The following is a 113,664-nucleotide window of genomic DNA, read 5'->3' on the forward strand; positions in this document are numbered from 1 at the left end:
AACCATCCCTGCCCCACCCGCGCAGTCCCAGAGTCGCGAACTCACGGGACGCACTCAAGAAGGTAGGGCCGCATGACGGGCGAACGCGACGGGTGGTTCGTCACCGTCGACGGGCCCAGCGGCGTCGGCAAGTCCACCACCGTCCAGGCCCTTCACGACTGTCTTGCCGCCGAGGGCCGGCCCGCCCGGCGCACCGGCGAGCCGACCACCAGCGCTCTCGGACAGTTCACCCGCAGCCACGCCGACGAGATCCACAGCATCGCCCTGGCCTGTCTGGTGGCCGCGAACCGCTACGAGCACGTCGAGACAGTGATACAGCCCGCGCTACAGGCGGGGGAGCTGATCGTCAGCGACCGCTACCTGGCGTCCACGCTCGTCCTCCAGCGGCTCGACGGCGTCCCGAACGACTTCCTCCTCGCCGTCAACTCCCGGGTCCCCCTGCCGGACATGGCAGTGATCCTCACCGCCGACCCAGAGCTGATCGCCGAGCGCATCGCCCAGCGCGGCATTACCCACCGCTTCCACCTCGACCCCACCGCTCCCGCGCGCGAAGCCGAGCTCTACGCCGAAGCAGCCGCCTACCTGATGAGCAGAGGGGTTCAGGTGCTCCCTCTCGACACCAGCCACGTCACTCCATCGGACGTTGCACGCCGAATCGCCGACGCCATCCTGGCTCTGCCGATAGCGTCGATCGCCTCAACCACCCGTCCAACCCCCCAGGGAACATGAACGGACAACCGGCCCAGCCCGTCATCGACACTCACGTCATCCTCCGCGATGGCGCCAAGATCCTCTTCTCGCAGCGCGGCGGCCCCTACGGCCGCGGCCGATGGCACATGCCGTCCGGCAAGCTCGACCAGGGCGAACCCCTGACCGATGGCGCCGCCCGCGAGCTGTACGAGGAGACTGGCGTCATCGTGAACCCGGCTCACCTGCGCCTGGTCCATACCGTCCACCATCGGCAGGACGCTCAGACGGAGCGCATCGGCTTCTTCTTCGAGGCCACCGAATGGGAGGGGCAGCCCGTCAACAAGGAACCGGAGAAGTGCCTCGCGCTCGAATGGTTCACCGTCCACGACCTGCCCGACGACATCATCGAGTACCCCGAGGCGGGCCTACGCGGCTACCTCGACGGCCGGAGCCCCCTCGCAGAGCACGGCTGGCAGTAGACCAACCGCCCTGGAGACCCCTACTCACCCGGTGGGGGTTTCAGAGGAGTTCGGGCTCACGGTCGCCCAGGGCAGCCAGCGGGTCTGGCACCGCGCCCCTCACGGCCCCTCGTGGGCTCTGCCGCTCGGCTGATCACTCACTCCCCGTGACGAGCGTGCCGCCGCCCTCGTCGACGACCGCCAGGCCCTCGACATCGCCGACTGGACCACGCGATCCGCTGAGCGTTTCTCAACTGCCGCCCAGTACAGGGGAGTTCCGGGCGGCCGTTCCTCAGTCGTGGTTGGCGTTCCAGGCGTCCGCGATGGTCCAGGCGGCCAGGATCAGGGCCAGGGTCGCGCGGACGCCGCCCACTTTCGCGCGGGGGTTGAAGAGGGGGTACCCCACGACCAACATCGTGATCACGATCAGCCAGGGGGCCACCTCGCCCCTGCCGAGCTGACCGAACCGGCCGATTGTGCAGAAGGTGATGAAGAGGGCTGCGGCCGGGTTCAACCACCGTCTCAGTCTGCGCGGTTGATCCTGGCTGTACTTCGCCGGTCTCATGATCTGGATCAGGGCGGTGAGGGCAACGCTGAGGAGGGTGACGGCAGCGGCCCAGGGGATCAGGCTCTGCACCCTTGAGAGGAGCGTGGCGAAGACGAGGGCGCTGGTGCAGGCCAGCAGAATGACCGGGATGTCCCGGCCGGGTTTCTCCGGGGGGATCTCGGGGGCCGGCGGGGAGATGCGGGGGAGTGGGCGGTCCAGGTCTACGCGCTCCCAGCGGAGTCGGTCACGCAGCACGCGGACAAACGCCGGCTGGTAGGTCGCAGCCGAGAACAGATAGGTGACTTCGGCGGGGTTCGAGAAACGCGCCACGGCGTTTGCCGCAGCAGCCCCCCACAGATGTCGGGGGAGGGCCGCTGATTGTTCCGCGAAAAGCAGTGCATTCGAAGCCCTGGGGGAGGCGTGGGCCTCTTCCAGTATGCGCAGTAGGCCCGCGAAGGTCGGGGCGACGGGGCGGCCGTCTCTTTCCCGTGCACGGTATGCGTTGTACGCGTCGATCGCTGTGCGGAGTTTCACCGGATGCGCTTCTGCCTGCCATTTCTCGGCGACGCCTGCCCATTCCGTCCAGGGGACGGGGGTGACCGTTCCGGCCGGGGGCGGTGTGAAACGGTCGTGGTATTCCTTCGGGTTTTTTCGCTGCCTGTGCAGGATCAGGGCCGATACCAGGGCGAGGATCGCTCCGCCGTACAGGACCGGGCGGACCGCCTCCTCGCCGATGAAGGCCCAGAACGGCCAGGTGAAGAACGTGAATCCGCTGACGGCGAGCATCACCTCGACCGCTCTGGAACCCCTGCGGTACTGCGGGTGCGCGGTGGGTGGCAGGGCTGCCTGCCGGACCTGTGCGTACGCCTCCGACTCCGTCACCGCCAGCTCTTTCACTGCGGGTGTTCCGGTGACGGAAAGCCTCACCCCGGCCGAGGTCAGCGCCGTCAGTCGCTTTTCCAAGGGCGGGTGGGAATCCCGGCGGGGGCTTCGGCCCGGTGGCACGGATTGCGGGAGGCGGCCAGGAGTGTTCAAGAGGGCGCCGAATGCCTCGTACGGGTCGTCGGGGGATTGGCCGTACGCGTGCAGCGGGTCCAGGATTCCGGTGCGGTACGCGTTCCAGGAAGCGGCTGTCGCGTGCGAGGCGAGAAGGGCCCGCGCCATCACGTCATGGCCGACGACCTCGGCGGCTGCGCGGTCCGCCTCGTATTCCTGGTGCCGTCGGATCGCCAGCGTGACCAGGTCGTAGAAGGAGCGGTAGAACGAGAAGACGCGGCGCTGGACCGAAGCCAGGGAACGGATCGACGTGTCTACGGCAGAAACGTCGCTCACCGGCAGGACCGTGTGGTCGAGTTCCGCCAGCAGTTCGCCCAGATGCGCCGAACCCCGGTAGATCGTATTGCTGAACGGGGCGTGGCGGCGCGCGTAATGGCCCAGTTCGTGGCAGAGCACCGCCCGTAATTGATCGGTCGGCAGTCCCACGAGCAGGGGGACCCCGATGCACATGTGGCGAATTCGCCTCGGGCGCCGGAAAAGCCGCCGGACCTCGTGCACGGACGCGTTGGCGTGGGGCGTGAGCCAGAGGTGGGTCGGCGGCGACGTTCCCATCGAGCGGGCCACCTCCGTCACCAGTTCCCTCAACTGCCGTGCGTCGGAGGGAGACACGCGTTCCGCCGACTCCGGCAGACCGCCCGTACGGCGGACTCCGCGCACCGCACGGACGTCCGCCGCGAGGAGCGGGAGGACCACAACTCCCAGGAAGATGAAGGCGGGTGGCGCCCAGAAGAACGCCACGACCGTGATGCCGCCGACGAAGAACAGCCAGTAGCCGATCACCGCGGACAGCAGCAGCGAGCCCGCCACCAGCAGCCCGATGACCAGGAGCACGAGAGCCTCGCGCAGCAGATGTCTCACCGGGCGTCCTCGTCCGAACCGCAGGCGGCCGTCAGCCAGTTCTCCGCCTGCCGCAGGAGACTGTTCAACGGGTCACGGGACGGTGCCGTGCCCCCCCGCCGCAGATCGCTGGACAAGGGCATCAACGCATCGCCACCACCCGGGAGTTCGCCCACCGGCAGCCCCAACTCCCGTCCCAGTCGCCCACGTGCCTTGCGCAGGCTCCCCGCGACGCTGCTGCGTTTGATGTCCAGCAGCTCGGCGATCTCCTGCTGCGGCATCCCCTGGAGGCAGTGCAGCACCAGGACTTGGCGCTGCCGGTCCGGCAACCCCCCGAGCGCGTCCAGCACTTGGCGGGCCTCGGAGGTCTCCTCCACGCTCGCCGTCGGCGGCGGTTGGATCTCCAGCGCGTGCTGGCGGAACCACGTCCGGCGGGCCCGGTTGAGGCGCTGGGTCATGACCTTGTACGCCCACGCCTCGGGCGCCTCGTAGCGCGACACCCGGTCCCAGTAGCGGAACAGCTCGGCGTACGCCTCCTGCACCGCGTCCTCCGCCTCCTCGCGGTGGCGCCACAGCAGCAGCGCCCGCGCCCGCATCCGTGGGTACGTCCGCTGGAAGAACACGTCGAAGTCCTCGTGCGCCCCGGAGATCCCGCTGCCCCCCTCGACGGTGTGCGTCACCGTTCGTCCTCCCACACGTCCTCGCGCGCGGCCCGGTACCGGTATTCGACGACGGTGCCCGCGCGGTGGAAGCGAAATGTGCGCGCCACCATACGACGGCGGGTACGGCGGCCGGACCCCGATCGCGCAATCCGCACGATCGCCTCCCAACTCGCCCCCACAGCCGCGATCACGGCCGGGTCGAGCACCCAGTGCTCCACGCTGCTCACCTCTCCCGGTGGTCGTTCTGACACCGGGTAACAGCACGCGGCGGCCGACATGTTTACCGAGGGGCGCGAGCGAGTTGTGTGGGCTCGTTCACACAGGTCTCTATAAGGCGTGCAGTTCAGCGGGCCGGGGGCGCTGAATTACCTGTGAAAGAGCTGGGAATTTGCACTTTCTGCCACTTCTCGGAACCGCTAAACCCCTGGTGGTGTCTGTAGTATCGCCGCGCCGCAATGCAGAGCAAAGGCATTGAAAATACCGTCTGGCATTCCCTGCGGGGAAACCGACAGAAAACCAGGAGAAACCTGTGAACATGCGTGTAGCCGCCGTTTCCGCCCTGTCCGCCGCCCTCGTCGTCACCGGCGCCACCGCCGCGAGCGCCGCCCCGGCGCCCGTGCCCGCGCCCAAGCCGGTCATCACGATCAAGGCGAGCAAGACCGGCATCAAGCTCGGCGACGTCGTCACCTTCACCGGCCGGACCGCCGGTCTCAAGGAGGGCTCCAAGGTCACCCTCCAGGTCAAGGCCGGCGACAAGTGGCTGACCCTGCCGCAGAGCGCGCCCGTCGTGAAGAGCGCCTACAAGATCGCCGACAAGTTCACGAAGAAGGGCGCCCAGGTCCTGCGGGCCAAGGACGGCAACACCGTCTCCGCCGAGGTCCTGATCCGCGTCGCCTGACCGCTCCCCGAACATGCTTGTCCCACCCCGTCCGATCCGGGGTGGGACAAGCACCCCCCATTGTCCGCCGGACCGTGATCTCCTGCCCGCATGATCGCCTCCGTCACCCAACTCCACCGCTACCCGGTCAAGTCGATGCTCGGCGAACGCCTCCCGGCCACCACCCTGACCGACCACGGCCTCACCGCGGACCGCCGCCTCGCCCTCCTCGACCGGCAGACCGGCAAGATCGCGAGCGCCAAGTCCCCCCGCCTCTGGCGACAGTTGCTGCGCTGTACGGCGGTGTCGGCCGCAACCGGCGTCCGTATCACCACCCCGGACGGCCGCCGCTGGTCCGCCGACGACCCCGGCGTGCACGACGGACTCTCCGCCCACCTCGGCCGCGAGGTCACCCTCATCGACGTACCCCCGTCGGCCGCGAGCCTCGACAGGGACCGTCCGGAAGAGGTACTGGAGCAGGGCGTCACCGCTCAAGTCGCCCACGACCTCGTGCAGTTCGGGTCGGCGTCCCCGCCGGGCACGTTCTTCGACTTCGCCCCCCTCCACCTGGTCACCACGTCCACCCTGCGCACGCTGGCGGCCCTGAATCCACGCGGCACAGCGGAGCCGGAGCGGTACCGGGCCAACCTCGTGATCGGCACCGAGGGTGAGGGGTTCCCCGAACACGCCTGGGTGGGAAGGGAGTTGGCCATCGGCGACGCAGTGCTCCGGATCATCGCGTCGACGCCGCGCTGTGCCGTACCGACCCTGGAACACGGCCAAGTCCCGCGCGACCCCGAGGCGTTGCGCGTACCGGCCCGGCACAACCGGATCCCGGCGCTACCGGGCCGCCCGCCCGAACCCTGCGTGGGCGTCTACGCGACGGTCGTACGGGGTGGTCCGGTGCGCGAAGGGGACGCCGTACGCGGCTGAGGCACCGGCCGAAAAAATCTTCGGGAAGCCGTACAACCCTTTCCCCCCTAGGGCAGTCGTACTGTGCGTCGGAACCTTGGAGGGGGATCTGGGGGGATCACGAGGGTTCCGGCACGGAGGGGGAAACGCCGAGGGGCCCGGTCGACGGACGGGGCCCCTCGAAGCATTTCCGGCAACGCTCCCGAAAAAGGCGGGCGGACCTAGAAGAACACCCCGCACCGCAGCAGCACGTTCGCGTACGGCCGGGCCTCCCCGGTCCGCACCACCAGCCGTGCCCCGGCCGACAGTTCCTTCAGCTTCTCGTGCGACACGTACGACAGGTCCGCGAACGACCCCGTCAACAGCCCGTCCGCGGCGGGGTTCGCCTCCCGGACCTCCTCCGCCGCGAGCGCCCCCTCGACCACCAACTCGTCGAGCAGCCCGGCGAGTACGTCCTCGAACGACGGCACGCCCGCCCGGAACGCGAGGTCGACCACCCGGGGCCCGTCCGGAATCGGCATCCCCGCGTCGCACACGAGCACCCCGTCCCCGTGCCCCAACTCGGCGATGGCCCCGGCGAGATGCCGATTCAGAATCCCACCCTTCTTCACAGGGACTCACCTCGCGAACCAGCGCCGGGGATGTCGTCCGACCCCCTGCCGGGGGTCCGGGGGTCGTCCCCCGGGCTAGCACAGCACAGGGCCTCGACCTCCTCGGCGGTGGGGAACGACTCCTGCGCACCTCGCCGCGTGACAGCGACCGCGCCCACGCGGGCGGCATAGGCAGCGGCCTCCGCCAGAGAGGACCCGGCGCCCAACTTCCATGCCAGCGCGGCCGTGAACGAGTCCCCGGCCCCGGTCGTGTCGACGGCGTCGACCTTCACCGACGCGACCCGCACGACTTCCTCGGACGACGAAGAGGCCACCAACGCCCCCTCCGAACCCAGCGTCACCACCACCGACTTGGGCCCGCTCGCGAGCAACTCCCGCGCCCACTCGGCGGGATCGTCACGGAGCGCAGCACCGCCCAGGATCACCCGAGCCTCGTGCTCGTTCACGATCAGCGGATCGCACGCGGCCAACACCTCGGCGGGCAGCGCCTGCGGGGGAGAGGGGTTCAACACGAACCGTGTCCCGGACGGCAGTTGCCGCACGACCTCCACGACCGACTCCAAGGGGATCTCCAACTGCGCCGACACCACCCGCGAGGCGTGGAACAGCGCCCCGGCGGCCCGGATGTCGCCCGGCGTGAGCCGGCCATTGGCGCCGGGCGACACCACGATGCTGTTGTCCCCCGACGGGTCGACGGTGATCAGCGCGACGCCGGTCGGCGCCCCGCCCACCAGCACGCCCACCGTGTCGACGCCGGCGCCCTGCTGAGACTCCAGCAGCAGCCGCCCGTTCGCGTCGTCCCCGACCCGCGCGAGCAGCGCCGTACGCGCCCCGAGCCGCGCGGCGGCGACCGCCTGGTTGGCGCCCTTTCCGCCGGGATGGACGGCGAGGTCGGACCCGAGCACCGTCTCCCCGGCGCCGGGCCTGCGCTCGACACCGATCACGAGGTCGGCGTTGGCCGACCCGACGACCAGCAGGTCGTACTCGTACATGAATTGACTCCCAGTCATCCCTGTGAACGGCGGTGGGGGTGGCGGGAGTTCACATGTCTCCCGCCACCCGCCCATCGGCTGTCTCAGCCGCTGAACCCGGCCACGTTCTCCTTCGTGACCACCTTCACCGGCACCTTGATGGTCTCCTCGACCTTCTCGCCCTTGATCGCCTTGAGCGCGTTGTCCACGGCGATCTTCCCGAGCTGCGACGGCTGCTGGGCGATCGACGCGTACAGCGTCCCCTGCTCAACCGCCTTGAGCCCGTCGGGAGTTCCGTCGAAGCCGACGACCTGGACGGACTTGCCGGCCTTGGACCCGAGCGCCTTGGCCGCGCCGAGCGCCATCTCGTCGTTGGCGGCGATGACACCCTGCACGTCCGGGTGCGCCTGGAGCAGGTTCGACATCACGTCGAGCCCCTTGGTCCGGTCGAAGTCGGCCGGCTGCTGCGCGACGACCTGGATCCCCGGGTACGCCTTGAGCCCCTTGGCGAAGCCCTCGGCCCGCTCGCGCGCGGCGGACGTACCCGCCTGCCCCTGAAGGATGACGATCTTCCCGCTGCCGCCGAGCTTCTCGGCGAGCGTCTTGGCCGCCTGCTCGCCGCCGGCGACGTTGTCGGAGGCGACCAGCGCGTCCACCTGGGCCTTGTTGACCCCGCGGTCGACGGCGATGACCGGGATCTTCGCCTTGTCCGCGGCCTTCACGGAGTTGCCCGCCGCGTCCGAGTCCACCGGGTTGACGATGATCGCGCCGAGGTTCGAACTGGTGAAGTTCTGGAGCTGGTTGGCCTGCTGCGAGGCGTCGTTCTGCGCGTCGGTGACGGTCAGATCGACGCCCAGCTTCTTCGCCTCGGCCTGCGCACCGGACCGGATCTGCACGAAGAACGGGTTGTTGAGGGTGGAGAGCGAGAGACCGATCTTCTGATTGTCGGACCCGGAAGACCCGTTGTGCAGGAAGGAGGTAGCCCCCACGACCGCCACGGTGACGACCGCCGCGACCCCGTACGTCGCGACCTGCTTCCCCTTGCCCCCACCGGGCGCCCCGATCGCCGTCGGCGCCGCCCCGGCCTTGCGCCGCACCGTGTCGAGCAGCACCGCCAGCGCGATGACGACACCGATGACGACCTGCTGCCAGAACGCCGAGACGTTCAGCAGGTTGAGCCCGTTGCGCAGCACCGCGAGGATCAGCGCACCGATCAGCGTCCCGGACGCCTTACCCGTACCCCCTGCGAGGGAGGCGCCCCCGATGACGACGGCGGCGATGGCGTCCAGCTCGTACCCGCTGGCGGCCTGCGGCTGCGCGGAGGAGAGCCGGGAGGCCAGGACGACACCGGCGATGGCGGCGAAGACACCGGACAGCGCGTAGATCGCGAGCTTCTGCCGGTTCACCCGAAGACCCGACAGGCGTGCCGCTTCCTCGTTACCACCGATGGCGTACATCGAACGGCCGATGTACGTACGGCCCAGGACGAACGCGGCGATGAGACCCATGGCCACCATCACGAGCACCGGCACCGGCAGCCACCCGCCGAGCGTGTCGCCCAGGTGGGAGACCGAGTCCGGGAACGCGATCGGCGACCCGTCCGAGATGACCAGCGCGAGCCCGCGCGCCACCGACAGCATCGCGAGCGTCGCGATGAACGGCGGCAGCTTGCCGTACGAGATCAGGAAGCCGTTGATCAGACCCGCGGCTATACCGGTCGCGAGCGCCAGCAGCACCGCGAGGAACACCGGCACCCCGTGCGAGGTGGCGGTCCACGCGAGCACGGTCGCCGACAGCGCGGCCACCGAACCCACCGACAGGTCGATGCCCGCCGAGACGATCACGAAGGTGACACCGAAGGCGAGGATGGCGGTCACGGCCGCCTGGACGCCGACGTTGAGCAGGTTGTCGGTGGTCAGGAAGTCGCCCGACAGCGCCGACATGGCGATGACGAGGACGATCAGCGCGGTCAGCGCGCCGTTGTCGAGCAGCAGACGGCGCACCGCCGCGGCGCCACCGGCGCCCGTACCGCCCTTGAGCGTTTCAGCGGCCACGGGGGGCCTCCAGTTCGGTAGTGGGGTTGCTCACGGCCAGCGACATGACCGCGTCCTGCGTGGCCTCGTCGGCGGACAGCTCGCCCGCGATCCGGCCCTGAGCCATCACCAGCACCCGGTCGCTCATACCGAGCACCTCGGGCAGATCGCTGGAGATCATCAGTACGGCCGCCCCGGCGGCCGTGAGTTCGTTGATCAGCTGGTAGATCTCGACCTTGGCGCCGACGTCGATGCCGCGCGTGGGCTCGTCGAGGATCAGCACCTTCGTGTCGGCCAGGAGCCACTTGCCGATGACGACCTTCTGCTGGTTGCCGCCGGACAGCGTGCGCACCTGCTGGCCGAGCCCGGCCATCCGCACCCCGAGCTGCTGCGCGATCCGCGCGGCGTCGTCGTGCTGGCTCTTGAGGTCGACGATGCCACCTTTGGTGGCAGACCTGAGAGTGACCAGTCCGAGGTTCTCCTCGACCGACTGGTCGAGCACGAGCCCCTGGCCCTTGCGGTCCTCAGGTACTAGACCGATACCGGCCGCCATCGCGGCGACGACGTCGTGCTTGCGCAGGGAGTCCCCGGAAACCCGGACCGTACCGTGGTCGTACGGGTCGGCCCCGAACACAGCCCGTACTACTTCAGTACGACCCGCGCCCACGAGACCCGCGATCCCGACGACCTCACCGGCCCGCACCTCGAAACTGACGTCGTGGAAGACGCCGTCCCGGGTCAGCCCTTCCACGGACAGCAGCGGCGCCTCGGAGACGTCGCCCCGCTCGCGCGGGTACTGCTGCTCGATGGACCGGCCCACCATCAGCCGGACGAGTTCCTCCTCCGGCGTGGAGGCGGGCACCTGGCCGACCGACTTGCCGTCCCGGATGACCGTGACCCGGTCCCCGAGGGCGGCGATCTCCTCCAGGTGGTGCGTGATGAAGACGATCCCGACGCCGTCCTCGCGCAGCTTCCGCACGATGACGAACAGCTTCTCGACCTCCTCGGAGGTCAGCACGGCCGTCGGCTCGTCCATGATCAGCACACGCGCGTTCAGGCTCAGCGCCTTCGCGATCTCGACCATCTGGAGCCGGGCGATGCCCAGTTCACGCACCCGCGCGCGGGGCGAGACACTGACACCGACGCGCTCCAGCAGAACGGCAGCGTCCGCCTCCATCTGCTTGCGGTCGATCATCCCGTACTTGCGCGGCTGGCGGCCCAGGAAGATGTTCTCGGCGACCGTCAGGTCGGGGACGAGGTTGAACTCCTGGTAGATCGTGGCGATCCCGAGCCGTTCGGAGTCCTGCGCACCATGGATGCGCACCTCCTCGCCACCGGCCAGGATCCGGCCCTCGTCGGGGGTGTACGCGCCGGAGAGCATCTTGATGAGCGTGCTCTTTCCCGCGCCGTTCTCACCGAGCAGCACATGGACCTCGCCCCGCCTCAGGTCGAAGTCGACGCGGTCCAGCGCGACCACCCCGGGGAAGGTCTTCCGTATGCCCTCGATGCGCAGCAACTCGTCCGCGTTGCTCACGACTGGCTCCTGTTCGTTACGGGGTTCTCGCCGCACGAGCGGCGAACGACGAGACGGGCGGGGAGCGTCACGGAGTGCGGCGCCCGCCCCTCGATGCGGTCCACGAGAGCGCGGACGGCGGCCCGCCCCAGCTCGTCCGTGGGCTGCGAGATCGCGGTGATCGGCGGGTCCGTGTGCACGAACCAGCGGATGTCGTCGAACGCGGCGAGCGCGATGTCGTCCGGCACCCGCAGTCCGCGCGCGCGTACGGCGTCCAGGGCGCCCAGCGCCATCAGGTTGTCCGCCGCGAACACGACCTGCGGAGGCTCGGCGAGATCGAGGAACCCCTCGGTCACCCGGCGTCCGCTCTCGGCCTGGAAGTCGCCCTGGCCTATGTACTGGTCCGGCAGCTCAAGACCGCACTCCTCCAGCGCCTCCCGGAACGCCTCGACGCGCTCCTGCCCGGTCGTGGTCGCCGCCGGCCCGGCGATGATCGCGAGCCGGCGGTGCCCCAGCCCGTGCAGATGCGCGACGAGATCCCGTACGGCGGCCCGCCCGTCCGACCGCACCACGGGCACGTCCACGCCGGGAATCCACCGGTCCACGAACACCATCGGCGTCCCACCCCGAGCGGCGTCCAGCATCAGCGGCGACCCACCGTCGGTCGGCGACACCAGCAGCCCGTCGATACGGCGGTCCAGCAGCGTCCGTACGTGGTGGTCCTGCAACTCCGGCCGCTCGTCGGCGTTCCCGATGATCACGCTGTACCCGAGCGCCCGCGCCTCTTCCTCCACCGACCTCGCCAGCTCGGTGAAGTACGGATTCAGCACGTCGCTGATCACGAGCCCCAGAGTGCGGGTCTCATCGGTACGCAGCGACCGTGCGACGGCGTTGGGCCGGTACCCCAGCGCCGCCACGGCCGCCTCCACCCGCGTCCGCGCGTCCGCACTCACCGAGGGGTGCCGATTCAGGACACGCGACACGGTCGCCACGGACACGCCCGCCTCGGCGGCAACATCCTTGATGCTCGCCATGACCGCCCCACCTCCTCGTGGAATCGATTACATCGACGTGTTAACACGATTGGAATCGATTACATGCCCCGAAGGCAAGTCTTGAGCCACTGGCCGAAACCCGATCGTGATGAACCCCCGCTCAAACGAGCGCAAGCTCGTACCGCACCTGCCCCTCACTCGACCGAGTCAGCACGAACCCGTTCCCCTCCAACACACGGCGTGACCGCACATTCCCGACGGCGGCCCCGGCGAAGAGCCCCCGAAGCCCATACGTGCCCCGGGCAACCCGACAGACTTCCCCGACTCCCCAGGAAGCCACCCCGCGCCCACCCCACCGCTCCCCGACCCGATACCCCAACTCGGCAACCCCGTCCTCGACATCCACCAGATTGATCCGCCCCACCACCTCACCCGCCCCACTCACGACAACGTGAAAGTGACACACCCCGCCCTCCTGCTCGGCAATCAGCCCCACCAGCCGCTCATCGAACTCCCGGAAGTAGTCATCACCCCGGTCGGGAATGGTCCGAGCGAAGTAGTCCCGGTTCTCCAGCTCAAAGGCGAGAAGCGCAGCAGCATGCCCGACCCGAAGCCGCTCCAGACGAAACATGCCCGGAGCCTAGAAGAGCCGGCGAGGAACAGCACCCGGATAACGCAGGCCCACTCCCGTTCCCTCAGGGGCGCGGGGCTGTATCGATATGCGGCTACCGCCGCGCGGGCCGCGACAAGCCACAACCGACCCGCACCCGCCCCACAACATCACCCCCCACCTCCATAGGCGAAGGGTCCTCCCGCCACCAGGCGAAAGGACCCCGAACCTACAACTCACGCCGAAGGCGTCAGCGCTCCTCGACGGGAACGAAGTCCCGCTCCACAACACCCGTGTAGATCTGCCGCGGACGCCCGATACGCGACCCCGGCTCCTTGATCATCTCGTGCCACTGAGCGATCCACCCCGGCAACCGCCCCAGCGCGAACAGCACCGTGAACATCTCCGTCGGGAAGCCCATGGCCCGGTAGATCAGCCCGGTGTAGAAGTCGACGTTGGGGTACAGGCTCCGCGACACGAAGTAGTCGTCGGAGAGCGCGTGCTCCTCCAGCTTGAGCGCGATGTCGAGCAGCTCGTCGGACTTGCCCAGCGCGGACAGCACATCGTGCGCCGCAGCCTTGATGATCTTCGCGCGGGGGTCGAAGTTCTTGTAGACCCGGTGCCCGAAGCCCATCAGCCGGACGCCGTCCTCCTTGTTCTTCACCTTGCGGATGAAGGAGTCGACGTCACCACCGCTCGCCTGGATGCCTTCGAGCATCTCCAGGACGGACTGGTTGGCGCCACCGTGCAGCGGCCCCCACAGCGCGTTGATGCCCGCGGAGATGGACGCGAACATGTTCGCCTGCGACGACCCGACAAGACGAACCGTGGAGGTCGAACAGTTCTGCTCGTGGTCGGCGTGCAGAATCAGCAGCTTGTCGAGCGCCGCGACGACGACCGGGTCGAGGTCGTAGTCCTGCGCCGGCACGGAGAACGTCATCCGCAGGAAGTTCTCGACGTACCCGAGGTCGTTGCGCGGGTAGACGAAGGGATGCCCGACGGACTTCTTGTACGCGTACGCCGCGATCGTCGGAAGCTTCGCGAGCAACCGGATCGTCGAGAGGTTGCGCTGCTTCTCGTCGAACGGATTGTGGCTGTCCTGGTAGAACGTCGACAGCGCGGACACGACCGACGACAGCATCGCCATCGGGTGCGCGTCGCGCGGGAACCCCTTGTAGAAGTTCTTGACGTCCTCGTGCAGCAGCGTGTGCTGAGTGATGTCGCTCTTGAACACGGCGAGCTCGTCGACGGTCGGCAGCTCACCGTTGATCAGCAGGTAGGCCACCTCCAGGAACGTGGAGCGCTCGGCCAGCTGCTCGATCGGGTAACCCCGATAGCGCAGAATGCCCGCCTCGCCGTCGAGGTAGGTGACCGCGGATTTGTACGCGGCGGTGTTGCCGTAGCCGCTGTCGAGTGTCACGAGACCGGTCTGGGCGCGGAGCTTCCCGATGTCGAAGCCCTTGTCACCGACGGTGCTGTCGATCACCGGGTAGGTGTACTCGCCGTCGCCGTACCGCAGTACTACAGAGTTGTCGCTCACGTCTTCCCTCACCGACGTTGTGCCTCATCTTCGAGGTTGCCCTGACTGTCTCTACCATCCCCCATTTGGCGCAGGAGAGTGCACTCGGGGTCGGCCATCGGGCGTGTCGGCGGCACTCAGTGCCGCCAACTTGTTCATCCTGCCGCCTTTATTCCGGTTCCGGAAGTGCTCTGTGACCTTCGTGACTCATTTGATCGATCATTTTTTCCCACGACTTCACAGGGTAGGCGTGCGAGGGGTCATGCCCTCCGGTGCGCCCGCTCACCCGTTCGCCAGTCTGAAGTCCAGCGCCGTGCACCGCCTCCCGGCGGAGACCGTCCGGACGGCCTGCCCGATCGCCTTGCGCGACCCCACGAGCACGACCAGCCGCTTCGCCCGCGTGACGGCCGTATACAGCAGGTTCCGCTGGAGCATCATCCATGCCCCCGTCGTGACGGGAATCACAACCGCGGGATACTCGCTGCCCTGCGACCGGTGGATGGTGACGGCGTACGCGTGCGCCAGTTCGTCCAGCTCGTCGAAGTCGTACGGCACCTCCTCGTCCTCGTCCGTCAGCACCGTGAGGCTCTGTTCCACCGGGTCGAGTGAGGTGATGACACCGACCGTCCCGTTGAAGACCCCGTTCGCCCCCTTGTCGTAGTTGTTGCGCACCTGCGTGACCTTGTCCCCGACCCGGAACACCCGCCCACCGACACGCCGTTCGGGTACGTCGGGCCGGCCGGGCGTGATCACCTGCTGGAGCAGCCCGTTGAGGTTCCCGGCCCCCGCGGGCCCCCGGTGCATGGGCGCCAGGACCTGTACGTCGCGCCGCGGATCGAGCCCGAACTTGGCCGGTATCCGCCGCGCGGCCACGTCCACCGCGAGCTTCCCCGCCTCCTCGGTGTCGTCCTCCACGAACAGGAAGAAGTCCTTCATCCCGTCGGTCACCGGATGCTCCCCGGCGTTGATGCGGTGCGCGTTGGTCACCACCCCCGACTGCTGGGCCTGCCGGAACACGCGCGTGAGGCGCACCGCCGGCACCGGCCCGCCCTCGGCGAGCAGATCCCGCAGCACCTCGCCCGCGCCCACGCTGGGCAACTGGTCGACGTCCCCCACGAACAGCAGGTGCGCGCCCGGGGGCACCGCCTTCACCAGCTTGTTCGCGAGCAGCAGGTCCAGCATCGACGCCTCGTCGACGACGACCAGGTCCGCGTCCAGCGGACGGTCCCGGTCGTACGCCGCGTCCCCGCCCGGCTTCAGTTCGAGCAGCCGGTGGACGGTGGACGCCTCCGCGCCGGTCAGCTCCGCGAGCCGCTTCGCCGCGCGCCCGGTCGGCGCGGCCAGCAGTACCTTCGCCTTCTTCGCGCGCGCCAGCTCCACGATCGACCGCACGGTGAACGACTTCCCGCACCCCGGCCCGCCCGTCAGCACCGCGACCTTCTCGCTCAGCGCGAGCCGGACGGCCGCCTCCTGCTCGGGCGCCAGCTCCGCGCCCGTACGCCGCTTCAGCCACTCCAGCGCCTTGTCCCAGACGACGTCCCGGAAGCCCGGCATCCGGTCCTCGTCGGTGCGCAGCAGCCGCAGCACCTGCCCGGCGAGGGACAGTTCGGCGCGGTGGAACGGCACCAGGTAGACGGCCGTCACCGGCTCCCCGTCCGGACCGGGGACCTTCTCGCGGACGACGCCCGGGTCCTCGCCGTCCTCGGGGGGTGCCGCCAGTTCCGCCAGGCACTCGATGACGAGCCCGGTGTCGACCTGGAGGAGCTTCACCGCGTCCGCGATGAGGCGCTCCTCGGGGAGGTAGCAGTTGCCCTGGTCGGCGGATTGCGACAGGGCGTACTGGAGGCCCGCCTTCACGCGCTCGGGGCTGTCGTGCGGGATGCCGACGGACTGGGCGATCTTGTCGGCGGTGAGGAAACCGATGCCCCAGACGTCGGCGGCGAGGCGGTAGGGCTGGTTCTTGACGACGGAGATCGAGGCGTCGCCGTACTTCTTGTAGATGCGCACCGCGATGGACGTCGACACCTCGACGGTCTGGAGGAAGAGCATGACCTCCTTGATCGCCTTCTGCTCCTCCCAGGCGTCGGCGATCTTCTTCGTCCGCTTCGGGCCGAGGCCCGGCACCTCGATCAGGCGCTTCGGCTCCTCCTCGATGATCCTGAGGGTGTCGACGCCGAAGTGCTGGGTGATGCGGTCGGCGAAGACCGGGCCGATGCCCTTGACCAGGCCGGAGCCCAGATAGCGCCGGATGCCCTGGACGGTCGCGGGCAGGACGGTCGTGTAGTTCTCGACGGTGAACTGCTTGCCGTACTGCGGGTGGGAGCCCCAGCGGCCCTCCATCCGCAGCGACTCCCCGACCTGCGCGCCGAGGAGCGCGCCGACGACCGTGAGAAGATCACCGGCGCCTCTGCCGGTGTCCACGCGCGCGATCGTGTAGCCGTTCTCCTCGTTCGCGTACGTGATGCGCTCCAGCACGCCTTCGAGGGTCGTCACCTGCCGCTGACCCGAAGAGTTCCCCACCTGACCGGACATGATCCGAAGGTACCGCCCGGGTCTGACAACGGGGTGTGAACGAGTGGTTCCGGGCCGTCCGGAAAAGCGACCGATCAGTATCGGAACGAGGCTCACTTTTCACCATCAATTCACAACCGGGATCGAAGCTTTACACTTCAAGTAACCTGACGGACTATTTCCTCGATCATTCGCGTGAGATGATCGAACATCTCATCGCGAGGACGCGAAAGAATGCCGCGCCGCCCCCGCGATATCCGGTTCCTGGAGACCCCCCACCGTTCCACGCCCGGAGCTGCCGTCATGCCGTCGCACCCGATCAGAGCCCTTCTTCTCGGCTCGTGCGCTGCCGCCTCGCTGTTACTCCTCGCGGTCGCGCTGGTGATTCCGGCGGGTCACCCCAGCGTGCCCCGCCCCTATTCCCCACCGAATGCGAGCCCGCTCGGACTTCCCCCCGGACACCGCCTGCCGCCCCCGGATTCCCGCCCCTATCCGAGCCCGGGACCCGGCTGACCACCCCTCAATTCCCGCCCGGCGCATTCCCGAAGAAAGAATTGCGAACTCCCGCCATGCCGCCCACCCCCCTCCCGCTGCCGGCCCGGGGCCCCCTCCCGCCCGAGGTGCGCGCCCCCGAGCCGCCCCCGCACACGGACCCCTGGAACAGCCGCCCCCGCCTCACCCGATGGCACCGCGCCGCCCGCGCGGCCCGCTTCCCCCTCGCCGTGTACGGGGTCTCCCTCGTCCTGCACCTCGTCCTGCTCGCCCTCCTGAACCCGCCCGGCGACCAGAGCGTGCACGACCGGCTGATCGCCTGGGACGGGCAGTGGTTCCTGGACATAGCGCGCAACGGCTACCCCCACGACTTCGCGATCACGCAGAACGGCCTCCAGGGCGGCACCCTGGCCTTCTTCCCGGCGTACCCGCTCCTCGTCCGTACGGTCCACACGCTGACGTTCCTGGACTACGACACGGCCGGCCTGGTCGCCGCGCACCTCGCGCTCATAGCCGCGCTGATATGCCTGCACCGCCTCCTCCTGGACCTCTACGACCGCCGTACGGCCCACATCGCGACCTTCCTCGTCGCCTGCGCCCAGCCCATGGCGCTCGTCTTCCTGATGTCCTACAGCGAGTCCCTGTTCCTCGCGTTCGCGGCGGCGGCCCTCCTGGCGATCCACCGCAAGGCATGGCTGACGGCCGGCGCCCTGATCCTCCTCGCCGGTCTCACCCGCCCCGTCGCGGTGGCCCTCATGGCCGCCCTGGGCGTCGCCGTGGTCCTCCACTTCCGCCGCGAGGGCCGTATCACCTGGCGCCCCCTCACGGCCCTCCTGCTCTCCTACTGCGGCGTCCCCGCGTACGTCCTGTGGGTCGCCCTGCGCACCGGCGAGGCGGACGCCTGGTTCGAGATCCAGGAAGCGGGCTGGGGCACCCGCTGGGACAACGGCAGCGCCTTCTTCGGCTTTCTGGGCGACACCTTCACGAAATCGGACGGCTGGGTCCCGGTCAGCACGGCCCTCCTGCTCCTGGCCCTGATCGCGGCCACCGCAGCGGCCTGGCGCGACCGCGTCTGGCCCCCACTCGCGGTCTACGGCACGGTCGTCCTCGTGATCACCCTCGGCCAGAGCAACTTCTACCACTCGAAGCTGCGCCTCCTGATCCCGGCGCTGATCTTCGTCATCCCGGTGTCCCGAGCCCTCGCGCGCGTACGCACCAGCACGGCGATCACCGCACTGGCCGCGGCGGCCCTCTTCGGCTCCTGGTACGGCGCGTACATGCTGACGGTGTGGCACTTCGCGATCTAGGCCCGCGTCGGCGAAAACGCCCCCGGACAGCAGAAGGCGCCCTGGCGCCGGTCCCCCCACGGGCCGACGTCCAGGGCGCCTTCCCATGTCCCGGTGCGGATTCCCCCCACGGGATCCGGCCGGGCGTTTCGGAGGACAGCGCCTGAATCGCTGTGCTGTGTACTGCATATGCGGTTGTGCGTGAGCGGAACGAGCAAAAGTCGCCGCACCGTCAGGGTCTGCGATCTGCCGGGACGCGCACGCTGGGAGGGCCGCTCAAAGCTTCCCGTTGTACGTGTCCCGGCAACGCATCTCCGGGGAGGTCCCCCAAGACATCCCCAGATGCCAGTCGGCGCCCCCCAAGACGCTTCCTGACACCGTCAACTTAGACCTTCGAACCCCTTCGATGGTTACGTTCACATCACTGTGATCTGTGTCTCTCGCGCATGTCCCGTTTGGTGTGCGAGTGACCGGATACGGCGACCGGGGCTCTCGCGTGGTGAAGATGCGCGAGCCTTGTGAAGAGCTTATGTGAGGCGCTGCCCGGACTCCAGGGGGATTGTCATATCCGGTTGTATCAAATTGAACAACTTCACTGTAACCTCTGGTAACTCCCTCCGGTCTTCAGCGGAACGTACGCAGCCGGAGGCTGTTCGTGACGACGAACACCGAGGAGAAGGCCATCGCGGCCCCGGCGATCATCGGATTGAGCAGCCCGGCCGCGGCGAGCGGCAGCGCGGCGACGTTGTAGCCGAACGCCCACACGAGGTTGCCCTTGATGATCGAGAGGGTCCTGCGGGAGAGCCGGATCGCGTCGGCGGCGACGCGCAGGTCCCCGCGCACGAGCGTCAGGTCACCGGCTTCGATGGCCGCGTCGGTCCCGGTCCCCATCGCGAGCCCGAGGTCGGCCTGCGCGAGCGCGGCGGCGTCGTTGACCCCGTCCCCGACCATCGCGACGACCCGCCCCTGCCCCTGGAGCCGCTGGACGGCGGCCACCTTGTCCTCGGGCAGCACCTCGGAGACCACCTCGTCGATCCCGACCTGCGCGGCGACGGAGGCGGCGACGACCCGGTTGTCCCCGGTGAGCAGTACCGGCGTGAGCCCGAGCCCGCGCAGCGCGCGCACGGCGTCCGCGCTGGTCTCCTTCACGGCGTCCGCGACGGAGAGTACGCCCCGGGCCCGCCCGCCCCACCCGACGACGACGGCGGTACGGCCCGCGCGCTCGGCCTCGTCCCGGACCCGGGCCAGCTCCTCGGGCACCTCCTCGAAGAGTCGCCCGGCGACCACCTCCAGGCCGTCCACACGGCCCCGTACGCCCCTCCCGGGCACGTTCTCGAACCCGGACACCTCGGGCAGCTCCCCGACCCGCTCAGCGGCCCCTGAGGCGATGGCCCGGGCGACGGGGTGCTCGGAGGCGTGCTCCAGGGCCCCCGCGAGCCGCAGCACCTGCTCCTCGTCGGTCCCCTCGCCGGCGTACACGTCCTGGAGCGTCATCCGGCCCGTCGTCACGGTCCCGGTCTTGTCCAGGACGACCGTGTCCACGCGCCGGGTCGACTCCAGCACCTCGGGCCCCTTGATGAGGATCCCGAGCTGGGCGCCCCGACCGGTGCCCACGAGCAGCGCGGTCGGCGTCGCGAGCCCCAGCGCGCACGGGCAGGCGATGATCAGGACGGCGACGGCGGCGGTGAACGCGGCCACCGTGTCACCGGTCGCCCCCAGCCACCCCCCGAAGGTCGCGGCGGCGATCAGCAGCACGGCCGGCACGAACACGCCGGAGATCCGGTCGGCCAGCCGCTGCACCTGCGCCTTCCCGCTCTGCGCGTCCTCCACGAGCCGCGCCATCCGCGCGAGCTGCGTGTCCGCGCCCACGCGCGTGGCCTCGACGACGAGCCGCCCCCCGGCGTTGACGGTCGCCCCGGTGACACCATCCCCGGGCCCGATGTCCACCGGCACGGACTCCCCGGTCAGCATCGACGCGTCCACGGCGGACGCCCCCTCGACGACCACCCCGTCGGTCGCGACCTTCTCCCCGGGCCGTACGACGAACCGGTCACCGGTTTTCAGGTCGCCGATCGGGACGCGTATCTCGCGCCCGTCGCGCAGGACGGCCACGTCCTTGGCGCCCAGTTCCATCAGCGCCCGCAGCGCGGCCCCGGAGCGCCTCTTCGCGCGCGCCTCCAGATACCGCCCGAGCAGCAGGAACGCGGTGACCCCGGCGGCCACCTCCAGGTACAGCGCGGACGACGCGCCCGCGCGCGAGACGGTCAGGTCGAAGCCGTGCCGCATCCCGGGCATCCCGGCGTCCCCGAAGAACAGCGCCCACAGGGACCAGCCGAACGCGGCGGCCGTACCGACCGACACCAGCGTGTCCATCGTCGAGGCGCCGTGCCGCAGGTTCGTCCAGGCGGCCTTGTGGAAGGGCCAGCCGCCCCAGACGACGACCGGCGCGGCGAGCGTGAGGGACAGCCACTGCCAGTTGTCGAACTGGAGCGACGGGATCATCGACAGGAGGATGACGGGCAGCGCGAGGGCGACGGACACCAGGAGGCGGTGGCGCAGGGCGCCGAGTTCCGGATCGTCGCCCTCAGGGGCGTCGGTGTCCGGAACGGGCTCCACGCGCGCGGGTTCCTCGGCGGTGTACCCGGTCTTGACGACGGTCTCGATCAGATCGGTCACCGCTACCCCCAGGGGGTAGGTGACCTTCGCTTTCTCGGTCGCGTAGTTGACGGTCGCCGCGACGCCGTCCATCCGGTTGAGCTTCTTCTCGATCCGGGCGGCGCAGGACGCGCAGGTCATGCCGCCGATGATCAGTTCGACCTCGGCCGTCTCCGGGGCCGCCGGTGCGTGCGTGCTGGACATCTCCGTGCTCCAGGAAGCGCGACGGGCCGTACCTGACCAGGTCGGTCCTACGGCCCGTCGGAGGGATGGGGGAGTGGCTCTCGGGCGGGTCTCAGACCCGGCCGACCAGCTCGAAGCCGGCCTCGTCGACGGCCGCGCGGACGGCCTCCTCGTCCAGCGCGGCGGCCGAGACGACCGTGACCTCGCCGGTGGAGGCGACGGCCTTCACCGAGCTGACGCCGTCGAGCTGGGAGATCTCACCGGAGACGGAGCCCTCGCAGTGGCCGCAGCTCATGCCGCTGACCTGGTAGACGGCGGTGACGGTGTCGGTAGGGGCGGTCATGTCGTTACTCCTCGGGAAGGCGTGGGGGAGCGGGGCCGGTTGGGGCCCACGGTGCTCCTTCTCCTCCGACTGTATACCCCTAGGGGGTATTTCTCCAAGAGGGGTCCCGGCGGGCCAGCGACCGTGCCCACGACAGCCCGAACAGCGCGACACAGGCCATCCCGCCGACCGAGAACAGCGTGAACAGGTGCGCCTGCTGCCGGGTCGCGTCCGCCAGGTACCCCACCTCGAACAGCTCACGCTCCAGGTTCACGCTCGTCAGCCGCGTGACCAGCCACACCGCGATCCCGTGCGTCGAGTCCCACACCGCGTGCAACAGCGACACGCCGAGGAACGCGCCCACCACCGGGCCGGCGATCCGGAAGCGCCCGTTCGGCATCCGGTACGACAGCAGCACGCCCCCGGCGATCGCCGTCCACAGCCCGTGCCCGAACGGCGCCAGCAGCCCTCTGAGGACCTCCGTCTCGACCAGCGCCCTCAGATCCACCCCCTGGGTCGACACGGCCGCGTTGAAGGCGTACCCGGCGCTCTCCAGGGCCGCGAACCCGAACCCGACGGTCGCCCCCAGCACCAGCCCCGCCCGCATCCCCCGCAGCCGCACCTGCCGCCGCAGCACCAGCATCAGCGCCCCGAGCTTCACACCCTCCTCGATCAGGCCCACGCCGACGAACATCCAGGCGGACGGATGCAGCAGGTACGTCTCCATCAGCGACGCCCCCAGCACCCCGAGCGTCCCCCCGGTCAGGAAGCACCCCAGCAGCACGCTCACCCCCAGATCCCGCCCGTGCCGCTCGTACGCCCACAGCACGAACGTCACCGGCACCAGGAAGCTCCCCAGCAGGATCAGCGTCGGCAGCAGCGTCGTGTTTCCCGTCGCGTACGTCGTGAGCGCCGTCAGCACCCACAGCGTCAGCCCACCCGCGAGCGCGTGCTTCCACAGCCCCTCGCGGATGCGCGGATACGTGGGCGGCGGCTGCTGCGGACCAGGAATACGCGCGCGGGGCGTACCGGGCGGCGGGGAGTGCGTCACAGAGGCCCCTCAGGAGGCGGGGAGGGTGGCTTTCGTCGCACTTTAGGGTGATGCGCTGGGCACCGCAGTCCGGGTGGGGCGCACGGGCTACCCACACGCGAGCGGGGAGGGACGGGAAGCACAGGGCACGCCCGATCGGGCCGCCGGGCCACCCCGAGCGGGCGCGAGGACCGGGCCGGCCGGCTCATCGCCGTGGGCGGCCGCCCCGCACGCAGTCGCGCAGGCGTGGCGGCGTCGCTCATCGGCCGGACGGGCTGCCCCGCACGCGGGCACGCAACCCGCGTCCGGGTCCCCGGGTCCGACGCCGGCGCGGGCCGGCCGAGCCACCCCGCGCCGGGGCCAGGCCCCCGCTCCCGCGATCCGCGCGACCGAGCCCGTCCCGCTCCTCCCGCGCGCGTGCCCGCAGACGGTCATGGTCGACGAGCTGGACGGCAAGGGTTTGCTCCTCCCGCGCGTGCCCGCAGACGCCCGCGTCCCCGCCGCCCACCTCGTTCGTCCCGCGCGCGTGCCCGCAGCCCCCGTACATCACCGACGGCACCCCCCGGCCCACCCGCGCGCATCCCGCCCTACCCCCTCACCCCCGCTTCCTGCATGATCGTCGGACCGGAAGGGAGCGCGACATGCGGGCAGTGGTCTTCGAGCGGTACGGCGAGCGGGCCGAGGTGCGGGAGGTGCCCGACCCGCGCGCGCGGGAGCACGGCGTCGTCGTCCGGGTGGAGGCCACCGGCCTGTGCCGTAGCGACTGGCACGGGTGGATGGGCCACGACCCGGACATAGCCCTCCCGCACGTGCCCGGGCACGAACTCGCCGGTGTCGTCGAGGAGACGGGCCCGTACGTCACCCGCTGGCGCGCGGGGGACCGCGTCACCGTCCCCTTCGTGTGCGGCTGCGGAAGCTGCCCCGCCTGCCAGGCCGGCGACCACCAGGTGTGCGAGCGCCAGACGCAGCCCGGCTTCACGCACTGGGGCTCCTTCGCGCAGTACGTCGCCCTGGACCACGCCGACGTCAACCTCGTCGCCGTCCCGGAGGACCTCTCGTACGCCACGGCGGCCTCCCTGGGCTGCCGGTTCGCGACGGCGTTCCGCGCGGTCGTGCAGCAGGGCCGCGTCGCGGCGGGGGAGTGGGTCGCCGTACACGGGTGCGGGGGCGTCGGCCTGTCGGCGGTGATGATCGCGGCGGCCTCGGGCGCGCGCGTGGTGGCCGTCGACGTCAGCCCGCGCGCGCTGGACCTCGCGAGGGCCTTCGGCGCGACGGAGTGCGTGGACGCGAGCACGCTCGACGACACGGCGGCGTACGTCCGTGACCTGACCGGCGGCGGCGCCCACCTCTCCCTGGACGCCCTCGGCTCCCCGGCGACCTGCGCGGCCTCGGTCAACTCCCTGCGCCGCAAGGGGCGTCACCTCCAGGTCGGCCTCCTCCCGTCCGACACCGGCACCACCCCCGTCCCGATGGCCCGCGTGATCGCCCTGGAACTGCGCCTGATCGGCAGCCACGGCATGGCCGCGCACACCTACCCGGAGATGCTGGAGGCGGTCCGTACGGGCCTGCTGCGCCCCGACAGGCTCGTCACCTCGACGATCGCCCTGGACGCCGTCCCCGGGGCCCTGGAGGCCATGGGAACGGCGCCTGGCGCGGGAGTGACGGTCATCGAACCGTGGACGTGACCCCGGGACCTCACTCGTCCCGGCGCGTCTGGCTCCGGGGTCTCGACGCGGCCCACGTCCGGACCGTGTCGGCGTACCAGAACGGCTTGCCTCCCTCGACGTGGTCCGGGGGCGGCAGGAGCCCGTGCTTGCGGTAGGAGCGGACGGTGTCCGGCTGGACGCGGATGTGGGCGGCGATGTCCTTGTAGGACCAGAGCTGACGGTCTGTCATGAGCTGCTGAACGACGCCGGGTGACCAGGGGGAAGCGCCGGTTGATCACGTGTGACCGGAAACCCGCGTACACGGGACATATGTGACATGGGTGAGGTGTTTGTGACACAGCTGACGAAAAATGTCCGAAACGCGCTCCCTGGGGGCGCGCGTTTCGGACACGGCAGACAGGCGACCCGCTACGCCCCGCAGGACCGCAGGAACGCCCGCGTCCGCTGGGCGATCGGCAGCGGCTTGTCCGGCGCGCACGGGTACATGTCCTGCTCGACGATCGCGAACAGGTCGACGTCCAGCTTCCCGGCGGCCTCAAGGACCGGTCCCAGCTCCGGCACCCCGGTCGGCGGCTCGCACATGACGCCCTGCGCGACGGCCGGCCCGAACGGCGTCCCCTTCGCGCGCACGTCGGCGAGGATCTCGGGGTCGACCTGCTTGAGGTGCAGGTACCCGATCCGCTCCCCGTACGTCTCGATCAGCTTGACGCTGTCGCCGCCGCAGTACGCGTAGTGCCCGGTGTCGAGGCACAGCGAGACCAGTGAGGAGTCGGTGCCGTCCAGGAACCGGACGACGTTCTCCTCGCTGTCGATGTGCGTGTCGGCGTGCGGGTGGACGACGATCTTCAGCCCGTACTCGTCCCGCACCCGCTCCCCGAGCCGCTCGGTCAGCGTGTTCAGGTTGCGCCACTGCTCCGGCGTCAGCGTGTCCGGCTCCAGGACCTCACCGGTCTTGTCGTCGCGCCAGAAGGACGGGATGACGACGAGGTGCTTCGCGCCCATCGCCTGCGCGAGGACGGCGTTGTCGGCGACGTGCGCCCAGGTCTTCTCCCAGACGGACTCACCGTGGTGCAGCCCCGTGAAGACCGTGCCGGCCGACACTTTCAGGCCACGCTCGGCGATCTCCCGCGTGAGGACCACGGGGTCGGTCGGCAGGTACCCGTACGGGCCCAGCTCGATCCACTCGTACCCGGACGCGGACACCTCGTCGAGGAACCGCTGCCAGGGCACCTGGGCGGGGTCGTCCGGGAACCAGACGCCCCAGCTGTCGGGGGCCGAACCGATCCGGATACGGGAGAGTGAGGGGGATGAGGACAACGTCGTCATGGCCGTCAGCGTGCGGTGTCCCCCGGAACGGTGTCAAGACCTGGTCCGAATGTCTGGACAAAGTATTGACAGGGCTCGGAGACCCGGACTAGAAAACGGTTGCGGAGCCGAATGCCGTGGAGAGCCGACGCGAAGGGAACCCGATGGCGTACGACCTGATCACCATGGGACGGATCGGAGTGGACCTCTATCCGCTCCAGACGGGCGTCCCACTCCCGCAGGTCACCTCGTTCGGGAAGTTCCTGGGCGGTTCGGCGACGAACGTCGCGGTCGCGGCGGCCCGCCTGGGCCGGCGTACGGCCGTGATCACCCGCACCGGCGACGACCCGTTCGGCACCTACCTCCACGAGGAGCTGCGCCGCTTCGGCGTCGACGACCGCTGGGTCACCCCGGTCGCCGGCCTGCCGACCCCGGTCACCTTCTGCGAGGTCTTCCCGCCGGACGACTTCCCCCTCTACTTCTACCGCCGCCCCAAGGCCCCGGACCTCGAACTCGACGCCCGAGACCTCGACTTGACGGCCCTTCAGGAAGCCCGCCTGTTCTGGGTGACGGGCACGGGCCTCAGCGAGGAGCCCAGCCGTACGGCGACCCTCGCGGCGCTCACCCACCGCGCGAAGGCCGGTACGACGGTCTTCGACCTCGACTGGCGCCCCATGTTCTGGTCCGACCCGGAGACCGCACGCCCCTTCTACACCGAGGCGTTGAAGCACACGACCGTCGCCGTCGGGAACCTCGACGAGGTAGAGGTCGCGACCGGCGTCCGTGAACCCCGGGCCGCAGCAAGGGCGTTGCTGGACGCGGGCGTCGAACTCGCCGTCGTCAAGCAGGGACCCAAGGGTGTCCTCGCGGTCAACAGCAAGGGCGAGGAGGCCGAGGTCCCGCCGCTGCCGGTGAACGTCCTCAACGGCCTCGGCGCGGGCGACGCCTTCGGCGGCTCCCTCTGCCACGGCCTCCTCGAAGGCTGGGACCTGGAGAAGATCATGCGCCACGCCAACGCGGCCGGCGCGATCGTCGCCTCCCGCCTGGAGTGCAGCTCGGCGATGCCGACAACCGCCGAGATCGAGGCGGCGGTCGAGGCGGGCGAGGTCACGCCGGAGATCTCGGGAGCGGCGGGCGCGGCGGTACAGACGGCGGCTCCCAGCACCGGCGCCTTGAACACACCTGGCACCGACGCCACCCCCAACACCCAGACCGGAGAGGGCCGATGAGCCCCGTAGCCGTGGACATCGGCGAGATCGTCCGCCTCCGCACCGAACGCCCCCAGGCGGTCGCCGAAGCGGCAGCGTCCCGCACCCGCCGCCCCCTCGTGAACGGCACCGGCCGCCTGATGATCGTCGCGGCCGACCACCCCGCGCGCGGCGCCCTCGGCGTCGGCGGCGACAAACTCGCCATGGCGAACCGCGCCGACCTCCTCGAACGGCTGTGCCTCGCGCTGAGCCGCCCCGGCGTGGACGGCGTCCTCGCGACCGCCGACATCCTCGACGACCTGCTGCTGCTCGGCGCCCTCGACGGCAAGGTCGTCATGGGCTCGATGAACCGGGGCGGCCTCCAGGGCTCGGTCTTCGAGATGGACGACCGCTTCACCGGCCACCGCGCCGAGGACATCGAGCGGTTGAACTTCGACGCGGGCAAACTCCTCCTGCGCATCGACTACGACGACCCGGGCTCCCTCACCACCCTGGAGACCACGGCCCGCGCGATCGACGACATGGCGGCCCGTCAACTCCCGCTGTTCGTCGAGCCGTTCATCAGCAGCCGCACTCCCGAGGGCAAGGTCAGGAACGACCTCTCGGCAGAAGCGGTCACCCGCTCGATCGCCATCGCCTCGGGCCTGGGCGGCACTTCGGCCTACACCTGGCTGAAGCTCCCCGTCACCGACAACCCCGACGACATGGCCCAGGTCATGGAGACGTCCACGCTCCCCGCCGTCCTGCTCGGCGGCGAGGTCGGCGGCGACCAGGACGGCGCGTACGAGAAGTGGCGCGGCGCCCTCCAACTCCCCACCGTCCGGGGCCTGGTGGTCGGCCGCTCGCTGCTCTACCCGGCGGACGGGGACGTCACCGCCGCCGTGGACACCGCCGTAGGACTGCTGTGAGGGCCGCATGAACAACGATCTCTACGTACCCAACGGCGCGTCCGCGCAAGGCGATTACGCGCTCCACATCGACCCGAAGAGTGCGGGTTGGGGTTACAGCGCACTGCGTATCGTCGAGTTGGGGCCGGACGGCACCCACACCTTCGAGACCGGGGACACGGAGTGGATCGTGCTCCCCCTCGAAGGCGGATGTACCGTGCAAACAGAGGGAAAACAGTTCCAACTCCTGGGCAGGGAGAGCGTTTTCGCGGGCGTCACCGACTTCGCGTACGTTCCCCGGGACGCCCAGGCAACGATCGCCTCCGGTGCGGGAGGCCGCTTCGCCCTGGCAGGAGCGAAGTGCGAGCGACGACTCCCCGCCCGCTACGGCCCCGCACCGGAGGTCCCCCTCGAAGCACGCGGCAGCGGCAACCGGCTGCGCCACGTCCGCAACTTCGCCTCGGCCGACGCCTTCGACTGCGACAAGCTGATCGCCGTCGAGGTCATCACCCCCGGCGGCAACTGGTCGTCGTACCCACCGCACAAGCACGACGAGCACCGGCCGGGCGAGGAAGCCGAGCTGGAGGAGATCTACTACTTCGAGATCGACGGCCCGCACGGCATCGGCTACCAGCGCGTGTCCCCCTCCCGCGAGGGCGGCGCGGACATCCTCGCTGAGGTCCGCTCGGGTGACGCCGTCCTCGTACCCGACGGCTGGCACGGCCCGTCGATCGCGCAGCCCGGCCACGACATGTACTACCTGAACGTCATGGCCGGACCGGGTGCCACCCGCGAATGGCGGATCTGCTTCCACCCGGACCACACGGAGGGTTACCGATGACCACCAGGCTCACAGTGGCCCAGGCGCTCGTACGCTTCCTGGCCGCGCAGTACACCGAACGCGACGGACAGCGGCAGCGGCTGATCAGCGCGACCTGGGGCATCTTCGGCCACGGCAACGTGGCGGGCCTCGGCCAGGCCCTACTTGAGTACGACACCCACATGCCGTACCTCCAGGGTCGTAACGAACAGTCGATGGTCCACGCGGCCGTCGGCTACGCCCGCCAGTCGAACCGGCTCTCCGCCCACGCGGTGACGACGTCGATCGGCCCCGGCGCCACGAACCTGGTGACGGGCGCCGCCCTCGCGACGGTGAACCACCTCCCGGTCCTCCTCCTCCCGGGCGACATCTTCGCGACCCGTGTCGCCGACCCGGTCCTCCAGCAGCTCGAAGTCCCGTACGCGGGCGACGTGTCGGTGAACGACGCGCTGCGCCCGGTGTCGAAGTACTTCGACCGCGTCACCCGCCCCGAGGCCCTCATCCCGGCCGCCCTCCAGGCGATGCGCGTCCTCACGGACCCGGTCGAGACCGGCGCCGTCACCCTCGCCCTCCCGCAGGACGTACAGGCCGAGGCGTACGACTGGCCGGACGAGTTCTTCGCCGACCGCGTCTGGACGGTACGACGCCCCGGCGCCGACCCCGTCGAACTGTCGGCGGCGATCGAGGCGATCCGGTCGTCCGCGCGCCCCCTGATCGTCGCGGGCGGCGGCGTCCACCACAGCCGCGCGGAGGAGGCGCTCGCATCCCTCGCGAGTACTACGGGTATCCCCGTGGCCTCCACGCAGGCCGGCAAGGGCTCCCTCTCCTACGACCACCCCCAGGACGTGGGCGGGATCGGCCACACCGGCACCGCCACCGCCGACGAACTCGCCCGCACAGCCGACCTGATCATCGGCGTCGGCACCCGCTACACCGACTTCACCACCGCCTCCAACACCCTCTTCAACACGGACGCCCGCTTCCTCAACCTCAACATCGCGGGGTACGACGCCCACAAGCTCGCCGGCCTCCCGCTGGTGGCGGACGCGCGCAGTGCGCTGACCGAGCTGGCCGTAGCTCTTGAGGACTACCGCGTTAGTACCGGCTACGTAGACGAGTACACGCAGGACAAGGAGCGCTGGGAGCAGCGCGTCGACGCGGCGTACGAGGCGACCGAGCAGGACGTGCGGCCGACTCAGACCCAGGTACTAGGGGTACTGGACGCCCTCTCCGACGACTCCGACATCGTCATCAACGCGGCCGGCTCCCTCCCCGGCGACCTGCACAAGCTGTGGCGGGCCCGCTCCAGGGACGGGTACCACCTGGAGTACGGGTACTCCTGTATGGGGTACGAGATCCCGGCGGCCATCGGTGTCAAGATCGCCGCTCCCGAGCGGAACGTCTGGGCTCTGGTCGGCGACGGCACGTACCTGATGATGCCGACCGAGATCGTCACCGCCGTACAGGAGGGCATCGCGATCAAGATGCTCCTCATCCAGAACCACGGGTACGCGTCCATCGGCGGCCTCTCCGAGGAGACCGGCGGCGAGCGGTACGGCACCGCCTACCGCTACCGCGCGCCCGACGGCACCTTCTCCGGTGCCCCCCTCCCCGTCGACCTCGCCGCCAACGTCGAGAGCCTCGGCATGCGCGTCCTGCGCGCCAAGACCGTCGGCGACCTGCGCGAGGCCCTCGCCGAGGCGCGCGCCGCCGACACCCCCACTTGTGTCTACGTCGAGACCGAAACGGCAGACACAGTGTCGGGAGCGCCCCCGGCGCAAGCCTGGTGGGATGTTCCCGTGGCCGAGACCGCGACCCGACCGTCCGCGGTCAAGGCCCGTGAGCAGTACGAACGGCACGTCGCCACCCGTCGCCGCCACCTCTGACCGAAAAAAGGAGCATCTGGTCATGACGAAGATCGTCAACCACTGGATCGGCGGCAAGACCGTCGAAGGCGCGTCGGGAACGTTCGGTCCGGTCACGGACCCGGCGACCGGCGCGGTCACCACGAAGGTCGCGTTCGCCACCGTCGACGAGGTCGACGCCGCCGTCGCCGCCGCGAAGGACGCGTACGTGTCCTGGGGCCAGTCCTCGCTGGCCAAGCGCACCGAGATCCTCTTCAAGTTCCGCGCGCTGCTCGACGCCAACCGCGACGCCATCGCCGAACTCATCACCGCCGAGCACGGCAAGGTCCACTCCGACGCGCTCGGCGAGGTCGCGCGCGGCCTGGAGATCGTCGACCTCGCGTGCGGGATCAACGTCCAGCTGAAGGGCGAGCTGTCGACGCAGGTCGCGAGCCGTGTCGACGTGGCCTCGATCCGCCAGCCGCTGGGCGTCGTAGCGGGGATCACCCCCTTCAACTTCCCTGCCATGGTGCCGATGTGGATGTTCCCCATCGCCATCGCGACCGGCAACACCTTCGTCCTCAAGCCGTCCGAGAAGGACCCGTCGGCGTCCCTCAAGATCGCCGAACTCCTCGCCGAGGCCGGCCTCCCGGACGGCGTCTTCAACGTCGTACACGGCGACAAGGTGGCGGTGGACCGCCTGTTGGAGCACCCGGACGTCAAGGCCGTCTCCTTCGTCGGCTCGACCCCGATCGCCCGCTACATCCACACCACCGCCTCCGCAAACGGCAAGCGGGTCCAGGCACTTGGCGGCGCGAAGAACCACATGCTGGTCCTCCCCGACGCGGACCTCGACGCGGCTGCGGACGCCGCTGTGTCCGCCGCGTACGGCTCCGCCGGTGAGCGCTGCATGGCCATCTCCGCTGTCGTGGCGGTCGGTTCGATCGGCGACGAGCTGGTCGAGAAGATCCGCGAGCGCGCCGAGAAGATCAAGATCGGCCCCGGCAACGACCCGACGTCCGAGATGGGCCCCCTCATCACGGCCGCGCACCGCGACAAGGTCGCCTCCTACGTCAAGGGCGCGGCGGCCGAGGGCGCCGAAGTCGTCCTGGACGGCAGCGACTTCACGGTCGAGGGCTTCGAGGACGGCCACTGGATCGGCATCTCGCTCCTCGACAAGGTCCCCACCACGGCCAAGGCGTACCAGGACGAGATCTTCGGCCCGGTCCTCACGGTCCTGCGCGTCGACACGTACGAAGAGGGCATCAACCTCATCAACGCGTCCCCCTTCGGCAACGGCACGGCGATCTTCACGCGTGACGGCGGCGCCGCCCGCCGCTTCCAACTGGAGGTCGAGGCAGGGATGGTGGGCGTCAACGTCCCGATCCCCGTCCCCGTCGGCTACCACAGCTTCGGCGGCTGGAAGGACTCCCTCTTCGGGGACCACCACATCTACGGCAACGACGGCACCCACTTCTACACCCGCGGCAAGGTCATCACGACCCGCTGGCCGGACCCCTCCGAGGGCCCGTCGGGCGTGGACCTGGGCTTCCCGCGCAACCACTGACCACCGCAGCTCGGCTGAACGACGCCCCGCTCACCCCTACTTGGGGCCGAGCGGGGCGTCGTCGTCCCCCTCGTCGTCGTCCCCCACACCGAGCCGCCGCCCCCTCGACTCCGCGACCCGCACGGTGTCCCGCAGACACTCCGACAACCGCTTCCCGGCGAACCGCACCTCCAGGAGGGGCGAGTTGGGGTCGTCCAGCACACTCCTGGCGTGCCCGAGCACCTCAACGGCGGTGTCCATCTGCATCGCCTCCATCTCATCGGCGAGCCGCGTGACGTGTCCCTTGCCGCTGGGGTCGGGGGAGAGGTAACAGGGCCGGCCGTCGAGGGTGGTCCAGGGGAGCAGGCGGAGTTTGGGGTCCATGGGGGTGCCTCCGGATATGGGGGGATTGACTGTTTGTGCCTCCATGGTTGCGGTGTGTCGCTAGCCTCGGGTAGGGGGCGGCTGTTTCCGCCCGCCGCTGAAACGACGCTCGGCTGAGGACGAAGGGGTCCGGCGACATGACCACTGACGCGAACGGCATCGAAGTCCCGTGCACTGCAAGGGAGTTGTACTCCAGGGAACTCCACCGGCAGCGCATTCTCGCGTGCCTGTCCTTCCAGCAGTTGGCGGACGTCGTCAACTACAGCAAGCCTCACGTGTACGGCATCGAGATGGGGACGCGCATGCCGTTGCCGCCGATCTCGGCGAAGTTCGACGTCGCGTTCGGAACGGAGTTCCTGTTTCAGGGCATGTACGAAACGATCCTCAAGGAGCAGCCGCAGAAGAGGTTCGACCACTGCCTGGAGCTTGAGGCGAAGGCGGTCCGCATCCAGGAGTTCAACTCGACCCTGGTGCCGGGCCTGTTGCAGACGGAGGCGTACATGCGGGCGCTGTTCCGCTGCAACAACCCGGAGGCGACGCCCGAGAAGATCGAGGACCTGATCGCGAAGCGCCTGAGCCGCCAGGAAGTGCTGCGCGGAGACAACCCGCCCGACTACTGGGTCATTCTCGACGAGGCGGTCCTGTGCCGTCCGGTGGGCGGCCTGTCGGTGATGCGTGACCAACTCGCAGTGCTCCTGCCCCTCATGAACACAGGGCGCACGACGATCCAGGTGATTCCTTTCAGCGCGGGTGAATACGTCTGCATGAACGGCACCCTCATCCTGCTGGCGGCCCCCGACGGCTCGACCACCGTGTACCACGAAGGCGGCGGCATCGGGGAGGCGTTCGACGATCGCGCAACGGTCGCCAGCCGCATCCGCGAGTACGATCACATGAAGGCGTGCGCGCTCTCACCGAAGGCGTCTACGACGTTGATCGAAGCGGCAATTGAAAGGTTCGACCGATGCGAGTCACCCCAGACCTGACCGCTGCTCAGTGGCGCAAGTCCACCTACAGCGGAGGCCAGGATGGAGACGCCTGCGTCGAAGTCGCCGACAACATCCCGAACCTCATCCCGGTCCGCGACAGCAAAACCCCCCACACCACCCCCCTCACCTTCACCCCCCACGCCTGGCAGACCTTCGTCACCGCCACCTCAGGCCGCTGACGAACCCTGCGCGCCGAGCCAACATCCAAGCTACTGTGGATGTCATGACTCCGGCCTACGAAGACGTTCCGTTCAGTGAACTCCTTCACCACCCGGCCGCAACCGCACGGAAGCTCGACGCCCTCCGTGCGCTGCGGCTGAAGCGGCGTGACGCCGAAGACCTCGCGCTGATGCGGGTCGACCAGATGGAGCGGGACGCGACGGTCGTGGACTTCACCTCCCGACTGCTCACGGGACTGATCCGGACCGGCAACACAGAGGCACTGCGACAGGCGCTCCCGGAGGCGCTCCCGTGGAGCACGTTTCTGCCCGCCGAGGACATGGACGCACTGCTCACCGAACTCGTGGACGTCGCAAGGGGCGCCGCGTCCCTGAACAACCTTGCCCCCATCGCGCTCCTTCTGACGCAATGGCGCCACAGCGCGGAGATCTACGCGGACCCGGCACTCCTCGCCGCTCTCACCCGCGAGCCGGAGGGCGACCTCGGCCCCGTCCCGCAGCCCGCCGAGTGACCCCCAAACGCGGAGACCGAGCCGCACCACCCCCGATCGGCGACGAGTACGACCTCCGTTTCGCCAACTCCGAGGCTGCGGACGGCTGGGAGAACCTGTCCCGCCACGCACCAGGAAACCTGCGCCGGCGCGTACGACAGAATCCGGGCCATCCCACGAGCCATGGACATCCCGGACCGCCAGCACCGCCTCAAGGGCAAGCTCGGAACAGGCATGTTCAAAGGCCAGCCCCTGGAGCGCTGGCAGTACGAAGTCACGGGCGGCGGTCGCGTCTGGTACCTGCTGGACGATGCCAACCGCACCGCCTGGATCACGTACGCCGGCACCGGCCACCCAAGCCCACGGACTGACCGCCGATCAGCGGTGAAGCGCATCACACCCGCCGCCCACCCATACCGCGCCCGCAGTACACCCCCACCACCCCGTACGCCCCAAGGATGGCCCCCACCTCGCCCCACGGTCGACAGCTCTTTGTCAGACTCACCCCGTACCGTTGACACATGGATCATCGACTGCCGCGACGGCACGCGAACCGGGGCCGCACATGAAGTGGGGGCCTCCCGGGCGGAGGCGGCTGCTGGCCGGGGCGGCAGCTGTGGCGGTGCTGGCAGGTGCCGGTACGTGGACGGCGGTGGCGTCGGACAGCGGGCCGGTGGTGCAAGAGGCGAGCCGCGTCATGGACGTGGACGGCGTCAAGCTCGACACCTCGTACTTCACCACGAAGAGTGACAAGAAGCGCCCCGCCGTCCTGCTCGCGCACGGCTTCGGCGGCAGCAAGGACGACCTCAAGGACCAGGCCGAAGACCTGGCCCGCGACGGATACGCGGTCCTCACCTGGTCCGCCCGAGGCTTCGGCAAGTCCACCGGCAAGATCGGGCTGAACGACCCCAACGCCGAGGTCAAGGACGTCTCCAAGCTGATCGACTGGCTGGCCGAGCAGCCCCAGGTCGAGCTGGACAAGAACAACGACCCGCGCGTGGGCATAGCAGGCGGCTCGTACGGCGGCGCGATCTCCCTGCTGGCCGCCGGCTACGACAGCCGGGTCGACGCGATCGCCCCCTCCATCACGTACTGGAACCTCGCCGACGCCCTGTTCCCCGACGGCGTGTTCAAGAAACTCTGGACCGGCGTCTTCTTCAACACGGCGGGCGGCTGCGCGAAGTTCGAGCCCGCGTTGTGCGAGATGTACGACAGGGTCGCGGAATCCGGCGTCCCGGACGCGCAGGCGAGGAAGCTCCTCGAAGAGCGTTCCCCCTCGGCGGTAGGCACCCGCATCAAGGTGCCCACCCTCCTGCTCCAGGGCCAGACGGACTCCCTGTTCACGCTCGCCCAGTCGGACCAGGCCCAGAAGGCGATCAAGGCGAACGGCGCCCCCGTGGACGTCGACTGGATCGCCGGCGGCCACGACGGCGGCAACCTGGAGTCGGACCGCGTCCAGTCCCGCGTACGGAACTGGTTCGACCGCTACCTGAAGGACGACAAGTCGGCGGACACAGGCCCGGCGTTCCGCGTCACACGCACGGGCGGCGTCGACTCCACGGACGGCGCGGCGCAGCTGAGGGGCGCGAGCGCGGACACGTACCCGGGCCTCGGCAACGACACCAGGAACATCCAACTCACCGGCGAAGAACAGACGTTCACGAACCCGCCCGGCGCCAACCCGCCCGCGATCTCCGCACTCCCGGGCCTCGGCGCGGGCAGCGGCGGCCTGGCCCAGCTCTCCTCCCTGGGCGTGGGCCTCTCCCTGGACTTCCCGGGCCAGTACGCGGCGTTCACGTCGCAGCCGGTCCGTGACGACCTCCGCATCACCGGCTCCCCGACGGTCACCGTCCACGTCAAGTCGACGTCCGACGAGGCCGTCCTCTTCGCGAAGGTGTACGACGTCAGCGCGGACGGCCGCACCCAGGTCCTCCCCTCCCAACTGGTCACCCCGATCCGCGTGGACAACGCGAAGGACGGCCAGGACGTCAAGATCACCCTCCCGGCGATCGACCGCAAGATCGAGAAGGGCCACCGTCTGCGCCTGGTCCTCGCCTCGACGGACCTGGGCTACGCCTCCCCGGCGGCAGCGGCGTCGTACACGGTCTCCCTGGCCGACCAGAGCTTGACGGTCCCGACGGACCCGGCCCTCGAAAGCAGCACCTCCACCCTCCCCGCCTGGGTCTGGTGGCTCCCCCTCGCGGGCGCGGGCATCGCCGCCGCCCTCCTCCTCACGGCCCGCCGCCGCACGGCGACCCCGGCGCCGGAGACGGAACTCAACGACGTACCCCTCCAGATCACCGGCCTGACGAAGAAGTACAAGGGCGGCGACCGCTACAGCGTCAAGGACCTGAGCTTCACGGTCGAGAAGGGCCAGGTCCTGGGCCTGCTCGGGCCGAACGGCGCGGGGAAGACGACCACCCTGCGCATGCTGATGGGCCTCATCAAGCCCGACGGCGGCGAGATCCGCGTCTTCGGGCACGCGATCCGCCCGGGCGCCCCGGTCCTCTCCCGGGTCGGCTCGTTCGTGGAGGGGGCTGGGTTCCTCCCGCACCTCTCCGGCCGCGAGAACCTGGAGCTGTACTGGCAGGCGACGGGCCGTCCCGCCGAGGACGCGCACATGGAGGAGGCCCTGGAGATCGCGGGCCTCGGCGACGCCCTCGCCCGCGCGGTGCGCACGTACTCGCAGGGCATGCGCCAGCGCCTCGCGATAGCCCAGGCCATGCTGGGCCTCCCGGACCTGCTGATCCTGGACGAGCCGACGAACGGCCTCGACCCGCCGCAGATCCGCGAGATGCGCGAGGTGATGATCCGGTACGCCGCCCAGGGCCGTACGGTCATCGTCTCCAGCCACCTCCTGTCCGAGGTCGAGCAGTCCTGCACGCACCTCGTGGTCATGGACCGGGGTCAGCTCGTCCAGGCGGGCCCGGTCGCCGAGATCGTCGGCTCCGGCGACACCCTCCTGGTCGGCACGGCGACGCCGGTCGACGAGCCGATCGTCGAGAAGATCGCGGCCCTGCCCGGCATCGTCTCGGCGACGCGGGCGGACGGCGGCATCCTGGTCCGCCTCGGCCCCGACGCCACGGCGAAACGCCTGATCATCGAGCTGGTACGGCTCGACGTCCCGGTGGAGTCCGTCGGCCCGCACCGCCGCCTGGAGGACGCCTTCCTCACCCTGATCGGAGGTTCCGCATGAGCACGCTCACCGAGACGGCCTCCGGCTACCGGGCGGCCAAGACCCTGCCCCTGAGGGTGGAGTTCGCCCGCCAGCTCAAGCGCCGCCGTACGTTGATCATGGGCGGGATCCTGGCCGCGCTGCCGTTCGTCCTGTGGATCGCGTTCCTGATCGGCGGCACCCCGGACGGCCGCGACGGCCAGGTCACGCTGATGGACACGGCGACCGCCTCGGGCGCCAACTTCGCCGCCGTGAACCTCTTCGTGTCGGCCGGCTTCCTCCTGGTCATCCCGGTCGCCCTGTTCTGCGGGGACACGGTCGCCTCGGAGGCCAGCTGGTCCTCCCTGCGCTACCTGCTGGCCGCGCCCGTGCCCAGGGCCCGGCTCCTGTGGTCGAAGCTGGTCGTCGGCCTCGGCCTCAGCCTCGCCGCGATGGTCCTGCTCCCGCTGGTCGCCCTCGCGGTCGGCACGGCCGCGTACGGCTGGGGCTCGCTGGACCTCCCGACGGGCGGCGCGCTCGCGCCGGGCACGGCGGCGCAGCGGCTGCTGATCGTCGTCGCGTACATCTTCGTCTCCCAACTGGTCACCGCCGGGCTCGCGTTCTGGCTCTCCACGAAGACGGACGCCCCGCTCGGCGCGGTCGGCGGCGCGGTCGGCCTGACCATCGTCGGCAACGTCCTCGACCAGGTCACCGCGCTCGGCGACTGGCGCGACTTCCTGCCGGCGCACTGGCAGTACGCGTGGGCCGACGCGGTCCAGCCGACCCCGGAGTGGGCTGGCATGGCCCAGGGGGCGTCGGTGTCGGTGACCTACGCGGTGATCCTGTTCGCCCTGGCGTTCAGAGGTTTCGCCCGCAAGGACGTGGTCTCTTGACCAACCTCTGGCTTCAGAAGGCTACGCACGAGTAAGTTGCCCTCACTTCCAGCCAGTTGAAGCCAGGGGAGCCGTCATGGGCGTACGCAGGGACCTCAGGAAAGCCAAGCGGCGCACCGACCTCGCGGCGCGTACGGCCCTGGACCTGGTCCGGGACGACACCGGCACGGTCCGCGAGGCGGCGGTCCCCTCCCTCACGGCCCCCCTGACGACCGGCAGCATGGCCGACCTGCCGTACAGGAACGCCGCCGAGGCCCCCGGCGACGTCATCCTCCGCCGTCGCGACTCCGCCGGGACCTGGCGCCCGATCACGGCCGCGGAGTTCGCCGCCGAGGTCACCGCCGTCGCGAAGGGCCTGATCGCGGCCGGCGTCGACCCCGGCGGCCGGGTCGCGGTGATGTCGCGGACCCGGTACGAGTGGACGGTCCTCGACTTCGCGATCTGGGCCGCGGGCGGCGTCACCGTCCCCGTCTACGCGACCTCCTCCGCCGAACAGGTCGAGTGGATCGTCCGCGACTCCGGCGCCCGGCACGTCATCACCGAGAACCCCGGCAACACCGCCACCGTCGTGACGGCCACCGCCGCCCGCGAACCCCGCCTGTGGGAACTGGACGCGGGCGCGCTCGCCGACCTCAGGAACCTCGGCCGCGAGGTGGACGACGACGAGGTCACCAAGCGCCGCCGGGAACTCACCCCCGACGCCACCGCGACCATCTGCTACACCTCGGGTACTACGGGACGACCCAAGGGCTGCGTCCTCACCCACACCAACCTCCACGAGGAGGCGGGCAACGTCGTCGAACTCCTCCACCCCGTCTTCAAGGCGGTCACCGGCCGCACCGCCTCCACCCTCCTCTTCCTCCCCCTCGCCCACATCATGGGCCGCGTCCTGCAGATCGCCTGCCTCGCCGGCCGGATCGAGGTCGGCCACTTCCCGAGCGTGAAACCCGACGAACTCCGCCCCGCCCTCAAGGAGTTCAAACCCACCTTCCTCGTCGGCGTCCCCTACCTCTTCGAGCGCATCCACGACACCGGCCGCGCCACCGCCGAGAAACTCGGCCGGGGCGCCTCCTTCGACCGCGCCGAACGCATCGGGGTCAAGTTCGCGGAGGAGTACCTCGCCAAGTTCCTGGGTCGTAGTACCAAGGGGCCAGGACTCAAGTTGTACGCCGCCTGGGCCCTGTACGACGTACTCGTCTACCGGCGTATCCGCAACGAACTCGGTGGCCGCCTCAACTACGCGATCAGCGGCGGCAGTCCGCTCGACCGCACCCTCAACCTCTTCTTCCAGGCCGCCGGGATCATCGTCTACGAGGGGTACGGGCTGACGGAGACGACGGCCGCCGCGACGATGATTCCGCCCCTGGAACCCCGCCCCGGCACGGTCGGCCGCCCCGTCCCCGGCACCGCGATCCGCATCGCCGACGACGGCGAGGTCCTGATCAAGGGCGGCGCGGTGTTCCGCGCGTACTGGAACAACCCGGAGGCGACCCAACTGGTCCTGAACGACGGCTGGTTCGAGACCGGCGACCTCGGCGCCCTCGACGACGACGGCTACCTCACCATCACCGGCCGCAAGAAGGACCTCCTCGTCACCTCCGGCGGCAAGAACGTCTCCCCGGCCGTCCTGGAGGACCGCCTGCGCAGCCGCGCCCCCGTCGGCCAGTGCCTGGTCGTCGGCGACAACCGCGCCTTCATCGCCGCCCTCGTCACCCTCGACCCGGACGCGGTCGCCCACTGGCTCGCCGTACGCAAGCTGCCCGCCTCCACCCCGCTCGCCGAACTCGCCGCCGACCCGAGGATGCGCGAGGCCGTCCAAAAGGCCGTCGACTACGCCAACGAGGCCGTCTCCCGCGCCGAGTCGATCCGCGAATTCACCCTGGTGGAAGGGGAGTTCACCGAGGCGAACGGGATGCTGACCCCGTCCCTGAAGGTCAAGCGGGACGTCGTGACCCAGGCGTACGCCGAGCAGATCGAGGCGATCTACCGGAAGAGGAAATGACGGACGGCGGGCCACCGGAAGACCGGTGACCCGCCGTACGCGCGGAGCGGGACGGCTCAGCCGTTGGCCGCGCCGTTGCCCGACAGGGCGGAGATGTCGTCCAGGATGTGCGACAGCGGCTCGTCGCCCTTGGCCTGCGTCGAGTTCTCGACACACTGCTGGTTCTGCGGCGCCGACAGGACGTTGATGTCCTGGACGGCGATCGGCACGAGGCCGACGATCGAACCGGCGTTGATCTTCGCCGGGAGACCGATGCAGGGCTTGTTCAGCGAGCCCTGGACCAGGGAGAGCTGCGGGCTCATGTCGCCCTTGGTCATCGAGTTGCCGAACTCCTGCGAGGCGCCGTTGCCGCTGGCAGAGGTGGTCCCGCTGTCGTCACCGATGGCCAGCGCCTGGGGCGCGGCACCGGCCGCGATACCGGCTACGGAAGCGGCCACAGCGGCGGTTGCCCACAGCTTCTTCATGGTTCTTGTTCCCTTCGAAAAGCGGACTCCGGGGGAGGAGCTGCATGATCGAGAACGGCCGACCCCCGCCCGAGGTTGCGCAGGATGACCCGTTCGGCGCAGCGCTACTTGCAGGCGTACGCGCTCCCGCGCACCGGCACCGTCGCCCCCACCAGGCTCGGCGGATCCTTCGGCCGGGGATTCGCCCGCTTCACCAGCAGCGGCTGGTCCTTGGCGAGCTTCACGAACACCGCCCGCGCCTTGACCCGGTCCCAGGCGAGCGTCGAACCGACGTCCCTGCGTACGGGGTTGAAGCCGGCGATCGGCACAGTCGTGAACTCCGTCGCGCCCACCGGCAGCCTGCGCAACTCGGCTGCCAGCCGCGCGAGTTCGAGGACGCCGAAGCCCTGCGGCCCCGAACCGAGCAGCGTGCGCGCCAGGTTGGCCGTACGCCCCGGGTTCGCGAGCAGCCTGCCGGCCTGGACCGTGCGCAACGCCTGCACCAGGAACCGCTGTTGGCGCTGGATACGACCGAGGTCGGCGCTGTTGTCGAAGTGCCGTGAGCGTACGTACTGGAGCGCGGGCCCGCCGCGCAGCCGGTGCTTGCCGGGCCGCAGGTCGAGCTTGGTCGCCGAGTCCCTCAACCGCCTCGGCGTGCACACCTCGACGCCGCCGACCTGGTTCACGGAGTCCATGAAGCGCCGGAAGTCGACCTGGAGGTACTTGTCGATCCGGACGCCCGTCATCGCCGCCACGGTCTTCACCGCCAGCTCCGGACCGCCTTCCTGGTAGGCGGAGTTGAGCTTCGCGGGATGCGCGCGGCGGGTGCGCCCCGCGTCGTCGCGGTACGCCGGGACGGTCGCGAAGGAGTCGCGGGGCAGGCCGACGACGCTGATCCGGTCCCGGCGGGCCGAGAGGTGCACCAGCATCATCGAGTCGGAGCAGCCGCAGGGCTCGCCGCCCGCGTGGAAACGGCGCTTCTCGGCGGTCGTGATGGTGTCCCGCTCGTCGGTGCCCAGCACCAGGATGTTCAGGGGACGCCGGGGCGCGGAGTGCGCGGCGGGGAGGGCGGCACCGGCGAGGAGGGTGCCGGTGGTGGTGAGGACGACGGCCGCGCAGGCGAGACGGCGCCGGGACGGCCGTAGGAGTGGTGAAAGGTTTCTCTCGGGTGGGTTCGATGCTCTGTCGCTCGTCACGCGGCGCACCGTAGGCAAAACGGGCCGCCGGAAGACCGGCGGCCCGCTGCGGTGGGGCGGAAATCAGCCCCTGGGCTCAGCGAAGTGAACCCGTTCGACGGCTCAGTGGTTGGCCGCGCCGTTGCCGGCGAGGACCGAGATGTCGTCGAGGATGTGCGACAGCGGCTCGTCGCCCTTGGCCTGCGTCGAGTTCTCGACACACTGCTGGTTCTGCGGGGAGGACAGGACGTTGATGTCCTGGACCGCGATCGGCACGAGGCCGACGATCGAACCGGCGTTGACCTTGGCCGGCAGGCCGATGCAGGGCTTGTTCAGCGAGCCCTGGATCAGCGCCATCTGCGGGCTCATGTTGCCGTAGGTCGCCGAGTTGCCGAACGCCTGGGAGGCGCCGTTGCCGCTCGCGGAGGTGGTGCCGTGGTCGTTGCCGATGGCGAGGGCCGAGCCGGCGCCCGCGCCGACGACGGACGCGGCGACAGCGGCAGCGGCGAGTACCTTCTTGATCACGTGAATAAGTCCCTTCTGGAGAAACCCCGTCCACCGGAGTGCGCTGATCAACCGACGAAACGGCCTCACGGTTTCCCTCATTCACCCGTACGGCTCAAGACCGGCGTGTCGTAAAACCGATCGGGTGACGTGCCGCAACCAATTCCCGCGTCCGCTGTTGTGTCGGGGGCAGGCACATGGTTCCGGCTCCACGGCCGGGATCGGGAAAGAGAAGAGAGCGAAATGCTGAAGAAGGCAATGGCCGTGGCGGCGGTAGCGGCGTCCGTCGTCGGCGCGAGCGCGGCGCTGGCCCCCCAGGCGCTTGCCATCGGGGACGACAGCGGGACCACCTCGGCCAGCGGCAACGGCGCGCAGTCGGCGTTCGGCAACTCGGTGACCAAGGGCGACATGAGCCCCCAGGCCACCCTGGTGCAGGGCTCGGTCAACAAGCTCTGCGCCGGTGTGCCGCTCAAGGCCAACGTGGGCTCCGTCGTCGGCGTGGTGCCGATCGCCGTCCAGGACATCCCGATCCTGTCGGCCCCGCAGAACCAGCAGTGCGTCGAGAACTCCACCCAGGCCAAGGGTGACGAGCCGCTGTCGCACATCCTGAGCGACGTCTCGGCGCTCTCGGGCAACGGCGTCTCCAACGGCTGACGTCCGCCGCTGTGTCGCGTCCGGGCGGTCCGCTCTGCGTGCGGGCCGTCCGGGCGTTTCTCTGTGACACGCCGTCAATTCGCTTTACTTTCTTGAGGGGAGAGGGTGCGAAGAATCGTTCTGCCACTCCGAAGTGATGATTGTATGAATGCGTTCGAGTGAATTCCCGTTCGGCCCATGTTGCTCAGTTTCTTCCGCTGTCTATCTCTCGTTTGCAGCCTGTAGGTCATGGGAGGCATGACCACGGAGAAGGGATAGACATGAAGAAGAGCGCTGCTGTCATCGCGGGTCTGGTACTGGCTCTGGGCGGTGCGGTTCCGGCCTTCGCCGACGCGGGCGCCGAGGGTGCGGCCATCGGTTCGCCGGGTGTCCTGTCCGGCAACGTCGTCCAGATCCCGGTTCACGTCCCGGTCAACGTCTGCGGCAACACGGTCAACGTGATCGGCGCCCTGAACCCGGCGTTCGGCAACACCTGCGTCAACGACTGACGTTTCCGTCACACCAGGCTGAACGGCTTGGTCGAAGGCCGGCCTTGGATACTTGCCCAACGTTCCGAGGCCGGCCTTCGGCACTCTCTGTGCCAGTCGTGGCCGCCGTCGAGGTCCGTTCACGCCGAGTCCAGCATTCATTGGCAGTTCGAGCAGGAAGACAACGAGATTGCGACAGACCCTGAGCAGGGGAATGGTCGCGGCCGCCGCCGCGACGAGCATTCTGTCCCTGTGCGGCAGCCCGGCGTTCGCCGACTCGCACACCAGCGGCACCACGGGCGGTTCGCCCGGCGTCCTGTCCGGCAACAACGTCGAGGTCCCCGTCGACGTCCCGGTCAACGCGTGCGGCAACACGGCCGACGCGGCCGCCGGCTTCAACCCGACCTTCGGCAACTCCTGCGGCCCGACCTCGGAGCTGGCTCAGAAGTACGGGGGGTACGGGGACGACGATGACGACGCGTACGGGGGGTACGGGTCCTACGGCGACGATGACGAGCACGGGTACGGCAACGGGGGCGGCGATACTCCCGGTCAGCCGCCTACCGGGGACGATCAGCCGCCGACGGGTAACGACCAGCCCCCCACGGGCAACGACCAGCCGCCTACCGGCGATGACCAGCCGCCCGGTGGTGGCGGTGGCGGGGGCGGCGACGTCTGCGACAACCCCGGGGACGTGATCGGCCCGCCGGACTCCAACGGGGAGACGTGCGATCAGCCGCCCACCGGCAATGACCAGCCGCCGACGGGCAACGATCAGCCGCCGACGGGTAACGACCAGCCCCCGACCGGCAACGATCAGCCGCCCACGGGCAATGACCAACCCCCCACGGGCAATGACCAACCCCCCACGGGCAATGACCAACCCCCCACGGGCAACGATCAGCCCCCCACGGGCAACGATCAACCCCCGACGGGTAACGACCAGCCCCCCGTCAAGCCGCCCGTCCTGGCCCACACCGGCACGAGCGACCTGCTCGCCGCCGCGGGTTTCAGTGCCGCGATGATCGCGGGCGGCGCCGTTCTCTACCGACGTGGCAGGGCCGCTTCCCGTCGGTGACGAACCCTTCGCACACCCCTTGGTGCCGGACGCTCGAAGAAGCGGCCGGCACCCGCGTTTACGGGCCAACTGCCCCTGGGATCAACGCCGTACGGGGTCCACCGTGCGCCGCCCCGGCGCCGGGACCGCCCCGCCGCTCACGCCGGTGCGCAGCCGGCGGCGTACGCCTCGCACCAGCGTGCCGGACGTGAACGTCGCGCCGTGCACGAAGCGCATCGCGGGGCCGAAACCGGACGCGGTGACGAGGCCGGCCAGGAAGAGGCCGGGCCAGGAGGACTCGAACTCCCGCCCCACGGAAGGGGATCCGTCGGGCACGGCGAGGAGGGCCGAGCGCAACTCCGGGGAGAGCAGGGCGAGTCGGTCGCGGGTGGCCTTGAAGCCGGTGGCGGCGATGACGTGGTCGGTCTCGATGGCCCGGGTCCGGCCGGAGGCGCCGGTGACGGTCAACGCGAGCTTCTCGGCGCCGGGTCGGGGGAGACCGGTGGCCGACTTCCCTTCCGCCGCCGTGACTTCGTGGCCCAGCAGCACTTCCACCACGCCCTCCACCCGGTCCCGTACCCACCAAGCCCCGGCGGGGCCGAGGGCGTCGGCGGCGATCCGGGCCCGGGTCTCCTGCGGGAGACGCCGGTACCAGCCGGCCCGCTCGGAGTAGAACCAGTTCCGCCAGCCGCAGCCCAGCCCGCTGTGCGGTGAGCGCAGGGACTGCCACCAGGGCCGCTCCCAGGGCGGCGGGACGTCGTTCCAGTCGAGCCGACCCGCGCGGGCCAACACCCGTACCTTCGTGCCCTGTTCGGCGAGGAGTGCGGCCGTCTCCAGGGCCGCCTGGCCGCCGCCGACGACCGTGACGTCCTGGCCCCGGAAGCGGTCGAGGGAGCTGTGGTGGCTGCTGTGGGTGACGAGGCCGGGGGAGACGCCGTGCAGCGCGGCGGGGATCTCCACGAACGGCATGACGCCGACCGCGAGGGCCACCGTACGGGCGTGGACGCTCTCGCCGTCCTCGGTCACCGCCTCGAAGCCGCCGGGGCGCGGGGAGATCCGGACGATGGTCCGCTCGTCCACCTCGGGGACGGCGTTGCGGGCGAACCACAGGCCGTACTCGGCGAACATCTCCACCGGGATCGGCTCGCCGTGCCGCACGCTGACGCCGCGCTTCTCGCCGTACACGTCGAGCCGCCAGCGGGCGGCCGGGTCGGACAGGTTGGACGCCCACGGTTCCGACTTGAGGAACATGCCGCGCGGCATGTGGTCTCGCCAGGACGCCATGGGCCGGCCGAAGACGCGCAGGCTCAGCCCGGCGGCCGCGGCGTGGGACGCGATGGACAGGCCGTACGGGCCCGCGCCCACCACCAGCAGGTCGAACATCAGCAACTGCTCGCTTTCTCGTCGTCGGTCGGAGGGGTGTGGGGGGAAGCCGAGGGGGAGTTCGTGTGGGCCGCGTGCGCCGGGTCACCCTGAGGTAGCCCGGTAGGGGATACCGGCGGTGACGGCGACTGCCGTACGACCCGGGGGCGTACCCCCGTACCCCCCGTACCGTCGGACCCCGTGCCCGCGCGCCGCAGGCGTTCCGCGACCCGGGTCGCGACGTGGCGGCACCACAGGCCCCACATCGTGCGGCCCGGGGTGGGGTCGTCGGCGGCGTGCCAGGCGAGTTCGCGGCCGTGGGGGGCCGGGCGCAGGGCGGCGAGGGGGGCGTAGTTCTCGACGACGAAGGCGCGGCCGGGGCGGGGGGTGCCCGGGGTGAGGGGGCGGTGGGTGAGGTCGAGGTGCTGGGCGCGGACGACGTCGAGGCCAGCCGCGTCGGTGAACAGGCGGAACTGGGCGCCGGGACGGGGGTTGAAGTCGAGGAGGTGGTAGCGGCCGGTGGCGGCGCAGCGGCGGAAGTCGAGGTCGAGGATGCCCCGGTAGCCGAGGTCGGCCGTCAGACGCTCGGCGAGCGACGTCACCGTGGCGTTGGGGACCCACTCGCCGACCGCCGTCAGGCCCGCCCCGCGCGGCCAGGACAGCAGCTTGCGGCCGGGCCCGCCCGCGCTGACGGCGCCCGCGCGGTCGGCGTACCCGTGGAAGAACCAGTCCAGCCCGGTGCCCGGCGCCAGGAACTCCTGGAGCAGCAGGCGGCAACCCGCCTCCTCCGTACGGAGGTACAGCTCGCGGGCCTCCTGGGTGGAGCGCAGGACGACCGTGCTGCGCAGGCCGCTCCCGCCGGGCAGGAGCCACGGTCTGCTCCACTTCGCGACGACCGGCAGCCCGAGCCGCCACGCGGCCTGCGCCGCCTGCGAGGCGCTCTCCGGGACGACCGTCTCGGGATGCGGGACGCCCGCCGCCCGGCAGAGCCCCGCCAGCTCCGCCTTGTCGGCGACGCGCCGCGGCAGCTCACCGGGCTGCTGCGGCAGCAGGTAGGCGGGCGCCAGCTCCGCGCGCAGCCGGCTCACCGCGACCGCCCCCGCGTCGTCCATCGGGATCAGCACGGCGGGCCGCTCGACGCGCGCGGCGACCCGCAGCAGCACGGCCGCGATCTCGGCGTCGGCGGCCCCGGGCGGGGGCGGCGGATGCAGCTCCCGCACGAACCGGGAGTGGCGTACGGGGCTCCCCGTCACGTCCGCGACGAGGTGGACCTCGACCCCGGCGCGGCCGAGCGAGCGTACGGCACCCAGCGTTCCGTGGTGAAAGGGATTCCGGTCGATCCGCAGCAGCACTGCGGGGACGCGGGTGTCGAGCAGGGGCACGGGCATTCCTTCGGTTCGTTCACCGATGCGGGCGAGTGGACCACTCGAAAGCCGTAACGGCGGTGGCGTACTTCCTTTTCGTATGACTTACATGTGACTGTCTGTCAGGAATTCCTGACGCTGTCATAACGCGCGAATGGTCCGGTCATCACGCGTGTGAGTGGAGAAAGGAGCAGGCATGGCCCCACGAAAGCGACGCACCCGGTCCCGGCGGCTGGCCGTCGTCGCGACGGCCGTCGTCGTATCGGCCGCCCTGGCCTCCGGTCCTGGTTTCGCCGCGAGTGCGGGGGTGGTGCAACGCACCGAGCCTCCCGCTCCCGCGTGGTGGAACAGCGGCCGGTGGTCGGACGGGTGGTGGGGGGACGAGGGTGAGGACGCGACTCCCGCCCAGGAGCTGGCCCCCGTACCCGTAGACCCCGTAGTACCTCCGAAGGACCCGGCGACCCCCGCCAAGAAGTACCCCGCCTTCGGCGCCTACCTCGACTACGGCCCCCGGGGCGTGACCCGGATGGCCGAGCTGAGCCGGTGGCTCGGCGGGTCGGAGCTGAAGGTCGGTCACACCTACCTGCCGGGCGACCGGTGGAGCAACATCGAGGGCGCCCCCGGCTTCCTCGACGTGTGGGCGGACTGGCGGCGCGAGAAGGACGACCGGATGTTCGTCCTCAACGTGCCGATGCTGGAGCGCAACGAGGAGGGCGTCCCCGACTTCGAGGTGCGCCGGCTGCTGCGGCAGGGCGCCGCCGGACAGTTCGACCACCACTACAAGGCCCTCGCCGAACGCCTCGTCGCCCTCAAGGTGCCCGACACGGTCATCGTGCTCGGCTGGGAGATGAACGGCACCACGTACACCCATCGTTGCGGCCCGGACCCGGAAGCCTGGAAGACGTACTGGAACAGGATCGTCACCACCATGCGGTCGGTGCCGGGCCAGAAGTTCCGGTTCGACTTCACGCCGAGCCGGGGCCGCGACGCCGTCCCGTGGACGCAGTGCTATCCCGGGGACGCCACCGTCGACATCGTCGGAATGGACTCCTACGACCAGCCCACCGGCCGGACGTTCGACGAACAGATCACGGAGCCCTACGGCCTTCAGCAGCACGTGGATTTCGCGAAGGCCCACGACAAGGCCATCTCCTATCCGGAATGGGGACTCTTCCGCAACGGTGACAACCCGGAGTACATGCGGCGCATGCTCGCCTGGATGGACGAGCACAAACCGCTGTACAACACCGTCACCGACTACTGCCCGCACGGCGTGTGGCAGTGCTCGTCGAACCCGCGCTCCTCCGAGGTCTACCGGTCGATGCTGTCCGGCCGGACGGACGAGCCGGTCACCCCGGTCGAACCGCCGGTCGTCCCGCCGGTGGAGCCGCCGGTCGTCCCGCCGGTGGAGCCTCCGGTGACGCCTCCGGTGGAGCCGCAGCCGGAGTGCTCGCCGGTCGACCTCGGCAGCTGGGTCGAGCACTGGCTCGGCGGGAAGCTCTGCCTCAAGTTCGACTGGTTCTCCCGCAACCGGTGACCCGACCGGTGGCGGCGGGCCCGGCAGTTCAGGTCCCGCCGCCACCGGACCGCTCCCTGAAGGACTCCCAGCGGTGCAGTAACTCCTTGCCGCGCCGCCGGGCCGCCACGTCGCACAGCGCCGCCGACAGCAGGGGCGCGGTGCGCCGCCGGGCCAGCAACAGGCGCTGGTTGACGACGGGTTCGGGCCGCCAGTGGTGCTTGTACGGCTCGTTCCCGCGCAGCAGGCTCAAGGCCCCCCGGGGCGGCTTGCGGGCGTGCTCGGCGCACGCGTCCAGCAGCATCACCGCGACGTCCGCCTTCCGCTCCCGCAGCCGCGGATGCGCCCCGTACAGATAGCCCCCCGCCAACTCCCGCGACAGCAGCGTGAGATCGACGGCCACGACGTCGTCGTCGAGCCGGAACTCGGTCACCACCGCGTCCCCCGACCGCACCATCGGCCCCACCGACCTCACCAGGTGCTCGCAGAACCGCTGTTGCAGGTGCTCGGAGGTCACCTTCCGTCCCTGCCACTGGAGTTGGTGCAGCTCAAGCAGCCGCCGCAGCGCCGCGTCCACCCCCTCGGCCGGTACGACGCTGCGCTCCACCCCCAGCGAGGTCAGCTTGCGCAGCTTGGCCCGCACCCGCTGGGCCTTCGCCGACGGCAGCCGCGCCACCAGCTCCTCCATCGGCACGGCCGGCAGCTCCAGGCACACCGAGTCGCCGACCCGGCGCCGGGGTCCCCGCCAGTGCTCGTAGACCCGCTCGACCGCGCCCCCCGGACGCACCTCGCGGAAGTCGATCAGCGCCGTCCGCGCCGCCGCCGCGAGCCCCTCCGTGAGCACGGCGACGGCCTCCTCGCCCCGCTCGTCGTCGACCAGGACGTCCCCGTAGTCGGAGATCGCCCCACCCAGCGGCACCAGCGCGGGAAACGGACTGCGTACGGCCATCAGGGGCGCGGCGGCGAGGAGTTCGCCCCGCGCGCCGCGCACCAGGAGCAGGCGCAGTCGGCCGCGCCTGCCGTAGGACAGCCACCAGGAGTGCAGCCAGGCGTGGCTCTGGAACGGCGTCGCCGTCGCACACCGCCCGTACAGGTCGGCCCAGTCGGCGGCGAGGGCGGCGAACTCGCCCTCGTCCGTCACCAGTTCGGTGTTCATCGCGCCCCGTGGACGTCGGCGGCGAGGGCCGGGCCGGGGACGGGCGCGGCCTTGGTCTCCTCGGCGGCCGAAGTGCGCGTCACCGTCTGGGACTTGCGCTTCGGACGCACCAACAGCACCAGCCCGCCCAGCAGTCCGCCCGCGCTCGCGCCTACCAGACCGGTGACCGCCGGGGACTGCGAGGACGGGTCGGTCGGCTTCACCGCCCGCGCGAACGGCTGGAGTTCGACGTTCGTCGTCTTCTCGCTGCCCTTCGCGTGCTGGGTCAGCGCCCGCGACACCGCGTTCGCCATGTCGGCGGCGAGGTCCGCGCGCCCCGAGGTCGCGGTGATCGCCACCATCGGCGCGTCCGGCGAGGTCGCCGTCTGCACGCTCTTCTGGAGCGTCTTCACCGGCACCCCGGCCCACACCTGGGCGTCGCCGAGCACCGCGAGCTGGTTCGCGACCCGGCCGTACGCCTGCGCGAAGCCCAGCGCGGACGACGGGTCGGACTTCTCGGCTGGGACGGCGACGACGTACGCGGTCGCCGTGTAGACGGGCGGCTTCAACGCGCCGTACGCGCCGCCCGCGAGGCCGCCGGCGAGGGCGCCGGCGGCGAGCAGGGTCCACGGCGGGAGCGCCTTCGCACGGGTGAGGACGGCGGTGCGGCGGGAGGTGTTCTCGGTCATGTGGCGGTGGCTTTCTGGGGTGTCGGGACAGAGAGGGTGGTCGTGTAGACGTCCATGAGGCGTGCGGCGCTGCGGGCGATGTCGTAGTGGCGGGCGGCCTCGGGCGGGGTGCGCGGGCCGGAAGTCGGGGGACGGCGCAGGGAGTTGGCGAACTCCTCGACGCCGCATGGGACTTGGCGGGCGTCCGGCGCGGGCGTCGGGAGGTCCTCGACCGCCGGGCACGACGCGTACCGCACCGGCAGCCCCGCGGCGAGCGCCTCCACGACCGCCAGCCCGAACGCCTCGTCCGGCGACGGGGACGCCAGGACGTCCATCGCGGACGTCAGCGACGGCAGGTCGGGGCCGGGGGAGCCGTCCGGGACGTACGGGCGCTCGCCGGTGAACAACACCCGGTCGGCGACGCCCACTTCGTGCGCGGTACGCCGCAGCACGCTCTCCTCGGGGCCGCCGCCCACCAGCAACAGCCAGTGGTCGTCCGGGAGCCCCGCCAGGGCCTCGACGAGGACATCGAAACGTTTCCCGGCGTTCAGGCGGCCGATGCCGCCGATCACGTACGCGTCCTCCGGCAGGCCCAGGCGCCGGCGCGTGCGGTGGCGGGCCACCGGGTCGAAGCGGAAACGGGCCAGGTCGATGCCGTTCGGGACGACCTCGATGCGCGGCGCGGGCACGCCCCAGCGGCGCAGCCGGTCGGCGACCGTCGGGGAGACGGCGACCGTGGAACGGCCCAGCCGCTCGCTCGCCAGGTAGAGGGCGCGCACCCCCTGAGTGAGGTCGCGGCCCTCCATCTGCGCGTCGCCCAGGGAGTGTTCGGTCGCCACGATCGCCTTCACGCCCGCGAGGCGGGCCGCGAGACGGCCGTACACGCAGGCGCGGTACAGGTGGGTGTGGACCAGGTCGTAGCCGCCCGACCTGATGTGCTTCACCAGGCGGGGCAGGGCGCCCAGGTCGCGGTTGCCGGACATGCCGAGGTGGGTGACGCGTACCCCGTCCGCGATCAGGCCGTCGGCCACCGCGCCCGGGTTGGTGAGCGTGACGACCTCGCAGTCGACCGGCAAGTGCCGGATCAGCAGCCGCAGTTGCTGCTCGGCGCCGCCCGTGCCGAGGCCCGTGATGATGTGCAGCGCCCTCACCGCAGGCCCTCCACCGGACGCCGGCGCAGCCGGTGCAGGCGGTGCTTGAGGAAGAGGCGGGCGGCGGTGTCGTTCTGCCCGATGTGCACGCGGGGCAGGGCGTGGACGCCGTTCAGGGCGCCGGGGTCGATCGCGCAGGCGTAGGCGTAACCGGCGTCGCGCACGGCCGAGACGGCGCGCTCGTCGATCGTGCCGTACGGGTAGCAGAAACCGTCAACGTCGGTTCCCAGCAGGTCACTTAGCTGGTCGCGGCTCTGTTCGGTCTCCGCCGCCAGCGTCTCGTCGTCCGCCTTCGTCAGGTCGACGTGGGTGAGGCCGTGCGAGCCGATCTCCATGCCCTGCGCGGCCGCCTCGCGGATGCCGTCCGCTGTGAGGAGGGGCTTGCGGGGGCCCAGCGGGTCCCAGGCGTTGTCGCCGCCGAGGCGGCCCGGGAGGACGAAGAGGGTCGCGGTGACGTCGTGGGCGCGCAGGACCGGGAGCGCTGCGGTGACGAAGTCCGTGTAGCCGTCGTCGAAGGTGAGGCCGATCAGGCCGGTGCGGTCGGGCGCCGCGAGCAGCTCCGCCATCGAGACGCCCTTCAGGCCGCTGCGGGCGTACCAGGCGAGCTGCGCGTCGAGGCGTTCCGGGGTCACGGTGATGCGGTACGGGTCGTCGGAGCAGTCGCCCACCGAGTGGTACATCGCCACCCAGGGAAGGGAGTTGGGCGCCTGGCGTCTGGCTCGGGTCTCAACGGGAACGGACATGGGCTGCCAGCCTTCGGGATGCGGAACGGACGGACCTCAGGACGGGCTCGACCCCCTGGGCGTCCAGCGCCCAGCCGAGGACGAGGAAGACGGCGATCACGGTCAGCCCCCCGGCACCCGCCCCCGCGACCGGCCCCCCGGTCACATGGCCCGCGGCGTACGCGCCGAGGACCGTCGCGACCAGTGCGGCCCGCACCGGCCTGCCCAACTCGTGCAGCACGCCCCGGACATGGACCGGGACACTCCTCGGGCCCAGCCCCGCGAGCAGCACCAGCGCGGTCACCGAGATACCGGCCGCGTTGGCGACCGCGATGCCGGTGACCCCCAGGCTCCCCACGCTCAGCGCGCCGATCCACGACGTCACCACGATCCCCACGGCCATCGCGCCCACCGGGTACCAGCTCGGGCGGCCCGCCGAGAAGTACGAGCGCACGAGGACGCCGGTGAGGGTCTGGCCCAGCAGGCCCAGCGCGTACACGCGCATCACCTGCGCGGTCGCCGCCGTGTCCTGCGGGGTGAACGCGCCCTTCTGGAACAGGAGTTGGATGATCTGCGGGGCGCAGGCGACGACCGCGGCCGTGCCCAGCAGCACCACGCACGTCGCCAGCGCGAGGTCGCTCTCCACCCGCTTGCGCGCCCGCTCGGTGTCCCCCTCCGCGAGCGCCCTCGCGACCACGGGGAAGGTGACCGTGATCAGCATCATCGACAGCAGCATCGGCATCTGCGCCACCTTCTGGGCGTAGTTGAGATGCGAGATGGCGCCCTCGGGGAGACGGGAGGCGAGGAACCGCTCGATCAGGACCTGCGACTGCCGGCACAGCGCGAACAGCAGGACGGTCGCGAGGAGGGCGGTGTTCAGCGCCTGGGGCTCCTGCTCGGCGCGCTTGTCCTGGACGGCCGCTCTGGTGGTCAACTGCTTGAGCAGTGAGGGCAGTTGTACGAGCACCATCAGTACGCCGCCGACCGCGACCCCTGCCGCCGCCGACCGCACCCCCCAATGCCCGCCCAGCACGAACATCCCGGCGATGATGCCGGTGTTGTACGCGACGTAGATCGCGGCGGGGGCGCCGAACTTGCGGTGCGCCCTCAAGGCGGCGCTGCAATAGCCGGCCAGCCCGAAGCTGACGACGCAGGTCGCCGTCAACCGGGTGCAGTCGACGGCGAGTTGAGGGTTGGGCAGGCCCGGCGCGAGCACCTCGACGACCTGGGGTGCCAGGCCGATGATGAGTGCTCCGACCCCCATGAACGCGAGCGACAGCTTGGGCAGGGTCCCGGCGACGAGCGCCCGTACCGGATCCCCGGAGGCGCCCCGCGCCTTCTGGGCGAGGGCCATGCTGAACGCCGGGATCAGCGCGAACGCCATCCCGTCCTCGATCAGCAGCGTCGCCGCGAACTCCGGGATCGTCCAGGCGACGAGAAACGCGTCCGTCTCCTGCCCGGCCCCGAAGAGCCGGGCGAGCGCCTGATCCCGGACCAGCCCGAGCAGGGACCCGGCGATGGAGAGCACCGCGGTGAGAACGGCGGCCTTGGCGAGGAACTTGCCGGTGGGGTGGGAGGGTTCGGGGGAGACGGGGGACGGGCGGGGGGCGTTCGGGCCGGGGGACGGGCAGGGGATGGTCCGGCCGGGGAGGGGCGCACCGGGGAGGGGCTGACCGGGGAGCGGCTCGTCGGCCAGGGGCCGGAGACGAGCGGCACCGGGACCCACAGCGGCGACCCTTCCCGCGTCGATGTCTCCACGCGCCCCGACTCCCGCACGCTGCCCGGCTTCCGGGGCAGTGCTGCGCGCCCTGCTGGGTTCGGTGTGTGCGGTTTCGGGGGTGGTTCTGGTTCCGGCTTGCGTGGCGGTTGCGCCGGGCTGTTCGGCTGCCGTGTGTTGTCCGGCTTCCGGGGCGGCACCGTGTGCCCCGCCGGGCTCGGCCCGCACAGCGGCCTCGCCCAGCCACCCGGCTCCGAGTGCGGCCCCGGCCCCGGTTCGCGCGTCGCTCACGCCCGGCCGCCCGGTTCCTGAAGCGGTCCCGGTTCCTGGCCGTGCGGTGGTTGCGTCGAGTGGTCCGGTCTCCGGCGTGGCCCTGGTCTCTGTTCGTGCGGCGGTTGCGCCAGGCTTCCCGGTTTCCGGGGCGGCCCCGGCCTCAGCCGGTGCGGCGGTTGAGGCCAGTCGGCCGGCTTCTGTTCGTGCCGGAGATTCGCCGAGTGGTCCGGTCTCCGCTCGCGCGGCACCCCCGTCCCGCCGTTCCGCCTCCGGCGCGGCTCCGGACTCCGCCCGGGTCTCGGTTCTCCCCCGAGGCCCGGTCTCCGGGGGCGGTGTTCCGAACACCCTCGCGGACGGCGTCGGCGGGACTCTCTCCGCTGCGCCGTCCGTTCCAGGGGTTCGGGAAGAGGGCACCGTCATCGGGTGGCGGCCCCCTCGGCGTCGGCGCCGGAGGCCAGCGCCCACCACGCGATCAGCCCCACGCAGATGGCCGTGAGGACCGTCGACGGCCCCCCGATGTCGGCGTACATGAAGTCCGTGAGCTGCCACACCGACAGCCCGCAGGCGATCAACGCGCAGTCCAGGGAGGCCCGTTGACGCCTGTGTTCGCGGACCAGGTTGCGCAGCGCGCACGTCAGGAGTGCGAGCCAGCCGCCCGCCAACGCCAGGAGGCCGATGAGGCCCTGTTCGCTGAGGATCAGCAGGTACATGTTGTGCGGGGACAGGAGGGGCTGTTTGACGTACGCCGAGCCCGCGCCCTCCGTGTCGCTGCCGGAGGACAGCGCCAACGACGCGTGCGCGTCCCGGTGTTCGGGGAAGCCCTTCAACCCGACGCCGGTCAACGGCTGTTCGCGCCACATGCCGAGGGCCGCGGCCCACATGGTGTAGCGGTCGGTGACGGACTGGTCCGGTGTGTCGGTGACCTGGGTGATGCTGCTGACCCGCTCCTGGAGCATCGCGGAGCCGACCCCGAAACCGCCGACGAGGATGATGCCGAGGGCCGCCACAACCGCCCCCACTTTCAGGGCCCTTCGCAGCCCGGCCAGCATCAACTGCACCGAGCAGGTCAGCGCCGTGGCGATCCACGCGCCCCGGCTGAAGGAGAGGGCCAGCGGAATCAGCAGGGCTCCCGCGCAGACCGCCGCGATCAGCCGTTCCCGCGCCACGGACCGCCCGAGCGCGAGCCCCACCGCGCAGATCAGCCCGAAGGACACGACGGTCGCCATCCCCATGACGTCCTGCGGCCCGAAGGTGCCGACCGCCCGGATCTCCTCGCCCTGGTACGACGCCCCGGTGCCGGTGACGAACTGGTGGACGCCGACGGCCCCCTGCCACCCGGCGAGCCCGACGAACGACCAGGCCAGCAGCCGGAAGTCGCGGGCGTCGCGGATCAGCAGCAGCACGGCGGCCGGGACGAGGACGAAGACCTGGAGGTACCGCCCGAGCCCGGACACCCCGGCGCTCGCGGAGGCGGCGCCGAACGCGGCCAGCGTGAGCCCGGCGACCGGCAGCGCGAACAGCACGGCGGCCCGCCGGGACAGCGGCCGGGCCCGGCGCCGCAGCAGCCGTACGACGCAGAAGAGGACGACCAGCGCGGAGAGCGCGTCGGCGGGCCCCGCGCCCCCCTCGCCGCCGGGGGCGACGGGCAGGGCGACGAGCGCGATCACGGCGGCGACCGGCAGCACCGGCGACCAGGACCGGGGCGGGGTGAGCGGCAGGGCGAGGGCCATCGGCGTCAGCTCCCGGTCGGCCGCACGAAGGCGGCGGCGGTGCGCAGCAGGATGCAGATGTCCTGCCACAGCGACCAGTTGTCGATGTAGGCGTTGTCGAAGCGGGCCCGGTCCTCGATCGAGGTGTCCCCGCGCAGCCCGTTGATCTGGGCGAGCCCGGTGATCCCGGCCCGCATCCGGTGCCGGGCCGCGTATCCGGGGTAGGTCTGGCTGAACTGCCCGACGAAGTACGGCCGTTCGGGCCGCGGCCCGACGAGGCTCATGTCCCCGCGCAGCACGTTCCACAGCTGGAGCAGCTCGTCCAGCGAGGTCTGCCGCAGGAACCGGCAGAACGGGCTCATCTCGCGCTCCCCGGCGACGCTCCACCGCGTCGCCGACTCGTGCTCGTCGGCGGGCCGGTAGGTGCGGAACTTCAGCAGCGTGAACGGCCGCCCGTCCTTCCCGATCCGCTCCTGCCGGAACACCACCCCGGGCCCGTCGGTGCAGCGCAGCACGACCGCGCACACCAGCAGCAGCGGGCTGATCAGCAGCAGCAGCGTCCCCGACACGGCGACGTCCAGCACCCGCTTCCCGGCGCTGCCCCGCCGCCTGAGCCCGAGGTCCAACGGCCGCCGCGGGTACCCGGCGAGCTGGTCCCGCGAGGCGTACGACGGCGACTCCGCGTCCACCTCCCACACCGCGCACCCGGACTCGGCGAGCGCCCGCAGCAGCGGCGCCTGCGTGATCCGTACGGCGGGGTCGACGCACAGGACGTCCCGCACCCCGTTCTGCACGACCGCCATCTGGACGTCCTGACCAGTCGTCAGAACTGGCAACCCGCCGCTCCCGCCGCCCTGTTCGGCGACGATCCCGACCGGCTCGGCCCCGCACCGGGGATGCCGCAGCATGGCGGCGGCGACCTTCTGCGCGGTGGCCGCGGGACCCACGACGAGCGCGGCCCGGGGCCGCCGGGCGAGCCGCCGCCGGCGCCGGTAGTGGACGAGCGAGCGCCCGGCGCAGGCGGCACCCGCCTGCGCGGCGAACCCGAACCCGAGGGTGCCCCAAGTCAGCGCGTCCACCGGCGAGTTCGCGGCGACCAGGGCGGCCAGCGCCAGCCAGGCGACCGCGATCCGCCCGCAGACGGTGGGGAGTTCGTCCAGCACCCCCGCGACGGGCCGGGCCCGCTGGGGCCGCAGGAGTATGGTCGCGGCCACCAACACCCCGACCAGCAAGGGCCTGCGCTGCGCCTCGGCGAGCGCGGGGACCCCGGCGGCCACGGCGGTGAAGTCGGCCAGCAGCAGCGGCAGCGGCGAGGGGGGCCGCGCCGAGGGCCGCCGCACCGGGAACCGGAACCCCGTACCGCTGTCGCGGCGCGGGATGACGGAGACGGGCGAACCGGGGGAGGGGACGGTGCTTTCGGCGGTCACGAGTGGATGGACTCCCTGCACTCGGTGGGCTCGACGCGCGGCAACGGCCGCTCGCCGCCGAGGAGTTCGCGGTACAGCTCCGCGACAGCCCCGGCGCTGCGCCGCACGTCGTGTGTGGACAGGACGTGCCGGCGGCCCCGGGAGCCGAGGGACTCGCGCAGCAGAGGGGCGAGCAGCAGGCCGGTGACCGCGCCCGCCAGCGCGGCGGGCTCCCCGGGCGGCACCAGGCATCGTTCGGCGAGCGCGGGCGGCAGGCTCTCGCGGGCGCCGGCCACGTCGGTCACCACCACCGGGCGGCCACACGCCAGCGCCTCCAGCGGGGCGAGCGCCATGCCCTCCCAGCGGGACGGCAGGACGACCAGATCGGCGGCCTGGTACCAGGGCACGGTGTCCTCGACGGCTCCGGCGAACGTCACCGACTCCGGTGCCGCCAGCCGGAGTTGAGCCTCGTCCGGCCCGCCCCCGACGAGCGCGAGCCGCGCCCCGGGCACCTCGCGGACGACCCGCTCCCAGGCGGTGAGCAGCAGGTCCTGGCCCTTCTGCCGACACAGCCGCCCCACGCACACCACGAGCGGCGCGGCCGGGTCGACGTCCGGGAGGAGGGCGGCGCGGACGGTGTCCACGGGCGCGGGGTGGAAGCGGCCGGTGTCGATGCCGTTGGGGATCACCTGATACCGCCCGGCGATCTGGGCCCGCTCCCCGGCGGCCCGCTCGCCCTCGCTGACGCACACCAGCCGGTCGGCCCAACGCGCCCCGAACCGCTCCCAGTTGAGGGCGAGCGCGGCCATGGCCCCGTCGACGGCCTCGAACGACCAGGCGTGCGGCTGGAACACCGTCGGCACCCGCCCGCGCACCGCGAGCCGCGCGGCGAGACCGGCCTTCGCGGAGTGCGCGTGCACCAGCTCCGGCCGCTCCTCCCGCACCAGACGCCCGAGCCGCCGCACCTCCGAGGCCAGCGAGGGCCCCGGCGCCCGGGCCGCCTCCCAGCGGCGTACGACGGCCCCCAGCGCGGCCAGGTCGGCGGCGAGGGGGCTGTCGGGGAGGGCGACCGTGACGCGGCACCCGGCGGCGAGCTGACGGACCGTCAGATCCATGACGACGCGGGCGACTCCGCCGTCCACGGGCTGCGTGACATGCAGGACCCGGGGGCCGGCTTCGGGTACTGACTGGTGCATGGCGCGGTTTCCTCGCTCACGGATGACGCTCGGGACGGGCGGGAACGCGCCTGACTACTGCCGGGCGTCGACGGCGACGAAGAGCGCCCCGGCCCACGCCGCGTCCCGGGAGGAAACGAGACGCAGGCCCGCCTGGTCACCACCGCGCCGCAAACCCTCGCTCAGATCGAACACGTCGGAGTCGTAGCCGAGGGTGCTGGCGTACGCCGGTTCACGCGCCGCCGGAGCCTCCCCCGGCTCGCTGATCGTGGAGTTCAGTACGTCGTCGGCCGGATTGGCGGCGTTTCCGAGGCGGAACTCGCGGCCCGCCCCCGTCGAAAACACGAGCGAGTCACCCGTTCGGCCGGGGTCGCCGTTGTAGGCCACGAGCCCGGCGTACCCGCCCGCGTGCGCCGCCAGTGCGCGCCCCTTGAGTGTCACTTCGTGCCCCCGCTTGGCGTTCAGGGTGTCGAAGCCGTCCCAGAGGGAGAGGTGGCGGAGGGGTTCGTTCCGATTGTCGTACGCCACGACGAGCGTCCACCCGCCCCAGGCGCCGGCCGTCGACTTCCCCATCGCCACATTGACTTGTGCGACCGTGTACAGCCCCTCGCCGCTCTCCCGGACCAGCTTCGTGACGTCCGCCGAAGCCTGGAAGGCGTCGGCGCCGCCGGCGACGCGGTGGCCGGTGACGGTGTCGGCGAGGAGCGCCTTGTACGAGCCGCCGGGCTCGGCGATCAGGACCCGGCCGTTGTCCTTCGGGGGCTTCTGCTCGCCGACGCGCAGGTTGCCGCCCCAGTAGAGACGGGCGTAGGTGACGCGGGAGCCCTGCGGGAGGCGGACCTCGGCGCGGGAGGAGTTGTAGGTGTTGGGGTCGTCGTCGACGTCGACGTAGAACATGTCGAAGTCGCTGTTGGCCCCCGGGAGTTGACCGTCCTGCGTCTCGGCGCAGCCCGGGGTCAGCGCGCGGCAGGTGATCGAGGTGTTCGCGGCGCGGACGATGCCGCCGTGCTGGGTGGCGCGGTAGCGCTCGGCGAAGGGGAGGGCGGGGGCCTCGGCGGGGGCGGCGGCCGCGGGGTTCGAGGTCCAGAGGGTGGCGAGGGCGAGGACGCCCACCGTCGCGCGGCGCAGCAGCGGAGCCGTGGGAGTGCGCATGACCGGCATGGCCCTTTCGGGGAACCTGCGGGGCGAGTCCGCAGTGCGATTTGCTGGCTTATAGGGGTGCGTCGGATGGGCCGCAACTCTAAACCGTATTCGGACTAATCCGGTGATAGCGGTCAAGTGTGTCGGAATGGTGAAAGTCGGACCGGCGAGACATCACTCCATTGGCCGCACAACCCCTCGGGGCGTCGCGCGTTGACACAGCGCCGGGCATCCCCGCCCGGATGTTCGTGTCAAAACCCCAAGGAGCACCTCTCCATGTCGCGTATCGCGAAGGGCCTGGCCCTCACCACCGTTGCAGCGGCGGCCGTCGCCGGCGCTTCCGGCGTCGCCGCCGCCGACAGTGGCGCGCAGGGTGTCGCCGAGCACTCCCCGGGTGTGCTGTCGGGCAACGTCCTCCAGGTTCCCGTGCACGTGCCGGTCAACGTCTGCGGCAACTCCGTCGACGTCATCGGTCTGCTGAACCCGGCGTTCGGCAACACCTGCGTCAACGACTGACGCGCCTCTTCGCCGGACGGCCGCTCCCCAGCCAGGGGGGCGGCCGTTTCGCATGCCGCTCCCCCGAATGGGGGGTCGTCCGCGCGACACGGCGCACGGCACTTGACGGGCCGTCCGACCTGGGGCGATGCGGTCGCACGGGCGGTCACGGACTGTCGTTGATCTGTTGCGGTGAGTGTGTGTCACTCGCACGGTGGGGTCGAGACCTGACGCAATCGAAAGGAATTCTCATGCGTGGTCTGCCCGTACGACGTATCGCGTCCACCGCGCTGTGCGCCTCCCTCGTCCTCGGCGTCGCCGCCCCTGCCGCGTTCGCGGCGGACGGCGCTCCCGAGCGCACCGCAGCGGCGTCCAAGGCGCCCCTCCCCAACGCCGACGCGCTGCTCGCCCAGACCAAGAGCCTCGGTGACCTCGGTTCCCTGCTCACCCCCGTCACCGACCTCATCAACGCCGTACTCGCGGCCCCCGACGGCCAGTTGACGCCGGAGAAGGCCGCGGCGCTGTCCGACGCGATCAAGGCGGCGGTCGCGAAGATCACCGCGGCGGCACCCTCGACGCCGGCGGCACCGGCGCTGCCGGTCGACCCGGCGGCGGCCGTACCGGCGGCTCCCGCGCTCCCGGCGACGCCCCCGCTGCCCGTGACGCCGCCCGCGCTTCCGGCGGCACCGCCGCTGCCGTTGCCGTTGCCGGTCGAGAAATCGGGTGCCGGGGAACTCGCCGCGAGCGACGGACGTTCTGTCAGTGACGACGGCAAGTCCGGCGCCGAGACCAAGGCCGCCCTGGCCGACGTCCAGGGCGACGCGCTCGCCGCACTCCAGGCCGCCGTCGCGAAGCTGCTCGCGGCGGTGACGTCCGGGGACGTGACCGGGGTCGTGTCCGCGGCGACCGGCACGTTGCTGGGGCTGGTGAACGTCGTCGCGGCGACCCTCCTCGGCGGCGGTCTGCCCGCGCCGAGCCTGGCAGGGCTGCCGGCGCTCCCGGCGCTCCCGGCGGCCCCCGCACTGCCGGTCGACCCGGCGGCGGCCGTCCCCGCGGCCCCGGCCCTGCCCGCGACGCCCGCGCTCCCGGCCACACCGCCGCTCCCCGTGACCCCGCCCGCGCTCCCGGCGACGCCCCCGCTGCCCGTCTCGGCGTCGTAACGCGCGAAAGGTTTCCGCACCCCGGCCGACGGCGTTCCGCCCCCCGATCCCGCGAACTCGCCCCGCGCGAACCGCAATTGAGGGAGCCCGGAACCGCCGGACAATCCCCGCCCGCCCGGCGGGATTCCGGCCGGGGTGCTGAAATTTCTGCATCCGGGGTTTCCGGCGAGCGAGGGAATCGTTAGGCACGGCGTCGTGTTTTGCCGACTTACCTCACAGACGCCGTTGGAAAGGAACCCGATGAAGTCCCTCAAGGCTGCCGCTGTCGTTGCCGGAAGCATTGCCCTCGCCGGCGCCGCAGCGCCCGCGTTCGCGCACAGCACCGCCGACCTCACGCCCACCAGCCTCACCGGCGCGGTGAACACGCTCACCTCGGGGAACCTCACCGCGAAGGACGTGATGCCGCTCCAGCACCAGTCCGACGCGCTCAACACCGAGAACGAGGGCTCCCCCCTCAACGCGGTCAAGGGCGCGACCGGCGCGCTCAACCAGCACAACCCGCTGCTCGGCGGGCTGCCGCTGCAGGGCTGAGCACGCGACGAGGGGCCGGCCACCCGCACCCGCGGGACCGGCCCGCCGTCCACCCCGGGACCCGCCCGTCCCTCGTACGAGTGGCACACCCGTACGGCGTCCTCCGCTCGGGTGAGAACGCGTCCGGTCGGCCCCGAATGCGCCGCTATGGTCGCGCGGTGACCTCAACTAGCGAAACCCGCCCCTTCCGTGTCGCCGACCTCGGCACCCTGGTCGTGATGCCGTGGAGCGGCGAGGCCCCCGACGGCAGTGACATGCCCTACCTGCTCGCCTACTCCCTCGGTGACGCGGCCGACGGGCCCGAGGTGACCGCGAGCGCCATCGAGCGGCTCCTCACCGACAACGGCCTGCCCGTCGGAGGCGACCTCGTCGACGGGACCGAACGGCCGAGCCTGCCGGTCAGCCTGCTGGTCGAGGCCGGACAGGCGGTGCTGAACATGCCGAGCCTGAACGCGCAGTGCGTGCCGCCGCCGGAGTGGCTGGCCGCCGTCGAGAACCGGGGGTACGCCTACCTCGTCTTCACCACCCGCCCCTGGCCCGAGGCCGAACCGGGCAAGCCCGTCGAGCTGGAGGCGCTGGCCGCGTTCGCGGGCGCCGACGAGACGCTGAACGCGGCGGCCCACATCGTGCTCCCGGCGCGCAGCCTGCGGTAGCGCTCTCACGCGTTCTCACGCGCTTCCACGCGTTCTCGGGGCGGACGGGGTGTCACCCAGGCGAGTGACACCCCGTCCGCTTTAGTCGTTCGATTCCCGCGTCCGGGGGAATTGTGAACCGGCCTCGTTTCCAGGGTGCTCGCCCCGCTCGTTACCCCGTACGCAGAGCGCGTCTCCCGAGAACCGAAAGGCCCGTACCCGAGATGAAGTCGACCACCCGAGGAACCCTCGCCGCCGTGCTGCTGGCCGCCGCTGCCGGGGCCGCCGCCACGACCCCCGCCGCCGCGGCCGAGACGGTCCCCGTGCCCGTCCCGCTGGGCGGCGCCGAGACGGCGCTCGGCATGGAACTGCCGGAGGTCGGCGGCGAACTCCCGCTCCCGATGCCGGGCGCCCCCGACGGCCCCCGGTACGTCGAGGGCCGGCTCGTCCCGGACCGCGCGATCCCCCAGCTCCCGGTCGGCGCGGCCCTCCCCGGCCTCGGCCTGCGTACGCCGCTCCCGCGCGTCCTCGGCGACGAGTTCGACCACGCCGGTCTGGACGCCCCCGCCAGTGACGTCCGCGCGCTCGGCCCCGGCGCCACCCTCGACCTCCCCCTCACCCCGCCGGACCCCGCCAACTTCGGCCTCCCGGCCCCGAAGCTCCCCGCGGCCGGCCTCGTCACCCCCGCGCTCCAGGCCGTCCCGGGGGCCGGCCTGGGCCTGGCCGAGGGCCTGTAACGGCGCCGGCGGCGGCCCGGGGAGTGGGTCCCCGGGCCGCCGTACACCCCCGATTCCGTGACCCCCCGCCCCCTCGCGCGGTTACCGCTGTGACAGCGGAAGCTCAGGAGGAGTCGAGGATGACGGTCGTCGGTGTGGGCGGGACTTCGGTGACGGTGGCGAGACCGGGGCGGCGGGGGCTGCTGCGGGGGCTGATCGGGGTGGGCCTGGTCGCGGCGGTCACCCCGCTGGTGGTGGCGTCGCGGGGGTTTCGGGACGTGGATCCCGGGCCGGGGTTCGACGAGGTCTACCGGGGGCGGCACATCCAGGGCATGCCGGCGGGCAACGGCCGCGACGCGGACCCGTCCTGGCACGTCACCGTCGACGGCCGTCCCCTGCACCTCATGCGCCGCGCCGACGGCACCTGGCTGAGCATGGTCGACCACTACCGCTCGTACGACACCCCGCTTCAGGCCGCCCGCGCCGCCGTCGACGAACTCGGCCCCGGCGAACAGCTCAAGGAACAGGCGGGGGGACCCCATGGCCTACACGCGTAAGGACGTCAGCACCCTCACGGCGGCCGAGCGAAAACGCTTCGTGAAGGCGCTCCTGGAGGTCAAACGCCGGGGCGAGTACGACGAGTTCGTCCGCATGCACATCGACTTCTACGTGTCCGACGGCGAGGACGGACTGCGTACGGCCCACATGGCGCCCTCGTTCCTGCCCTGGCACCGGCGCTTCCTGCTGGACCTGGAGCGGGCGTTGCGCAAGGTCGACGACTCGGTGACCGTGCCGTACTGGGACTGGACGCGCGACCGCACCGCGAAGTCGGCGCCGTGGACGGCGGATCTGCTGGGCGGCAACGGCCGTCCGGGCGACCGGCAGGTCACCACGGGGCCGTTCGCGTACGGGGCGGGCCACTGGACGATCCGCGAGAACATCACCGACGAGGACTTCCTCACCCGCGACCTCGGCCGCGCCCGCGACCCCATCGACCTGCCCACCAAGGACGAGCTGGAGTGGGCGATGAAGGACCCCGCCTACGACACCGCGCCCTGGGACTCGACGGTCACCCGGGGCTTCCGCAACAAGCTGGAGGGCTGGGGCACCGGGCGGGGCAGCGTCTCCTGGCGCAACCACAACCGCGTGCACCGCTGGGTCGGCGGGGTGATGCTGGGCGGCGCCTCCGTCAACGACCCGGTGTTCTGGCTGCACCACGCCTTCATCGACCTGGTCTGGTACCGCTGGCAGAAACGGCACGCACAGCACCGCTATCTCCCCGCTGGGCAGCCCGAGTTGGGCGACCGGCAGCGGGGGCGGATCGTGGCCCGGGGCGAGAAGCTGCCACCGTGGGACGTGACGCCGGACCAGTTGGAGGACGTCAGCTCCATCTACCGCTACGCGTAAGGGAGTCGGAGACACGGGAGAACCCCGGCGCTCGGAGGTGCCGGGGTTCTCTCGCGCAGGTACGGGAGGTGACGGAGCGTCAGCCGCCGTAGCCGCCGCCGTAGCCACCACCGTGCTTCGGGCCGCCGTGGCCGTCGTTCACGCAGGTGTTGCCGAAGGCCGGGTTCAGCAGACCGATCACGTTCACGGTGTTGCCGCACAGGTTCACCGGGACGTTGACGGGGACCTGGACCACGTTGCCGGACAGCACGCCGGGCGAGCCGACAGCCGCGCCCTGCGCGCCCGCGTCCGCCATGGCCAGACCGGCGCCGCCGATGACCACGGCGGACGTGCTGAGCACTACCGCCGCGGTCTTCGCGATGCGAGACATCACGTTCTCCTCACTGACTCGGTACGTACGGCGGCAGGGTTCGCCGACCGCACTCCCCGTTAACGTCAGCGGCGCGAACGGGTCACGGCGCGTCCGGGTGGATCACCCGGGTGACGAAGTCCGCCAGCGTCGCGACCGACTCCAGGCTGTCCAGGCCGATATCGAGATCGGCCACGTCCACGCCGTACCGCTTCTTGACCGCGGCGAGCAGGGCGACCCCGGCGAGCGAGGTCAACGCGATTTGGGGGCCGAAGAGTTCGGTGTCCGCGGGGAGGGCGGTGAGATAGCCGAGGTCGAGGCGGGTGGCCTCGGCGACCATCGCGCGGATCTCTCGCTCGACGTCGGTGCGGGGGGTGGTCATGCTGCGGGAGTCTCTCTGACGTGGAGGTACGAGGGCGTCCGGGGGAGGGGGTCGGTGAGGGAGCGGGTGAGCACGGGCGGCTCGCTGTCGCCCGTACGGCGCATGCCCGCCTGCCGCAGCAGCATCCGCATCTCCAGGTTCGCGTCCGTCGGGCGCAGCGTCACGGAGAAGGTGTGTACGCCGGTGTCGCGCGCCTGTTCCATCAGGCGGATCAGGAACGCCGCCGCCGCACCCCGGCCCGCGACCCGGCAGGACAGCGCGAGGAGGGGGACCGACCAGGAGTCCGGCGTCGAGCGGTCGACGAGGGCGGCGCCGATGATGCCGTAGTCGCCGAAGCGGTCGGACATGCGGGCGGTGTGGAGAGTGCTCCGGGGGGCGACGGCCAGTTCGCGCAGTCGGTCCGGGGAGAGGCCCGAGGAGTTCAACCGGTGGGTGCGGGCGGCGAGTTCGAGGGCGCGGGGGATGTCCTGCGGCGAGGCCGGGGCGATCGTCAGGCGCATGTCGCACCAGGCGAGGAACTCCTCGCGGGTGCCCTCGAAGCGGTCGCCCTCCGCGCGGCGGACCGCCTCCGTGCGGTAGCGGTCGACGCGGGACCGGGACTCCGGGGTGACCTCCTTGCCCTCGAACTCCGCGAGCAGGAGCGGGACTTGGCCGGGGTCGAGGGTGGTCACGCCGGGCAGCAGGGCCTCGACCTCGGCGCGTTCGTAGGGGGAGTCGTCGACCAGGAGCAACGAGCTTGTGGCGATGCCGAGTTCCTCGGCGACGGTGCGCAGGGCGACGCTCTTGTCCTGCCAGGAGACCTGGGGGGACAGGAAGCGGGCGTGCACGTCCGGGAGCTTCTGCGCGAGGCGGTCCAGGACCGTCGGCGCGCTGCGGGACGCGATGCTGCTCAGGATGCCGTGCGCGGTGAGCGTGTCGATCGCGGCGAGCATCTCCGGGCGGGGGGTGGGGAGTTCGTCCGTCGCGGTCTCGACGGCGACCTCGTCCCACAGCGTGCCGTCGAGGTCCCAGACGACGCACTTGACGTGGCCGTACATGGTCATCGGGCGGCCACTTCGGTCGCCTTGCCGTCTGCGGGCAGCTTGAGTTTCATCGTCAGGCTCGTCGGGTCGAAGCCGAACCGGCGGTAGACCGTGCGCATCGGGACGTTGCCGACGTGGACCCGGCCGGTGACCTCCTTGATGCCGCTGGCCACGCAGAACTCCAGGCCCGCGGTGAGGAGGAGTTCCGCGACGTCCGCCCGGTTGTCGAGCGGGGAGACCGCCAGGGAGCGGAAGTTGGCGTAGCGGTCGCCGGTCATCGCGTTCGTGTTGATGCTGATCCAGCACCAGCCGACGGGGGCGCCGTCCGGGGCCGCCGCGACGATCATGCCCTCGCGGTTCTTCTCCATCGCCCTGCCGAGACGGGTCGACCAGACCGCCGGGTCGTCGATCGCGTCCTCACCGAAGGAGACACGGGCGATCTCGGCCTCGAAGTCACCGATCGCGGGGAGGTCGGGTTCGGTGGCCTGGCGGGTGAGGTAGGGGGCGGCGCGGTGGGCGAGGGCGGCGCGGGACTCGGGGGTGGGGGGGTGCCAACCCTGCTTGGGGGCGGGGGAGTTGACGGGCTTCGCCGTGACGGCCGGTGTTTCCGGGGCAGTTGGCGCTTCGGTGGCTCGCGGTTCGGCGGGCGGTGCCGGCATCGTCGTAGGCGTCTGCGTCGCCTCCGGTACCAACTGGCCCGGCCGGAAAGGGCCCTTGCCGCAGTTCGGGCAGCCCTCCGCGCGCAGGGCGCCGATGGAGGACCACTTCGCGCCGGGGCCGACCTCGACCGACGTGTCGCAGGACACGCAGGTGTAGCGGCGGGCGCGGGTGCGTTTGTCGCCGGTGTAGAGGGGGCCCGCGAAGGCGCCGGTGTGGGTCGGGGCCGTCGTACTCGTCGTCAGGAGGTGCTGGAAGAAGCCGACGCCGCCGAGGATGCCGCTGCCCTCGTACTCGTTGAAGTTGCGGATGTGGCCGTGGGTGACCAGGCCCAGGTCCAGGATCTCGCGCTGGACGGCGAGCATCTCGTCGGGGCTCTTGCCGCCGAAGGAGAAGAAGATGCTGTGCGCGGCGCCGGGGCGCAGGCCCTCGACCGCGCGGGAGAGGAAGAGGCGGGCGCCTTCCGGGGTGTACGGCGGGTCGGTCATCGCCGCGTCGAAGCCGCCCCGGAGCTGTTCGGGGAGCGGTTCGCGCAGGTCGTGCTCGACCGTCTCGACACGGGTGCCGAGCGTCCCGGCGACCTGCTGGATGTACCCGAGGATCTCGGGGGAGATGTCGACGACGGTCACCCGCTCGACGATCGGCGACCCCAGGACGTCCCCGACGACGGCGACCGCGAGGGAGACCAGGTCGTCGTCCCCGACCAGCAGCAGCGAGCCGCCCGGCAGGACGCCGGCGGTGAGCAGGGCGAGGACGCGGCGGACCTTCGTCTCCGGCGTGCAGTGCGACTGGTCGATCGCGAGGTCGGCGGCGGGCCCCTCGGCCATCAGCGCGCGCAGCCGCCGTACGGCCTCGTCGAGGACGTCCGGGATGACCAGCTCGCGGCCGTCGCAGGTCGTGCACGTGGCGTTCATCGCCAGGTCCATGCCCAGCTCGCCCAGGAGCGCGCGGCCGGCCGGGGTCAGGCGGGAGGGGCGCTGGGTGGTGACCAGGTCGCGGCGGCGCAGTTCGTTGCCGACGGCCGCGACGATCGGGACCGGGAGGCTCGTCGCCCGGCTCAGCTCCTTCGTCGACGCCGGTTCCAGGCGGCGCAGCGCGCGCAGGACCGAGCGGACGCCGGGCGGGCCTTCCTGGAGCCGGACCGCTTCGGCGACTTCGCTGAGCACTCGATCGGCGGCCGTACTCACCAGGGGGCTCCAGGGCGGGGGAGGGTTTCGGACTGGGCGGCATCCAGTGTAAGGGACGGGAGTTCGGCCTATGCGGGCCAATTGCGCTGGCATTTCTCCGGTGAATTGATCGCCGGTCGGCCGGGATTCTCTTGATCCTTTATCCGGCCGGAATTCCATAAAGTGAAGCGGGTCACATTCGGGCCGGTTCTTGACGAACTGCGTGGCCGCGCCGTAGGGGGCGGCTGATGCTAGGCTGGTGTCGACGAGCGCCAGGGACTGGCGCTCGCGACCTTCCCGTTCGGCCGCGTGGAACAGCGCGGAAACCAGAGGAAAGGAGACGGGGAAGTGACCGAGGTCACGCTCCCTGGTTCCCCATGACGAACGCCGCAAGCCTTGCCACCGAGGGTATAGACGTCGACGATCTGTGCTCGTACGCCGTCGACGTCTGGGTGAGCGACAACAGTATTCTGACGGACCAGGAACGCCTTCTCCAGGTGCTTCGTACGGCCGCCGAAAAGGGAAACGCCAAGGTGCTCGGCGAGGCTTCCCACGTATTCCCGAACGGCGCGGTCACCGCGATTCTGCTCCTTTCGGCGTCGCACCTCAGCATCCACACCTGGCCGGAGTTCAACCTGGCCAACGTCGACCTGCTCGCATACGGGCGCCTCAACGGCGAGCGGATGATGGAGAGCGTCGAGCTGGGTCTCGCGCCGACGCGGATCAACGTCACCCGGATGCTGCGCGCGGTCAACTGACCTGGCGGTCGGTTCAGCGGTCGTTGTAGGTCACATCGCGTCCCATCAGGGTCGGGCCGTTGTGGGTCCCGCCGATGATCGTGTTGTGTGTCGAGCCGCCCCCGCCGTCGTGTGCGGGGGTGAACTCCTCGATGAGCAGCCGGAGTTCCTCCGCCGCCTCGGGGTTCTGCGCGATCAGCCGCCGCAGCCTCAGCCTGACCGACGCCGTGACGTCGTCGGTCTCCTCCTCCGGCGCCGCGACCAACGCCGCGCGGGACGCGGTGAGTTCACCGTCCAGCGCGCTCTCGTCCCCGCCACGCGTGAAGAGGCGTAAGACCCGCTGCCGCGCCTGGTCCCACGCCTCCGTGGCCATGAGGCCGACGATCGTCGTCGCGCCCGTCCCGGCGAGCGCCATCAGCTCCGGTTCCACCCGAACCCCCCTGTGAAGTACCTGCGTTCACGGTAGGGCGAGGGTAGTAGGTTGGGGGCCCTCGTGGGCGAACGGGAGGGTGGCCGGGTGGGCGAGAGCGGGTCGACGTACAACTCCATCTCCGGGAACGCGACGTTCTTCGGGACGGTCGTCATGGCGGAGCGGGTGGGGTCGTTGACACCACCGCCGGGACCCCCGCAGGTGACACCACGTCAGATCCCGTTAGGCACACCGCAGTTCGTCAACCGTACGGCCGAACTCGACCGCCTCGACTCGGTCGCCCGCGCGTTGCGCACCGCACGCACCCCGGGTGTCGTCGTCCTGACCGGACTCGGCGGCGTGGGCAAGACCGCGCTGGTGGCGCGGTGGGCCGCCGAGGCGCAGGACTATCCCGGCGGCCACCTCTACGTGAACCTGGCGGACCGGCGGCAGGACGGCGCGGTCGACGTCGGCGACGTCCTCGCCCGCTTCCTGCGCGCCCTGGGCGTGCACCCCGACTACGTCCCGGCCGAGCCGGACGAGCGTGCCGCGCTCTACCGCAGCCTCACCGCCCAGCGGGACACCCTCGTCGTGGTCGACAACGTCTGGCAGGCGCCCGAGATCCGCCCGCTCGTCCCGGCCGCCGGACTGCTCGTGGCCACCAGCCGCACCCGCCTGCCCGGCCTGGCCAGGGACGGCGCGGTCCTCATCGACCTCGACCCGCTCGACGAGTCCGCCGGCGTCGAACTCGTCCACCGCTGGCGTGCCCCCGGCCCGGACGGCGCGGCGGCCGAACTGGTCCGCTTCTGCGGCGGCCTCCCGCTGGCCCTCGGCGTCGTCGGCGACTGGCTGGACGAACACTCCCACCTCGGCCTGAGCGACGCCGTGGCCGAACTCTGTGTGGGCGAGGACGGGATCGAGGCGGTGACCACGGTGCTCGACATGATGTACGGCTCCCTCCCCGAGCCCGCCCGCCTGCTGTACCGGCTGCTCGGCCTGCTCCCCGGCACGACGGCCACCGGCTCCCTCGCGACAGCGGCCGGCGTCCCCGAGGCGGGCCGGGCCGTGGCCCGGCTCATCTCCGCCCGCTCCCTGGAGGTCGTCGCCTCCCTCGACCGGCCCGTGCGCTTCCGGCTGCACGACGTCGTGAGGCCGCACGCCCGCAGGATCGCCCGCGAACTTCCGGAGGCGCAGCGTACGGCCGTCCTGCGGGACGTCGCCGCCTACTACCTCGACGCCGTCGCGCACGCGGACGTCCTGGTGCTCGGGGCGGGCCGGTGGCGGATCCAGTCGCCGCCGGGGCGCTCCCTCGCCGAACTCGGCGGCAGGGAAACGCCGTTCACCGACAAGGCCGAGGCGATCGAATGGCTCGACGCCGAACGCGGCAACCTCCTGTCCCTGTTGAGGCTCGCCGCCGAGCGGCACTGGGACGAGACCGTCTGGCAGCTCTGCGAATCCCTGTGGGTGCTCTACCACAGCCGCAAGCACCACCTGGACTCCATCGAGGCGCACACCCTCGGTATCGGCGCGGCCCGGCGCTGCGGGCGTCCCGACGCGGAGATCCGGATGCGGAACCAACTGGCGCGGGCGCACTACGAGTTGGGGGCGTACGAGGAGGCCCACCAAGTCCTGGACGGGGCGGGGGAGTTGCTCCGGCAGGTCACTGACGCCCGGTTGGGCGGGGCGCTGTGGGAGACGCGGGGGCTGGTGTCCCTCGCGGAGGGGGCGTACGAGGACGCGCACGCCTTGTTCCTCAAGGCGCTTGAGGCCAACGCGGCCAGGAACGACACCCACGGCATCGTCGTCCAGTCGTACAACGTCGGACAGGCGCTGCTCGCCGCCGGGCGGGCCGAGGAGGCGCTCGCCGTGCTCGACGAGGCGTATGCCACGGCCGAGGGCAGCGGCAACACGGGGATGCTGCTGCGCCTCGACATCGTCAGGGCCCGCGCGCTGCACGCCCTCGGGCACTCCGGCCCCGCGGCCGAGGCGGCGGTGCGCGCCGCCGAGCAGGCGTCCGGGAGCCGGCAGCACGCCAAGTTCGACCAAGCCCTCGTCGTCCTCTCGGAGTTGACCGCGGGCGTGAGCGACACGACGCTGCGGGCGGCCTGCGAGGCGAAGCTCGCGGAACTGCGCAGGAACGTGGGAGTGAGGCCGTAGGAGTTCAGCCCGCCCGCCACAACCCCCGTTCTGGAGAAGACCGTTGCCCTTGTTCCGCCGTCTGCGCGCGCCGCGCGCCCGGTCCCGCTGGGACACCGTCCCGCCGCCCCGGGCGGAGGTGCTCGGCGTGGCCCGCACGCTCACCTCCGCGACCCGGGTGCTCGACGTGATGGAGCTGCTGCGGGTCGAGGACGGCATCGAGAAGTACTACACGGTCAACCCCGGTTCGGCCTTCGCGGACGGGCTGCACGAGTACCTGGTCTCCGTGGCGGGGTCGCGTGTCCTGACGTGGGCCGAGGCCACGCGCCGCCCCTTCCAGCTCGCCGTCGCCTGCGCCGTCCACCCCACCATGCGGCGGCTGGACGCGCCGCTGCTCGTGATGCCGCACGGTGCCGGGTACAACCGGCTGGTCAGCGAGTCGACGGGGGACGCCACCTCGCCGGCCGGGCTGTCCCGGCGGGAGCTGACGCACCGGGGCAAGGTGGTCCCCGCCGCGATCGGCGTCTCGCATCCCGACCAGCTCGTCCGGCTGACGGACACCTGCCCCGAGGCGGTGCCGCGCGCCGAGGTGCTCGGCGACTGGTGCGCCCAGCGCATCCGGGACAGCGAGGCGCGGCGCGACCACTACCGCGCGCGGTTCGGCGTCACCGACGGGCGCCGGCTCGTCGTCCTGCACTCCACGTGGAGCGAGCACTCCCTCCTCGGCCGCCACCCCCGCCTCCCCCTCGACCTCGTCACCGCCCTGCCCGCCGACGAGTACGCCGTCGCCGCCGTCTTCCACCCCAACGTCTGGGCGCGGCACACCCCCGCCGCCCTCCTCGAACGCCTGCGCGCGCCCATGGACGCGGGCCTGATGGTCGTCCCGCCCCACGAGGGCTGGCGGGCCGCGATCGTCGCCTGCGACGCGGTGATCGGCGACCACGGCAGCACGACGTTCTACTCCGCCGCCCACGACCGCCCCACCCTCCTCGCCACCACCGGCCTCGCGGAACTCGACCCGGCCTCCCCGGCCGCGGCCTTCGCCGGCGCCGCGCCCCGCCTCGACCCCTCCGGCGACCTGTACGGCCAACTCCTGCGCGCCGAACGGGAGTACGACCCCGGCGTACTGCGCCCCGTGGTCGACAGCCAGCTCGCGGACGTCGACAAGTCGGGGGAGCGGACGCGGCGGCGGCTGTACGCGTTCCTGGAGGGCCGGGGGGTGAGCCTGCCCCGGCAGCCGCCCGGCCCGTCCCCTGTCCCCGAGCCCTCGCCGGAGCGGGGGGTGCCGCCGATGGCGTACGTCGTCGAGGGCGCTGTCCTGTCCGACGGGTCGGTCGAGGTGCGGCGGCGGCCGATGGTGCCGGGGCGGGTCCGGTACGGGGGCGAGGGCGGCCCCTACGGGGAAGGTGACGGCTTCCACGGGGAAGGCTTCTACGCGGTCGCCGCCGAGTGCGCCCATCACACGTGGTCCCAGAGCGCCGACGTCATCGCCCGCACCGCCCCCGTCGCCGATCCCTCCCCGGCGGACTGGTGCCTGCGTGAGGCTCCCCGGCGTCTCGGCGCGACCGTCCTCGCCGCCCGCATCGACGACTTCACCGCCGTCGTCCACCTGCGCGACACCCTCTTCGAGGCCCACACGGAACGCCCCTGGGGCGGGCTCCGCCCGACCCTGGACCCCCTCCTCCTGGGCGCCGCCGTCAACCTGTGGCTGACGGGCGGTCGCAGCGGGGCGGAGCTGGTGCGGGGGCTGGTGATCCGGGTGGGGCGGGGGAGTGTGCGGGTCGCGTTCGGGCGGGCCGCGACGAGCGTTGCCCTCGACGGGGTGTGACGGGTTTGGGGCGCCCCCGGCAGGACTCGAACCTGCGGCCAAGCGCTTAGAAGGCGCCTGCTCTATCCACTGAGCTACGGGGGCCGGGTGGTCGGCGGTGTGCCGGGCCCGGGTGGGGCCGTCGGGACGTGCCGGGGACAAGGATAGGGCTCCCGGCTCCTTGTCCTGGTTGCTTCCCCTCCGTGGCTCGATGTGGAGGTTCGGTGAAGCGGTCCTGATAATCGCAGGCAGGTGCGAATCGTGCATCGTTTTTGGGGGTCCTGGGCGCCGGGTGTTGTGCACTCGTTATGCCTGGGGTGTGCTCTTGTCCCGGTCATCCCTTCCGTCCCCTGTGTCCAGTCGGCGCGCAGACATCCCTATGTGCTTCAGAAATCATCTGAAATTGGGCATTCTTCGCATGTGGTGACCTTGGACGTACGGCCTCAGCTGCTCGACGCACTCTCCGCCCTGCGCGACCGTGTCGCCGCCGCACGCTTCCCGCTGCCCCTGGCGGGGGCGCCACGCGCGCGTGCCAACCGCGACGAACTCCTCGCGCAGCTCGACGACTACCTGGTGCCCCGGCTCAGAGCCCCCGAAGCGCCGCTGCTGGCGGTCGTCGGCGGCTCCACCGGCGCCGGCAAGTCCACCCTCGTCAACTCCCTGGTGGGGCACCGCGTCAGCGAGGCGGGGGTGCTGCGGCCGACCACCCGTACCCCCGTACTCGTCTGCCACCCCGAGGACCATCACTGGTTCAGCGGCATGCGCGTACTGCCCGGCCTCACGCGCGCGTGGGTACCGCATCAGGAACCCTCCGACGACCTCCTCCTGCCCGGCGAGGACGGCCGCCGGGTCCTGCGCGTCGAGACCGCCGACACCCTCCCGGCCGGCCTCGCCCTCCTCGACGCCCCCGACATCGACTCCCTGGTGGCCGAAAACCGCACCCTCGCCGCCCAGCTGATCTGCGCCGCCGACGTCTGGATCATGGTCACCACCGCCGCCCGCTACGCCGACGCCGTCCCCTGGCACCTCCTGCGCACGGCGAAGGAGTACGACGCGACCTTGGTGACCGTCCTCGACCGCGTCCCCCACCAGGTCGTCTCCGAGGTCTCCCGCCAGTACGGCGCCCTCCTCGCCAAGGCCGGCCTCGGCGAGGTCCCCCGCTTCACCGTCCCCGAACTCCCCGAGTCCGCCTGGGGCGGCGGCCTCCTGCCCGCCACCGCCGTGGCCCCGCTGCGCACCTGGCTCGTCCACCACGCCCAGGACCCCGGCGCCCGCCACCGCGCGATGGCCCGCACCGCCCACGGCGTCCTCGACTCCCTCAAGTCCCGCATGCCGGAACTCGCGGGCGCCGCCGCCGCCCAGTACGCCGCCGCGCTGCGCCTGACCGCCGCCGTCGACAGCGCGTACGACAGCGAGTACGCGCGCGTACGCGGGCGCCTCCAGAGCGGCTCCGTGCTCGCAGGAGACGCTCTCAAGCGCTGGCGGGCCTTCCCCCTCGACTGCGCCCCCTCGGAGCTCCTGGACGCCCTGGTGGAGTCCCTGGCAGCCCTCCTGCTGTGCGCCGTCACCGCCGCCGACGAACGCGTCGCCGACGCCTGGCGCCGCGAACCCGCCGCCGGCCACCTCGACGACCGCGACCCCGACCTGGAGAGCGCCGAACACCGCATCGGCCTCGCCGTACGGCGCTGGCGGCGCGAACTGGAGGAGTACGCCGAGGACGAGGTCCGCGACCTCGACCGGGGCTCCGCGCCCGACCCCGAGGCCGTCGCCGCGCTCGTCGCCACCGCCCTCCTCGGCGGCCGGCGCGCGCGCTCCGCCGGAGAGGGCCTCGCCGAACGCCTCGGCGCCCATGGCGCGCTGCGCCTGCGCGACCGGGGCGGCCGCCTCCTCACCACCCACCTCGACCGGGTCGTCACCACCGAACGCGAGCGCCGGCTCGCCCCTCTCGACGGGCTCGACGTCCACGCCGAACCGCAGGCCGAACTGATCGCCGCGCTGTCCGTACTGCAGAAGGAGAGGTGACGGATGACCGCCGTCACGGACCATCAGGAACACGAACAGGGGCCTACGGACGGGGCGTCGGAGCCCCTCGGCAACGGGGATCCCGTGAACGAAGTTGCCGGAAACGACGCCCCTAAGGAGGCCGATGACGAAAACGGCCTCCCTGAGGACGACGATCTCCCCAAGGGCGCACCCCCCGTCGATCCCGGCGCCATCGCCTGGGACGACGGCCTCATCGCCCGCCGCGTCACCACCGACGACACCGAACCCCCCGCGCCGGAACCCCGCGTCACCACGACCCACACCACCGCCCCCCTCGCCTACGACGGCCCCCTCAGGTCCCGCCTCGACGCCCTCAGGGAACTCGTCGGCCTCTCCCGCGCGCGCCTCGACGGCAAGACCCTCGCCGAGGCCGGCCGCGTCCTCGACGAGGCGGCGGCCCGCCGCAGGCTCTCCGGCGGCCACACCGTCGTCGCCATCGCGGGCGCCACCGGCAGCGGCAAGTCCCAGCTCTTCAACGCCCTGGCCGGCGTCACGATCTCCGAGACGGGCGTACGGCGGCCCACCACGGCCGCTCCCATCGCGTGCAGCTGGAGCGACGGCGCGGCGGCCCTCATCGACCGCCTGGGCATCCCCGGACGCCTGCGCAGACGCCCCGTCCAGAGCCCCGAGGCCGAGGCGCAGCTGCGTGGCCTCGTCCTCGTCGACCTCCCCGACCACGACTCCGCTGCCCTCCCGCACCGGGAGCAGGTCGACCGGGTCCTGGCCCTGGTGGACGCCGTCATCTGGGTCGTCGACCCCGAGAAGTACGCCGACGCCGTCATCCACGAGCGCTACCTGCGCCCCATGGCGGGCCACGCCGAGGTCATGTTCGTCGTCCTCAACCAGGTCGACCGGCTCCCCGGCGAGGCCGCCGAACTCGTCCTCGACGACCTGCGCCGCCTCCTCGACGAGGACGGCATCGCGCTCGGCGAGTATGGCGAACCCGGCGCGCGCGTCCTCGGCCTGTCCGCGCTCACCGGGGACGGCGTACCGGAACTGCGCGAGCTGCTCGGCCAGTTCGTCGCCGAACGCGAGGCGCCCGCGCGCAGGGTCGCCGCCGACGTCGACGCCGCAGCCGCGCGGCTGCGGCCCGTCTACGCGCCCGCGCGCCGCGCGGGGCTCACCGAGGAGGCCCGCGACGAGTTCGCCGCCCGCCTCGCGGACGCCGTCGGCGCGCGAGCCGCCGGGGACGCCGCCGAGCGCGCGTGGCTGCGCAACGCCAACCGCGCGTGCGGGACGCCGTGGCTGCGGATGTGGCGCTGGTACCAGGACCGGCGCGACCCCCCGACCGGGCGGCTTCCCGTGCGCGCGCAGATGGACGAGGAGGCGACCGCGCGCCAGCGCGTGGAACAGGCGGTCCGTACGGTCGCCGACCGCGCGTCCGCGGGGCTGCCGGCGCCCTGGGCGCTCGCCGTGCGCGAGGCCGCCGTACGGGGTTCGCAGGGGCTGCCCGAGGCCCTCGACGACCTCGCCGCGCGCGCGGGGCTGCCGCCCGGGCGTCCGCCCCGGCCCGGCTGGTGGCCCGTCGCCGTGTTCGCGCAGGCGTGCATGACGCTCCTCCAGATCGTCGGGGGGCTGTGGCTGGTCGCGCAGATCGCCGGGGTCATGGCGCCCAACCTCGGGGTTCCGGTGCTGCTGATGGTCGCCGGGATCGTAGGGGGGCCGCTCGTGGAGTGGAGCTGCCGGATGGCGGCGCGGGGGCCGGCTCGGAGGTACGGGCAGGATGCCGAGCGGCGGTTGCGGGAGGCGGCGGCCGGGTGCGGGCGGGCCCGGGTGCTCGATCCGGTGGCGGCGGAGCTGCTGCGGTACCGGGAGGTGCGGGAGCAGTACGGGAGGGTCGTGGGGGTGGGGGGCCGGTAGGGCGGAGCGGGCGGCGGTGCCGGACGGCGCCGCCGCCTTCTCGTTGTGCACGGAGAGTGATCCGCGCAGGTGATCCACAGGCCGCGTGACGTGGGGTCACTCGATCGGGTGACGGAGTTGTCCACAGGTCGAGGGGTGTCCACAGGGCTCGGCGAGGATTTCGCGGCCGGTCCAGTCTGGGGTTGCGGCGATCACGAACGGCGTGGTCGCCGCGCGACGGACAAGGGGTGAGCGATGAACGAGGTCACGATGTGCGCGGTGGGGAACGTCGCGACGCAGCCCGTCTACCGGGAGCTGGCGGCCGGTGCCTCGGCGCGGTTCCGGCTGGCGGCGACCGTGCGGTACTGGGACCGGGAGAAGAACGAGTGGGTGGACGGGCACACCAACTTCTTCACGGTGTGGGCGAACCGGCAACTGGCCGTGAACGTGGCGGCGTCGCTGTCGGTCGGGGACCCGGTGGTCGTGCAGGGGCGGCTCAAAGTGCGGTCGGACGTCCGCGACGGGCAGAGCTGGACGTCCGCCGACATCGACGCGTCGGCGATCGGACACGACCTGGCGCGGGGCACCTCGGCGTTCGTCCGCGCGGCCAAGGCGGAGCCGGCGGGCGGGCGGCCGGAGCCGGAGTGGGAGACGCGGGAGGAGCGGGAGCCGGTGAGCGTGACGTGAGGTCAAGAGGCGCCTGAAGAAGCCGGGTCGGGGCTTGTCGGCGGACCGGGTTCCGTGCGGGACCGGGTCAACTGCCCCGGAAAGGCGGTTGATTTGTCGACAAGCCTCGATCCCCGGACCGCCGGAGCGATCTTGGGATAACGATTCCGATTCGGATCGGTTGCCCGATGATCCGACGGGGAAAGGGGCCGCGTCCCTCTCTCTAGGATGCGCGACATGGCCCTCGTGGCTTCCGATTCTGCTGGTGGGACCCCGTCCCCCACGTCAACGGGTCCCGCTCGAAGGGGAATTGCGTGCTTTCTTCGATCACCGTGCCGTTCGCCCGAGGGCGGGCGGCGGTCCGCCTCACCGCCCTGACCCTGGCGTCCGGCCTGGCCGCCGCCGGGATCCTGGCCGGCGCCGGCCAGGCCACCGCCGCCACGGGCGCGGGCGCGCAGGCACAGGGCGGGGCGACCGCGACCATAGGCGGACTGAAGGTCTACGGCGCCGCGGTGCTCCACGAGGAGAGCGGCGACCAGGAGATCCCGGCGGGGCTGTTCGAGATGTCCGTCGACGGCGGGGGCACGCTCCAGACGTACTGCGTCGACGTCTACAACCCCACCCAGAAGGACGCGAAGTACCACGAGAGCGCGTGGAGCGGGAGCTCGCTGGCCGGCAACAAGCAGGCCGGGCGGATCGGCTGGATCCTCCAGAACTCCTACCCGCAGGTCAACGACCTCGCCTCGCTCGCCAAGAAGGCCGGCATCAGGAGCGGGCTCACCGAGCAGGACGCGGCGGCGGGCACGCAGGTGGCGATCTGGCGGTACTCGGACGGGGCGGACGTCGACGCCGTCGACCCGCAGGCGCGGCAGCTCGCCGACTACCTGGAGAAGGCCGCCCGCGGCGCGGCCGAGCCCCCGGCGTCGCTGACCGTCGACACCCCCGCGGTCTCCGGGAAGCCCGGTGACCTGCTCGGGCCGGTGACCGTGCGCACCGACGCCGGGACGGTGTCCGTGGCGCCGCCGCCGGACGCCGCGATCAGCGGGGTGCGGGTCGTGGACGCGGACGGGGAGGCGGTGACCTCGGCGCGGGACGGGAGCCGGCTGTACTTCCAGGTGCCGGCCGGCGCCGCCGACGGGTCGGCGCAGGTGACGCTCCAGGCGTCGACGACCGTGCCCGTCGGGCGGGCGTTCGTCTCCGAGGGGCGCAGCCAGACGCAGATCCTCGCCGGGTCCAGCGAGTCGACGGTGTCCGCGAGCGCCGTCGCGAGCTGGGCGAAGGCCGGGGCCGTCCCCGCGCTGTCCGCCGCGCGGGACTGCCTCAAGAGCGGCCTCGACATCACCGCGGCGAACAAGGGCGACCAGCCGTACACGTTCACGCTCCTCACCGCGGAGTACACGGTCGGCGCGGGCGAGACCCGTACCTTCACGGTCCCCCTCCAGGAGGACCAGCTCTACGACTTCACCCTGACGACACCCCAGGGCACCGCCCCCCGCTTCACCGGCATCCTCGACTGCGCGACCCAGTCCCGCACGACGTCCAACCTCACGACCCAGACCTTCAGCGACCCGACCCCCGCGACGGTCCTGCCCACCACCCCGACGAACCTCGCCGAGACGGGCACCGACAGCGCGACCCCCCTCATCGCCGGCACCGCCATCGGCCTGGTCCTCATCGGGGGGACGGCACTGGTCCTGACGGCACGCAAGAACCAAGGGGAGTAGACGTACGGTGACGGGTTCGTCACCCATGGTCGGATGGGAAGCCCCAGGTCACCAGGCCCCCCGCTAACAGGTTTCCTCGTAGGGATGGACGTACGGCAAGATGGGGTGTATCTGCCCACTGCCAGATCTCAAGTTGCCGGACGGTTTCTCTTGGCTGAGTACATCTACACCATGCGCAAGACGCGCAAGGCGATCGGCGACAAGGTCATCCTTGACGACGTGTCGCTGAACTTCCTCCCCGGCGCGAAGATCGGTGTGGTCGGACCGAACGGGGCGGGGAAGTCGACCATCCTGAAGATCATGGCGGGTCTCGACCAGCCGTCGAACGGAGACGCGTTCCTGTCGCCGGGGTACACCGTCGGGATCCTGCTGCAGGAGCCGCCGCTGAGCGAGGGCAAGACGGTCCTGGAGAACGTCCAGGAGGGTGTCGCCGAGGTCAAGGGCAAGCTCGACCGGTTCAACGAGATCGCCGAACTGATGGCGACGGACTACAGCGACGCCCTGCTCGACGAGATGGGCAAGCTCCAGGAGGAGCTGGACCACGCGAACGCCTGGGACCTCGACGCCCAGCTGGAGCAGGCGATGGACGCGCTGGGCTGCCCGCCCGGCGACTGGCAGGTCACGAACCTGTCCGGTGGCGAGAAGCGCCGCGTCGCCCTGTGCAAGCTGCTGCTCGAAGCCCCCGACCTGCTGCTCCTCGACGAGCCCACCAACCACCTCGACGCCGAGTCGGTGAACTGGCTGGAGCAGCACCTCGCCAAGTACGACGGCACGATCGTCGCCGTCACCCACGACCGGTACTTCCTCGACAACGTCGCGGGCTGGATCTGCGAGGTCGACCGCGGCCGCCTGCACGGCTACGAGGGCAACTACTCCAAGTACCTGGAGACCAAGACCACCCGTCTCAAGGTCGAGGGCCAGAAGGACGCCAAGCGCCAGAAGCGGCTCAAGGAAGAGCTGGAGTGGGTGCGGTCCAACGCCAAGGGACGGCAGGCCAAGTCCAAGGCGCGTCTGGCCCGGTACGAGGAGATGGCCGCCGAGGCCGACAAGATGCGCAAGCTGGACTTCGAGGAGATCCAGATCCCGCCGGGCCCGCGCCTGGGCTCCATCGTCGTCGAGGTCAACAACCTGACCAAGGCGTTCGGCGAGAAGGTCCTCATCGACGACCTCAGCTTCACGCTCCCGCGCAACGGCATCGTCGGCGTCATCGGCCCGAACGGCGCCGGCAAGACGACCCTGTTCAAGATGATCCAGGGCCTGGAGACCCCGGACTCCGGTTCGATCAAGGTCGGCGAGACGGTCAAGATCTCCTACGTCGACCAGAGCCGCGAGAACATCGACCCCAAGAAGTCGCTGTGGGCCGTCGTCTCCGACGAGCTGGACTACATCAACGTCGGCCAGGTCGAGATGCCGTCCCGCGCGTACGTCAGCGCCTTCGGCTTCAAGGGCCCCGACCAGCAGAAGGCCGCCGGCGTCCTGTCCGGCGGTGAGCGCAACCGCCTCAACCTCGCGCTCACCCTCAAGCAGGGCGGCAACCTGCTGCTCCTCGACGAGCCGACCAACGACCTCGACGTCGAGACGCTCTCCTCGCTGGAGAACGCCCTCCTGGAGTTCCCGGGCGCGGCCGTGGTCGTCTCCCACGACCGCTGGTTCCTCGACCGGGTCGCCACGCACATCCTCGCGTACGAGGGTGAGTCCAAGTGGTTCTGGTTCGAGGGCAACTTCGAGTCCTACGAGAAGAACAAGGTCGAGCGGCTCGGCGCCGACGCCGCCCGTCCGCACCGCGCCACCTACAAGAAGCTGACCCGGGGCTGACCTTGCGGCACATCTACCACTGCCCCCTGCGCTGGGCGGACATGGACGCCTACGGCCACGTCAACAACGTGGTCTTCCTCCGCTACCTGGAGGAAGCGCGCATCGACTTCCTGTTCCGTCCGGACAAGGACTTCCAGCAGGGGTCGGTGGTGTCGCGCCACGAGATCGACTACAAACGGCAGTTGGTCCACCGGCACGCGCCGGTCACCATCGAGCTGTGGGTCACGGAGATACGGGCCGCGTCCTTCACCGTCCGCTACGAGGTGAAGGACGACGGCGTCGTGTACGTCCACGCGGCCACCGTCATCGTCCCGTTCGACTTCGAGGCGGAGCGGCCGCGCCGACTCACCGCGGACGAACGGGAGTTCCTGGAGGAGTACCGCGACGACCCGCAGGGGGCCGTCGCCGCATGACGGTGCTCCATCTCGCCGACGAGGGGGAGGCGGCCGACCTCGCCGCCTTCCTCTCCCGGCTGCTGCACTACGACCGCGGCGCGGCCGTCCGGCTCCAGGCGGCCGGCACCGCGCTCGCCGTCTTCGGCCGCCCGCCGTCCTTCGAGGTCCTCGCGGTACGGGCCGTACGGCTCGCGAAACCGTACGAGCACGGGATCGACGCGAGCCTCGATGTCACCGTCTCCGCGGGGGAGTTGCTGGAGGCGGTCGACGAGGACGCCTTCACGCTCGGCGTGCCGGGCGCGGTGACCGGCCCGCCCTGGGCCGGAGTTCTGCCCCCCAGGGGCGGCTGGCGAACCGAGGGCGGGTTGCCGGGAGTTGCCGAACTGCGCGCCCTCGTCGCCGGGGTCGTCACCGAATTCCGGCGCCGTAGCGAGGAGTTGGCGACGGAGCGGCGTACGCGGGCCGAACTGGACCGGATCGGGCGTGAGCTGTGGTCGCGGACCGTCGGCTCAACGGGCCTGCCCGTGCGGGCCGTTCACGCCGCACAGGCCCTCGGCTTCCTGCGGCCCGCCACCCCGGACGTGAGCCTCTTCTCCTCCGGGGCGTGGCTGCGGCTGCGCACCGAGCACGGCTCGATCGCCGTACGGCGCGCGGGACTTGGCGACTTCGGGCTCAGCGTGCGCTGAAGTGTCGTACTAGTCGGGGGCGTTGACCATCGACGCCGCCGCGTACGTCAGGTACTTCCACAGCGTCGCCTCGTGGTCCTCCGAGAGGTTCAGGGAGTCGACCGCGTCCCGCATGTGCTTGAGCCAGGCGTCGTGGGCCGCTCGGTCCACCGTGAACGGGGCGTGGCGCATGCGCAGGCGGGGGTGGCCGCGGTTGTCGCTGTACGTCGTCGGGCCGCCCCAGTACTGGATCAGGAACAGCGTCAGGCGCTCCTCCGCCGGGCCGAGGTCCTCCTCCGGGTACATCGGCTTCAGGATCGGGTCCTCGGCCACCCCCTCGTAGAAACGGTGGACGAGGCGGCGGAAGGTCTCCTCACCGCCGACCTGCTCGTAGAAGGTCTGCTGCTGGAGTGTGCCGCGCCGGATCTCATTCACGCCTCCATGGTCTCAGATCGCGGGGACCAGGACCTGGGTCCTAGGACCTGTCGCCGGAGGCCCGGATCCGGGCCACAGTGGGGGTATGGGCGTGCGGGAGCTGGTGCGGGTCATCGAGGGGAGCGGGGTGTTCGCGGGGGAGGGGGCGCGGTGGCGGGAGGCGTTCCTCGCCGTGCCCCGGCACGTGTTCGTGCCGTACTTCTATGTCGCCGGGGCGGGCGGGTACCGACGGGTCTGGAAGGAGGATCCCGATCCTCGGGTGCGGGAGCGGTGGTGGCGGGGGGTGTACGAGGACGTGCCGCTCGCGACGCGGGTCCGCGACGGGGAACTGGTCTCCTCCAGCAGTCAGCCGTCCCTCATGGCGCTCATGCTGGTCGCGCTCGACGTGCGCGACGGGGACCGGGTGCTGGAGGTGGGGGCCGGGACCGGTTACAACGCCGGGCTGCTCGCGCATCGGGTCGGGGAGCGGGGGGTCGTCAGCGTCGATCTTGAGCCGGAGATCGTGGAGTCCGCGCGCCGGCATCTCGCGGAGACGGGGTGCCGTCCGACGGTTGTCGTCGGGGACGGGGCCCGGGGGGTGCCCGAGGGGGCTCCCTACGATCGTGTCGTCGCGACCTGTGGCGTTCGTACCGTGCCCGAGGCTTGGGTGCGGCAGTGCCGGGTCGGGGGGTTGATCCTGGTGCCGGTGGGGACGGGGCTGGTGTTGCTGCGGGTGGTGGGGGAGGGGTGGGCCGAGGGGAGGTTTCTGCGTACGCCCGCTTACTTCGTGCCGCTGAGGGGGGTGGGGGAGCGGCGGGAGGAGGTGGGGGTGCGGGGGGAGGAGGGGTTTCGGTTCATGGCTGGGCTGGTGGGGATGACGGGGGAGGGGGCGTACGAGGTGTGGGAGCGGGAGGGGCGGCCGGGGCGGGAGCGGTTCGGGGTGAGCGTGGAGGGAGGGCGGGTGTGGGCTTGGCTGGATTCGCCGGAGGGGCCCTGTTCGTGGGTGCTGCTGTGATGCCCACGGGGGTGGCGGGTTCGGTTGTGTGGCGGGTGCGGGTGGTACGTGGCTTGTCGCGCCCACGCGGCGGTAGCCGCAAATCGATACAGTCCCGCGCCCCTGAAAAGACGTGGCTGCTGCCGGTGGTCGGCAGCAGCCACGTACATGTGCGGGATCTCGTCAGCCGCGTCTGATCGTGATCGTCGTCCACGCGCCCACGTGGACCCGGTCGCCGTCCTGCAGCGGGATCGGGACGAAGGGCTGGATCGGTTCCTCGCCGTTGTTGACCGTGGTGCCGTTCGTGGAGTTCTGGTCGACCACCGCCCAGGTGCCGTCCGGTTGCTGGACCAGGACCGCGTGCTGGTGGGAGACGCCGGGGTCCTCCGGGGGGACCGCGAGGTCGATGTCGGGGGTCTCGCCCGTGGAGTGGCGGCGGCGGCCGATCGTGACCTGGTTGCCGGTGAGGGTGCGTTGCTGTTCGGGGGAGTACGCCGGGAGGTTCAGGCCCGCCGCCTCGGGGCCCGAGCGCTGCATCATCGCCATGAAGTAGTCGCGGTCGGGGCCGACCGTCGCCGTCCAGGTACCGCCGGGGGCCGAGCCGGGCTGGGGGTAGCCGTAGCCGCTGCCGCCGGGTGCGCCAGAGGTGGGCGGGGAGATGACCCAGTCGTCCTCGACGCCGCCGAAGCCGGGGCCGGGCGGGGAGCCGGGGCCCGGCGGGGTGCCCTGCTGGGGGAACCGCGGGGGCGCGGTCGCGCCGGCCTGCTGGAACGCTTGGGGCGAGCCTGCCGCGCCGGGGCGGGACGGGTCGCCGAAGGGGCCGCCCTGCCCACCGGGGCCGCCTTGCCCACCCGGTCCACCGGGTGCGCCGAATCCGCCGGGTCCGCCCGCCGGGTTTCCTTCACGTCCGCCGAAGGGCCCGCCCGGGGCCGCACCCGGGGCGCCGCCCTCACGTCCGCCGAACTGTCCGCCGGCGCCCGGGCTCGTGGTGTCCCGCCCGCTGAACAGCCCCGCGGGTGCGCCGGAGCCACCACCGGCGCCGGTTCCCTCACGTCCGCCGAAGGGTCCGCCGGGTCCGCTGGGGTTGGCTGCCTCGCGCCCGCCGAAGCCGCTGGCACCAGGGCCGCCGGCACCAGGGCCACCGGCCCCAGGCCCGCCGGCACCGGGCCCGCCCGCGCCTTCGCGCCCGCCGAAGGGTCCGCCGGGTCCGTTCGGGTTGCTCGCCTCACGCCCACCGAAGCCACCGGCACCAGGGCCGCCGGCTCCACGCCCACCGGCACCGGGCCCGCCAGCACCTTCGCGCCCACCGAAGGGCCCACCAGGCCCGCTCGGGCTGGATGCCTCACGCCCGCCGAAACCGCCGTCACGCCCGCCGAACGGCCCACCGGGCCCGCTCGGGTTGCTCGCCTCACGTCCGCCGAAGGGACCGCCCGGCCCGTTCGGGTCGGACGCCTCGCGCCCGCCGAAGCCACCGGCCCCACCAGGCCCTCCGGCCCCCGGCGACCCCTCCCGGCCCCCGAAGGCGCCGGCGCCCTGTGCCCCTGGGGCCCCCGGCGCCGTACCGGAATCGCGGCCGAAGCCGCCGCCCGAGGTCGGCGGCGGACCACCCGGCCGTCCGCCTCCGCCTCCGCCGAACGGCGGCGCACCGGCGGGACCCGACGGCTCGCCGCCGAAGGGAATCGGTTCAGCGGGGCGGTTCACACGGGACGGGCTGGAGCCCTGGTAGTCGAAGGAGTCACCGCTCCCGAAGGAGGGCGCGGGGTAGCGCGCACCGGCGGGGCCGTCAGGAGCGCCGGGGCCACCGGGCGCACCCGGTCCGCCGAAGTTGCCGGGTCCACCGGTCGTGGCGGGGCCGTTGTAACCCCCCTGCCCACCGGGACCCCCGGGCCCACCCGGCCCGCCGAAGCCCCCGGGCCCACCGGGCGCACCCTGCGTACCCGGTCCGCCCGGCCCCCCGTATCCACCGGAGCCGCCAGGCCCCCTGGGCGCCCCGTAGCCCCCCGCGCCCCCCGGCGCACTGGACGGCCGAGGCGCGGCGGGCGTGTACGACGTAGCCGTGTTCGTCAGGAAGTTCCACCGGCACTCCTCACAGAACGGAGCGCCTCCTTCCCGGGGCGTACGGCACTGCGGGCACAGCTCGGACTCCTGTCCGGGCACGGCGGCGAGGTGCCGCCCACCGGGCGCACCCGGCGTTCCGGGCGGCGGCGGGAAGCCGTACCCGCTGGTCGGCGGGGGCGGCGGAGGCGGAGGTACGGCACCGGCCATGCGGTGACCGCAGACCTCGCACCAGTCGTCGGAACCCGACTGGTGTCCGTTCGGGCAGGTCGGCATGTCGGCGCGTCCCCCTTTCCTCATCTGTGTCGCTCGCTGTCGGTCTGTGGTGTCACTTCTTTACACGAACAGTCTTTGTGGACCGGGTTTCGAGAGTCATCTCGTCGGCCTCCGCGACCTTCGCCTTCAACCGCACAGTACCTGTCGTGGCATCGACCACGTCCACCACCTTCGCAAGCAGTTTCGCGGTATCCGCGTTCCCCGAGACACTCGCGAGCTGAACCGCCCGGCCCAGTTTGGCGGTAGCTCCGTCGATATCGCCCACTTTGCGCAAGTCGAGCCCTTGTTGGATGACTTGGGCCAGTTCGGCCTGCCCGGTGTAGTGGGCGACCTGGGGGTTGATGGAGGTCGAGGCGGCCATGTCGTCGGTCCACACCGCCTTCACCAGCCCCTGTGCGCCGAGGTTCTGCACCGACCCGTCGGCCTGCGGTACGACGAGCGAGACGCGGGCGGCGAGCATCTCCTGACCGACTCCGGCACTCGGCACCTCCACGCAGACGTGGTAGTCGCGGGACTCGTCTCCCCAGGATCCGGTCGGGTAATCCCCGGCCCGGGGACCGGCTTCGGTACGCCGCGAGGTCAACTCCTCGACGGTGGGCGCGACTTGCTTGACGAACTTCACGGTGGTGCCCACCGGAGTCCACAACCGCAGGGCGACGTCGGCGACTTCCTTGCCCATGGCCGTCTCCATCATGGCCGTGAAGTCGGCGGAGAGCCCGGCGGGGTCGGCGACGATGTCGGCGCTGCCGAGCAGGGCGGAGGCGATCCCTGTGACTTCTTTCACTTCCCAGTCGGTCCCGACGCCCCGGGCGTCACAGGTGAACCGGCCCGCGCAGTGGTCGAGGGTCGCCTTCAGCGCCTCGGGCTCCTCGTGCTCGTTGCGCCCGTCGGTCAGCACGATCCCGTGCCGGATCGCGACGTCCGCCGAGGACAGCAGCCGTTCCGCGAGCCGGAGCCAGGTCCCGATCGCCGTACCGCCCCCGGCGCTCAGTTTGCGCAGCGCCTGCTTGGCCTGCTCGCGGGTGGTCGCGTCGGCGACGGCGAGCCGCCCGCCGCCGGGGTAGACCTCCTTGGCGACATGCGTGCCGCCGATCACCGCGAAGTGCACGCCGTCGCGTACGGCGTCGACGGCCGCGGCCGTCGCCTCGCGGGCGCCGCGCATCTTGGTGGGCGGGTAGTCCATCGACCCCGAGCAGTCCACCATGATCGCCACGGCCGCGGAGGGCCCCTGCACCGGTGAGTAGAGGTGCGGCGAGGTGACGGCGGCGCCGATGGTGCCGCCGCCGGTCGAGGTGACCGTGACGATCGCGTTGACCTCGCGCCCGCCCTCGGACAGGTACTCGTTCTGATAGACGTCCACCGCGAACTGCGGCACGTTCGACTTGGAAAAGTTGGCCATATCCGCTCAATTCCCCCTGTGAGCCAAGCACATGACTGAGGCAGCCCCGGCCCCCACCGGGTACCCCGCCTCGGACTGATACCTCAGAGCGATCCTGCCCCCGACACCGCCGCCGGGAACGGTACGACCGCCACTGTTACGTTGTCGTGGCCCCCGCCGTCCAGCGCGTGACCGACCAGCACCCGCGCACTGTGCAGCGGACGCGCCGCCGCGTCGAGCGGCAGCACCCGCGCCATCTCCTCGGCGGCCTCCGCGTAGTTCCACAGCCCGTCCGTGCACACGACGACCACCCCGGGCCGGTCCGGCTTGAACGACGCGGTGTGCGGCTCCAGTTCGTACGCGTCCGCGCCGAGCCAGCCGGTGATCGCGTGGGCGCGCTCGTCGGCGTACGCCTCGGCCTCGTTCATCAGGCCCGCGGAGACCATCTGCGCGGCCCACGAGTCGTCCTCGGTGAGGCGGGCGGCCGGGGAGCGGTCGGCGGGCACCCAGTAGGCGCGGCTGTCGCCGACCCAGCCGACGACCAGCAGCCCGCTCGTGACGACCGTGCCGACGATCGTGCAGGCCGGGGCGTTCTGGTGCGGGGAGTGCTCGCGGGCCCCGCCCGGCTCGTCGGCCAGCGCGTTCACCGCGCGCGCGGCGGCGACGATCCCGTCGTGCAGCGCCTGCTGCGGGTGGGTGCCCAGGGGGAGCGCGGCGAGGACCGTGTCGTGCGCGGCGCGGGCCGCGGCCTCCGACGCCTCGTCCGGGCGGGTCGCCGAGGAGACGCCGTCGCACACGATCGCGACGCTCGCCACGGCGCCGTCCGGCAGGGCGGCCGTACCGACCGCGAACGCGTCCTCGTTGCGGTGGTGGCGCAGGCCCCGGTCACTGACGGCGGCCAGCGGGCCCGACTCCCGTTCCATGTGGTCGCGTTCGCGGGGCTGGGCGTGGCCGCAGTTCTCGCAGTAGCCGTCGCCGTCGACGCGGCCCGCGCGGCAGGCGACGCAGACCAGCGCCGCTTCGGCGGCGGCTCTGGGGTCGGGGGCCTGGAGGGGGTACTCCTCGGGCTCGGCGCGTTCGGGGGCCTCAGGCCGGTCGAAGCGCACCCCCGAGCCGTTCAGGGTCAGCGTCGGCTGGTCGTCCGGGCGCGGGGGGAGCGCCGACAGGTCGTATCCGCACGCGCCGCAGTAGCGGTCGCCCGACTCCAGGGGCTCCGCGCAGCTCGGGCACGTCGGCAGGGCTGCCTTGGGGGGCATGTACGACATCAACTACACCCATGTCCGGGGGCGGTAACGGTTGGCACGTTCCACCAGGTCGATCCTCTCCTCACCGGCGGTGGCCAGCCGGGCCAGCGCGCGGTACGAGCGCTCCAGGCCGAAGCGCAGGCCCCGCTCGTCGAGGTCGCTGCCGAGCAGCGTCCGCGCGGGCGCCGGGTCGCTGCCCCGGCCCCCGGAGAGTACCCAGTCGAGGGCGCTGCCGAGGACTTCCGCCGACAGCCGCTCGCGCCGCTTCGGGTCCAGACCGTACGCGTCCAGCGCCTCGACCTGCGCCGCCGAGGCGGTGAGGTCCTCCAGGAAGGGTACGTCGCCGCTGCCCGCCGTCCGCTGCCGCAGCCGCGCGCGGACGGCCGCGACCCGCGCCGCCGTGTAGTGGATCGACGACTCCGGCACAGACTCCAGCGTGCGTACGGCGCCGGCGCGGTCGCCGGACGCGAGGCGCACCCGGGCCAGTCCGAACGCGGCGCTCACATAGCTCGGGTCGGTCGTCCACACCAGGCGGTAGTACTCCGCCGCGTTGTCCAGCTGGCCCAGCACCTCCGCGCACAGCCCCAGCGCCAGCTTCGGCGCCGGCTCGCCCGGGAACGCGTCGTAGATCGCGTCGAAGGCCAGCGCCGCGCTCTCCTGGTCGCCGGTGACCAGCGAGGACAGGCCCCGGTACCAGACGACCCGCCAGTCGTCCCCCCGCTCACCCTCCAGCGCCCGCAGGGCAGTTGCCGCCGCCTGCGCGTCACCGGTCTCCAGCCAGGCGCGCACCTGCCGCAGCCGCGTCTCCACCGAGGGGTTCGGTACGGCCTCCAGGGCGACGGTCAGCTCACCGGCCGCCGTCGCCGAAAGCCCCGCGAGGAAACCGGCGTTGGGGTCGGTGGGGTCGACCAGGGGGGTCGGGAGGGCCAGGGAGGCGGTGGGGGCGTCGGCGGGCTTGACGAGGGTGGTGGGGACGGGCGGCGCGGTGGTGAGGGAAATCACCGGCGCCGACGGGGAGTTGGCGCTTCTCGCGGCAGGGGGTATCGCCGCGCGCGTCGGGTCGCTCGAAATCTCCGTCGCCGTACGGCTGTTGACGAACGTGGTGACCGACGGGCTCGCCACGGCCGGCGGGAGGCTCGCCGTCACCGGCACCGGGACGGCCACCGCTCTCGGCGTCAACAGCCGGGTGAACCGGCCCGACTTGACCGTCCGCGCCCCCGACCGCGAGACCTCGCCGTCCAGCCGGGGGAACAGCTCCGTGTCCGTGACCCGGGTCTCCGGGCCGAACAGCGTCGACAGCGCCGGCCGCGCCCGGCCCGTCTGGACCGACACCACCTCGCGCAGGACGCCCGTGAGCTGCTCGGCCATCTCCTGCGCGGACGCGAACCGGCGGGCCGGGTCCGGGTCGGTGGCGCGGACCAGGAGACGGTAGAAGGACTCGTACGTACGGAAGACCTCGATGTGGTCGGGGTCCGGCAGACAGTCCGCGAAGACCGTCGTGTAGCCCTGGAAGTCGAAGGTGAGGACGGCGAGCGTCCGGCCCACCGTGTACAGGTCGCTGGCCACCGACGGGCCGACCTCCGCGACCTCCGGCGCCTGGTAGCCGACCGTGCCGTAGATCGCCGACTCGTCGTCGTCCATCCGGCGCACCGCGCCCATGTCGATCAGCTTGAGCTGGTCCTCGGTCTGGATCGCGTTGTCGACCTTGAAGTCGCAGTACAGCAGGTTGCGGCTGTGCAGGTGCCCGAGCGCCTCCAGCGCCTCGATCCCGTACGCGCACGCCTGCTCCACCGGCAGCGGATCGCGCCGCCCGTCCGAGGCACGCCGTGAATTCGCTATCTCCTTCAGGGACTTGCCGCCCACGTACTCCATGACGATGTACCCGTCGAGGGAGCCGGTGCGCTGGTCGAGGTGCTCGACGAAGTTGTAGATGCGGACGATGTTGGCGTGCTCGATCTCCGCGAGGAAGCGCCGCTCGGAGATCGCCGCCTCCATCGCGTCCTGGTCGCCGGTGTCCAGCAGGCCCTTCAGCACCACCCAGCGGTCCGACACCGCGCGGTCCACCGCGAGGTAGACCCAGCCGAGCCCGCCGTGCGCGAGACAGCCCGCCACCTCGTACTGGCCGTGCACGACGTCCCCGGCCTTCAGCTTCGGCACGAAGGAATAGGGGTGACCGCACTTGGTGCAGAACCCCTCGGTGCGCCCCGCCCGCTCACCGCGCGAACGGCCCACCGGGGCACCGCAGTCGGAGCGCGAACAGAACCGCTTGCGCTCCGGCACCTCCGGGTCGTCCAGCACCATCGCGCGCGGATCCGGCCTCGGCACCTGCGGCACCGACACCAGCCCGGCCCCGAGCCGCGCCCGCCCCGACGAACCCGCCGACGCGCCCGAACTGCGCACCGACACCGACCGGTTGGAGGCGTGGCCCGACAGCGAGCGCGACAGCCGGCCCGACACCGAACGCCGGGATCTGGACGACTGCGACGAACTCGACGACGGGGCCGGCGTGATGCCGCTCGTCGCGGACGAGCCGACCATGCCGGTCGCCGACACCACCGGGGCCAACCCGCAGGTGTCGCAGTACAGTTCACCGCCGCCGACGTCCTCGTACGCGCCCTCGCACCCCGGACGCTGGCAGCTCTGTGCGGCCTGACTCATGAAGTCCCCCCAGTTCCCCCGGTCTGCCGGTCCCGAGGACCCGCCAGCAGCTCCGCCGCCAGCCGCTGATACCGCAGCACCGCCTGCTCCGCGACCCGCAGATCGCAGGGCGCGCTCCACAGCATCCTGCGCGCCGCGTCGTACCGCTCGATGAGGAACGGGTCCTCGGCGAGCCCCAGCCGTGCCACCTTCGCCTTGTACGCGTCCAGCCGCCCGCGCAGCTCCGCGCGGATCGCCAGCGGCGCCGTCACCGCGCCCAACTGCTCGCGGGCGCGCTCCAGTTCGTCGTCCGCCTTCTGCTCCAGGGATTCCAGCAGCGGGGAGAGCCGGTGCCACTGGCCCTGTCTGCGGTACTCGGCCGCCGCCGCCAACTGCTCCTGGAGCGCCGTCGGCGGGCCGTTCACCACCGGCACCTCCGTCGCCGCGATCTTCGCCAGCACCTCGCCGCGCGCCGACCGCGCCTCGGCGAGCGTGCGGTCCGCGCGGGAGAGGACGTCCCGGAGCATCACCAGGCGCTGCTCCGCGTCCTGACGTACCGTCAGTACCGCGTCGATCTCCCGGCGGACGTCCTCCAGGGCGCGCGCCTCACGGTCGTACACCGTCGTGTCCGGACGGCCGCCGCCCGGGGCCGAACTCCCCTTCGTGGGAACCCAGTGGGCGAGCGGGTCCGAGACGACCCGGGCGCGCAGGTCGGTGAGCGTGCGGGTGATCCGCTCCAGGTCGTCGCCCGAGGGGTGCTCGCCGGGGCGCACGCCCACCGAGTGCGCGAGGCGGCGGGTGCGCTGCAACTCCGCGGCCAGTAAATCGATCCGGGCCGGGAGCGCCGACCACACCGCGTCCGCCGCGACCACCAGGTCCAGCGACGACGCGTACAGCTCGTTCATCCGGTCCACCAGGGCCGCCAGCGAGAAGTGCTCCGCCAGGACGCCGGTGCCCGCCAGGGATATCGGCTCCCCGCGCAGGAGCTCCGTCAGCTCCACCAGGTCCTCGCGCGAGGACCAGCGGCGCCGGGAGCGGATCTCGCGCGCCGAGCGCAGCGCGTCCGCGTACGCGTCGAAGTACGTCCACAGCAGGGATATCGCCGTGTCCGCCGCCGCCCAGCGCTCGCGCGTCACGCCGGTCAGCTCGGCACCTTCGAGGAGCCGGCGGCCCGCGTGGTCCTGGAGCGCCAGCAAGGAGGTCTCGATCGCCTCGTGCTCCTGGCCGAGCCGCGCCAGCGCACGGTCCACCTCGTCCCGGTCCATCACCGGACCAGGGGGTCCCGCGACGCCCATCGATCACCTCTCGTCGTTGCTGCCGGAGTTGTTGCCCGGTACTGGTCCGTTCGATCTTCCCTGTCCGTGCGGTGGTCTAACTGGTGCGCAGATAGACCGGGTTCGGGGGGAGGTACGGCGCGGAGTCGGAACCCATCGTCGGTGACAGCCACTTCGTGTACGACGTCTGCCAGCCGCCCGAACGGTACTGCGCCAGCACCTGGTTGACCCGGCTCACCAGGTCGTCCGCGTCCGACTTCATGGCGACACCGTAGAACTCGGTCGTGAACGCCCTGCCCTTCAGCTCGACCGTCGGGTCCTGCGCGGCCTGGCTCGCGGCGAGGGCGCCGTCCGTGATGATGGCGTCCGCCTCGCCGAGCTGGAGCCTCACCAGGCAGTCGAGTTGGTTCGGGACGACGAGGGCGGTGGCGCCCTGCTTGTCCGCCTCCAGCTCCGTCTCCGCGATCGAACCCGACGCCACACAGACCTTCTTGCCCGCGAGGCTCTTGTCGAAGCCGGTGATCTCCAGCGCGGCCTTCGGCGCGAGAACCTGCTGACCCGTCCTGAAGTACGGTGCGGAGAACGCGACTTGCTTGATCCGGGTGCAGTTGATCGTCATGGTCCGTACGACCATGTCGACCTCGCCCTTCTGGATGGCGTTGATCCGCTCGTTCGTCGGGATCGCCCTGAACTGCACGGCGTTGCGGTCACCCAGGATGTTCCCGGCGATCTCGTGCACCAGGTCGATGTCGAAACCCTCCAGCGCCGCCCTGGTGTTGTTCGGGTCGCGGTAGCCCCAGCGGTAGCTGTTCTGGTCGACGCCCACGATCAGCTTGCGCTGCGCGCCCGTCCGCGCCTTGATCCTCGCGATCGTCGCGCCGTCCGCCGTCGACGGGCGCAGCGTCTGCGCCTCCGGGCTCTTACAGGTCTCCGCCGCCTCGGCCGTGTCCGCGACCGGCTGTGTCTTCTGTCCGTCCCGGTGTTCCCGCGCCAGCGGCAGCAACAGGGCGACGGCCAGCACGAGTACGCCGACGACGGCCGCCATCACGCCGACTCCGCCCCAGCCCTTGCCCCTGCCCGGCATGGATCCTCCCCTGCTCATCGGAACTCCGACAGTCTGCGGCCGATGCCGAGCACCGCGCCGGCGGCGGCGAGGACGGCGAGGACGCCCGCGCCGAGGGGGAGGCCGGTGAACGCGCCCCGGCCGTCCTCGGCGGCCCGCTGGTACTCGGCCTCCTCGTGGGCGAGGGCCTTCTCCAGGCTCGTGTCCACGGCGTCGAACGACTGGTCGGTGGTCCTCCCCGACCCGACGACCAGGCCGAGGGCGTTCTCGTAGTCGCCGTTCTCGTCCGCCGAACGGGCCTGCGCGTGGCGGGACTTCCACTCGTTCACACTCTGCCGGGCCGAAGTGACCGGATCCTGGCCGGACTTGTCGTCCGCGAGGGTCTCCGCCCGGCCCAGGCCGGAGACGAGCCTGCCCATCTCGTCGCCGTACTCCACGTCGTACTTGTCCTTCGTGTCCTTACCCACCTTCGTGGTCTCCGCGCCGCGCGCGATCAGGGTCAGGTTCTCGTTGCCCCGCGCCTTCAGCGCCGCGATCCGCGCGTCGTGCAGCACCGTCAGCGAACGCACCCCGTGGTCGTACGAGGCGGTCAACTCCGCGCGGGCCACGCTGTGTCCGACGGCCAGCCACAGCAGGACGACCGTCGTCGCGCCCGCCGCCGCGACCAGGCCGTGGCTCAACACCCGGTTCGTGCGCCGGTATTCACGCACCTGCGCGGCGGCCAGCGCGGCCAGCGCGAGGACGCCGAGCGTCAACGCGGCCCAGGGGTACGGCTTCGCGGCCGCGTAGTCCGCGTCGAGGCGGTCGTTCTCCTGGGCGTAGAGGCTGTGCGCCGCCTCCAGCATCTCGTCCTGCATCTTCTGGTTGGCGTACCGCAGATAGGCGCCGCCGACCGGGAAACCCAGGCGGTTGTACGTCCGCGCCCGCTCCACCAAACCCTTGTACACCGGCAGGGCCGTGTTCAGCTTCGTGATCGCCTCCGCCGAGGCGGAACCCGGACGCGCGCTGCCCGCCGCCTTCACGAGCTTGCGCGCCGCCGCGTCGATGTTCTCCTCGTACGTCCGGCGGGCCTGGGGCGTCTCCTGGCCGCCCGCGAGGAACGCGCTCGACGCGGCCGTGTTCGCCTCCGCGAGCGCGCGGTAGATGTCCGCCGCGTCGCTCGTCAGGGGCTGGCTGTTGTGCAGGACGTCGTCGGCCGCGTCCGAACGGTCGGTCATCTGCCAGGCGGTCACCGCGCCGAACGCCACGACGAGCACCGCCAGCACCGCGCCGATGATCCGCAGCCGGCCCGGCTCCGTCGTCGCCGCGCGCCTCAGGCGCTCACTGTTCTCCGCCCACGCCGTTCTCCGGCCGCCCGCATCAGGCCGATTCCCCACTGCCGACCTCCCCCTGGTCCCGTCCGCGCCGCAAGTATCACCGCCCCGAGGCCCACCGCGCACCGGACTTCACTGGATCTTGATCGGTTCGTGTCACCACCTGCGCGGGGACCTTCTGCCCATGAATACGCGGGGAGCGTGTGTTCGGTTCCTTATGGGGGTCTTCCAGGCTTCCAGCCGACCCGCGGTACGTGGGGGAGGAGGGCGTCGGCGAGTGGACAGTGACTGTACGGGTACGGCGCATCAGGAACCGGACGGCCGGCGGAGACATCGGCGAACTGAAGTTCATCCGGACCACCGTGGACTTCCGCCTCGGGGGCATCTCGTGCAGCGCTCCGGCCGAGTCAATGCCCGCTGCGTGGACTCTCGTCGCCAACGCTCAACTCGTCACCGCAGCACGGGCAGAGGGTGTCTTCGTCAGGCCAGCCGGGCTCCCCGAAGGGGTACCCGCCGTCGCTGGTGTCGGTGGTCTCCCGCTCGGGGCCGTTCAGGCTCCCGAACTCGGAGCGGCTTCCGGGGGTGGACGTCATTGCTGTCCCCTTCCTTCCACGATGGTCATAAGTACCCCCCTCGTTCCGATGCGACCGCGTCCCCAAGTCAGCCCACAGCGGCCTTCTCCTTGGCCGGGGCGGGAGAGACAGGGGCGGGTCCGGCGGGGGTGCTCCTGCCGAGGTCCTTCAGACGCAGCGCCGGCTGTTCGACGAGGTGCCAGGACGCGGCGGCCAGCGCGACGGTGAGCGCCATCGTCAGCGCGAAGTAGACGGCCAGCCCGAAACGGGGTACGTCGAGGACGGCGAGGGTCTGCTGGACGAGGAAGCCGTAGATGTAGATGCCGTAGGAGTAGTCGTTGCGGGCGCCGATACGGCGGAAGGGGCCGGGGAGGCGGATCGCGAGCCACAGGAGGGCGTAGGCGAAGGCCGGGACGCCGACGACGAAGAAGTAACCGAAGTGCAGGCTGCCGGCCATGACCACGAGGGAGATGACACCGAGCGGGTCACTGACCGGGATGCGCTCCTTGTACAGCTCGATCAGCATCCCGAGGGAGAAGGCGAAACCGAGGTAGATCATCCACACCGGCGTGACGAAGCCGACGCCGGGCAGGTCGACGGCGTGGAAGTAGTGCGCGTCGTAGGCGCCGGCCCAGAACCGCTCGTCGATCGCCTGCCGGATGACGAGCCAGCCGAGAAAGCCCGTGAGCAGGAGTACGGCACGCCGCGCGCGCGTGAGGACGCCGGTGACGGCGAGGACGGCCACGACGACGTAGCACAGGGCCTCGTGACGCAGCGTCCACAGGGAGCCGTTGAAGGCGGCGTTGTGGGTGACACCGGCGACACGCTGATGCTGCATCAGCCCCGCGATGTCGTACTGCCGGGTGGCGATCAGCCAGTTGGCCTTCACGTGCGCGACGAGCCCGCCGGGGCCGTTCAGTCCCGCGAAGGTGGAGTGGACCTTCCAGTACAGCAACGGCGCCACGACGAGCACCGTCACCGCCAGACACACCCAGAACCCCGGGAGGATCCGCAGCGCCCGGTGCCACAGGAACCGGCCGACTGGAAGCCGTGCGCCACTGCGGGCGACGAGGATTCCCGAGAGGACGAAGAAGCCGTACACCGCCAGTTTGCCCAGGTCGGTCTGGCCGCCCGTGAAGGTGTGGCCGAACTCCTTGCCGCCGTATCCGAGAACCCGGGCGTGGGACGCGACCACCGCGGTGGCCAACAGAAGTCGGAGCAGCCCCAGGCTGTTGTTGCGCCCTCTGAGCAGTTCGGCGACGGTGCCGTGCGACCAGCGTGGCGTGTACGTGAATGTACGGGTCCCGACCCTGACCTGACGGGTGGCTATGTCTGGCAGGTCGGTTCCGGATATCACGAAGAGTTCCCCACGGGTCGCGGACTACGAACAAGGGAGCGCAGACACAAGGTGACGAAAAGAGATGCCCCCGGGTCCCCACCCTCACCGGCCGCAGACACGGCTACTCCCCCTTACAGAGAGGGAGACCCTAACAAAACACAAAGTGAAAACAAAGCCACCACATGGCCGACGCCCAGCCCGACACCAGATGTGTTGATCTTTGACATACTTCGCCCGTTTTGAGGGCGAGTAGGCAGAACACCCCCTCTTTACGTCTATTTTGCGAAGGCTTTGTTTTTCCTCTCGCCTTTGTTAATCTCGATTCTCGCAGGGGGGCTGCTTCGGCGATGGCCGAGTTAACGAGATTTCACGCCAGAAGGCTGAAATTCGCCGCGAGTGACGTGTGTCACCTCGCCTCATTTCCTTCGTTCGGGCCGTCGCTTTCTTTCGCCTTTGGTTCGACTGATCGAACAACCCCTCTGTGTTCTTCAATGTTCCCTACACGGAGGGATTCTTCGTGATTTCCAGACCTCTCGGACTGCTGGGCGCAGCTCTCATCAGCGCCGTCGCTCTGGCCGGCGTCGCCACCTACGCCGTGGCCACCCCGGCCACCACCGTCCGGACCACCGCCGACGGCGCTCCTCCCGTCGTCGTGGAGGACTTCTCGTACCCCGACGCCGCCAGGATCAAGACCGAACAGGGCATCACCCTCAAGCGCGGCGACGGCAGCATCACCCTCACCACCTGCGACAGCGCCGCCACCAACCAGATCCAGGTCTGGACCCGGGAGAGCACCGACGGCAGGTTCTGCTTCCGTTCCACCGCCTCCACCGGATGGCTCACGCTGGAGGTCCCCGAGGTCTACGCACTCGCCACCGAAGCCCGTGCGGTCCGCGCCGAGTTGAGTGCCGAAGGCAAGAGCCAGACCGTCAACGTCGCCAAGGGCGAGTTCAAGGGTGTCGGCGAGGGAGTCGGCGGCACGCCGACCGTCCTGCTCGAACTGCGCGTCACGGGCTGATCCGCCCGTCTCTCCTCGGCGTGAGCGCGCTCGACCGCGCCGCCGAGTCGATCCAGCACATTCTCAGCGGACTTCACAGAAAGTGTTCCATGCGCCGTACCCCATCACGTCTGCGTACCACCGCGCTCGTCACGACTTCGATCGTCGCCGTCTCCTTGGGCACCAGCACCCAGGCCACAGCGCTGGACGGTGCTTCTGTAGCAGCCCCGTCATATGCGTTCACCGCGAAACTGGCAATCGGTGACACGTTCCGTTCCTGCACCGGCACCCTGGTCAACGCGCAGTGGATTCTCACCGCGAGCAGTTGTTTCGCCGCCGATCCCTCGGCCGGTTTCACGGTCGCCGCGGGTGCGCCGAAATGGAAGACGACCGCGACGATCGGCCGGACCGACCTCGCCACCACGGCAGGTCAGGTCAGGGACGTCGTGGAACTGGTCCCGCACGCGGACCGTGACCTGGTGCTGGCCCGGCTCGCCACCCCCGTACGCGGTATCACCCCGCTGCGGATCGGTGCGACCGCGCCGACGGCCGGCGAGCAGTTCAAGGGCACCGGATACGGCCGGACCAAGGACACCTGGATACCGGGTACGCTGCGCTCGGGCACGTTCACGGTCAACCGGGTCGACGCCACCGAGCTCCAGATCGACGGCACGCCGGTCTGCAAGGGCGACACCGGTGCGCCGGTCTTCCGGGAGAAGGACGGCCTGCTGGAGCTCGCGGCGGTGACGACCGCGTCCTGGCAGGGAGGCTGCCTCGGTGTCACCGAGACCCGTACCGACGCTCTCGCCACCCGTGTCGACGACCTCGCCGCCTGGGTGAGGCAGTCCACCGCCTCGACGCTCACCCCGTGGCGTCTGCAGATGGTCACCGTCGCGAACAAGGACCTCTTCCACACGGCGCGCGACAGCAACTGGGACTGGTCGGCCTTCGGCGACGTCGAGCGGGCGGCCGGCGGTATCGGCGACATCGCCCAGGCGTCCGACGCGGCCGTCAGCGGCACGAACACCGTGCTCGCCCTCGGCGCGGACAACGTCGTGTACGAGGCGAAGCGCAACCCCAACGGCACCTGGGTCGCCTTCCGTCCCCTGACCGGCGAACTCGGCGCACTGGCCGGGCTGAAGAAGATCGCCGTGACCTCCATCGGCTCCAACCTGGGCCTGGTCGCGATCACCGGCAGCCGGGTCCACCACGCCGTGCGGGACGCCTCCGGCACATGGTCGAAGTGGGGCGACGTCACCGCCGCGGCCGGCACCCTCACCAGCCCCACCGACGTCACCGTCACGAAGGTCGGCGACACCACCCACGTCGGTGTCATCGCCAACAGCGGCAAGGCGTACCACACGATCCGCAACACCAATGGGACCTGGGACACCTGGGGCGAGATCACGAAGATCTCCGGCGCACCGGCCACCGTCCGCTCGATGGCGTTCTCCGGCACCAGCACCGCCGACCTCCAGGCCGTCCTCGTCGAGCCCACCGGGACCGCCCGCCACGTCGCCCGCATCGCCGACGGCACCTGGACCTCGTTCGGCAACCTCACCGGCGTCCTGGGCACCGGCCCGGTGACCGCCGTCGACGCCACGACCGTCGACAACGAGTTCCACACCGCGGTCATCCGCGACGGCCGCATCCTCCACACGATCCGCCACGTGGACGGCACCTGGGAACCCGCCGACACACCCCCCGGCGCCCCCGCCGACCCCACGTCCCTCGCCCTCACCGGCAGCTGGAACTGACCTCTGACAGGGCTCCGGCTCGCTCGGCGGGCCGGAGCCACCTCATGAAGCGGAGAGGTTGTCGTTTCTTGACAAGAAGAAAAAATAAATCGATAAAGCTCCTTACGGAAGGGGCTGCCGTAGTCCGGCGCGGCAAAGTCAGGCAGTCGGCCACGGCGCTGAGTCTCTCGTTGCTCATGGCCCTCTTGGGCGGGCTCATGTCCGGTGTGCCCGCCGCAGCGGTGGACGAGCCATTCGAACCCGATCCGACGGGCCTTGAACACATTCCGCCGACGGACCGGGGCAAGGTCCTCGCAATCTGGAAGACCGGGGGACCCGGTACACGCGCGGCGGCTGAGGTCGCTCTCACCGGTACCGATACGGACGTCCGCCGGTTCCTGGACCAGGAAGCGGCGATTGCGCAGCTCAGCGACGACCGGGTCGGCACCGTACAGATCCTCTCCATGGGCGGGCGCGCGGTGCGCGAGGCTGCTCGGACGGCGCTCGCCGGCACCCCGCAGCAGCTGACGACGTTCCTCAAGGACGGCTGGCAGAAGCCGCTGGAAGAGGACCAGCGGGTCCAGGCCGCGCAGGTCGTGTCCTTCGGCGGGCGCGAGGTGCAGGCCAAGGGCCGGGCGGCCCTGAACGGGACCATCCAGGACGTCCGGGGCTTCCTGAACGACGGCCAGTACGCGGCCCGCGACAGTGACGACCGCGTAGCCCTCGTACAGATCATGAGCACGGGTGGCCAGGCCACCCGTGAGGCCGGCCGTGCGGCTTTGAGCGGCACGGTGGACGACGTGCGCGAGTTCCTCGCCGTCGGCCAGTACATCGCCCGCGCACGTGACCAGGAACAGGCGACGATCGCCGACCTTGCGCAGCAGGCGACGGAAGCGGGACGGCAGGCAGCCAAGGAGACCGAGGCGGCCAAGGAGGCATCGGCCCGGGCGATCGAGGCCACGCAGCTCGCCAAGGAAGCCGCGCAGAAGGCGGCGAAGGAGACCGAGGCCGCCGGCGCCGACGCCCGGCGGGCATCGAGCGCGGCCGGACGAGCCGCAGACGCCGCCCAGGGTGCGGCGCGCGCGGCCGAGCAGGCCATCGCTTCGGCAGCCGCCGCCAACACCTCCGCGCGGATCGCCGCCAACGCCGCCTCCCAGGCCGCATCGGCTGCCGCCGCGGCTGCCCAGGCAGCGTCGCAGGCACGTAACGCCGCAGCGGACGCGGCGACCGACGTGACCAAGGCCGACGCCGCGAACCAGGCCGCGCAGAAGGCCAGGGACGCCGCGCAGGGTGCCAAGACCGCAGCCATCGCCGCCGACTTCGCCGGGCAGGCCGCCACCGAGGCGGGCAACGCGGCGCAGGCTGCCATCAGCGCAGGAGCCAACGCGGATGCCGCTGCGGCTGCGGCGACCGCGGCGAGCGGACACGCGGGCGTGTCCGACGCCGAGGCCCAGCGGGCGCGGGCCGCCGCTGCCGACGCCCATCGGCATGCCGCGAACGCCACCAGCGCGGCGAACACCGCGCAGGCACTGGCGAACCGGTCGGCCAAGGCCGCTTTCGAGGCACGCGACGCCGCCAACTCGGCTGCCACCCACGCCGAGAACGCCGCGGCAGCCGCGGAGGAGGCCGCGAAACACGCGGGCGACGCCGCGAAGGCCGCCACGGAGTCCACCAAGCACGCGAACGCGGCCACCGCCGCGGCGAACGTGGCCACCGCCGCCGTCGCCACGGCGCGCAAGACGTTCGACCTGGCCCGGGAAGCCGAGACGGCCGAACTGGCCGCCCGCAGCGCGCAGTCGACGGACCGTGCCGAGTACGTCAAGCAGCTGACCGTCGAGCGCGACGCACGCGGAAAGGCCCGTGCCGAAGAGGCGAAGGCGAAGGACGCCGAGTCCGCCGCCCTCGCCGAACAGGCCGCACGGCCCGACGTGGACGTGGTCGAAGCCGCGGCCGAGGGTCGCAAGGTCGCGCTGCACATCGCGTCGACGCGTGGCCCATGGAGTGTCACCGCGGCCGAGGTGGCGCTGGCAGTCTCGGACGGGCAGGTCGTCGAGTACCTGCGGACGGGTTTGAAGCGGGCCGAGGAACAGGACGAACACGGCCGGGTCCTCCAGCTGGCCACCGACGCGGAGTCCGCCGACGTCCGTACGGCGGCCGAGGCCGCGCTCGACGGCGACGCCGCCTCTATCCGCGCGTTCCTGGCCACCGGCCAGCACACGGCGGCTGCTCACGACTACCGCATCGAGATCACCAGGCTCATCGACGGCGCCGGTCCAGGGGTGACGGAGGCCGGGCGCGCTGTGCTCGACTCGAACTCCACCGACCGCATGCGCCAGTTCCTCACCACCGGCTACTTCACCGCCCGCACCGACGACGAGCGAGTGCGCGCCGTGCAGCTGATGGAGAGCGGCGGCGCCGAACTGCCGGCCGCCGCGAAGGTCGCCCTGGCCGGGCCGCCGGACGTGCTGCACGCGTTCATCAGCGTCGGGCAGTACTCCGCTCAGCGCGCCGACTTCCTGACGGCGACCCATGTGGCACGTGTCCAGCGGCTGGTCTCGGGCGCGGCCCGGGTCTCGGCGACCGCCCAGCAGAACGCGGCCCTCGCGCAGAAGGTCGCCGCCGAGGCCCGCAAGGCGGCGTCGGAAGCGGCCGGGTACGCCCAGCAGGCTGCCGCGTCCGCCAAGCAGGCGGACGAGTACGCCGCCCAGGCCCGTGCCTCCGCCACCGCCGCCGAGAAATCAGCGGCCCAAGCGGCAGCCTCCGCCCGCACGGCCCGCACGGCCGAGGCGAACGCCCACGCGGCGGCCCGCCAGGCGAGCAACTCCGCTGCCCAGGCCACCGCTTCGGCCGTCGCTGCCCAGGGCTCGGCCGGCGCTGCCTGGGAAGCCTCGAACGAGGCACGTGCCTCGGCGGACGCCGCGGGTAAGTCGTCGACGGAGGCGGGAAAGGCCGCCGACGACGCGTACCGGGCCGTCACGACCAAAATCCTCCAGGAGATCCAGGAAACCCTCCGTGACGCCGACTACCGGCGAGACGTGGCCGAAGCCCAAGCCTTCGAGGACGCCCTGGCCGACCTCGCGGCAGGGGACGAGAGCAGCTGGTGGGACTACATCGCCACCGGCGGCCATCTCGTCCTGGACGCCGCGGGCATGATCCCCGTTGTCGGCGAGGGATTCGACCTCGCCAACTGCGGCTGGTACGGGGCCGAGGGCGACGCCATCAACGCCGGCTTGTCGTGCGCGGCGGTGATTCCCGTCGTCGGCTGGGGCGCGACGGGTGGCAAGTGGGGGAAGAACGGCCTTTCGGCGGTCGAGGCGTTCGGCAAGTCGATGCGGGCCGATGGGAAGGTCCCGCATGTCTGGGCTGCCTCGAAGAAAAAGAAGAATGTCGAAAATGCTGCCTGGCACTGGGGCCTCCATAAGGGAGAATTTCCGGAGATTTCTTCACTTACGGAGTATGTGGAGTTGGCTCACCGTATGAGATCCATGAATAAAACGCCACCTCCAAGTGGGTACCGCATATTCGATCGCCCTGGCGGCACGGGTTATGTGATCTACGAGAAGAGTACTAATACTCTGACTTCGTACACTCAAGACGGCATACCGAAAACGCTGATGCGGCCGGAGCCCGCGTCGGCCACCAATCCTCGGGGATATGACCCAGGCAGATACCCTACACTTGAACACTACCTCAAGGAAAACGGTGTAGAGCGGTGAAATATCCTGCCGCAGAAGGAGTCGAACAGTAGATGTCATCCACCCCTGAAAATCCCCTTGATCCCGAAATTCTGTCAGGGTCTGATCGGGAGACCATCTGCCGTGTCTGTGGATACGAGGACGGGTCTTCGTTCTGGGAAGGGGGATGGCCGGACGAGAGTAATATCTGCCCGTGCTGTGACCACGAGCCGAACGTCGGCGACGCCAGTGTCATGAGTCTGCGTAACTATCGCGGCTACTGGCTGGGGCAGGGTGCAGTGTGGAGCCGCCCAAAACTCCGTCCCAAAGGTTGGGACCTCCTGGAGCAAGTAAAGAAGATTCCTACCGAATGGCGTTGACGGCGCTTTGTCAGTAGGGTGATCCTCTTCTTCGCTCTTGGTGTGCGGCGGGGGAGTTAGATTCCCGGGCGTGACGCCAGCTTCCGATGTCCTATGGTGATTTCGGAAGCTGGCTCTTTATATGTAGGGATTTCTGACAGGAATTCCCCCTTATTTTCCCGCGATCCGCCCTTGCCCTGAGATCGGCGTAGTAGCCGCCACCTGCGGCGAATCAGCGTTGGAGAACACCGCCGGCGCCGCCACCCCCGCCGAAGGATCCACGACCTCCACCTCCCCCGACACCGCCACCCCGCCCACGATCCGGATGTCCGCCGCGTCGAACGCCCGCTTGATGCGCCACCGCAGCTCCCGTTCCACAGCGAGTTTCTTGCCCGGCATCGTTCGAGCCGTCAAATGAATCACCATGGAGTCGAGGAGGACGGAGTCGAGGCCGACGACGTCAATGGAGGACCAGAGGAGCTCGTTCCAGGGCTCTTCCTTGCTCATGCGTTCGGCGACGTCGGCGAGGGTGGCCTTGACGTGGTCGAGGTCTTCGGTGGGCCGGACCGTGACGTCGACGCCGGCGGTGGCCCAGCCCTGGGAGAGGTTGCCGATGCGCTTGACCTCGCCGTTGCGGACGTACCAGATCTCGCCGTCGGCGCCGCGCAGCTTGGTGACGCGGAGGCCGACCTCGATGACCTCGCCCGTCGCGACCCCGGCGTCGATCTGGTCGCCGACGCCGTACTGGTCCTCAAGGATCATGAAGACGCCGGAGAGGAAGTCCGTCACCAGGTTGCGGGCGCCGAAACCGATGGCGACACCGGCGACACCGGCGGACGCGAGCAGCGGCGCCAGGTTTATCTGGAAGGTCGACAGGACCATCAGGGCGGCGGTGCCGAGGATCAGGAAGGACGCGACGGAGCGCAGGACCGACCCGATGGCCTGGGAGCGCTGGTGACGGCGTTCGGCGTTGACCAGGAGGCCCCCGAGGGCGGTGCCGTCGACGGACTCGACCGTACGGTTCATGCGGTCGATGAGTTTCGTGATCGCCCGCAGGACGAACTTCCGCAGGATCACCGCGACGACGACGATCAGCAGCACCCGCAGCCCGATCGCCAGCCAGGTCGACCAGTTCTGCTCGACCCAGCTCGCGGCGTTGGTCGCGCTCTCCTGCGCGTCCTGGAGCGTCGGCACGGTCACGTCGGGTGACATGGACGGCGACGGCGTAGGAGTCGGCGAGACGGCGGACAGGGACACGGCGGGAACCTCCAGGAGCAACGGCGGCCCGAGGTCACGAAAAGGTCACCGTGCGGGCAGGCTCACCACACTAACGGGGCATTGTGTGGAGGTCTGTCCGATCGAGGTGACAGAGACCTGTCTCACCCGCGCTTGAAGGGCTCCGGCGGCGGAAATCATCGGGGTGTGGTCGAAAACACTCCCAGCCCGTTACCGGGACATGGTGGCGCGTTCACCAGGCAAGAGGAGAGACTGACTGACAGATCGTCCCGGCGCGAGCCACGCGCCGCCGACGCCCAAGGAGGCATCCGTGCCGCATGTCCTGGTCCTCAACGCGTCGTACGAGCCCCTCGGCGTCGTACCGCTCCGCCGCGCGCTCGTCCTCGTCCTGGAGAACAAGGCAGTCTCCCTGGAGGACTCCGGCGCCTATCTGCACAGCGCGACCGTCACAGTCTCCGCGCCCAGCGTGGTCCGGCTCAAGCGATTCGTCAGAGTCCCTTACCGGGGGCCCGTCCCCCTGACCCGCCGCGCGCTGTTCGCGCGTGACGGGGGCCGGTGCATGTACTGCGGTGGCGTCGCAACCAGCGTCGACCACGTCATCCCGCGCAGCCGCGGGGGCCAGCACGCGTGGGACAACGTGGTCGCGTCCTGCCGGCGCTGCAACCACACGAAGGCCGACCGTCACCTCACGGAGATCGGCTGGCGCCTGCGCCACAAACCCGCCCCACCCACCGGACTGGCCTGGCGCATCATCGGGACCGGCCATAGGGACCCGCGCTGGCTGCCGTACCTGCGGCCATACGGCGCGGACGACGCACTCGCCCGGATCGACGGCATATCGGCCTGAGATCCGGGCTTTCGTATACCCGCCCCGGAAATCCCCTCGCGTTTCCGGGGCGGGAGGCATGGGGGGTGGGGGATCCGTACGGGCTTACGCCTGCCGCAGTTCCCCGGGCCGCACGGCCCTCCCCAGCAGCGGCAACGACGTCGCCGCCGCGAGCAGACACGCCCCGTACACCGCGAGCGGCACGAGCGGCGTGCTCCACGGCACCGGTACGTCCGCCAGAGCCCCGTACCACGCGCCGAGCACCGCCCCGCCGCCGCCCGCGAAGAGCACCGCCGGGGCCAGCGGGAGGGCCGTCTCCAGGAGCAGGGCCCGCGCCAGGACCGTACGCGGCACCCCCGCCGCGACCTGCGCGGCGAGCCCCCGGCGGCGGCTCGCGAGGGACTCGGCGGCGCCGACGGCCAGGCCGGACAGCGCGATGAGGAGGCCGAGGCCGATCGCGGCGGCGGTGAGGTCGAGGCCGGCGAGGTAGAAGGCGTCGCTCTCGGCGTGCCGGCCGCGGCTGAGGGCGTCGACGAGGACGGCGCGGACACTGACGTACCCCGTCCCGACGACGGTCACGAGCAGCACCGCCGCATGCGTACGGGCCGCCGCCCACGGGTCGTCCCGCAGCCGTTCCGCCGCGATCAGTACGGCCGCCGACCGCGCCCGGGGCGCGAGCACCCGCCCCGCGAGCCGGGCGAGCGCCCCCGCGATCCCCACGGCGCCGATCCCGACGACGACCACGAGCATCAGCATGAGTACGGGGACGAGGACCAGGCCGACGCTCAGCACGAACACCATGAACGTCAGGGCGAGCACCCCGGCGACCGACCCGGCCACCACGGCCCAGGCACCCCTTCCCACCTGCGGCCGGACCCTGCGCACCCACCCCAGCGGCGAGGCGACCACGTGCCGCAGCGCCAGCAGCCCCGCCCCCGCGCCGACCACCGGCACCATGAGCGCGACGGCGGCGACCCCGGCCCAGGTGAAGAGGCTCGCCCCCTTCCACTGGCTCGCCAGCACGGCGACGGACACGGCACTGGCGACCCCGGCCCCGACGAGACACGCGGGCCCCGTCTCCAGCGCCGCGATCCTCCGCACCTGCCCCGCCCCGGCCCCCGCGAGCCGCAGCCCCGCGAGCCGCCGGTCCCGGTGCACGGCCCCGATCCGCGCACACTGCCCGAGGAACGCGAGGACGGGTACGAGGAGCAGGACCAGCGCGAAGACGATGCCGCGCCGCTCACCGGGACTGTTGAACAGCCCTGCGGCGTACGGCACTTCGTGGTACCCCCGGAGCGACCACAGGGCGGCGGCGAACTGCCCGAGCCCGGTCGCGAGCCCGGCGCCGAGGGCGGTGAGCCCGATCCGCCACCACTCACGCCGGTCGGAGCCGCGCAGGAGGGCCCAGGAGAGGCGGAGGTCGTTGGTGAGGGTGTTCATGGGGGACGTGTTCATGGGGGAGGTGCTCATGCCGGCACCTCCGCCGCCTCGACCACCCCGTCGGTCATCCGTACCTCGCGGTCCGCGTACGCCGCGACCTGCGCGTCGTGCGTGACGACGAGGACGGCCGTACCGTTCTCGCGGGCCGTGTGGACGAGCGCCGTCATGACCTGTTCGCCGGTGAGGGAGTCGAGGGCGCCCGTGGGCTCGTCGGCGAAGACGACGCGGGGGCCGGTGATCAACGCGCGGGCGAGGGCGACGCGTTGGTTCTGGCCGCCGCTCATCTCCCCCGGCCGCAGGGCCTCTTGGCCCAGCACCCCGAACCGCTCCAGCCACTCCCGCGCCTCGGTCCGGGCCGTGTCCCGGCGCTGCCCGGCGAGCAGCAGCGGCAGCGCGACATTGTCCAGCGCCGTCAACTCCGGTATGAGCTGCCCGAATTGGAATACGACGCCGAACTCCGTACGCCGCAGTTCGCTCAACTCCCGTTCCGCGAGCCCGTCCAGCGCCTTCCCGGCGTACACGACCGAGCCCTTCTCCGGCTGCACGATCCCCGAAAGGCAGTGCAGCAACGTCGACTTGCCGCTCCCGCTGGCCCCCGTCACCGCGAGGATCTCGCCCGCGGCCAGCTCCAGCGAGGCGTCCCGCAGGGCGGGTGTCGCACCGTACGTCTTGCCCAGTCCGAGCCCCGACAGCAGCGCACTGTCCGTCATCCGGCGTCGACCTCCTCGGTGAGTGTGACGATCCTGGCCCCCGTGGTGGTCATCCAACGGAGGTCGGCGTCAAGGTGGTTGAGGGCGTAGTCCGCGGACAGCACGGTCGCGAGGTCCGCCCCCCGCCCTGTCTTCACGGCGGTGAGCTCCCGCATCCGCTCCATGTGCGCGGCGCGTTGGGCGGCGAGATACGCCCCGGCGTCCCCGCCACTGAGAATCGCGACGACGACCTTCGCGAAGATCTCGTTGGCGACGAAGGGGGCGGGCGGGGCGATCTCGGCCGCCCACTCCTCCAGCTCCTCGCGCCCCTTCTCGGTGACCCGGTACACGGTCCGCTCCGGCCCGCCGTCGGAATCGGTCCCCTCGACCTCCGCGACCGCGTCCCGCACGAGCCGCTGCAACGTCGTATAGACCTGCCCGTACGCCAGCGGGCGCGCTTGCGGGAAGCGCTCGTCGTGGCGCCGCTTCAGGTCGTAGCCGTGGCTGGGGCCGGTGACGAGCAGGCCCAGGAGGATGTGACGGGTGCTCATGGGGAGCAGTATGCACCAGGTATATGTACTGAGTGAATAGCTGACCCTGAAGAAGCCCTCACCGAGGTGAGGGCTGGGCCGGTCAGGAGGGGACTGTGCCCACGAGGACGAACTCGTTGTAGGGGAAGACCTTGCCGACCGGGCGGGCGAAGGGGAAGGAGTATGTCCGGGTGACAGTCACCTTCGCGGCCTCCGCGTGGCTGCGGAGCTCCTCGAAGCCGACGAAGCGTACGTGTGTGGCGTCCGTCTTGTAGCCCGCCTCCTGCGGGGTGATCAGCACGATCGACCCGCCCGGCTTGATCAGCGGCAGGTACTGGTCGAGGACGCTGACCCCCAGCTCCTCGTCCATGTGCTCCAGGACGTGCGCGCACAGCAGGCTGTCGAAGGAGCCCGGACCGCAGTCGGGGGCCTCCGCGAGTTCCTCGGACGTGTAGGCGGTCAGTCCGCGTTCCCGGCAGGTGGCGACCGAGTGCGCGTTGTGGTCCACCCCCACGCTCTCCGGCGAACAGTTCAGGAGGTTGCGGCCGAGACCGCAGCCCACGTCGAGGACCCTGCCGAGTTTCAGACGCTTGAGGTTCCATCGGTAGGGCGCTTGCGTGGGCAGGAACCGTTTGATTCCCGACGTCTCCAGGCGGGTGAGGCGCTTGGTGTAGTCGGAGGACTGCGTGTCGGGCATGGGCTCTCGCAGGTGGTGGTAGAGGCGCGGAGCCGTGCGCACGGTCGGAGCTCTCGGCCCGTCACGCCATGGGTGGGTGGCCATCGAACGCTTGATCACAAAACTGGTGTGTAGAACCTAGGGCGTGGGCGAGGGGATGAAGTGGAGGAACTTGTAATTTTATCGAACTGTTAGGAAGGAGTTTCGTGAGATGAAGGTGAAGGGGTAGCTCAAGAGGGCCTCGGATGCTCCCCGCCGACGGGCGTGGCCCCTGTGGGTGACCGGCGAGGAGCGACGCGTGGAGCTGGGCGAGCCCGACTGCACCGGCGGATGCTGTGGCTTCGTCTCGGTGGTCGTGCTGCGCCACGGCGGGATCGCGGAGTGGTCCGACGGGAGCCCTATGGCGAGGTGCGGGCGTCGGCGGAGTGGCCGTCGTGGATCTGGGCGACCTCAGCCTCCGCCTTCGGCGTGGGACGCGACGCCGTTCCCGGCGGTGATCGTCGGCAGGGCGATGTCGCGGAGGGTGAGGGGTGGGGCGTTCGTCTGTACGGGCTCTTTCGGCTGCGGGATCCGGTGGAACGGGTTGTGTGCATCGGCTCCCCGTCCAGGTGCCGGTCAGTCGGAGAGTTTCCACTCCGCCCAGACCGTTTTGCCGATGCCCTCGCGGGGGCCGTAGCCCCAGTCGTGGCACAGGGCGCTGACCAGGGTGAGGCCCCTGCCGAACTGTTCGGTGGGGATCGCTTCGCGGGGGCTCGGGATGCGGGTGGTGCGGGGGTCGCTGACCTCCAGGCGGAGGGTGGTGTCGGTGGTGGAGAGGCGGACGAGGATGAGGTGGTCGCGGAGGGAGCCGTGGAGGATCGCGTTGGTGGTGAGTTCGCTGGTGACGAGGGCTACGTCGCCCGCGAGGGTGGGGTGGCCCCAGGTGGTGGTGAGTTCGGCGGTTCGGGTGCGGGCGCGGGTGACGTTGTGGGGGGTGGGGGTGTAGGTGCGTTCGTCTTCGTGGTGGGTGGGCATTGTTCCGGCCTCCCTTGTGCGGTGGTTGGCCTGACGGTAGGGGGGTTCGATTCTCGGGCGCAAGCGAATCGGAGATTATTGTCTCCAAAGGGTGACGGGCTGTGGTTCATGGGACACACTGGGTCGGTGACTCGTACGACACCACTGGGCAACCGGACCTCAACTGTCCTTGCGCGCAAGCTGGGTGGGGAGCTGCTGCGCCTGCGCGACGCGGCCGGGCTGACACAGCGACAGGCCGCCGAGGCGATCAACGCCACCAACTCGAAGATCGTGAAGATGGAACAGGGCTGGGTGCCGATGCGGGACCCGGATGTTCGGATCCTTTGCGAGGCGTACGGATTGGAGGACCAGGAGGCGCTGGCACGGCTGCTTGAACTGGCGAAGCTGGACCGTGAGCGGCGCAAGGCCAGGGGGTGGTGGCGTGGTTCTGTGGGGGATGGGGCGATGGCCGAGTTCATCGCCATGGAGGACGTCGCGAGCCGAGTGCGTACGTGGCAACCCTCGCTGATTCCGGGGTTGTTTCAGACGTCCGGGTACACGCGGGCGCTGGCTGTCGCCGAAGGCCGTTGGGAGGACCCCAACGAGATCGAGCGCATCGTCGAGGTCAAGCAGAAGCGTCAGGGGCGCCTGCTGAGTGAGGATCCGCTCCACTACCACGCCGTGATCTGGGAAGCGGCGCTGAGGCAGCAGGTCGGTGGCCACAGCGTCATGCGCGCCCAGTTGGAACGGCTACTGGAGTTCGCCAGGCTGGACAACGTGCGTCTTCAGGTGCTGCCGTACCGAACGGGTGCTCACCCCTGCATCGCAGGCCCGTTCAGTGTCATTTCCTTCGCGGGGGACAAGGCTCTCGACGTTGTCCATGCTGACACCATCATGGACATGATCTGGGTGGAGAACGAAGCTGAGAGCGATACTTACGCAACGCTCTTTGACCGCACGTCTCGGCTCAGTCTGGCTCCACACGACTCCGTGGCGCTGATCGACAGCTTGTACAAGGAAATGTAGAACATGCCCGTTTTCCAGTTCGTGAAGTCCAGCTACAGCACGGCCAGCAACGACTGCGTCGAGGTCGCCCGCAACATCCCCCACACCATCGCCGTACGCGACTCCAAGTCCCCCACCGGCCCCCTCCTCACCCTCACCCCCACCACCTGGCGCACCTTCACCACCTCCCTCTAATCCAGTTGCCCCCCTCCAACCCCGCCCGATAAGAAGCTCACATGCTCAAAGGCACCAGGATCGGGCTCCGGGCCCGGCACGAGGACGATCTCCCCATCCTCCGTACCGAGCTCTTCAACGACGTGGCCAACTCCGTCCGCGCGGACGACCAACCCTGGCGTCCGGTCAGTCCCGACGCCAAGGGCGCCGCTGCGGACGAGGAGGTGGAGGAGGACCGTGTCCCCTTCTCCGTCGTCGAGTTGGAGGGCGGCACACTGATCGGCGTGGCGAGCCTGTGGGACATCGACACCCACAACCGGTACGCCCACGTCGGCATCAGCCTGCTCCCGTCCGCCCGGGGCAAGGGGTACGGCACGGACGTCGTAGCCACCCTCTGCCAGTACGCGTTCGTCGTCCGCAGCCTCCACCGCCTCCAGGTCGAGACCCTCGCGGACAACGACGCGATGCTGCGCGCGGCGGAACGCAACGGCTTCGTGCGCGAGGGCGTGCTGAAGTCCTCGGCGTGGGTGATGGGGGAGTTCGTGGACGAGGTGATCCTCGGGCTGCTCGTGGGGGACTGGAAGAAGCGCTAGGTGCTCAGCTCGCGGACACCGTGATCACCGCGGACCCCTGTGCCCCGGCGTTCCGCAGGGAGTTCACGACGAGTTCCGTGATCCACGCGGCCGCGTCCGGCGTCCATTCGGGGGCGGACGCGGTGAACGCCGTACCGGTCGCGTGGGCGATGCGCAGGTGCCCGATCGACCGCTCGGCGGCGTGGTCGAGCACCCGCGCCGGATCGAACTCCGACCCCGGTTCCGTCGAGACGGTCACCGTGACGTCCGTCCTGGCCTGCGGATCGGAGAGGGCGTACCAGTCCGCGTCCGTCCGGAGGTCCCAGAACGTGTCGGGGCGGTGAAGGTCAGGTGGCCCATGCGGTGGATGGAGTCGATCATGACCCGGGTCATGGGGAGGATCGGGAGGTGCTGCCGGGTCATCCCGACCGTGGGGTAGACGGTCAGCCAGGCCACCCGCCGGTTCCGGCCGTCCTGGGACCAGTCGTTCATGGGAAGGCTTACGTCGTCGTTCCCAGAGCTGTCCTTCACGACGTGCTCCTCTTCCCTGTCAGCCGCCGCAGGCGTGGGTTTGAACGGGGGTCACCAGCTTGTCCGGCGAGTCGGCGACGCCGATGATGTCGACGTCGACTTGACTGCGCCACGCGGTAATGGACTTTGTCGCCTCCGGTGAAGAAGACCTCGACCGGATCGGCCCTGCGGCTCTCCGACGGCGACGGCGACGGCGTCGGCCCCTCGGCCCAGGCGGAGGAAGGCCACGAGGTCAGTCCGGCGACGAGGACGACGGTCAGGGCCGTAACGCCAAGTGGCTCGGCACGCAAGGACACACACCTACGAGGAGCGGGACACCTCGGCCGATCCCGCACGTCCGCCTCACGAGTGACGCCGCCTACGTCGCCCTCCGACCCCCGGTCAGGTGAACCGCTCTGCGTGGCGACCGCTACTACCCCCTGTCGAGCGCGGCCAGCGCCTCCGCCGCCTCCGCCTGGCGAGGGCTCCGCATCTCCGCGAGTGCGTCATGCGCAGTGAGCAGCGCCTCCCGTGCCTCGGGGTGACCCGTCGCCCCCAGCACCCGGCCCAGATCCAGCCGCGCCTGTTCCGACCACGACGGCATCTGCGCCGCGTCGAAGGAGGCGAGGGCCTGGCGGAGGGGTGCCTCGGCCTCGGCCCAGCGTTCCAGCGCCGCGAGGTCGTTGCCGATCTGCTGGCGGGCGACGGCCTGGTACATGGCCATGACGTCGGACGTACGGCCGGGGACGTCCGTGAGGGAGATGCGTTCGCTGCGGCGGTGGATGTCGAGGGCCTCGGCCGCGCGGCCGGTCTGGCGCAGGAGGGTGCCGAGGGAGTTGAGGAGGCTCAGTTCGGCGAGCCGGGCCTGGGGGGCGGTCAGGGGGGCGAGGCAGCGGGTCGCCTCGCGTAGGCGTTCCTCCGCTTCTTCCATGCGGCCCAGCCGGTTGAGGGCGCCTGCGGCGTAGCCGAGCGACCAGCCCTGCTGGAGCCCGTCCCCGCACTCACGGGCCGCCGCCAGCGCGGCATCGGCGGAGGTCAGGGCGTTGCGGGGGTCGTGCACGCACAGGTTGTACGCCCAGGCGAGGTAGTTGAGGTGGACGGCCTCCTCCTGCCTGCTGCCCAGCAGCCGCGCGGAGCCGGCGGAGAGCCGGAAGACCT

101 protein-coding genes and 1 tRNA gene (1 of these 102 only partly in view) are annotated in these 113,664 nt (G+C 71.1%); 46 read left to right on the plus strand and 56 right to left on the minus strand.

The window, feature by feature from the left end:
* Positions 1 to 72 precede the first annotated feature (72 nt).
* Together tmk and ACLZOT_RS40855 are read left to right on the plus strand one after the other, a co-directional pair.
* The gene (gene tmk, locus ACLZOT_RS40850) at positions 73 to 729 is read left to right on the plus strand and encodes a dTMP kinase (RefSeq protein ID WP_416974267.1); all 657 of its coding nucleotides are present in this window, start codon (positions 73 to 75) and stop codon (positions 727 to 729) included.
* Complete coding sequence (locus ACLZOT_RS40855) at positions 726 to 1,169, plus strand: NUDIX hydrolase (protein WP_416974268.1); 444 nt, start codon at positions 726 to 728, stop codon at positions 1,167 to 1,169. Before tmk ends, ACLZOT_RS40855 begins: the two co-directional genes overlap by 4 nt.
* A 271-nt stretch (positions 1,170 to 1,440) precedes the next feature.
* On the opposite strand, the gene ACLZOT_RS40860 is transcribed toward ACLZOT_RS40855, so the two are convergent.
* Genes ACLZOT_RS40860 through ACLZOT_RS40870 form a run of 3 tightly spaced genes read right to left on the minus strand, consistent with a single transcriptional unit; the run spans position 1,441 to position 4,468 of the window.
* On the minus strand, positions 1,441 to 3,609 hold the full coding sequence (locus tag ACLZOT_RS40860) for a M48 family metalloprotease (RefSeq protein ID WP_416974269.1): 2,169 nt from the start codon (positions 3,607 to 3,609) through the stop codon (positions 1,441 to 1,443).
* On the minus strand, positions 3,606 to 4,268 hold the full coding sequence (locus ACLZOT_RS40865; protein ID WP_416974270.1) for an RNA polymerase sigma factor: 663 nt from the start codon (positions 4,266 to 4,268) through the stop codon (positions 3,606 to 3,608). The genes ACLZOT_RS40860 and ACLZOT_RS40865 overlap by 4 nt, the downstream gene beginning before the upstream one ends.
* The gene (locus ACLZOT_RS40870; RefSeq protein ID WP_416974271.1) at positions 4,265 to 4,468 is read right to left on the minus strand and encodes a hypothetical protein; all 204 of its coding nucleotides are present in this window, start codon (positions 4,466 to 4,468) and stop codon (positions 4,265 to 4,267) included. The genes ACLZOT_RS40865 and ACLZOT_RS40870 overlap by 4 nt, the downstream gene beginning before the upstream one ends.
* A 317-nt stretch (positions 4,469 to 4,785) precedes the next feature.
* On the opposite strand from ACLZOT_RS40870, the gene ACLZOT_RS40875 reads away from it, so the two are divergent.
* Entirely contained in the window at positions 4,786 to 5,148 is a 363-nt protein-coding gene (locus ACLZOT_RS40875; protein ID WP_416974378.1) for a hypothetical protein, read from the plus strand.
* Between the two features lie 90 nt (positions 5,149 to 5,238).
* Positions 5,239 to 6,060 (plus strand): MOSC domain-containing protein, encoded by an 822-nt coding sequence (locus ACLZOT_RS40880; RefSeq protein ID WP_416974272.1) that lies wholly within the window; start codon positions 5,239 to 5,241, stop codon positions 6,058 to 6,060.
* A gap of 200 nt (positions 6,061 to 6,260) precedes the next feature.
* Here the strand turns inward: ACLZOT_RS40880 and rbsD are convergent, their stop codons facing one another.
* The 8 genes from rbsD to ACLZOT_RS40920 all read right to left on the minus strand — a co-directional run bounded on the left by rbsD (position 6,261) and on the right by ACLZOT_RS40920 (position 16,823).
* Complete coding sequence (rbsD, locus tag ACLZOT_RS40885) at positions 6,261 to 6,650, minus strand: D-ribose pyranase (RefSeq protein ID WP_416974273.1); 390 nt, start codon at positions 6,648 to 6,650, stop codon at positions 6,261 to 6,263.
* Positions 6,647 to 7,642 carry a ribokinase gene (locus ACLZOT_RS40890; protein ID WP_416974274.1) on the minus strand — a complete coding sequence of 332 codons (996 nt, stop codon included), beginning with the start codon at positions 7,640 to 7,642 and terminating at the stop codon, positions 6,647 to 6,649. The genes rbsD and ACLZOT_RS40890 overlap by 4 nt, the downstream gene beginning before the upstream one ends.
* 83 nt (positions 7,643 to 7,725) lie before the next feature.
* The gene (locus ACLZOT_RS40895; protein WP_416974275.1) at positions 7,726 to 9,675 is read right to left on the minus strand and encodes a substrate-binding domain-containing protein; all 1,950 of its coding nucleotides are present in this window, start codon (positions 9,673 to 9,675) and stop codon (positions 7,726 to 7,728) included.
* Positions 9,665 to 11,188 carry a sugar ABC transporter ATP-binding protein gene (locus ACLZOT_RS40900; RefSeq protein ID WP_416974276.1) on the minus strand — a complete coding sequence of 508 codons (1,524 nt, stop codon included), beginning with the start codon at positions 11,186 to 11,188 and terminating at the stop codon, positions 9,665 to 9,667. The genes ACLZOT_RS40895 and ACLZOT_RS40900 overlap by 11 nt, the downstream gene beginning before the upstream one ends.
* A complete protein-coding gene (locus tag ACLZOT_RS40905; protein ID WP_416974277.1) occupies positions 11,185 to 12,201 on the minus strand; it encodes a LacI family DNA-binding transcriptional regulator in 1,017 nt (338 codons plus the stop codon). Before ACLZOT_RS40905 ends, ACLZOT_RS40900 begins: the two co-directional genes overlap by 4 nt.
* 121 nt (positions 12,202 to 12,322) lie before the next feature.
* The gene (locus ACLZOT_RS40910; protein ID WP_416974278.1) at positions 12,323 to 12,793 is read right to left on the minus strand and encodes a GNAT family N-acetyltransferase; all 471 of its coding nucleotides are present in this window, start codon (positions 12,791 to 12,793) and stop codon (positions 12,323 to 12,325) included.
* 229 nt (positions 12,794 to 13,022) lie between these two features.
* Positions 13,023 to 14,312 (minus strand): citrate synthase, encoded by a 1,290-nt coding sequence (locus tag ACLZOT_RS40915; RefSeq protein WP_055723033.1) that lies wholly within the window; start codon positions 14,310 to 14,312, stop codon positions 13,023 to 13,025.
* A 261-nt stretch (positions 14,313 to 14,573) separates the two neighbouring features.
* On the minus strand, positions 14,574 to 16,823 hold the full coding sequence (locus ACLZOT_RS40920) for an ATP-dependent RecD-like DNA helicase (protein ID WP_416974279.1): 2,250 nt from the start codon (positions 16,821 to 16,823) through the stop codon (positions 14,574 to 14,576).
* 548 nt (positions 16,824 to 17,371) lie between these two features.
* Here ACLZOT_RS40920 and ACLZOT_RS40925 point away from each other — a divergent pair.
* Entirely contained in the window at positions 17,372 to 18,601 is a 1,230-nt protein-coding gene (locus ACLZOT_RS40925; RefSeq protein WP_416974280.1) for a mannosyltransferase family protein, read from the plus strand.
* A gap of 603 nt (positions 18,602 to 19,204) precedes the next feature.
* Here the strand turns inward: ACLZOT_RS40925 and ACLZOT_RS40930 are convergent.
* The 3 genes from ACLZOT_RS40930 to ACLZOT_RS40940 form a co-directional block, all read right to left on the minus strand.
* The gene (locus ACLZOT_RS40930; protein WP_416974281.1) at positions 19,205 to 21,439 is read right to left on the minus strand and encodes a heavy metal translocating P-type ATPase; all 2,235 of its coding nucleotides are present in this window, start codon (positions 21,437 to 21,439) and stop codon (positions 19,205 to 19,207) included.
* A gap of 91 nt (positions 21,440 to 21,530) precedes the next feature.
* Positions 21,531 to 21,761: a heavy-metal-associated domain-containing protein gene (locus tag ACLZOT_RS40935; protein ID WP_416974282.1), complete on the minus strand. Its 231-nt coding sequence runs from the start codon at positions 21,759 to 21,761 to the stop codon at positions 21,531 to 21,533.
* 79 nt (positions 21,762 to 21,840) lie between these two features.
* Positions 21,841 to 22,791, minus strand: coding sequence for a PrsW family intramembrane metalloprotease (locus ACLZOT_RS40940; protein ID WP_416974283.1), 951 nt, complete (start codon positions 22,789 to 22,791; stop codon positions 21,841 to 21,843).
* A 620-nt stretch (positions 22,792 to 23,411) separates the two neighbouring features.
* Here ACLZOT_RS40940 and ACLZOT_RS40945 point away from each other — a divergent pair.
* Complete coding sequence (locus tag ACLZOT_RS40945; RefSeq protein WP_416974284.1) at positions 23,412 to 24,455, plus strand: zinc-dependent alcohol dehydrogenase family protein; 1,044 nt, start codon at positions 23,412 to 23,414, stop codon at positions 24,453 to 24,455.
* A gap of 10 nt (positions 24,456 to 24,465) precedes the next feature.
* On the opposite strand, the gene ACLZOT_RS40950 is transcribed toward ACLZOT_RS40945, so the two are convergent.
* Both ACLZOT_RS40950 and ACLZOT_RS40955 read right to left on the minus strand, forming a co-directional pair.
* On the minus strand, positions 24,466 to 24,666 hold the full coding sequence (locus tag ACLZOT_RS40950; protein WP_416974285.1) for a helix-turn-helix transcriptional regulator: 201 nt from the start codon (positions 24,664 to 24,666) through the stop codon (positions 24,466 to 24,468).
* 179 nt (positions 24,667 to 24,845) lie between these two features.
* Positions 24,846 to 25,763 (minus strand): sugar phosphate isomerase/epimerase family protein, encoded by a 918-nt coding sequence (locus ACLZOT_RS40955; protein WP_416974286.1) that lies wholly within the window; start codon positions 25,761 to 25,763, stop codon positions 24,846 to 24,848.
* Between the two features lie 143 nt (positions 25,764 to 25,906).
* Between ACLZOT_RS40955 and iolC the strand changes: the two genes are divergently transcribed.
* The 5 genes from iolC to mmsA are packed head-to-tail and all read left to right on the plus strand — an operon-like array spanning position 25,907 to position 32,068.
* On the plus strand, positions 25,907 to 26,971 hold the full coding sequence (iolC, locus tag ACLZOT_RS40960) for a 5-dehydro-2-deoxygluconokinase (RefSeq protein WP_416974287.1): 1,065 nt from the start codon (positions 25,907 to 25,909) through the stop codon (positions 26,969 to 26,971).
* The gene (locus tag ACLZOT_RS40965) at positions 26,968 to 27,858 is read left to right on the plus strand and encodes a deoxyribose-phosphate aldolase (protein WP_416974288.1); all 891 of its coding nucleotides are present in this window, start codon (positions 26,968 to 26,970) and stop codon (positions 27,856 to 27,858) included. Before iolC ends, ACLZOT_RS40965 begins: the two co-directional genes overlap by 4 nt.
* 7 nt (positions 27,859 to 27,865) lie before the next feature.
* Positions 27,866 to 28,678, plus strand: coding sequence for a 5-deoxy-glucuronate isomerase (gene iolB, locus ACLZOT_RS40970; protein ID WP_416974289.1), 813 nt, complete (start codon positions 27,866 to 27,868; stop codon positions 28,676 to 28,678).
* Positions 28,675 to 30,543, plus strand: a complete 1,869-nt coding sequence (gene iolD / locus ACLZOT_RS40975; RefSeq protein ID WP_416974290.1) for a 3D-(3,5/4)-trihydroxycyclohexane-1,2-dione acylhydrolase (decyclizing) — start codon at positions 28,675 to 28,677, stop codon at positions 30,541 to 30,543. The genes iolB and iolD overlap by 4 nt, the downstream gene beginning before the upstream one ends.
* Positions 30,544 to 30,565: 22 nt before the next feature.
* Positions 30,566 to 32,068: a CoA-acylating methylmalonate-semialdehyde dehydrogenase gene (gene mmsA / locus ACLZOT_RS40980; RefSeq protein WP_416974291.1), complete on the plus strand. Its 1,503-nt coding sequence runs from the start codon at positions 30,566 to 30,568 to the stop codon at positions 32,066 to 32,068.
* A gap of 36 nt (positions 32,069 to 32,104) precedes the next feature.
* Here the strand turns inward: mmsA and ACLZOT_RS40985 are convergent, their stop codons facing one another.
* Positions 32,105 to 32,431: a hypothetical protein gene (locus tag ACLZOT_RS40985; protein WP_416974292.1), complete on the minus strand. Its 327-nt coding sequence runs from the start codon at positions 32,429 to 32,431 to the stop codon at positions 32,105 to 32,107.
* A gap of 137 nt (positions 32,432 to 32,568) precedes the next feature.
* Here ACLZOT_RS40985 and ACLZOT_RS40990 point away from each other — a divergent pair, with 137 nt between their 5' ends.
* The 6 genes from ACLZOT_RS40990 to ACLZOT_RS41015 all read left to right on the plus strand — a co-directional run bounded on the left by ACLZOT_RS40990 (position 32,569) and on the right by ACLZOT_RS41015 (position 40,139).
* A complete protein-coding gene (locus ACLZOT_RS40990; protein ID WP_416974293.1) occupies positions 32,569 to 33,417 on the plus strand; it encodes a DUF5753 domain-containing protein in 849 nt (282 codons plus the stop codon).
* Positions 33,396 to 33,599, plus strand: a complete 204-nt coding sequence (locus tag ACLZOT_RS40995; protein ID WP_416974294.1) for a DUF397 domain-containing protein — start codon at positions 33,396 to 33,398, stop codon at positions 33,597 to 33,599. The genes ACLZOT_RS40990 and ACLZOT_RS40995 overlap by 22 nt, the downstream gene beginning before the upstream one ends.
* 44 nt (positions 33,600 to 33,643) lie before the next feature.
* A complete protein-coding gene (locus ACLZOT_RS41000) occupies positions 33,644 to 34,111 on the plus strand; it encodes a hypothetical protein (protein ID WP_416974295.1) in 468 nt (155 codons plus the stop codon).
* A gap of 544 nt (positions 34,112 to 34,655) precedes the next feature.
* Positions 34,656 to 37,286 (plus strand): CocE/NonD family hydrolase, encoded by a 2,631-nt coding sequence (locus ACLZOT_RS41005; RefSeq protein WP_416974296.1) that lies wholly within the window; start codon positions 34,656 to 34,658, stop codon positions 37,284 to 37,286.
* Entirely contained in the window at positions 37,283 to 38,137 is an 855-nt protein-coding gene (locus tag ACLZOT_RS41010; protein WP_416974297.1) for an ABC transporter permease, read from the plus strand. Before ACLZOT_RS41005 ends, ACLZOT_RS41010 begins: the two co-directional genes overlap by 4 nt.
* Before the next feature lie 76 nt (positions 38,138 to 38,213).
* Positions 38,214 to 40,139 (plus strand): AMP-dependent synthetase/ligase, encoded by a 1,926-nt coding sequence (locus ACLZOT_RS41015; RefSeq protein ID WP_416974298.1) that lies wholly within the window; start codon positions 38,214 to 38,216, stop codon positions 40,137 to 40,139.
* A gap of 56 nt (positions 40,140 to 40,195) precedes the next feature.
* On the opposite strand, the gene ACLZOT_RS41020 is transcribed toward ACLZOT_RS41015, so the two are convergent.
* The 3 genes from ACLZOT_RS41020 to ACLZOT_RS41030 all read right to left on the minus strand — a co-directional run bounded on the left by ACLZOT_RS41020 (position 40,196) and on the right by ACLZOT_RS41030 (position 42,282).
* Positions 40,196 to 40,603 (minus strand): rodlin, encoded by a 408-nt coding sequence (locus tag ACLZOT_RS41020; RefSeq protein WP_416974299.1) that lies wholly within the window; start codon positions 40,601 to 40,603, stop codon positions 40,196 to 40,198.
* Between the two features lie 104 nt (positions 40,604 to 40,707).
* A complete protein-coding gene (locus tag ACLZOT_RS41025; protein WP_416974300.1) occupies positions 40,708 to 41,778 on the minus strand; it encodes an LCP family protein in 1,071 nt (356 codons plus the stop codon).
* A gap of 102 nt (positions 41,779 to 41,880) precedes the next feature.
* Positions 41,881 to 42,282 (minus strand): rodlin, encoded by a 402-nt coding sequence (locus ACLZOT_RS41030; protein WP_416974301.1) that lies wholly within the window; start codon positions 42,280 to 42,282, stop codon positions 41,881 to 41,883.
* 222 nt (positions 42,283 to 42,504) lie between these two features.
* On the opposite strand from ACLZOT_RS41030, the gene ACLZOT_RS41035 reads away from it, so the two are divergent.
* From ACLZOT_RS41035 to ACLZOT_RS41045, 3 genes are all read left to right on the plus strand, one after another.
* Positions 42,505 to 42,915, plus strand: coding sequence for a rodlin (locus ACLZOT_RS41035; RefSeq protein WP_416974302.1), 411 nt, complete (start codon positions 42,505 to 42,507; stop codon positions 42,913 to 42,915).
* 260 nt (positions 42,916 to 43,175) lie between these two features.
* Positions 43,176 to 43,403 (plus strand): chaplin, encoded by a 228-nt coding sequence (locus ACLZOT_RS41040; RefSeq protein WP_416974303.1) that lies wholly within the window; start codon positions 43,176 to 43,178, stop codon positions 43,401 to 43,403.
* 169 nt (positions 43,404 to 43,572) lie between these two features.
* Positions 43,573 to 44,460 carry a chaplin family protein gene (locus ACLZOT_RS41045; protein WP_416974304.1) on the plus strand — a complete coding sequence of 296 codons (888 nt, stop codon included), beginning with the start codon at positions 43,573 to 43,575 and terminating at the stop codon, positions 44,458 to 44,460.
* A gap of 81 nt (positions 44,461 to 44,541) precedes the next feature.
* Here ACLZOT_RS41045 and ACLZOT_RS41050 read toward each other — a convergent pair whose 3' ends face one another.
* Positions 44,542 to 45,822, minus strand: coding sequence for an FAD-dependent oxidoreductase (locus tag ACLZOT_RS41050; RefSeq protein ID WP_416974379.1), 1,281 nt, complete (start codon positions 45,820 to 45,822; stop codon positions 44,542 to 44,544).
* On the minus strand, positions 45,822 to 47,189 hold the full coding sequence (locus ACLZOT_RS41055) for an ATP-grasp domain-containing protein (RefSeq protein WP_416974305.1): 1,368 nt from the start codon (positions 47,187 to 47,189) through the stop codon (positions 45,822 to 45,824). Before ACLZOT_RS41055 ends, ACLZOT_RS41050 begins: the two co-directional genes overlap by 1 nt.
* 172 nt (positions 47,190 to 47,361) lie before the next feature.
* On the opposite strand from ACLZOT_RS41055, the gene ACLZOT_RS41060 reads away from it, so the two are divergent.
* Positions 47,362 to 48,702, plus strand: a complete 1,341-nt coding sequence (locus tag ACLZOT_RS41060) for a glycoside hydrolase family 26 protein (RefSeq protein WP_416974306.1) — start codon at positions 47,362 to 47,364, stop codon at positions 48,700 to 48,702.
* Between the two features lie 28 nt (positions 48,703 to 48,730).
* Here the strand turns inward: ACLZOT_RS41060 and ACLZOT_RS41065 are convergent, their stop codons facing one another.
* The 9 genes from ACLZOT_RS41065 to ACLZOT_RS41105 form a co-directional block, all read right to left on the minus strand.
* Positions 48,731 to 49,837, minus strand: a complete 1,107-nt coding sequence (locus tag ACLZOT_RS41065) for a GNAT family N-acetyltransferase (RefSeq protein WP_416974307.1) — start codon at positions 49,835 to 49,837, stop codon at positions 48,731 to 48,733.
* A complete protein-coding gene (locus tag ACLZOT_RS41070; protein WP_416974308.1) occupies positions 49,834 to 50,505 on the minus strand; it encodes a lipopolysaccharide biosynthesis protein in 672 nt (223 codons plus the stop codon). Before ACLZOT_RS41070 ends, ACLZOT_RS41065 begins: the two co-directional genes overlap by 4 nt.
* Complete coding sequence (locus ACLZOT_RS41075; RefSeq protein WP_416974309.1) at positions 50,502 to 51,635, minus strand: glycosyltransferase; 1,134 nt, start codon at positions 51,633 to 51,635, stop codon at positions 50,502 to 50,504. The genes ACLZOT_RS41070 and ACLZOT_RS41075 overlap by 4 nt, the downstream gene beginning before the upstream one ends.
* The gene (locus ACLZOT_RS41080; protein ID WP_416974310.1) at positions 51,632 to 52,378 is read right to left on the minus strand and encodes a polysaccharide deacetylase family protein; all 747 of its coding nucleotides are present in this window, start codon (positions 52,376 to 52,378) and stop codon (positions 51,632 to 51,634) included. The genes ACLZOT_RS41075 and ACLZOT_RS41080 overlap by 4 nt, the downstream gene beginning before the upstream one ends.
* The gene (murJ, locus tag ACLZOT_RS41085; RefSeq protein WP_416974380.1) at positions 52,362 to 53,993 is read right to left on the minus strand and encodes a murein biosynthesis integral membrane protein MurJ; all 1,632 of its coding nucleotides are present in this window, start codon (positions 53,991 to 53,993) and stop codon (positions 52,362 to 52,364) included. The genes ACLZOT_RS41080 and murJ overlap by 17 nt, the downstream gene beginning before the upstream one ends.
* 770 nt (positions 53,994 to 54,763) lie before the next feature.
* Complete coding sequence (locus tag ACLZOT_RS41090) at positions 54,764 to 56,077, minus strand: O-antigen ligase family protein (protein WP_416974311.1); 1,314 nt, start codon at positions 56,075 to 56,077, stop codon at positions 54,764 to 54,766.
* A 5-nt stretch (positions 56,078 to 56,082) separates the two neighbouring features.
* Positions 56,083 to 57,483 (minus strand): exopolysaccharide biosynthesis polyprenyl glycosylphosphotransferase, encoded by a 1,401-nt coding sequence (locus ACLZOT_RS41095; RefSeq protein WP_416974312.1) that lies wholly within the window; start codon positions 57,481 to 57,483, stop codon positions 56,083 to 56,085.
* Complete coding sequence (locus tag ACLZOT_RS41100) at positions 57,480 to 58,658, minus strand: glycosyltransferase family 4 protein (protein ID WP_416974313.1); 1,179 nt, start codon at positions 58,656 to 58,658, stop codon at positions 57,480 to 57,482. The genes ACLZOT_RS41095 and ACLZOT_RS41100 overlap by 4 nt, the downstream gene beginning before the upstream one ends.
* A 54-nt stretch (positions 58,659 to 58,712) precedes the next feature.
* Complete coding sequence (locus ACLZOT_RS41105) at positions 58,713 to 59,789, minus strand: DUF3344 domain-containing protein (RefSeq protein ID WP_416974314.1); 1,077 nt, start codon at positions 59,787 to 59,789, stop codon at positions 58,713 to 58,715.
* 264 nt (positions 59,790 to 60,053) lie between these two features.
* On the opposite strand from ACLZOT_RS41105, the gene ACLZOT_RS41110 reads away from it, so the two are divergent.
* From ACLZOT_RS41110 to ACLZOT_RS41140, 7 genes are all read left to right on the plus strand, one after another.
* A complete protein-coding gene (locus tag ACLZOT_RS41110) occupies positions 60,054 to 60,293 on the plus strand; it encodes a chaplin (protein ID WP_416974315.1) in 240 nt (79 codons plus the stop codon).
* Positions 60,294 to 60,523: 230 nt separating this feature from the next.
* The gene (locus tag ACLZOT_RS41115; protein ID WP_416974316.1) at positions 60,524 to 61,432 is read left to right on the plus strand and encodes a hypothetical protein; all 909 of its coding nucleotides are present in this window, start codon (positions 60,524 to 60,526) and stop codon (positions 61,430 to 61,432) included.
* 240 nt (positions 61,433 to 61,672) lie between these two features.
* A complete protein-coding gene (locus ACLZOT_RS41120) occupies positions 61,673 to 61,963 on the plus strand; it encodes a hypothetical protein (protein ID WP_416974317.1) in 291 nt (96 codons plus the stop codon).
* Between the two features lie 158 nt (positions 61,964 to 62,121).
* Positions 62,122 to 62,616 (plus strand): DUF5949 family protein, encoded by a 495-nt coding sequence (locus ACLZOT_RS41125; RefSeq protein ID WP_416974318.1) that lies wholly within the window; start codon positions 62,122 to 62,124, stop codon positions 62,614 to 62,616.
* 203 nt (positions 62,617 to 62,819) lie between these two features.
* Entirely contained in the window at positions 62,820 to 63,332 is a 513-nt protein-coding gene (locus ACLZOT_RS41130; protein WP_416974319.1) for a hypothetical protein, read from the plus strand.
* Positions 63,333 to 63,451: 119 nt separating this feature from the next.
* The gene (locus ACLZOT_RS41135; protein WP_416974320.1) at positions 63,452 to 63,868 is read left to right on the plus strand and encodes a tyrosinase cofactor; all 417 of its coding nucleotides are present in this window, start codon (positions 63,452 to 63,454) and stop codon (positions 63,866 to 63,868) included.
* Positions 63,852 to 64,718 carry a tyrosinase family protein gene (locus ACLZOT_RS41140; RefSeq protein ID WP_416974321.1) on the plus strand — a complete coding sequence of 289 codons (867 nt, stop codon included), beginning with the start codon at positions 63,852 to 63,854 and terminating at the stop codon, positions 64,716 to 64,718. Before ACLZOT_RS41135 ends, ACLZOT_RS41140 begins: the two co-directional genes overlap by 17 nt.
* Positions 64,719 to 64,797: 79 nt before the next feature.
* Here ACLZOT_RS41140 and ACLZOT_RS41145 read toward each other — a convergent pair whose 3' ends face one another.
* The 4 genes from ACLZOT_RS41145 to ACLZOT_RS41160 form a co-directional block, all read right to left on the minus strand.
* Positions 64,798 to 65,088 (minus strand): chaplin, encoded by a 291-nt coding sequence (locus ACLZOT_RS41145; RefSeq protein ID WP_109362596.1) that lies wholly within the window; start codon positions 65,086 to 65,088, stop codon positions 64,798 to 64,800.
* Positions 65,089 to 65,170: 82 nt separating this feature from the next.
* Positions 65,171 to 65,449, minus strand: coding sequence for an acyl carrier protein (locus tag ACLZOT_RS41150; RefSeq protein ID WP_416974322.1), 279 nt, complete (start codon positions 65,447 to 65,449; stop codon positions 65,171 to 65,173).
* A complete protein-coding gene (locus tag ACLZOT_RS41155; protein WP_416974323.1) occupies positions 65,446 to 66,492 on the minus strand; it encodes an HAD-IIIC family phosphatase in 1,047 nt (348 codons plus the stop codon). Before ACLZOT_RS41155 ends, ACLZOT_RS41150 begins: the two co-directional genes overlap by 4 nt.
* Positions 66,489 to 68,315, minus strand: coding sequence for a GNAT family N-acetyltransferase (locus ACLZOT_RS41160; protein WP_416974324.1), 1,827 nt, complete (start codon positions 68,313 to 68,315; stop codon positions 66,489 to 66,491). The genes ACLZOT_RS41155 and ACLZOT_RS41160 overlap by 4 nt, the downstream gene beginning before the upstream one ends.
* A gap of 356 nt (positions 68,316 to 68,671) precedes the next feature.
* Here ACLZOT_RS41160 and ACLZOT_RS41165 point away from each other — a divergent pair, with 356 nt between their 5' ends.
* Positions 68,672 to 69,052 (plus strand): S-adenosylmethionine decarboxylase family protein, encoded by a 381-nt coding sequence (locus ACLZOT_RS41165; protein WP_416974325.1) that lies wholly within the window; start codon positions 68,672 to 68,674, stop codon positions 69,050 to 69,052.
* Between the two features lie 13 nt (positions 69,053 to 69,065).
* Here ACLZOT_RS41165 and ACLZOT_RS41170 read toward each other — a convergent pair whose 3' ends face one another.
* Positions 69,066 to 69,461 (minus strand): hypothetical protein, encoded by a 396-nt coding sequence (locus ACLZOT_RS41170; RefSeq protein ID WP_416974326.1) that lies wholly within the window; start codon positions 69,459 to 69,461, stop codon positions 69,066 to 69,068.
* Positions 69,462 to 69,524: 63 nt separating this feature from the next.
* On the opposite strand from ACLZOT_RS41170, the gene ACLZOT_RS41175 reads away from it, so the two are divergent.
* Positions 69,525 to 71,597 carry an NB-ARC domain-containing protein gene (locus ACLZOT_RS41175; RefSeq protein WP_416974327.1) on the plus strand — a complete coding sequence of 691 codons (2,073 nt, stop codon included), beginning with the start codon at positions 69,525 to 69,527 and terminating at the stop codon, positions 71,595 to 71,597.
* Positions 71,598 to 71,766: 169 nt separating this feature from the next.
* Positions 71,767 to 73,404, plus strand: coding sequence for a hypothetical protein (locus ACLZOT_RS41180; RefSeq protein WP_416974381.1), 1,638 nt, complete (start codon positions 71,767 to 71,769; stop codon positions 73,402 to 73,404).
* Positions 73,405 to 73,415: 11 nt separating this feature from the next.
* On the opposite strand, the gene ACLZOT_RS41185 is transcribed toward ACLZOT_RS41180, so the two are convergent.
* Positions 73,416 to 73,488: transfer RNA gene (locus tag ACLZOT_RS41185), tRNA-Arg, on the minus strand.
* 315 nt (positions 73,489 to 73,803) lie between these two features.
* Here ACLZOT_RS41185 and ACLZOT_RS41190 point away from each other — a divergent pair.
* The 7 genes from ACLZOT_RS41190 to ACLZOT_RS41220 all read left to right on the plus strand — a co-directional run bounded on the left by ACLZOT_RS41190 (position 73,804) and on the right by ACLZOT_RS41220 (position 82,551).
* Positions 73,804 to 75,405 (plus strand): dynamin family protein, encoded by a 1,602-nt coding sequence (locus ACLZOT_RS41190; RefSeq protein ID WP_416974328.1) that lies wholly within the window; start codon positions 73,804 to 73,806, stop codon positions 75,403 to 75,405.
* Between the two features lie 3 nt (positions 75,406 to 75,408).
* Positions 75,409 to 77,286 carry a GTPase gene (locus ACLZOT_RS41195; protein WP_416974329.1) on the plus strand — a complete coding sequence of 626 codons (1,878 nt, stop codon included), beginning with the start codon at positions 75,409 to 75,411 and terminating at the stop codon, positions 77,284 to 77,286.
* Between the two features lie 234 nt (positions 77,287 to 77,520).
* Positions 77,521 to 77,952, plus strand: coding sequence for a single-stranded DNA-binding protein (locus ACLZOT_RS41200; protein WP_416974330.1), 432 nt, complete (start codon positions 77,521 to 77,523; stop codon positions 77,950 to 77,952).
* A 293-nt stretch (positions 77,953 to 78,245) separates the two neighbouring features.
* Entirely contained in the window at positions 78,246 to 79,655 is a 1,410-nt protein-coding gene (locus ACLZOT_RS41205; RefSeq protein WP_416974331.1) for a Cys-Gln thioester bond-forming surface protein, read from the plus strand.
* A 150-nt stretch (positions 79,656 to 79,805) separates the two neighbouring features.
* The gene (gene ettA, locus ACLZOT_RS41210; RefSeq protein ID WP_416974332.1) at positions 79,806 to 81,470 is read left to right on the plus strand and encodes an energy-dependent translational throttle protein EttA; all 1,665 of its coding nucleotides are present in this window, start codon (positions 79,806 to 79,808) and stop codon (positions 81,468 to 81,470) included.
* Between the two features lie 2 nt (positions 81,471 to 81,472).
* Positions 81,473 to 81,883: an acyl-CoA thioesterase gene (locus ACLZOT_RS41215; protein ID WP_416974333.1), complete on the plus strand. Its 411-nt coding sequence runs from the start codon at positions 81,473 to 81,475 to the stop codon at positions 81,881 to 81,883.
* Positions 81,880 to 82,551 carry a hypothetical protein gene (locus ACLZOT_RS41220; RefSeq protein WP_416974334.1) on the plus strand — a complete coding sequence of 224 codons (672 nt, stop codon included), beginning with the start codon at positions 81,880 to 81,882 and terminating at the stop codon, positions 82,549 to 82,551. The genes ACLZOT_RS41215 and ACLZOT_RS41220 overlap by 4 nt, the downstream gene beginning before the upstream one ends.
* 9 nt (positions 82,552 to 82,560) lie before the next feature.
* Here ACLZOT_RS41220 and ACLZOT_RS41225 read toward each other — a convergent pair whose 3' ends face one another.
* On the minus strand, positions 82,561 to 82,965 hold the full coding sequence (locus tag ACLZOT_RS41225) for a globin (protein ID WP_416974335.1): 405 nt from the start codon (positions 82,963 to 82,965) through the stop codon (positions 82,561 to 82,563).
* Positions 82,966 to 83,050: 85 nt separating this feature from the next.
* Here ACLZOT_RS41225 and ACLZOT_RS41230 point away from each other — a divergent pair, with 85 nt between their 5' ends.
* Positions 83,051 to 83,959, plus strand: coding sequence for a methyltransferase domain-containing protein (locus ACLZOT_RS41230; RefSeq protein WP_416974336.1), 909 nt, complete (start codon positions 83,051 to 83,053; stop codon positions 83,957 to 83,959).
* A gap of 162 nt (positions 83,960 to 84,121) precedes the next feature.
* On the opposite strand, the gene ACLZOT_RS41235 is transcribed toward ACLZOT_RS41230, so the two are convergent.
* The 9 genes from ACLZOT_RS41235 to ACLZOT_RS41275 form a co-directional block, all read right to left on the minus strand.
* On the minus strand, positions 84,122 to 86,269 hold the full coding sequence (locus ACLZOT_RS41235) for an FHA domain-containing protein (RefSeq protein ID WP_416974337.1): 2,148 nt from the start codon (positions 86,267 to 86,269) through the stop codon (positions 84,122 to 84,124).
* Between the two features lie 52 nt (positions 86,270 to 86,321).
* Complete coding sequence (locus tag ACLZOT_RS41240) at positions 86,322 to 87,668, minus strand: vWA domain-containing protein (protein WP_416974338.1); 1,347 nt, start codon at positions 87,666 to 87,668, stop codon at positions 86,322 to 86,324.
* 83 nt (positions 87,669 to 87,751) lie between these two features.
* Entirely contained in the window at positions 87,752 to 88,915 is a 1,164-nt protein-coding gene (locus ACLZOT_RS41245) for a PP2C family serine/threonine-protein phosphatase (protein WP_416974339.1), read from the minus strand.
* Entirely contained in the window at positions 88,916 to 91,549 is a 2,634-nt protein-coding gene (locus ACLZOT_RS41250; RefSeq protein WP_416974340.1) for a tetratricopeptide repeat protein, read from the minus strand.
* Positions 91,546 to 92,823: a hypothetical protein gene (locus ACLZOT_RS41255; protein ID WP_416974341.1), complete on the minus strand. Its 1,278-nt coding sequence runs from the start codon at positions 92,821 to 92,823 to the stop codon at positions 91,546 to 91,548. Before ACLZOT_RS41255 ends, ACLZOT_RS41250 begins: the two co-directional genes overlap by 4 nt.
* A 76-nt stretch (positions 92,824 to 92,899) precedes the next feature.
* Entirely contained in the window at positions 92,900 to 93,886 is a 987-nt protein-coding gene (locus ACLZOT_RS41260; protein WP_416974342.1) for a glutamate ABC transporter substrate-binding protein, read from the minus strand.
* Positions 93,887 to 93,900: 14 nt separating this feature from the next.
* Complete coding sequence (locus ACLZOT_RS41265) at positions 93,901 to 95,241, minus strand: hypothetical protein (protein ID WP_416974343.1); 1,341 nt, start codon at positions 95,239 to 95,241, stop codon at positions 93,901 to 93,903.
* A 344-nt stretch (positions 95,242 to 95,585) separates the two neighbouring features.
* Positions 95,586 to 95,771, minus strand: coding sequence for a hypothetical protein (locus ACLZOT_RS41270; protein ID WP_416974344.1), 186 nt, complete (start codon positions 95,769 to 95,771; stop codon positions 95,586 to 95,588).
* A 67-nt stretch (positions 95,772 to 95,838) separates the two neighbouring features.
* The gene (locus ACLZOT_RS41275) at positions 95,839 to 97,107 is read right to left on the minus strand and encodes an acyltransferase family protein (protein ID WP_416974345.1); all 1,269 of its coding nucleotides are present in this window, start codon (positions 97,105 to 97,107) and stop codon (positions 95,839 to 95,841) included.
* 499 nt (positions 97,108 to 97,606) lie between these two features.
* Between ACLZOT_RS41275 and ACLZOT_RS41280 the strand changes: the two genes are divergently transcribed.
* From ACLZOT_RS41280 to ACLZOT_RS41290, 3 genes are all read left to right on the plus strand, one after another.
* Entirely contained in the window at positions 97,607 to 98,107 is a 501-nt protein-coding gene (locus ACLZOT_RS41280) for a hypothetical protein (protein WP_416974346.1), read from the plus strand.
* Between the two features lie 89 nt (positions 98,108 to 98,196).
* Positions 98,197 to 99,843: a S1 family peptidase gene (locus tag ACLZOT_RS41285; RefSeq protein WP_416974347.1), complete on the plus strand. Its 1,647-nt coding sequence runs from the start codon at positions 98,197 to 98,199 to the stop codon at positions 99,841 to 99,843.
* A gap of 197 nt (positions 99,844 to 100,040) precedes the next feature.
* Positions 100,041 to 103,538 (plus strand): hypothetical protein, encoded by a 3,498-nt coding sequence (locus ACLZOT_RS41290; RefSeq protein ID WP_416974348.1) that lies wholly within the window; start codon positions 100,041 to 100,043, stop codon positions 103,536 to 103,538.
* A 488-nt stretch (positions 103,539 to 104,026) separates the two neighbouring features.
* Here the strand turns inward: ACLZOT_RS41290 and ACLZOT_RS41295 are convergent, their stop codons facing one another.
* Positions 104,027 to 105,067 carry a mechanosensitive ion channel family protein gene (locus tag ACLZOT_RS41295; protein WP_416974349.1) on the minus strand — a complete coding sequence of 347 codons (1,041 nt, stop codon included), beginning with the start codon at positions 105,065 to 105,067 and terminating at the stop codon, positions 104,027 to 104,029.
* 334 nt (positions 105,068 to 105,401) lie between these two features.
* On the opposite strand from ACLZOT_RS41295, the gene ACLZOT_RS41300 reads away from it, so the two are divergent.
* Positions 105,402 to 105,938 carry an HNH endonuclease gene (locus ACLZOT_RS41300; protein ID WP_010354180.1) on the plus strand — a complete coding sequence of 179 codons (537 nt, stop codon included), beginning with the start codon at positions 105,402 to 105,404 and terminating at the stop codon, positions 105,936 to 105,938.
* An 84-nt stretch (positions 105,939 to 106,022) separates the two neighbouring features.
* On the opposite strand, the gene ACLZOT_RS41305 is transcribed toward ACLZOT_RS41300, so the two are convergent.
* From ACLZOT_RS41305 to ACLZOT_RS41325, 5 genes are all read right to left on the minus strand, one after another.
* Entirely contained in the window at positions 106,023 to 107,387 is a 1,365-nt protein-coding gene (locus ACLZOT_RS41305) for an ABC transporter permease (RefSeq protein WP_416974350.1), read from the minus strand.
* Positions 107,384 to 108,067 carry an ABC transporter ATP-binding protein gene (locus ACLZOT_RS41310; protein ID WP_416974351.1) on the minus strand — a complete coding sequence of 228 codons (684 nt, stop codon included), beginning with the start codon at positions 108,065 to 108,067 and terminating at the stop codon, positions 107,384 to 107,386. Before ACLZOT_RS41310 ends, ACLZOT_RS41305 begins: the two co-directional genes overlap by 4 nt.
* Positions 108,064 to 108,597, minus strand: a complete 534-nt coding sequence (locus ACLZOT_RS41315; protein WP_416974352.1) for a PadR family transcriptional regulator — start codon at positions 108,595 to 108,597, stop codon at positions 108,064 to 108,066. Before ACLZOT_RS41315 ends, ACLZOT_RS41310 begins: the two co-directional genes overlap by 4 nt.
* Positions 108,598 to 108,679: 82 nt before the next feature.
* Positions 108,680 to 109,273, minus strand: a complete 594-nt coding sequence (locus tag ACLZOT_RS41320) for a class I SAM-dependent methyltransferase (RefSeq protein ID WP_416974353.1) — start codon at positions 109,271 to 109,273, stop codon at positions 108,680 to 108,682.
* A 594-nt stretch (positions 109,274 to 109,867) separates the two neighbouring features.
* The gene (locus ACLZOT_RS41325) at positions 109,868 to 110,266 is read right to left on the minus strand and encodes an ATP-binding protein (RefSeq protein ID WP_416974354.1); all 399 of its coding nucleotides are present in this window, start codon (positions 110,264 to 110,266) and stop codon (positions 109,868 to 109,870) included.
* 126 nt (positions 110,267 to 110,392) lie between these two features.
* Between ACLZOT_RS41325 and ACLZOT_RS41330 the strand changes: the two genes are divergently transcribed.
* From ACLZOT_RS41330 to ACLZOT_RS41340, 3 genes are read left to right on the plus strand one after another with little or no spacing between them, the layout of a single operon-like run.
* The gene (locus ACLZOT_RS41330) at positions 110,393 to 111,271 is read left to right on the plus strand and encodes a helix-turn-helix domain-containing protein (RefSeq protein ID WP_416974355.1); all 879 of its coding nucleotides are present in this window, start codon (positions 110,393 to 110,395) and stop codon (positions 111,269 to 111,271) included.
* Between the two features lie 3 nt (positions 111,272 to 111,274).
* Entirely contained in the window at positions 111,275 to 111,445 is a 171-nt protein-coding gene (locus tag ACLZOT_RS41335; RefSeq protein ID WP_416974356.1) for a DUF397 domain-containing protein, read from the plus strand.
* A gap of 41 nt (positions 111,446 to 111,486) precedes the next feature.
* On the plus strand, positions 111,487 to 112,017 hold the full coding sequence (locus ACLZOT_RS41340) for a GNAT family N-acetyltransferase (protein ID WP_416974357.1): 531 nt from the start codon (positions 111,487 to 111,489) through the stop codon (positions 112,015 to 112,017).
* 4 nt (positions 112,018 to 112,021) lie between these two features.
* Here the strand turns inward: ACLZOT_RS41340 and ACLZOT_RS41345 are convergent, their stop codons facing one another.
* From ACLZOT_RS41345 to ACLZOT_RS41355, 3 genes are all read right to left on the minus strand, one after another.
* Entirely contained in the window at positions 112,022 to 112,255 is a 234-nt protein-coding gene (locus tag ACLZOT_RS41345; RefSeq protein ID WP_416974358.1) for a hypothetical protein, read from the minus strand.
* Positions 112,252 to 112,527, minus strand: a complete 276-nt coding sequence (locus ACLZOT_RS41350; protein WP_416974359.1) for a hypothetical protein — start codon at positions 112,525 to 112,527, stop codon at positions 112,252 to 112,254. The genes ACLZOT_RS41345 and ACLZOT_RS41350 overlap by 4 nt, the downstream gene beginning before the upstream one ends.
* A gap of 412 nt (positions 112,528 to 112,939) precedes the next feature.
* A protein-coding gene (locus tag ACLZOT_RS41355; protein ID WP_416974360.1) for an ATP-binding protein crosses the window boundary here: on the minus strand, positions 112,940 to 113,664 show its end. The gene runs 1,639 nt beyond the window's last position; only the last 725 of its 2,364 coding nucleotides appear in the window; its start codon lies off the right edge, out of view; the stop codon is at positions 112,940 to 112,942.

The sequence above is a fragment of the Streptomyces sp. 4F14 genome (assembly GCF_048159485.1).
Lineage (GTDB): Bacteria > Actinomycetota > Actinomycetes > Streptomycetales > Streptomycetaceae > Streptomyces.

What these genes read in the sequence shown, in the direction of transcription:
- ACLZOT_RS41065 (WP_416974307.1), bottom strand. Translation starts at nt 49,837, where the DNA reads ATGAACACCGAACTGGTGACGGACGAGGGCGAGTTCGCCGCCCTCGCC.
- tmk (WP_416974267.1), top strand. Translation starts at nt 73, where the DNA reads ATGACGGGCGAACGCGACGGGTGGTTCGTCACCGTCGACGGGCCCAGC.
- ACLZOT_RS41145 (WP_109362596.1), bottom strand. Translation starts at nt 65,088, where the DNA reads ATGTCTCGCATCGCGAAGACCGCGGCGGTAGTGCTCAGCACGTCCGCC.
- ACLZOT_RS41325 (WP_416974354.1), bottom strand. Translation starts at nt 110,266, where the DNA reads ATGCCCACCCACCACGAAGACGAACGCACCTACACCCCCACCCCCCAC.
- ACLZOT_RS41120 (WP_416974317.1), top strand. Translation starts at nt 61,673, where the DNA reads ATGAAGTCCCTCAAGGCTGCCGCTGTCGTTGCCGGAAGCATTGCCCTC.
- ACLZOT_RS41260 (WP_416974342.1), bottom strand. Translation starts at nt 93,886, where the DNA reads ATGCCGGGCAGGGGCAAGGGCTGGGGCGGAGTCGGCGTGATGGCGGCC.
- ACLZOT_RS40965 (WP_416974288.1), top strand. Translation starts at nt 26,968, where the DNA reads ATGAGCCCCGTAGCCGTGGACATCGGCGAGATCGTCCGCCTCCGCACC.
- ACLZOT_RS41165 (WP_416974325.1), top strand. Translation starts at nt 68,672, where the DNA reads ATGACGAACGCCGCAAGCCTTGCCACCGAGGGTATAGACGTCGACGAT.
- ACLZOT_RS41340 (WP_416974357.1), top strand. Translation starts at nt 111,487, where the DNA reads ATGCTCAAAGGCACCAGGATCGGGCTCCGGGCCCGGCACGAGGACGAT.
- ACLZOT_RS40945 (WP_416974284.1), top strand. Translation starts at nt 23,412, where the DNA reads ATGCGGGCAGTGGTCTTCGAGCGGTACGGCGAGCGGGCCGAGGTGCGG.
- ACLZOT_RS41100 (WP_416974313.1), bottom strand. Translation starts at nt 58,658, where the DNA reads ATGCACCAGTCAGTACCCGAAGCCGGCCCCCGGGTCCTGCATGTCACG.
- ACLZOT_RS41060 (WP_416974306.1), top strand. Translation starts at nt 47,362, where the DNA reads ATGGCCCCACGAAAGCGACGCACCCGGTCCCGGCGGCTGGCCGTCGTC.
- ACLZOT_RS40920 (WP_416974279.1), bottom strand. Translation starts at nt 16,823, where the DNA reads ATGTCCGGTCAGGTGGGGAACTCTTCGGGTCAGCGGCAGGTGACGACC.
- ACLZOT_RS41295 (WP_416974349.1), bottom strand. Translation starts at nt 105,067, where the DNA reads ATGTCACCCGACGTGACCGTGCCGACGCTCCAGGACGCGCAGGAGAGC.
- ACLZOT_RS41250 (WP_416974340.1), bottom strand. Translation starts at nt 91,549, where the DNA reads ATGAGTCAGGCCGCACAGAGCTGCCAGCGTCCGGGGTGCGAGGGCGCG.
- ACLZOT_RS41305 (WP_416974350.1), bottom strand. Translation starts at nt 107,387, where the DNA reads ATGAGCACCTCCCCCATGAACACGTCCCCCATGAACACCCTCACCAAC.
- ACLZOT_RS41035 (WP_416974302.1), top strand. Translation starts at nt 42,505, where the DNA reads ATGCTGAAGAAGGCAATGGCCGTGGCGGCGGTAGCGGCGTCCGTCGTC.
- ACLZOT_RS41020 (WP_416974299.1), bottom strand. Translation starts at nt 40,603, where the DNA reads ATGAAGAAGCTGTGGGCAACCGCCGCTGTGGCCGCTTCCGTAGCCGGT.
- iolC (WP_416974287.1), top strand. Translation starts at nt 25,907, where the DNA reads ATGGCGTACGACCTGATCACCATGGGACGGATCGGAGTGGACCTCTAT.
- ACLZOT_RS41320 (WP_416974353.1), bottom strand. Translation starts at nt 109,273, where the DNA reads ATGCCCGACACGCAGTCCTCCGACTACACCAAGCGCCTCACCCGCCTG.
- ACLZOT_RS40875 (WP_416974378.1), top strand. Translation starts at nt 4,786, where the DNA reads ATGCGTGTAGCCGCCGTTTCCGCCCTGTCCGCCGCCCTCGTCGTCACC.
- ACLZOT_RS41010 (WP_416974297.1), top strand. Translation starts at nt 37,283, where the DNA reads ATGAGCACGCTCACCGAGACGGCCTCCGGCTACCGGGCGGCCAAGACC.
- ACLZOT_RS41255 (WP_416974341.1), bottom strand. Translation starts at nt 92,823, where the DNA reads ATGGGCGTCGCGGGACCCCCTGGTCCGGTGATGGACCGGGACGAGGTG.
- ACLZOT_RS41195 (WP_416974329.1), top strand. Translation starts at nt 75,409, where the DNA reads ATGACCGCCGTCACGGACCATCAGGAACACGAACAGGGGCCTACGGAC.
- ACLZOT_RS41005 (WP_416974296.1), top strand. Translation starts at nt 34,656, where the DNA reads ATGAAGTGGGGGCCTCCCGGGCGGAGGCGGCTGCTGGCCGGGGCGGCA.
- ACLZOT_RS40950 (WP_416974285.1), bottom strand. Translation starts at nt 24,666, where the DNA reads ATGACAGACCGTCAGCTCTGGTCCTACAAGGACATCGCCGCCCACATC.
- ACLZOT_RS40990 (WP_416974293.1), top strand. Translation starts at nt 32,569, where the DNA reads ATGACCACTGACGCGAACGGCATCGAAGTCCCGTGCACTGCAAGGGAG.
- ACLZOT_RS40890 (WP_416974274.1), bottom strand. Translation starts at nt 7,642, where the DNA reads ATGTACGAGTACGACCTGCTGGTCGTCGGGTCGGCCAACGCCGACCTC.
- ACLZOT_RS40910 (WP_416974278.1), bottom strand. Translation starts at nt 12,793, where the DNA reads ATGTTTCGTCTGGAGCGGCTTCGGGTCGGGCATGCTGCTGCGCTTCTC.
- ACLZOT_RS41000 (WP_416974295.1), top strand. Translation starts at nt 33,644, where the DNA reads ATGACTCCGGCCTACGAAGACGTTCCGTTCAGTGAACTCCTTCACCAC.
- ACLZOT_RS40955 (WP_416974286.1), bottom strand. Translation starts at nt 25,763, where the DNA reads ATGACGACGTTGTCCTCATCCCCCTCACTCTCCCGTATCCGGATCGGT.
- ACLZOT_RS40995 (WP_416974294.1), top strand. Translation starts at nt 33,396, where the DNA reads ATGCGAGTCACCCCAGACCTGACCGCTGCTCAGTGGCGCAAGTCCACC.
- ACLZOT_RS41240 (WP_416974338.1), bottom strand. Translation starts at nt 87,668, where the DNA reads ATGGCCAACTTTTCCAAGTCGAACGTGCCGCAGTTCGCGGTGGACGTC.
- ACLZOT_RS40985 (WP_416974292.1), bottom strand. Translation starts at nt 32,431, where the DNA reads ATGGACCCCAAACTCCGCCTGCTCCCCTGGACCACCCTCGACGGCCGG.
- ACLZOT_RS41140 (WP_416974321.1), top strand. Translation starts at nt 63,852, where the DNA reads ATGGCCTACACGCGTAAGGACGTCAGCACCCTCACGGCGGCCGAGCGA.
- ACLZOT_RS40880 (WP_416974272.1), top strand. Translation starts at nt 5,239, where the DNA reads ATGATCGCCTCCGTCACCCAACTCCACCGCTACCCGGTCAAGTCGATG.
- ACLZOT_RS41055 (WP_416974305.1), bottom strand. Translation starts at nt 47,189, where the DNA reads ATGCCCGTGCCCCTGCTCGACACCCGCGTCCCCGCAGTGCTGCTGCGG.
- ACLZOT_RS41335 (WP_416974356.1), top strand. Translation starts at nt 111,275, where the DNA reads ATGCCCGTTTTCCAGTTCGTGAAGTCCAGCTACAGCACGGCCAGCAAC.
- ACLZOT_RS41315 (WP_416974352.1), bottom strand. Translation starts at nt 108,597, where the DNA reads ATGAGCACCCGTCACATCCTCCTGGGCCTGCTCGTCACCGGCCCCAGC.
- ACLZOT_RS41050 (WP_416974379.1), bottom strand. Translation starts at nt 45,822, where the DNA reads ATGTTCGACCTGCTGGTGGTGGGCGCGGGCCCGTACGGCCTGTCCATC.
- iolD (WP_416974290.1), top strand. Translation starts at nt 28,675, where the DNA reads ATGACCACCAGGCTCACAGTGGCCCAGGCGCTCGTACGCTTCCTGGCC.
- ACLZOT_RS41040 (WP_416974303.1), top strand. Translation starts at nt 43,176, where the DNA reads ATGAAGAAGAGCGCTGCTGTCATCGCGGGTCTGGTACTGGCTCTGGGC.
- ACLZOT_RS41310 (WP_416974351.1), bottom strand. Translation starts at nt 108,067, where the DNA reads ATGACGGACAGTGCGCTGCTGTCGGGGCTCGGACTGGGCAAGACGTAC.
- ACLZOT_RS41180 (WP_416974381.1), top strand. Translation starts at nt 71,767, where the DNA reads ATGGAGCTGCTGCGGGTCGAGGACGGCATCGAGAAGTACTACACGGTC.
- ACLZOT_RS41285 (WP_416974347.1), top strand. Translation starts at nt 98,197, where the DNA reads ATGCGCCGTACCCCATCACGTCTGCGTACCACCGCGCTCGTCACGACT.
- ACLZOT_RS40855 (WP_416974268.1), top strand. Translation starts at nt 726, where the DNA reads ATGAACGGACAACCGGCCCAGCCCGTCATCGACACTCACGTCATCCTC.
- ACLZOT_RS41070 (WP_416974308.1), bottom strand. Translation starts at nt 50,505, where the DNA reads ATGACCGAGAACACCTCCCGCCGCACCGCCGTCCTCACCCGTGCGAAG.
- ACLZOT_RS41150 (WP_416974322.1), bottom strand. Translation starts at nt 65,449, where the DNA reads ATGACCACCCCCCGCACCGACGTCGAGCGAGAGATCCGCGCGATGGTC.
- ACLZOT_RS41270 (WP_416974344.1), bottom strand. Translation starts at nt 95,771, where the DNA reads ATGACGTCCACCCCCGGAAGCCGCTCCGAGTTCGGGAGCCTGAACGGC.
- ACLZOT_RS41155 (WP_416974323.1), bottom strand. Translation starts at nt 66,492, where the DNA reads ATGACCATGTACGGCCACGTCAAGTGCGTCGTCTGGGACCTCGACGGC.
- ACLZOT_RS41115 (WP_416974316.1), top strand. Translation starts at nt 60,524, where the DNA reads ATGCGTGGTCTGCCCGTACGACGTATCGCGTCCACCGCGCTGTGCGCC.
- ACLZOT_RS41135 (WP_416974320.1), top strand. Translation starts at nt 63,452, where the DNA reads ATGACGGTCGTCGGTGTGGGCGGGACTTCGGTGACGGTGGCGAGACCG.
- mmsA (WP_416974291.1), top strand. Translation starts at nt 30,566, where the DNA reads ATGACGAAGATCGTCAACCACTGGATCGGCGGCAAGACCGTCGAAGGC.
- iolB (WP_416974289.1), top strand. Translation starts at nt 27,866, where the DNA reads ATGAACAACGATCTCTACGTACCCAACGGCGCGTCCGCGCAAGGCGAT.
- ACLZOT_RS41230 (WP_416974336.1), top strand. Translation starts at nt 83,051, where the DNA reads ATGGGCGTGCGGGAGCTGGTGCGGGTCATCGAGGGGAGCGGGGTGTTC.
- ACLZOT_RS41200 (WP_416974330.1), top strand. Translation starts at nt 77,521, where the DNA reads ATGAACGAGGTCACGATGTGCGCGGTGGGGAACGTCGCGACGCAGCCC.
- ACLZOT_RS41235 (WP_416974337.1), bottom strand. Translation starts at nt 86,269, where the DNA reads ATGCCGACCTGCCCGAACGGACACCAGTCGGGTTCCGACGACTGGTGC.
- ACLZOT_RS41220 (WP_416974334.1), top strand. Translation starts at nt 81,880, where the DNA reads ATGACGGTGCTCCATCTCGCCGACGAGGGGGAGGCGGCCGACCTCGCC.
- ACLZOT_RS41090 (WP_416974311.1), bottom strand. Translation starts at nt 56,077, where the DNA reads ATGGCCCTCGCCCTGCCGCTCACCCCGCCCCGGTCCTGGTCGCCGGTG.
- ACLZOT_RS41130 (WP_416974319.1), top strand. Translation starts at nt 62,820, where the DNA reads ATGAAGTCGACCACCCGAGGAACCCTCGCCGCCGTGCTGCTGGCCGCC.
- ACLZOT_RS40905 (WP_416974277.1), bottom strand. Translation starts at nt 12,201, where the DNA reads ATGGCGAGCATCAAGGATGTTGCCGCCGAGGCGGGCGTGTCCGTGGCG.
- ACLZOT_RS41105 (WP_416974314.1), bottom strand. Translation starts at nt 59,789, where the DNA reads ATGCGCACTCCCACGGCTCCGCTGCTGCGCCGCGCGACGGTGGGCGTC.
- ACLZOT_RS41080 (WP_416974310.1), bottom strand. Translation starts at nt 52,378, where the DNA reads ATGTCCGTTCCCGTTGAGACCCGAGCCAGACGCCAGGCGCCCAACTCC.
- ACLZOT_RS40925 (WP_416974280.1), top strand. Translation starts at nt 17,372, where the DNA reads ATGCCGCCCACCCCCCTCCCGCTGCCGGCCCGGGGCCCCCTCCCGCCC.
- ACLZOT_RS40935 (WP_416974282.1), bottom strand. Translation starts at nt 21,761, where the DNA reads ATGACCGCCCCTACCGACACCGTCACCGCCGTCTACCAGGTCAGCGGC.
- ACLZOT_RS40930 (WP_416974281.1), bottom strand. Translation starts at nt 21,439, where the DNA reads ATGTCCAGCACGCACGCACCGGCGGCCCCGGAGACGGCCGAGGTCGAA.
- ACLZOT_RS41290 (WP_416974348.1), top strand. Translation starts at nt 100,041, where the DNA reads ATGTCCGGTGTGCCCGCCGCAGCGGTGGACGAGCCATTCGAACCCGAT.
- ACLZOT_RS41110 (WP_416974315.1), top strand. Translation starts at nt 60,054, where the DNA reads ATGTCGCGTATCGCGAAGGGCCTGGCCCTCACCACCGTTGCAGCGGCG.
- ACLZOT_RS41015 (WP_416974298.1), top strand. Translation starts at nt 38,214, where the DNA reads ATGGGCGTACGCAGGGACCTCAGGAAAGCCAAGCGGCGCACCGACCTC.